General features: G+C 55.5%; 103 protein-coding genes, 24 pseudogenes and 1 riboswitch (1 of these 128 running past the window's edge). Of the genes and pseudogenes, 78 read left to right on the top strand and 49 right to left on the bottom strand.

Annotated elements, in window-relative coordinates; translation table 11 throughout:
* Positions 1-144 precede the first annotated feature (144 nt).
* Genes JCM15764_RS07110 through JCM15764_RS07130 form a run of 5 tightly spaced genes read left to right on the top strand, consistent with a single transcriptional unit; the run spans position 145 to position 5834 of the window.
* On the top strand, positions 145-1821 hold the full coding sequence (locus tag JCM15764_RS07110; RefSeq protein WP_054694024.1) for a hypothetical protein: 1677 nt from the start codon (positions 145-147) through the stop codon (positions 1819-1821).
* Positions 1809-3512 (top strand): CARDB domain-containing protein, encoded by a 1704-nt coding sequence (locus JCM15764_RS07115; protein WP_243688529.1) that lies wholly within the window; start codon positions 1809-1811, stop codon positions 3510-3512. Before JCM15764_RS07110 ends, JCM15764_RS07115 begins: the two co-directional genes overlap by 13 nt.
* On the top strand, positions 3484-4020 hold the full coding sequence (locus JCM15764_RS07120; RefSeq protein ID WP_243688571.1) for an OmpL47-type beta-barrel domain-containing protein: 537 nt from the start codon (positions 3484-3486) through the stop codon (positions 4018-4020). Before JCM15764_RS07115 ends, JCM15764_RS07120 begins: the two co-directional genes overlap by 29 nt.
* A gap of 55 nt (positions 4021-4075) precedes the next feature.
* Positions 4076-4579, top strand: coding sequence for an OmpL47-type beta-barrel domain-containing protein (locus tag JCM15764_RS07125; RefSeq protein ID WP_439645267.1), 504 nt, complete (start codon positions 4076-4078; stop codon positions 4577-4579).
* The gene (locus JCM15764_RS07130) at positions 4542-5834 is read left to right on the top strand and encodes a hypothetical protein (protein ID WP_054694036.1); all 1293 of its coding nucleotides are present in this window, start codon (positions 4542-4544) and stop codon (positions 5832-5834) included. Before JCM15764_RS07125 ends, JCM15764_RS07130 begins: the two co-directional genes overlap by 38 nt.
* A gap of 15 nt (positions 5835-5849) precedes the next feature.
* On the opposite strand, the gene JCM15764_RS07135 is transcribed toward JCM15764_RS07130, so the two are convergent.
* The 7 genes and pseudogenes from JCM15764_RS07135 to JCM15764_RS07160 form a co-directional block, all read right to left on the bottom strand.
* Positions 5850-6314, bottom strand: a complete 465-nt coding sequence (locus tag JCM15764_RS07135) for a hypothetical protein (RefSeq protein ID WP_054694039.1) — start codon at positions 6312-6314, stop codon at positions 5850-5852.
* A 92-nt stretch (positions 6315-6406) separates the two neighbouring features.
* Entirely contained in the window at positions 6407-7393 is a 987-nt protein-coding gene (locus tag JCM15764_RS07140; RefSeq protein WP_054694041.1) for a D-2-hydroxyacid dehydrogenase, read from the bottom strand.
* A gap of 314 nt (positions 7394-7707) precedes the next feature.
* A pseudogene (locus JCM15764_RS07145) lies at positions 7708-9518 on the bottom strand (carbon starvation CstA family protein).
* A gap of 151 nt (positions 9519-9669) precedes the next feature.
* On the bottom strand, positions 9670-10425 hold the full coding sequence (locus JCM15764_RS07150) for a LytR/AlgR family response regulator transcription factor (protein WP_054694044.1): 756 nt from the start codon (positions 10423-10425) through the stop codon (positions 9670-9672).
* A complete protein-coding gene (locus JCM15764_RS07155; RefSeq protein WP_369412277.1) occupies positions 10422-11621 on the bottom strand; it encodes a histidine kinase in 1200 nt (399 codons plus the stop codon). Before JCM15764_RS07155 ends, JCM15764_RS07150 begins: the two co-directional genes overlap by 4 nt.
* Positions 11622-11630: 9 nt before the next feature.
* Positions 11631-12193: pseudogene (locus JCM15764_RS22300) on the bottom strand (LytS/YhcK type 5TM receptor domain-containing protein); the annotation flags it as partial.
* 100 nt (positions 12194-12293) lie between these two features.
* Entirely contained in the window at positions 12294-12656 is a 363-nt protein-coding gene (locus JCM15764_RS07160) for a response regulator (protein WP_054694047.1), read from the bottom strand.
* A 219-nt stretch (positions 12657-12875) separates the two neighbouring features.
* Between JCM15764_RS07160 and JCM15764_RS07165 the strand changes: the two genes are divergently transcribed.
* The gene (locus JCM15764_RS07165) at positions 12876-13850 is read left to right on the top strand and encodes a DUF8692 domain-containing protein (protein WP_243688533.1); all 975 of its coding nucleotides are present in this window, start codon (positions 12876-12878) and stop codon (positions 13848-13850) included.
* Between the two features lie 20 nt (positions 13851-13870).
* Here the strand turns inward: JCM15764_RS07165 and JCM15764_RS07170 are convergent, their stop codons facing one another.
* Complete coding sequence (locus JCM15764_RS07170; protein ID WP_054694052.1) at positions 13871-14194, bottom strand: phage holin family protein; 324 nt, start codon at positions 14192-14194, stop codon at positions 13871-13873.
* 583 nt (positions 14195-14777) lie between these two features.
* Here JCM15764_RS07170 and JCM15764_RS22305 point away from each other — a divergent pair.
* The 5 genes from JCM15764_RS22305 to JCM15764_RS07195 all read left to right on the top strand — a co-directional run bounded on the left by JCM15764_RS22305 (position 14778) and on the right by JCM15764_RS07195 (position 19307).
* Entirely contained in the window at positions 14778-15416 is a 639-nt protein-coding gene (locus JCM15764_RS22305; RefSeq protein WP_243688534.1) for a hypothetical protein, read from the top strand.
* A gap of 83 nt (positions 15417-15499) precedes the next feature.
* On the top strand, positions 15500-16585 hold the full coding sequence (locus tag JCM15764_RS22310; RefSeq protein ID WP_243688535.1) for a thiamine pyrophosphate-dependent enzyme: 1086 nt from the start codon (positions 15500-15502) through the stop codon (positions 16583-16585).
* On the top strand, positions 16582-17112 hold the full coding sequence (locus JCM15764_RS07185) for an indolepyruvate oxidoreductase subunit beta (RefSeq protein ID WP_054694058.1): 531 nt from the start codon (positions 16582-16584) through the stop codon (positions 17110-17112). Before JCM15764_RS22310 ends, JCM15764_RS07185 begins: the two co-directional genes overlap by 4 nt.
* Positions 17113-17130: 18 nt before the next feature.
* On the top strand, positions 17131-18426 hold the full coding sequence (locus JCM15764_RS07190; protein ID WP_054694061.1) for a phenylacetate--CoA ligase: 1296 nt from the start codon (positions 17131-17133) through the stop codon (positions 18424-18426).
* A gap of 92 nt (positions 18427-18518) precedes the next feature.
* Complete coding sequence (locus JCM15764_RS07195; RefSeq protein WP_243688536.1) at positions 18519-19307, top strand: TRAP transporter substrate-binding protein; 789 nt, start codon at positions 18519-18521, stop codon at positions 19305-19307.
* On the opposite strand, the gene JCM15764_RS22315 is transcribed toward JCM15764_RS07195, so the two are convergent.
* Positions 19300-19476, bottom strand: coding sequence for a hypothetical protein (locus JCM15764_RS22315; protein WP_243688537.1), 177 nt, complete (start codon positions 19474-19476; stop codon positions 19300-19302). The genes JCM15764_RS07195 and JCM15764_RS22315 overlap by 8 nt on opposite strands.
* Before the next feature lie 53 nt (positions 19477-19529).
* On the opposite strand from JCM15764_RS22315, the gene JCM15764_RS07200 reads away from it, so the two are divergent.
* From JCM15764_RS07200 to JCM15764_RS07215, 5 genes are all read left to right on the top strand, one after another.
* Positions 19530-20012: a TRAP transporter small permease gene (locus JCM15764_RS07200; protein WP_054694354.1), complete on the top strand. Its 483-nt coding sequence runs from the start codon at positions 19530-19532 to the stop codon at positions 20010-20012.
* Positions 20009-21313: a TRAP transporter large permease gene (locus JCM15764_RS07205; protein ID WP_054694064.1), complete on the top strand. Its 1305-nt coding sequence runs from the start codon at positions 20009-20011 to the stop codon at positions 21311-21313. The genes JCM15764_RS07200 and JCM15764_RS07205 overlap by 4 nt, the downstream gene beginning before the upstream one ends.
* A 6-nt stretch (positions 21314-21319) precedes the next feature.
* Positions 21320-22015, top strand: coding sequence for a DNA/RNA nuclease SfsA (gene sfsA / locus JCM15764_RS07210; protein ID WP_054694066.1), 696 nt, complete (start codon positions 21320-21322; stop codon positions 22013-22015).
* A gap of 205 nt (positions 22016-22220) precedes the next feature.
* Complete coding sequence (locus JCM15764_RS29410) at positions 22221-22598, top strand: hypothetical protein (protein ID WP_243688538.1); 378 nt, start codon at positions 22221-22223, stop codon at positions 22596-22598.
* Positions 22599-22609: 11 nt separating this feature from the next.
* Positions 22610-23569, top strand: a complete 960-nt coding sequence (locus tag JCM15764_RS07215; RefSeq protein WP_243688539.1) for a hypothetical protein — start codon at positions 22610-22612, stop codon at positions 23567-23569.
* A 140-nt stretch (positions 23570-23709) separates the two neighbouring features.
* On the opposite strand, the pseudogene JCM15764_RS22325 reads toward JCM15764_RS07215, so the two are convergent.
* Positions 23710-24854, bottom strand: a pseudogene (locus JCM15764_RS22325) (serine hydrolase domain-containing protein).
* Positions 24767-25030 carry a hypothetical protein gene (locus tag JCM15764_RS07230; protein WP_054694076.1) on the bottom strand — a complete coding sequence of 88 codons (264 nt, stop codon included), beginning with the start codon at positions 25028-25030 and terminating at the stop codon, positions 24767-24769. The pseudogene JCM15764_RS22325 and the gene JCM15764_RS07230 overlap by 88 nt, the downstream one beginning before the upstream one ends.
* Positions 25031-26255: 1225 nt before the next feature.
* Here JCM15764_RS07230 and JCM15764_RS22330 point away from each other — a divergent pair.
* Positions 26256-26698: pseudogene (locus JCM15764_RS22330) on the top strand (M23 family metallopeptidase).
* A 161-nt stretch (positions 26699-26859) separates the two neighbouring features.
* Here JCM15764_RS22330 and JCM15764_RS07240 read toward each other — a convergent pair.
* The 8 genes and pseudogenes from JCM15764_RS07240 to hemH all read right to left on the bottom strand — a co-directional run bounded on the left by JCM15764_RS07240 (position 26860) and on the right by hemH (position 34379).
* Complete coding sequence (locus tag JCM15764_RS07240; protein ID WP_054694079.1) at positions 26860-28812, bottom strand: TraB/GumN family protein; 1953 nt, start codon at positions 28810-28812, stop codon at positions 26860-26862.
* Positions 28813-29032: 220 nt separating this feature from the next.
* Positions 29033-29617 carry a Crp/Fnr family transcriptional regulator gene (locus tag JCM15764_RS07245; protein ID WP_054694082.1) on the bottom strand — a complete coding sequence of 195 codons (585 nt, stop codon included), beginning with the start codon at positions 29615-29617 and terminating at the stop codon, positions 29033-29035.
* Between the two features lie 48 nt (positions 29618-29665).
* Positions 29666-30306: pseudogene (locus JCM15764_RS27980) on the bottom strand (HD-GYP domain-containing protein).
* Positions 30285-31754 (bottom strand): HAMP domain-containing protein, encoded by a 1470-nt coding sequence (locus JCM15764_RS07260; RefSeq protein WP_054694091.1) that lies wholly within the window; start codon positions 31752-31754, stop codon positions 30285-30287. Before JCM15764_RS07260 ends, JCM15764_RS27980 begins: the two are co-directional and overlap by 22 nt.
* Before the next feature lie 12 nt (positions 31755-31766).
* Positions 31767-32258, bottom strand: coding sequence for a prepilin-type N-terminal cleavage/methylation domain-containing protein (locus JCM15764_RS07265; RefSeq protein ID WP_054694095.1), 492 nt, complete (start codon positions 32256-32258; stop codon positions 31767-31769).
* A 142-nt stretch (positions 32259-32400) separates the two neighbouring features.
* Positions 32401-33215, bottom strand: a pseudogene (locus JCM15764_RS07270) (AAA family ATPase).
* Between the two features lie 18 nt (positions 33216-33233).
* Positions 33234-33419 (bottom strand): hypothetical protein, encoded by a 186-nt coding sequence (locus JCM15764_RS07275; protein WP_054694098.1) that lies wholly within the window; start codon positions 33417-33419, stop codon positions 33234-33236.
* Positions 33420-34379, bottom strand: a complete 960-nt coding sequence (gene hemH / locus JCM15764_RS07280; protein WP_054694101.1) for a ferrochelatase — start codon at positions 34377-34379, stop codon at positions 33420-33422.
* A gap of 203 nt (positions 34380-34582) precedes the next feature.
* On the opposite strand from hemH, the gene JCM15764_RS26275 reads away from it, so the two are divergent.
* Both JCM15764_RS26275 and JCM15764_RS26280 read left to right on the top strand, forming a co-directional pair.
* A complete protein-coding gene (locus JCM15764_RS26275; protein ID WP_279384322.1) occupies positions 34583-34861 on the top strand; it encodes a cyclase family protein in 279 nt (92 codons plus the stop codon).
* Positions 34862-34866: 5 nt separating this feature from the next.
* Positions 34867-35259: a cyclase family protein gene (locus tag JCM15764_RS26280; protein ID WP_279384323.1), complete on the top strand. Its 393-nt coding sequence runs from the start codon at positions 34867-34869 to the stop codon at positions 35257-35259.
* Between the two features lie 23 nt (positions 35260-35282).
* Here the strand turns inward: JCM15764_RS26280 and JCM15764_RS07290 are convergent.
* Positions 35283-36176: pseudogene (locus JCM15764_RS07290) on the bottom strand (RluA family pseudouridine synthase).
* Between the two features lie 60 nt (positions 36177-36236).
* Positions 36237-36692 carry an NUDIX hydrolase gene (locus JCM15764_RS07295; RefSeq protein ID WP_243688542.1) on the bottom strand — a complete coding sequence of 152 codons (456 nt, stop codon included), beginning with the start codon at positions 36690-36692 and terminating at the stop codon, positions 36237-36239.
* 132 nt (positions 36693-36824) lie between these two features.
* Between JCM15764_RS07295 and JCM15764_RS07300 the strand changes: the two genes are divergently transcribed.
* Both JCM15764_RS07300 and JCM15764_RS07305 read left to right on the top strand, forming a co-directional pair.
* Positions 36825-37043 carry a dodecin gene (locus JCM15764_RS07300; protein WP_054694103.1) on the top strand — a complete coding sequence of 73 codons (219 nt, stop codon included), beginning with the start codon at positions 36825-36827 and terminating at the stop codon, positions 37041-37043.
* A gap of 79 nt (positions 37044-37122) precedes the next feature.
* A complete protein-coding gene (locus tag JCM15764_RS07305) occupies positions 37123-37575 on the top strand; it encodes an FKBP-type peptidyl-prolyl cis-trans isomerase (RefSeq protein ID WP_054694106.1) in 453 nt (150 codons plus the stop codon).
* Between the two features lie 60 nt (positions 37576-37635).
* On the opposite strand, the gene JCM15764_RS07310 is transcribed toward JCM15764_RS07305, so the two are convergent.
* A complete protein-coding gene (locus tag JCM15764_RS07310) occupies positions 37636-38112 on the bottom strand; it encodes a ferritin family protein (RefSeq protein ID WP_054694108.1) in 477 nt (158 codons plus the stop codon).
* A 203-nt stretch (positions 38113-38315) separates the two neighbouring features.
* Between JCM15764_RS07310 and JCM15764_RS27985 the strand changes: the two are divergent.
* The 5 genes and pseudogenes from JCM15764_RS27985 (at position 38316) to JCM15764_RS07335 (ending at position 42828) form a co-directional block, all read left to right on the top strand.
* Positions 38316-39301 (top strand): annotated as a pseudogene (locus JCM15764_RS27985) (NAD(P)H-quinone oxidoreductase).
* 38 nt (positions 39302-39339) lie between these two features.
* On the top strand, positions 39340-39996 hold the full coding sequence (locus tag JCM15764_RS07320; protein ID WP_054694111.1) for a hypothetical protein: 657 nt from the start codon (positions 39340-39342) through the stop codon (positions 39994-39996).
* A pseudogene (locus JCM15764_RS07325) lies at positions 39993-40474 on the top strand (YchJ family protein). The gene JCM15764_RS07320 and the pseudogene JCM15764_RS07325 overlap by 4 nt, the downstream one beginning before the upstream one ends.
* Positions 40475-40610: 136 nt before the next feature.
* Positions 40611-41492, top strand: coding sequence for a complex I NDUFA9 subunit family protein (locus tag JCM15764_RS07330; protein WP_054694114.1), 882 nt, complete (start codon positions 40611-40613; stop codon positions 41490-41492).
* Between the two features lie 79 nt (positions 41493-41571).
* Positions 41572-41649, top strand: a riboswitch (cyclic di-GMP riboswitch).
* Positions 41650-41844: 195 nt separating this feature from the next.
* A complete protein-coding gene (locus JCM15764_RS07335; protein WP_054694117.1) occupies positions 41845-42828 on the top strand; it encodes a DUF5684 domain-containing protein in 984 nt (327 codons plus the stop codon).
* 65 nt (positions 42829-42893) lie between these two features.
* On the opposite strand, the gene cls is transcribed toward JCM15764_RS07335, so the two are convergent.
* Both cls and JCM15764_RS07345 read right to left on the bottom strand, forming a co-directional pair.
* A complete protein-coding gene (gene cls, locus JCM15764_RS07340; RefSeq protein WP_054694120.1) occupies positions 42894-44327 on the bottom strand; it encodes a cardiolipin synthase in 1434 nt (477 codons plus the stop codon).
* A gap of 165 nt (positions 44328-44492) precedes the next feature.
* A complete protein-coding gene (locus tag JCM15764_RS07345; protein WP_243688543.1) occupies positions 44493-44816 on the bottom strand; it encodes a thioredoxin fold domain-containing protein in 324 nt (107 codons plus the stop codon).
* Positions 44817-45230: 414 nt separating this feature from the next.
* On the opposite strand from JCM15764_RS07345, the gene rsmB reads away from it, so the two are divergent.
* The 3 genes from rsmB to JCM15764_RS07365 all read left to right on the top strand — a co-directional run bounded on the left by rsmB (position 45231) and on the right by JCM15764_RS07365 (position 48328).
* Positions 45231-46577, top strand: coding sequence for a 16S rRNA (cytosine(967)-C(5))-methyltransferase RsmB (rsmB, locus tag JCM15764_RS07355; protein ID WP_054694356.1), 1347 nt, complete (start codon positions 45231-45233; stop codon positions 46575-46577).
* Positions 46578-46674: 97 nt separating this feature from the next.
* On the top strand, positions 46675-47340 hold the full coding sequence (rpe, locus tag JCM15764_RS07360) for a ribulose-phosphate 3-epimerase (protein WP_054694126.1): 666 nt from the start codon (positions 46675-46677) through the stop codon (positions 47338-47340).
* Between the two features lie 70 nt (positions 47341-47410).
* The gene (locus JCM15764_RS07365; RefSeq protein WP_054694130.1) at positions 47411-48328 is read left to right on the top strand and encodes a diguanylate cyclase; all 918 of its coding nucleotides are present in this window, start codon (positions 47411-47413) and stop codon (positions 48326-48328) included.
* Here the strand turns inward: JCM15764_RS07365 and JCM15764_RS07370 are convergent.
* Both JCM15764_RS07370 and nadA read right to left on the bottom strand, forming a co-directional pair.
* Entirely contained in the window at positions 48323-48994 is a 672-nt protein-coding gene (locus JCM15764_RS07370) for an endonuclease III domain-containing protein (protein WP_439645268.1), read from the bottom strand. The genes JCM15764_RS07365 and JCM15764_RS07370 overlap by 6 nt on opposite strands.
* Before the next feature lie 11 nt (positions 48995-49005).
* Positions 49006-49918: pseudogene (nadA, locus tag JCM15764_RS07375) on the bottom strand (quinolinate synthase NadA).
* A 208-nt stretch (positions 49919-50126) separates the two neighbouring features.
* Between nadA and tatB the strand changes: the two are divergent.
* Entirely contained in the window at positions 50127-50378 is a 252-nt protein-coding gene (gene tatB, locus JCM15764_RS07380; RefSeq protein ID WP_054694137.1) for a Sec-independent protein translocase protein TatB, read from the top strand.
* Positions 50379-50432: 54 nt separating this feature from the next.
* Here tatB and ybgF read toward each other — a convergent pair whose 3' ends face one another.
* The 7 genes and pseudogenes from ybgF to JCM15764_RS07415 form a co-directional block, all read right to left on the bottom strand.
* Entirely contained in the window at positions 50433-51260 is an 828-nt protein-coding gene (ybgF, locus tag JCM15764_RS07385; RefSeq protein ID WP_054694359.1) for a tol-pal system protein YbgF, read from the bottom strand.
* A gap of 95 nt (positions 51261-51355) precedes the next feature.
* The gene (pal, locus tag JCM15764_RS07390; protein ID WP_054694140.1) at positions 51356-51940 is read right to left on the bottom strand and encodes a peptidoglycan-associated lipoprotein Pal; all 585 of its coding nucleotides are present in this window, start codon (positions 51938-51940) and stop codon (positions 51356-51358) included.
* 132 nt (positions 51941-52072) lie between these two features.
* A pseudogene (tolB, locus tag JCM15764_RS07395) lies at positions 52073-53325 on the bottom strand (Tol-Pal system beta propeller repeat protein TolB).
* A gap of 20 nt (positions 53326-53345) precedes the next feature.
* Complete coding sequence (locus JCM15764_RS07400; RefSeq protein WP_054694143.1) at positions 53346-54113, bottom strand: energy transducer TonB; 768 nt, start codon at positions 54111-54113, stop codon at positions 53346-53348.
* Positions 54110-54529: a protein TolR gene (gene tolR, locus JCM15764_RS07405; protein ID WP_012646190.1), complete on the bottom strand. Its 420-nt coding sequence runs from the start codon at positions 54527-54529 to the stop codon at positions 54110-54112. Before tolR ends, JCM15764_RS07400 begins: the two co-directional genes overlap by 4 nt.
* A 9-nt stretch (positions 54530-54538) precedes the next feature.
* Positions 54539-55213 (bottom strand): protein TolQ, encoded by a 675-nt coding sequence (tolQ, locus tag JCM15764_RS07410; protein WP_012646191.1) that lies wholly within the window; start codon positions 55211-55213, stop codon positions 54539-54541.
* A 122-nt stretch (positions 55214-55335) separates the two neighbouring features.
* Positions 55336-56116, bottom strand: a pseudogene (locus JCM15764_RS07415) (carbon-nitrogen family hydrolase).
* Positions 56117-56200: 84 nt separating this feature from the next.
* On the opposite strand from JCM15764_RS07415, the gene hemW reads away from it, so the two are divergent.
* The 32 genes and pseudogenes from hemW to JCM15764_RS07575 all read left to right on the top strand — a co-directional run bounded on the left by hemW (position 56201) and on the right by JCM15764_RS07575 (position 89834).
* A complete protein-coding gene (gene hemW, locus JCM15764_RS07420) occupies positions 56201-57382 on the top strand; it encodes a radical SAM family heme chaperone HemW (RefSeq protein ID WP_243688544.1) in 1182 nt (393 codons plus the stop codon).
* Between the two features lie 131 nt (positions 57383-57513).
* Positions 57514-58543, top strand: a pseudogene (gene hrcA / locus JCM15764_RS07425) (heat-inducible transcriptional repressor HrcA).
* A gap of 43 nt (positions 58544-58586) precedes the next feature.
* Positions 58587-59177, top strand: a complete 591-nt coding sequence (gene grpE / locus JCM15764_RS07430) for a nucleotide exchange factor GrpE (RefSeq protein ID WP_054694146.1) — start codon at positions 58587-58589, stop codon at positions 59175-59177.
* A 162-nt stretch (positions 59178-59339) separates the two neighbouring features.
* Positions 59340-61248: pseudogene (gene dnaK / locus JCM15764_RS07435) on the top strand (molecular chaperone DnaK).
* Between the two features lie 259 nt (positions 61249-61507).
* Positions 61508-62626: a molecular chaperone DnaJ gene (dnaJ, locus tag JCM15764_RS07440; RefSeq protein ID WP_054694150.1), complete on the top strand. Its 1119-nt coding sequence runs from the start codon at positions 61508-61510 to the stop codon at positions 62624-62626.
* Positions 62627-62678: 52 nt separating this feature from the next.
* Positions 62679-63056 carry a phospholipase D-like domain-containing protein gene (locus JCM15764_RS07445; RefSeq protein ID WP_243688545.1) on the top strand — a complete coding sequence of 126 codons (378 nt, stop codon included), beginning with the start codon at positions 62679-62681 and terminating at the stop codon, positions 63054-63056.
* Between the two features lie 17 nt (positions 63057-63073).
* The gene (locus tag JCM15764_RS22340) at positions 63074-63187 is read left to right on the top strand and encodes a phospholipase D-like domain-containing protein (RefSeq protein WP_500778425.1); all 114 of its coding nucleotides are present in this window, start codon (positions 63074-63076) and stop codon (positions 63185-63187) included.
* 147 nt (positions 63188-63334) lie between these two features.
* Positions 63335-64098 (top strand): annotated as a pseudogene (larB, locus tag JCM15764_RS07450) (nickel pincer cofactor biosynthesis protein LarB).
* A 14-nt stretch (positions 64099-64112) separates the two neighbouring features.
* Positions 64113-65283: pseudogene (gene larC / locus JCM15764_RS07455) on the top strand (nickel pincer cofactor biosynthesis protein LarC).
* Entirely contained in the window at positions 65280-65729 is a 450-nt protein-coding gene (locus tag JCM15764_RS07460) for a phosphatidylglycerophosphatase A family protein (protein ID WP_054694154.1), read from the top strand. Before larC ends, JCM15764_RS07460 begins: the two are co-directional and overlap by 4 nt.
* A pseudogene (locus JCM15764_RS07465) lies at positions 65726-66966 on the top strand (competence/damage-inducible protein A). The gene JCM15764_RS07460 and the pseudogene JCM15764_RS07465 overlap by 4 nt, the downstream one beginning before the upstream one ends.
* A 169-nt stretch (positions 66967-67135) precedes the next feature.
* Positions 67136-69100: a PAS domain-containing sensor histidine kinase gene (locus JCM15764_RS07470; protein ID WP_243688546.1), complete on the top strand. Its 1965-nt coding sequence runs from the start codon at positions 67136-67138 to the stop codon at positions 69098-69100.
* 167 nt (positions 69101-69267) lie between these two features.
* Entirely contained in the window at positions 69268-70269 is a 1002-nt protein-coding gene (gene recA / locus JCM15764_RS07475; protein WP_054694159.1) for a recombinase RecA, read from the top strand.
* Positions 70270-70272: 3 nt separating this feature from the next.
* Positions 70273-71420, top strand: a pseudogene (locus tag JCM15764_RS07480) (type IV pilus twitching motility protein PilT).
* Position 71421: 1 nt separating this feature from the next.
* Positions 71422-71904 (top strand): regulatory protein RecX, encoded by a 483-nt coding sequence (locus tag JCM15764_RS07485; RefSeq protein ID WP_054694162.1) that lies wholly within the window; start codon positions 71422-71424, stop codon positions 71902-71904.
* A 41-nt stretch (positions 71905-71945) separates the two neighbouring features.
* Positions 71946-74575, top strand: a pseudogene (gene alaS / locus JCM15764_RS07490) (alanine--tRNA ligase).
* Positions 74576-74589: 14 nt separating this feature from the next.
* Positions 74590-74934 (top strand): cupin domain-containing protein, encoded by a 345-nt coding sequence (locus tag JCM15764_RS07495; RefSeq protein WP_054694164.1) that lies wholly within the window; start codon positions 74590-74592, stop codon positions 74932-74934.
* 25 nt (positions 74935-74959) lie between these two features.
* Complete coding sequence (locus tag JCM15764_RS07500; RefSeq protein ID WP_243688548.1) at positions 74960-76186, top strand: hybrid sensor histidine kinase/response regulator; 1227 nt, start codon at positions 74960-74962, stop codon at positions 76184-76186.
* A 20-nt stretch (positions 76187-76206) separates the two neighbouring features.
* A pseudogene (argB, locus tag JCM15764_RS07505) lies at positions 76207-77084 on the top strand (acetylglutamate kinase).
* A gap of 23 nt (positions 77085-77107) precedes the next feature.
* Positions 77108-78298: an acetylornithine transaminase gene (locus tag JCM15764_RS07510; RefSeq protein WP_054694166.1), complete on the top strand. Its 1191-nt coding sequence runs from the start codon at positions 77108-77110 to the stop codon at positions 78296-78298.
* Between the two features lie 77 nt (positions 78299-78375).
* Positions 78376-79287, top strand: a complete 912-nt coding sequence (gene argF, locus JCM15764_RS07515; RefSeq protein ID WP_054694169.1) for an ornithine carbamoyltransferase — start codon at positions 78376-78378, stop codon at positions 79285-79287.
* A 53-nt stretch (positions 79288-79340) separates the two neighbouring features.
* A complete protein-coding gene (locus JCM15764_RS07520; RefSeq protein ID WP_054694171.1) occupies positions 79341-80561 on the top strand; it encodes an argininosuccinate synthase in 1221 nt (406 codons plus the stop codon).
* 66 nt (positions 80562-80627) lie between these two features.
* Positions 80628-81077 carry an NUDIX domain-containing protein gene (locus JCM15764_RS07525; protein WP_054694173.1) on the top strand — a complete coding sequence of 150 codons (450 nt, stop codon included), beginning with the start codon at positions 80628-80630 and terminating at the stop codon, positions 81075-81077.
* Positions 81078-81115: 38 nt separating this feature from the next.
* Positions 81116-82264 (top strand): hypothetical protein, encoded by a 1149-nt coding sequence (locus JCM15764_RS07530; RefSeq protein WP_054694176.1) that lies wholly within the window; start codon positions 81116-81118, stop codon positions 82262-82264.
* A gap of 40 nt (positions 82265-82304) precedes the next feature.
* The gene (gene argH / locus JCM15764_RS07535) at positions 82305-83681 is read left to right on the top strand and encodes an argininosuccinate lyase (RefSeq protein WP_054694179.1); all 1377 of its coding nucleotides are present in this window, start codon (positions 82305-82307) and stop codon (positions 83679-83681) included.
* 222 nt (positions 83682-83903) lie between these two features.
* Entirely contained in the window at positions 83904-84635 is a 732-nt protein-coding gene (gene lptM / locus JCM15764_RS07545) for an LPS translocon maturation chaperone LptM (RefSeq protein WP_243688549.1), read from the top strand.
* Positions 84636-84830: 195 nt separating this feature from the next.
* A complete protein-coding gene (gene lysA / locus JCM15764_RS07550) occupies positions 84831-86084 on the top strand; it encodes a diaminopimelate decarboxylase (protein WP_054694186.1) in 1254 nt (417 codons plus the stop codon).
* Positions 86085-86165: 81 nt separating this feature from the next.
* Positions 86166-87037, top strand: a pseudogene (dapA, locus tag JCM15764_RS07555) (4-hydroxy-tetrahydrodipicolinate synthase).
* A 105-nt stretch (positions 87038-87142) separates the two neighbouring features.
* Positions 87143-87946: a 4-hydroxy-tetrahydrodipicolinate reductase gene (gene dapB, locus JCM15764_RS07560; RefSeq protein ID WP_054694187.1), complete on the top strand. Its 804-nt coding sequence runs from the start codon at positions 87143-87145 to the stop codon at positions 87944-87946.
* Between the two features lie 11 nt (positions 87947-87957).
* Positions 87958-88191: a hypothetical protein gene (locus JCM15764_RS07565; RefSeq protein ID WP_054694190.1), complete on the top strand. Its 234-nt coding sequence runs from the start codon at positions 87958-87960 to the stop codon at positions 88189-88191.
* Positions 88188-88574 carry a type II toxin-antitoxin system VapC family toxin gene (locus JCM15764_RS07570; protein ID WP_054694193.1) on the top strand — a complete coding sequence of 129 codons (387 nt, stop codon included), beginning with the start codon at positions 88188-88190 and terminating at the stop codon, positions 88572-88574. Before JCM15764_RS07565 ends, JCM15764_RS07570 begins: the two co-directional genes overlap by 4 nt.
* A gap of 27 nt (positions 88575-88601) precedes the next feature.
* Entirely contained in the window at positions 88602-89834 is a 1233-nt protein-coding gene (locus JCM15764_RS07575) for an LL-diaminopimelate aminotransferase (protein ID WP_054694196.1), read from the top strand.
* Positions 89835-90185: 351 nt separating this feature from the next.
* On the opposite strand, the gene JCM15764_RS07580 is transcribed toward JCM15764_RS07575, so the two are convergent.
* Genes JCM15764_RS07580 through JCM15764_RS07590 form a run of 3 tightly spaced genes read right to left on the bottom strand, consistent with a single transcriptional unit; the run spans position 90186 to position 92232 of the window.
* Entirely contained in the window at positions 90186-91622 is a 1437-nt protein-coding gene (locus JCM15764_RS07580; protein WP_054694200.1) for a ThiF family adenylyltransferase, read from the bottom strand.
* Positions 91615-91989 (bottom strand): hypothetical protein, encoded by a 375-nt coding sequence (locus JCM15764_RS07585; RefSeq protein WP_054694205.1) that lies wholly within the window; start codon positions 91987-91989, stop codon positions 91615-91617. Before JCM15764_RS07585 ends, JCM15764_RS07580 begins: the two co-directional genes overlap by 8 nt.
* 9 nt (positions 91990-91998) lie before the next feature.
* Positions 91999-92232: a hypothetical protein gene (locus JCM15764_RS07590; protein WP_054694208.1), complete on the bottom strand. Its 234-nt coding sequence runs from the start codon at positions 92230-92232 to the stop codon at positions 91999-92001.
* Positions 92233-92418: 186 nt separating this feature from the next.
* On the opposite strand from JCM15764_RS07590, the gene JCM15764_RS07595 reads away from it, so the two are divergent.
* The gene (locus JCM15764_RS07595) at positions 92419-92808 is read left to right on the top strand and encodes a helix-turn-helix domain-containing protein (RefSeq protein ID WP_243688550.1); all 390 of its coding nucleotides are present in this window, start codon (positions 92419-92421) and stop codon (positions 92806-92808) included.
* A 979-nt stretch (positions 92809-93787) separates the two neighbouring features.
* Here the strand turns inward: JCM15764_RS07595 and JCM15764_RS27995 are convergent.
* Entirely contained in the window at positions 93788-94960 is a 1173-nt protein-coding gene (locus tag JCM15764_RS27995) for a Fic family protein (RefSeq protein ID WP_054694211.1), read from the bottom strand.
* A 318-nt stretch (positions 94961-95278) separates the two neighbouring features.
* On the opposite strand from JCM15764_RS27995, the gene JCM15764_RS07605 reads away from it, so the two are divergent.
* Positions 95279-96199, top strand: coding sequence for a pseudouridine synthase (locus JCM15764_RS07605; RefSeq protein ID WP_243688552.1), 921 nt, complete (start codon positions 95279-95281; stop codon positions 96197-96199).
* Positions 96200-96303: 104 nt separating this feature from the next.
* On the opposite strand, the gene JCM15764_RS22355 is transcribed toward JCM15764_RS07605, so the two are convergent.
* Positions 96304-96810 (bottom strand): hypothetical protein, encoded by a 507-nt coding sequence (locus JCM15764_RS22355; RefSeq protein ID WP_369412278.1) that lies wholly within the window; start codon positions 96808-96810, stop codon positions 96304-96306.
* A gap of 27 nt (positions 96811-96837) precedes the next feature.
* Positions 96838-97622, bottom strand: a pseudogene (locus JCM15764_RS22360) (type III PLP-dependent enzyme domain-containing protein); the annotation flags it as partial.
* 274 nt (positions 97623-97896) lie between these two features.
* On the opposite strand from JCM15764_RS22360, the gene tsaA reads away from it, so the two are divergent.
* The 10 genes and pseudogenes from tsaA to JCM15764_RS07655 all read left to right on the top strand — a co-directional run bounded on the left by tsaA (position 97897) and on the right by JCM15764_RS07655 (position 103415).
* Positions 97897-98475, top strand: coding sequence for a tRNA (N6-threonylcarbamoyladenosine(37)-N6)-methyltransferase TrmO (gene tsaA / locus JCM15764_RS07615; protein WP_243688555.1), 579 nt, complete (start codon positions 97897-97899; stop codon positions 98473-98475).
* 35 nt (positions 98476-98510) lie between these two features.
* Entirely contained in the window at positions 98511-98792 is a 282-nt protein-coding gene (locus JCM15764_RS07620) for a type II toxin-antitoxin system Phd/YefM family antitoxin (RefSeq protein WP_054694214.1), read from the top strand.
* Positions 98789-99208 (top strand): type II toxin-antitoxin system VapC family toxin, encoded by a 420-nt coding sequence (locus tag JCM15764_RS07625; RefSeq protein WP_054694217.1) that lies wholly within the window; start codon positions 98789-98791, stop codon positions 99206-99208. The genes JCM15764_RS07620 and JCM15764_RS07625 overlap by 4 nt, the downstream gene beginning before the upstream one ends.
* A gap of 44 nt (positions 99209-99252) precedes the next feature.
* Positions 99253-99531, top strand: coding sequence for an Imm27 family immunity protein (locus tag JCM15764_RS07630; RefSeq protein ID WP_054694220.1), 279 nt, complete (start codon positions 99253-99255; stop codon positions 99529-99531).
* Positions 99532-99535: 4 nt separating this feature from the next.
* Positions 99536-100162: a tetratricopeptide repeat protein gene (locus tag JCM15764_RS07635; protein ID WP_243688556.1), complete on the top strand. Its 627-nt coding sequence runs from the start codon at positions 99536-99538 to the stop codon at positions 100160-100162.
* 10 nt (positions 100163-100172) lie between these two features.
* Positions 100173-100620, top strand: a pseudogene (locus tag JCM15764_RS07640) (YaiI/YqxD family protein); the annotation flags it as partial.
* A 26-nt stretch (positions 100621-100646) separates the two neighbouring features.
* Complete coding sequence (locus tag JCM15764_RS29415) at positions 100647-101057, top strand: YaeQ family protein (RefSeq protein ID WP_439645266.1); 411 nt, start codon at positions 100647-100649, stop codon at positions 101055-101057.
* Between the two features lie 19 nt (positions 101058-101076).
* Positions 101077-101187: a hypothetical protein gene (locus JCM15764_RS29420; protein ID WP_439645269.1), complete on the top strand. Its 111-nt coding sequence runs from the start codon at positions 101077-101079 to the stop codon at positions 101185-101187.
* Between the two features lie 413 nt (positions 101188-101600).
* Entirely contained in the window at positions 101601-101945 is a 345-nt protein-coding gene (locus tag JCM15764_RS07650; protein WP_054694229.1) for a hypothetical protein, read from the top strand.
* A gap of 231 nt (positions 101946-102176) precedes the next feature.
* Positions 102177-103415, top strand: a complete 1239-nt coding sequence (locus tag JCM15764_RS07655; RefSeq protein ID WP_054694233.1) for a pectinesterase — start codon at positions 102177-102179, stop codon at positions 103413-103415.
* 130 nt (positions 103416-103545) lie between these two features.
* On the opposite strand, the gene JCM15764_RS29425 is transcribed toward JCM15764_RS07655, so the two are convergent.
* Complete coding sequence (locus JCM15764_RS29425; RefSeq protein ID WP_243688557.1) at positions 103546-104091, bottom strand: DUF6429 family protein; 546 nt, start codon at positions 104089-104091, stop codon at positions 103546-103548.
* Positions 104092-104246: 155 nt separating this feature from the next.
* On the opposite strand from JCM15764_RS29425, the gene JCM15764_RS07665 reads away from it, so the two are divergent.
* Positions 104247-104639 (top strand): YidB family protein, encoded by a 393-nt coding sequence (locus JCM15764_RS07665; RefSeq protein WP_243688558.1) that lies wholly within the window; start codon positions 104247-104249, stop codon positions 104637-104639.
* Between the two features lie 200 nt (positions 104640-104839).
* Here the strand turns inward: JCM15764_RS07665 and JCM15764_RS29430 are convergent, their stop codons facing one another.
* From JCM15764_RS29430 to JCM15764_RS22400, 6 genes and pseudogenes are all read right to left on the bottom strand, one after another.
* Positions 104840-105760: a multicopper oxidase domain-containing protein gene (locus JCM15764_RS29430; protein WP_243688559.1), complete on the bottom strand. Its 921-nt coding sequence runs from the start codon at positions 105758-105760 to the stop codon at positions 104840-104842.
* A complete protein-coding gene (locus JCM15764_RS22380) occupies positions 105757-106575 on the bottom strand; it encodes a cupredoxin domain-containing protein (RefSeq protein ID WP_243688560.1) in 819 nt (272 codons plus the stop codon). The genes JCM15764_RS29430 and JCM15764_RS22380 overlap by 4 nt, the downstream gene beginning before the upstream one ends.
* A gap of 4 nt (positions 106576-106579) precedes the next feature.
* Complete coding sequence (locus tag JCM15764_RS22385) at positions 106580-107158, bottom strand: cupredoxin domain-containing protein (RefSeq protein ID WP_243688561.1); 579 nt, start codon at positions 107156-107158, stop codon at positions 106580-106582.
* A gap of 686 nt (positions 107159-107844) precedes the next feature.
* Complete coding sequence (locus JCM15764_RS22390) at positions 107845-108603, bottom strand: PHP domain-containing protein (protein ID WP_279384329.1); 759 nt, start codon at positions 108601-108603, stop codon at positions 107845-107847.
* A 94-nt stretch (positions 108604-108697) separates the two neighbouring features.
* A pseudogene (locus tag JCM15764_RS28015) lies at positions 108698-108760 on the bottom strand (hypothetical protein); the annotation flags it as partial.
* Positions 108757-109584, bottom strand: coding sequence for a helix-hairpin-helix domain-containing protein (locus tag JCM15764_RS22400; RefSeq protein ID WP_243688562.1), 828 nt, complete (start codon positions 109582-109584; stop codon positions 108757-108759). The pseudogene JCM15764_RS28015 and the gene JCM15764_RS22400, both read right to left, overlap by 4 nt.
* Before the next feature lie 445 nt (positions 109585-110029).
* Here JCM15764_RS22400 and JCM15764_RS29435 point away from each other — a divergent pair, with 445 nt between their 5' ends.
* The 3 genes from JCM15764_RS29435 (at position 110030) to JCM15764_RS07690 (ending at position 112541) form a co-directional block, all read left to right on the top strand.
* Entirely contained in the window at positions 110030-110332 is a 303-nt protein-coding gene (locus JCM15764_RS29435; RefSeq protein WP_243688563.1) for a hypothetical protein, read from the top strand.
* Positions 110227-111666: a pyridoxal-dependent aspartate 1-decarboxylase PanP gene (gene panP / locus JCM15764_RS07680; protein ID WP_243688577.1), complete on the top strand. Its 1440-nt coding sequence runs from the start codon at positions 110227-110229 to the stop codon at positions 111664-111666. The genes JCM15764_RS29435 and panP overlap by 106 nt, the downstream gene beginning before the upstream one ends.
* Positions 111667-112019: 353 nt before the next feature.
* Positions 112020-112541 carry a GNAT family N-acetyltransferase gene (locus tag JCM15764_RS07690; RefSeq protein ID WP_054694235.1) on the top strand — a complete coding sequence of 174 codons (522 nt, stop codon included), beginning with the start codon at positions 112020-112022 and terminating at the stop codon, positions 112539-112541.
* A gap of 395 nt (positions 112542-112936) precedes the next feature.
* Here the strand turns inward: JCM15764_RS07690 and JCM15764_RS07695 are convergent, their stop codons facing one another.
* The 3 genes from JCM15764_RS07695 to JCM15764_RS07705 form a co-directional block, all read right to left on the bottom strand.
* Positions 112937-114205: an L-lactate MFS transporter gene (locus JCM15764_RS07695; RefSeq protein WP_243688564.1), complete on the bottom strand. Its 1269-nt coding sequence runs from the start codon at positions 114203-114205 to the stop codon at positions 112937-112939.
* A 222-nt stretch (positions 114206-114427) separates the two neighbouring features.
* Positions 114428-114946, bottom strand: a complete 519-nt coding sequence (locus JCM15764_RS07700; protein WP_054694238.1) for a superoxide dismutase family protein — start codon at positions 114944-114946, stop codon at positions 114428-114430.
* 143 nt (positions 114947-115089) lie between these two features.
* Positions 115090-115343, bottom strand: the 3' portion of a protein-coding gene (locus tag JCM15764_RS07705; RefSeq protein ID WP_243688565.1) for a DoxX family protein. It continues 82 nt past the right edge of the window; 254 of the gene's 336 nt are visible here — the last part of the coding sequence; its start codon lies off the right edge, out of view; its stop codon occupies positions 115090-115092.

The raw sequence follows: 115343 nt of genomic DNA on the forward strand, positions 1-115343 counted from the left end.
ATTATCTGGGGTTTGAGAGTAATTTTCAGATGAAATAAAAGTTGAAGTAGGAGATGTAATCCCACCGGCGCAGCTCAGGGACTTAGTGCGTCTGCATCTGGGCCTGCAATTTCACTTACCTGGGTCAATAACGATGAACCTGACATGGCTGGTTACAATGTCTACCGTAAGGCAGCCGATGGGTGGATGAAGTTGACGGCAACCCTGGTCTCAGGCACTCCCTTTGTTGACCAACCATTACCTAACGGTACTTACACTTACAAAATTGCAGCCGTCGATCTTGTGGGTAATGAAAGTACACCATCTACAGAAGCAGCTGCGACAGTAGCGGTGCAAATTGCCCCGCCGAAAAATCTCCGCGCCGCTCCTGCGTCAGCGGGGAAAGTGATTGAACTCGGCTGGGATTCTCCTGCCGATGGAACAACCAGATATTCTGTCTTCAGGAGCCTTACGCCAGGCGGCCCATATTCGAAACTTTCGAACGTGCCGGTAAACGGGCTGTCTTTCCAGGATACCGGAGTCGTGGTTGGGATAAACTACTATTATGTGGTTACGGCTCTGGATCCTCTAGGTAATGAGAGCGTTTTTTCCAATGAGGCCTCTGCATCGCTCTCCAACTCAGCCTTGCCAAATCGACCGACTCTCTCATACCCGACAGTGCCAGGCGTTCCCATAAACGTTATCGCACCGCTGACCGATATTGCCGGCATGGCTGAACATGGAGCCCGCGTCGACTTGTACAGAGATGGCCTTTTGGCAGGAAGTGCCATGGCGGCCGCCGCAGACACAGAAATTTTGATGGAACTGCCCCTGGGGGCCTTTTATCCCGTGTTTACGCCTGATAAGAAGTGGCTGGCATATTACAAGGAAACTACCTTGTGGTTGAAAAACCTGGCAACGAAGGAAGCTGCTCCTGTTGCTACGCCATCCGATGGAGGAACGCCAGGGTGGTACCCTCCTGCTATTTCACCTGATGGCAGCAAAATACTCTTCGAATATCGGCTTTCCAACAATCTGGTCAATCTCGCGTTATATGACCTGAAAACAGGTACGACGATACCATTCAACAATGATGCAAACGTGTGGGAGTACAGTGCTGTCTGGTTTCGTGACGGGAAACGGGTCGCGTTCGATTCGGACCGCGACGGATTGGGCTCCTTGTGGATCAAGAACATTGAGACGGGAGAGATCACTCTTTTTTCAGAGGGCAATTACCCTGATTACATCGGCATCTCTCCTGACAACAGAAAGATAGCCTTTTATGAATACCCTGCTGACGGCAGTTGTCCATTGTTTGTAAAGGATGTGGCCACTGGCGTCACTGAGCAGACGATAATGGATACCGATTGTTGGTCCTTAAGTTGGAGCCCGGACAGCAGCCGCCTGGCATACATGAATGGTATGAGTGACCTGATGATGTACGGTGTGGATACTCGGGCCATTCAGCAATTGACTGCATCCGGTACGAACAAGTTGTTTCCTGCATGGTCCCCTGATAGCAAGCAGATAGCCCTGGCAGAAAACCGGATCGATAAGCCGAACCCCATCTGGATGGTAGATCTGAATGGAAATCAAAGGCTGGTGCGGGAGTACCCAGCCCCCATCAAGTCTCTTTCGTGGCTTTCATCGGGGAGTCTTCTGTGCACGACGCAGGATGCTGCCTATTCGATTACACCGGCAGGGTCATTTAGTGTTGCAGGGGTGGCTCTTGAGCCGGGAAATAATTCCGTTACGGCAATAGCGTGGATGAATCAGGAACGGCGAGCTTGCCTTCCGAAGCGGTTTCTATTTTTCTGGATCCGGTTTATTTGCCTGATGTAGGGATTGCTGACGGCGACATTACCATTATCCCGGCAGTACCCAGACCGGACGAAGATGTGGTTGCCGCAGCTTTTGTTACCAATTTCAGTCAGATTCAGGTTGATGACGTGCCTGTTGCGGTATACCTCTGGGATGCTGCGGGAAGCCTTCGTCTCCTCAAGACTGAGATTGTGCCCCACCTGGCACCGCTGAGTTCGGTCGAAATAGACACGACCATAACCGGAGGCCTGGCAACAGGCACTAATTCACTGATCGTGGTGGTAGATCCAGAGAACAGCATCAAAGAGTATGTTGAATCCAACAATGTCGTCACGAAAGATTTTTTCGTCACTGACCGTGAGGGGGTAAGCCTGCTCGCTTCGCTGGATGCTGCCCAATATGGCACTAATCAAAATCTTTTAGCCCGCGTTGATATTCAAAACAGCGGCGGGCCAGCCACCGGCAGTCTTTCAATAACCATCGAAGATGGAGACGGGCATGTGGTTGGGCAGGTTGATCAAGCTACAGTCACTGTTCCCTATGGGGTGGTGACGGATTACAACAGTAACTGGAACACCGGTGCTACCTTTGCAGGGGCCTATCAACTGCACGCTGCATTCACCGGCACCGATGGTGCGGTTGTTGAAAGTCGGACGCCATTCCAAATCATTCCGGACATAAGGATTGACGCCGCTATCACTACGGATAAGCAGAAGTACGACCCACAGCAGAACGTTGGCATCTCCGTGGCCTTTAAAAACAGCGGTGTCAATTACATGGTGCCGCTGCTTTCGGCCCGAGTGCGCATTGTCGGCCAGGACAATTCCCTGAATTTTTCCGGAGAGCAGACTGCTGTCAACGTCATTCCGGGCGCAACGGGGAGTTTCCAATATGCGTGGAATACCAAACTCACAACTCCAGGCCTGTATAATGCCATAGTAGATATTTACTCCGGTGACCGCTTGGTAACAACTGCCTCCACCAGTTTCTCGATCCTTCCGCACATCTCTGTGAATGGTTCATTAACAGCCGACCTGCCTGTGGTGTCCATTGGTGGAAAGATAAATGCCGTTTACATGGTTGCCAACAGTGGCAACGTAGGTACAACCGGCACGGCAGTTGTCTCCTTGATCGATCCGGAGACCCTGACCGTTGTGGAATCCATGGAGCGGGCAGTTACTATCCCTATAGAGGCCACTATTTCTGGTGCAGTGGAGTTTCCATCTGCGGGACTCTCAAGCAAAAAGTATCTTATACGCCTTCAGTATCTTGATCTGCAAGGCGGCAGGACAATCGCTTCAATCCCCGTCACGATCAAGGACATCTTGCCCCCTGTGGCAACAATCCTGGCACCGGTAGAAGGTGCGACCTACACCAAGGATGTGGCTTTCACCGCGTTACTGTCCGATGATGCTTCAGGTATAGATAAGGCAGAATACGCCATTGACAACGGCCCATGGCAGCTTCTGCCTCCTGTCGACCCGGCGAAAGGGAAATACGGTGCCCTTTGGGCTCCTGTTCCTCGTGATCAGGGCCTCCACACGGTCAGGTTCCGCGGTACCGACCGGGCGGGGAAATGTCAGCACTCCGGTCAAGGCCTCTTTTACTGTCATTGTCGATACCACTCCGCCGTCACTACAGATCACCACCCCGAGCGACGGCTCCTATACTGGCAGCGAAACCCTGAAGGTTACTGGCACCGTTACCGATGAAACTGGTGTACAAACTCTTTCCATCAATAGTGAGACTGTTGCGGTGCAGGCAGATGGCAGTTTCAATCATGCCATTGCACTGAAAACCGGGCCAAACGTCATTACCATTACGGCCACGGACCTGGTCGGCAATGTTGCAACCGTGACCAGGAATGTTACCTATGACAACAGGCCGCCGGTGACGGCGATAACAGTCGGCTTGCCGCAGTACATTGGTGCGGACGGGACCCTCTACATCCAGGGAAGCACACCCGTTACTCTCTCCGCAACGGATGACGCTGCAGGGGTGCAAAAGACCGAGTATCGCATCGACGGCGGGGCATGGCTCGACTACACGCCCTTTGTCATCCCCATGGAAGGGAGCCATGTCATCGCCTACAGGAGCACTGACACAGTCGGTAACAGGGAGCCCGAAAAGGTCCTGCACGTTATCGTTGACGGTACTTCGCCTGTCGCGGCGGTCAATGTAGCAATCCGCAATACACGGCATCGGGTGATTTTTATGTGAGCGACAAAACCGCGATCACCATCACCGCCGCCGACAACGCCAGCGGCGTAAAAACATCGAATACAGTATCGACGGCGCACCCTTTGTTGTTTTCAGCGAGCCATTCACCTTGGCGGTTTATGCCGAAGGGCGCCATACCATAGCCTACCGTTCAACCGACAACCTCGGCAACATGGAAACGCTGAAACAGCTCTCCCTGATCTTGGACGAAAGCATGCCCACTACCACCATCGAAGGCTCTGATCCGCTGGTGCAGGGGGTCGTCAATACCGTGTCTCCGGTTACCGCGTTTACTTTGACTGCCGCGGACGCTCTCTCCGGCGTCAAGGAGATCTGGTACAGGTTCGACGAAGACCAGTGGCAGCTCTATAATGGTCCGTTCACTTTGGCTGGCCTCAAGGCAGGCTCCCATACCATAACTTACGGAGCTGTAGACAATGTGGAGAATGCGGAGCCTCAACAGACCATCACCGTCAGGTTGGTCTCTTTCGAGACCCAAAAAGGGATAGCCACCGACCCGGTTGTCCTCTTCTTCTCCGGAAAGGACCACGACAGATGATGAGGAGCACGGGGAACACCAGGAGGCCGACAGGCTCGTCGCGCTGCTTGATTCCATCAAGGTTTCCTATTACCGCGCCAGGGATGAGGAAGATTTTCAACTGGCCCGTCGCTCGGGCAGATATAACATTTATCTGTTGACTGACGAGGGAAAGAAAGAGGCCGGGGCGGAGGTACGCGAAGCCTTGTACTACGGGGACGGCTTGCTCTTTATCAAGACTCGCCCGGAGAGCGATGACAATCTGAGTGACATCTTCGGCGTCAAATTCACCGGAAAGTCAACGAGCCGCGACCTGATGGTCGACATCCAGGAAGGCCTGCTGGGGGCGCCACGTACCCTAGAGACTGCGGGTAAAACGGCAGTGACGACCATTACTTCAGGTACTGCGAAAGTCCTTGGGACGGTCGCCGATAAACACGGCCGATTGCCGGCCATCATCCATAACGAGTACGGCAGGGGAAAAGCATTGCTAATGACCTTCAACCTTGCCCATTCCCCCGATAGTTCAAAGGCAGCGGACCTTCTCGGCAAGGCTTTGCATCTGCTCAAGCCACAGGAACATTACCTGCGCCCCCTCTGCAGTGTCCCCGTTACTATCCAGACAGGTAACTCGACCGAGCCTTTCGGCATCGAGGTGGAGGAAACAATACCGGCATCCGCCACTGTCGATACCATCACTCCGCCCGTAAATCCTGTGGAGGGCATCATTACCTGGCGGCAATATCTGGGGGGCTCGGAAAGGTTCAACCTCGGCTACTACCTCAACCTCCCCGACACCAAGGGGGAGTACACGACCCGCACCGTGGTCAGGTACGCCAATTACGGCGCTTACCGCTTCTATGGCCGTAGCGAAAAGACCTTTACGCTGGAGCATGATTCCGCCGGTCTGCTGCAGTCGGTTATCAACGACCTGTTGGTACTCCCCGTGAAGGAGAAAAAGGACCGGAAGCGTGTGGATAAGGCCCTGTCCGAGCTTTATAAGGTTCTTCAAGGGGCTGTAGATCGGGATCAAGCAGAGGACAATCTGGAGAGAATTCTCGACGCTGCGGAAGAGGTGGCAGAACTGACTGAGGAACCAAAGGAGTTGCGAGTGAAGTTGGATGAACTCATGAAGATTTGGCAGCGGAAGTGGTATCTGCTGCAGGATGGGCATCCAAAGGAAATAGAAGGTGATGATAAAGACGAGGAGGAAGACGACCGCAGGGAGGCTGACGGCAGCCGTGACAAGTCTTGTGATGTAGTGAAGTTGGACTGAGCCGCCAGGGGGTGCCTAAAAGCACCCCAACTGGCACTGCTTGATTTTATATTTCTGGACATTGGCCGCTTCGGCGACGGCCATCGGTTTGACCTTGAGCTCCCGGGCGAGGGCAGCGGCGGCGGTACAGGTGAACTCTCCCTTTTCACCGAGGGCTGCGACCCGGCGGGCGATTTCTTCGGTGAATGGTTCCTTTACCGTGCCGGTATGGGCGGTCTTGCTCACCTTGAAACAGCCGAGCTGGCAGTCGGTGATGCGGAGGCCGAGCCTGTCGATCATGGCGCCGACGGCCAGGCGGGAAATGCCGGCATCGGCAGCGATCCTCCAGGCTGACGGACAGGGAACGTAGCCGTCCCTGGCAGCGCCCCTGACTGCTGTCTCCAGATCTTGGAGGGCTTCTTGTGAGAGATTATCGGGGTTTTCGGGCAGGTTTATCCTGCCCTTTTTCTTTTGACGGTCGGCATCGTTGAAGTCGCGCATGGGATTCCTCTTTCTGCATCGGTTGCTGTATAAAAACATTGTTTTATGCAATCGATGAAATAGCTCCAACCGCACGATTTGTCAAGGGAAGATCAAGGGTGCCTCAGGTGCGCACCGTTGACGATGTTCACCGGTGCGCCGGCCAGGAAAGAGCGGATGTTTTCGGCGACGATGGCGGTCAGCCTGCGCCTGGCGGCGAGGGAGGCCCAGGCCAGATGGGGGGTGAAGATGCAGTTCGGGGCGGCGAGGAGTGGGTTATCGGCCAGCATCGGTTCGTGGGCGACCACATCCAGCCCGGCACCGGCAATACGGCCTGTTTTGAGGGCCTCTGCCAGATCGGTTTCGTTGACTAGCCCACCTCGGGATACATTGATCAGGAAAGCGCCTGGTTTCATGACCGACAGGAGGGCGGTATTGACGAAGCTCGTGTTTTCCTCGGTTTGTGGGCAGTTGAGGGAGACCACGTCGGCAACGGCGAAGAGTTTCTCAAGGGGGAGAAAGCGGACCGGTAGCGGGCCGGGGTCCTTGGGGCGGGGATTGTAGGCGACGATGCGCATGCCGAAGGCGGCGCCGATTCTGGCCACAGCCTGGCCGATGGCGCCGAAACCGACAATGCCGAGTGTCAGGCCGTCCAACTCCAGGATCGACGTCTTCCAGAAGGAATGATCCGGGCAGCGGACCCATTCCCCTTCCTTGACCGCTGTGTCGTGCAGCCCGACCCGGTTGGTCAGCTCCAGGAGCAGGGCAAAGGCGGTCTGGGCAACGGACTCGGTGGAGTAGGCGGGGACATTGGCTACCGGGATGCCGCGCCGTCCCGCTTCTGCCACGTCCACGTTGTTATAGCCGGTGGCCAGGAGCGAAATGTAGCGCAGGTTGGGGAGTTGGGCCAGGGTGGCGGCATCCAGTTTCACCTTGCTGGTGAGGATGATTTCCGCATCCCTGGCCCGTTCCACTTTGAGTTCTGGAGGGGTCCGGTCGTAAATGGTACAACTGCCGAGCGCCTCGACGGCATCCCAAGGGTTGTCTCCGGGGTTGATGGTATAGCCGTCTAGGATGACGATGGCCGGTGGCTTGCTCATGGGGCGGTTCCTTCCTTACTGGTTATGGAATAATTCCGATTCATCCGGGCTTCCTTGGAAATAAAAGGCAGCCGCGACATCGGCCGTTCACTCTGTCGCCACAGCTGCGGACCTTGCGGTGCCGCCCGCGTAACGAAACACGATGCTTGAAGTAGCGGATCTCCTCCATTCGACATGAGGCGGGTGTCCGCTCACCGCTGCAGCTCGTCGCTCACTCCCGATGCCACGACTGCCTTCCCCGGAAATGTCTGAAGAACCAAGTTTCGAGAGTGTACCACAAATCTCATTCCTGGGCAGCAGGCAGGGCATACCGATCATCGGGGATCTCGACGTTTTCCACCACCGAATCGCCGTTGGCATCGACCACCCGTTCCTTGACCTGGAGGAGTTTGTACCAGCGCAGGAAGGCCGAGATGAAGACGATGGACATGAGGATCATGAGGATAACCGAGAGAACGGCCAGGAGCATCAGCCTTGGGGAGGAAGTTGCGGGTAATGTTCAGATAGCCGGCGCTCATGGTGATGGGGATCATTAAAATACCAGGCACCACGGCCACCCAGGCGTAACGCGCCCTGCCGAGCCTGATGAGCATGGTGGCGCCGACAATGAGTGCGCAGGTGGCCAGCAGCTGGTTGCTCATGCCGAAGAGCGGCCAGATGGTGGTGATGTCGCCCGTATAGACCAGGTAGCCCCAGGCCGAGGTGAAGATGAGGCTGGTGACGATGACCCCCGGCGTCCAGGTATTGTCGGTGAAACGGGGATAGACCTTGGCCAGCATCTCCTGGAGCAGGTAACGGCCGACCCGGGTACCGGCATCGACTGCGGAGAGGATGAACACCGCTTCGAACATGATGGCGAAGTGATACCAGTAGGCCATGAGGCCTTTCATGAAGGGGATGGAGGAGAAGATGTAGCCATGCCCACTGCCAGGGAGACGGCCCCGCCGGGACGGCCCTGCACCTGCTCGCCCACCTCACGTGCCAGTTCGGGGAGGTTTACGGTTGTCATACCCAGGGCCTCGAATGCTTTGGGGGCGGAATTGATGGCGAAATAGTCGGCCGGTACCAAGGTGCAGGCGGCAATCAGGGCCATGATCGCCACGAAACCTTCGGTGAGCATGGCGCCATAGCCGACGAAGAGGACGTCACGTTCCCGGGCGATCATCTTCGGCGTGGTGCCGGTGCCGATGATGGCGTGGAATCCTGAAAGGGCGCCGCAGGCAATGGTGATGAAGATAAAGGGAAACACCGCGCCGGGGATGACCGGTCCGCCGCCGCCTGCAAACTGGGTGATGGCGGGCATCTGCAGCTGGGGATGGACGGCGACGATGCCCAGGGCCAGCAAGACGATGGTCCCGATTTTCAGATAGGTGGAAAGGTAGTCGCGGGGGACGAGCAGGAACCAGACCGGCAGTACCGAGCAAAAAAGCCGTAGATGGGGATGATGAGGCGATCTCTTTCTTGGAAAAGGTGAACAAGGAGGCCAAGGTGGGGTTTGCCGCCACGTAGGGGCCGGCCAGTACTGACAGGAGTAGGAGCAGCACGCCGATGACGCTCGCCCCCTTGACGTCGCCGGGCTGATGTTGTGCATGTAGATGCCCATGACCATGGCGATGGGGATGGTGCAGAAGACGGTGAACGTGCCCCAGGGACTGGCGAACATGGCATTGACGACCGCTATGGAGAGCCCTGCCAGGGTGAGGATCAGGATGAAGAGAATGGCGATGGAGGCGACTTTACCGGCGACGTTGCCGATTTCGGCCCCGGCGATGGCCGATAGGCTCTTCCCCTTGTGGCGTATCGAGGCGAAGAGGACGATGGAGTCGTGAACCGCACCGGCGACAACGGCGCCGATAATGATCCAGAGGGCACCGGGGAGGAAGCCGAACTGGGCTGCCAGAACCGGCCCGAGCAGTGGTCCTGCCGCGGCGATGGCGGCGAAGTGGTGGCCGAAAAGGACATACTTGTCAGTCTTGACGTAGTCGTGGCCGTCGGCAAGGGTCACTGCCGGGGTCGGCCGGTCGTCGTTCAACGCCATGACCCGCCTGGCGATAAACAGCCCGTAAAAGCGGTAGCCGATGGCAAAGACACAGAGGGACGTGAAAATCAGGGTTAACGCATTCATGGATCCACCTCCTGGGGAGACTCCCGATATGGTCGGTTTGTACCCAGAATAACCCCGGCCGGACAGGAGAAAAAAAGGAAAACGGTGAATGGTTGAATGGGAGGGATGAATGGTCGATTTTCGGCCATGAATGGCAGTTAGGGTCAGGTAATCAGAGATCCAGGGATCTTTTCAGATCCTTGGCATGATAGCGGCTCACCATGATCTCGGTCCGGTTCCGGTCGTCCATGGTCAGCCTGAAACTGCCGTTGAACCAGGGGATTGCCTCCAGAACATGATTGGTGTTGACCAGGAAGCTGCGGTGAACCCGGACGAAGCCGTGACGGGCGAGTTTGCTCTCCAGTTCAGTGAGGGTGGACCGGCTCCGATAGCGGTCGGTTGCCGTATGGACGTGGACGGCGCCTTCCTCCGCCTGGGCAAAGACTATCCGTTCGGGTGAGGTGGGGATGATCCGCTCTCCCTGGTAGAGGGGAAGCTTTCCGGTACAGCCTTCGTGTCCATCGCCGGCTGCCGGGGTTACATCACCCGGCGCGGGTTTGCTCCCCATTAGCCGGGCCGCCTTGGAGACGGCCTTGGCCACCCGCTCCAGGGTGAAGGGCTTCAACAGGTAATCGACCGCCTCCACCTCGAATGCCTCGCAGGCATAATTTTCGAAGGCAGTGGCGAAAATCACCAGGGGGTGGGTGGGAAGCTCGGCAAGGAGCTGCGCCAGTTCGATGCCGCTGATGCCGGGCATGTGAATGTCAAGGAAAAGCAGTTCCGGGTTCGTTTCCCGGATTCCGGCCAGAGCGGTGCTGCCGCTACCCGCTTCACCGACCACGACAACCCCTTCCATTTGCTGCAGGAGGTAGCGGAGTTCCTCCCGGGCCGGTGTCTCATCATCGACAATGAAGGCTTTGATGGTCATTGGTCTGATCCTTTCCTTTCGGTGCTGCCGGCGGGCACGGTGAAGGATACGGTGGTACCCCGGGCAGGTGCGCTTTCGATGCGGAGGAGGTGTTCCTTGCCGAAAAACGCAACCAGGCGCCCATTCACATTCTGCAGGGCGATGCCTACCCCTTCGTCCGAATCGGCCTCTTTTTCCGTGAAGAGCCCGGCCATCTTTTCCGGCGTGATGCCGACGCCGTTATCCTGAACCTGGATAGCCACCACATCTCCGACGCGCCGGGCGGCCACCGTTACTTCACCCCCCTCCTCGCGGGTCAGGATGCCGTGGCGCAGGGCATTCTCCACCAGCGGCTGCAGGGTGAGCGGCGGAAGAAGGCAGTCCAGGGCACCTTCCTCGATGCGGTAGGCGATCCGCACCCGATCGCCGAAACGGGCCATTTCGATGGCCAGGTACGCCCGGCAATGTTCCAGTTCGGCGGCAAGGGTGACGAGTCCCCCTGCCGGGCTGATGTTGCGCCGCAGGAATTCGGCCAGCTTGATGAGAAGCTCCGAAGCGGTGGAGGGATCGGTCCTGATGAAGCTCTTGACGGTGTTGATGGCATTGAAGAGAAAGTGGGGGTGGATCTGGGCCTGGAGGGCGCGTATCTCCGCTTCCCTGACCAGCTTCTTCTGCTCGTCCAGTTGGGACAGTTCCAACTGGCTGGAAAAGAGATGGGCAAGCCCGTGGGCCAGTTCCATATCCAGTGGGGTAATGCCGTTTTCTTTGATCCGGTAAAGCTTGAGAGCGCCAACCACCCCTTCCTCCCGCCTGAGGGGAACGATGATGGCCGAGCCCAGCCGGCACCCCTCGGCGGTGCAGCCGATTTCGCCCCTCGTCAGTGGAGCGGCGATACGGCCGGAGGCGAGGGCCTCCCTGGTGGCATCGGTCATGAGTGCCATTCCCGGCCGGTGGTGATCTTCACCCACACCGGCGTGGGCCAGGATAGTGGCCTGATCGGTAAAAGCCACCGCGTCCAGGTCGGTCATCTCCAGGATGATGCGGGCCGCCTGGGTCGTGGAGGCGGCGGTGAGCCCGCCGCGCAGGAAGGGGAGCGTGCGGAGGGCGATATCGAGGGCGACTTGGGCCTGAAAGGCGGCAAAGCGTTCCTGCTCCCGGAAAAGGGATGCCACCAGTTCGACGAAGAGGGCAAGCCCCAGGGCGTTGACGAGAATCATCGGCAAGGCGATGGTCTGCACCAGGGCAAGTGCTGCAGGAAATGGCTTGGCCACGAGCAGGATGATGGCCATCTGCAGCGTCTCGACCACAATGCCGGTGGCGAAAGCGGCGGCGGGATCGTAACGGTTCCGCCTGATCCGGTGGTAGAGGAACCCCCCGGCAATACCTTCGGCAATGGTGGCTATGCCGCATGCGTCGCGGTAAAACCGTTCATTTCTATGAGATAGCGATGGGCGCCGGCGATGATCCCGGCCGACAAGCCCACCAGCGGCCCCCCCAGGATGCCGCCGAGGACGACGCCCACGACCCGGGAATTGGCGATGGCGTTTTGTACCGGCACCCCCAGGTAGGTGCCGGCAATGCCGAAGAGGCCGAAGACAAGCGACAGGGAAAGGCGTTCATAGCGGCTCGCGCGTCCAACCAGGAGCCTCTTGAACACATCGAAGCGCATGATGAGGATGAAGGCGATGGCGAAGATGCCGAGCTTTCCAGAAGATGAATGATGAGGTTGAGCATTGATTCCCCGCAAACGGCGTCGGCAGGAATATGGGCAATTCCAGTCATCGCCCATCTTGACACGTTTCGTCAAGGTTTATTATGCAGGACCTGGAACTGCCTGAGGGGAGTGTAATAGTTGGCGGGTTATGGGGAATCTCGGGCAGGGGTAGCCGTTACTGGAATTTTCGCACCGTCTCCAGCAGCTTGTTGGCATCGAAAGGTTTGAATATCCAGCCGCTGGCTCCGGCCGCCTTGCCTTCGTTGACCTTGGCTTCCTGGGATACGGTGGAAAGGACGAGGATGGGAACAAATTTCGATTCCTTGCGTTGCCGGAGCTGCTTTACCAGTTCGATCCCATCCATCTCCGGCATGTTCAGGTCGGTGATAACAATGTCCAGATTGATCCCTTCCGTTTTAGCCAGGGCGTCCTTTCCATTGATCCCTTCGATTACATTGTAGCCGATCCTTCTCAGGGTCAAGGCACACAATTGCCTGACCACGGCGGCATCATCGACAACGAGAGCAGTTTTTGGCATGGCAGGCTCCTTATGCAACACTTATCGGGGCGGTAAGCGGAATCTTTAGCTGGTTTCCGTCCGGAAACGGTTCTTTTTTCGCCCTGGTGGTGTCAATCTGCGGGATAGCTTGTGCGGCGTACTCATGTACGCCTCCGCGCAATCCATTGATTTCCTTGCCAGTACGAAAATCCCTCGTTTCCAAATCGGAAACTGTTAGTGTCTCAGCGGAGTTTCCGGATGGTCACTAACTGTAAAGGAGAAAGAAAAATGTCGGGATGTTTAACCATTGTAAAAAAATCCGACGAAAATCTGGGCTCTTTTGGTCATTACCGGCACTGTTGTATCGAAAAATCAACCATTACGCGCGGGCACAAAATTTGTATTAGCCTGGAGCAAATTGGAAAAAATGGGGGGCCTATGCTGCAATTTCGTTGTTCGCTCCAGGACGCCAGAAAGCTGCTTTTCTCACTTTTTGCTGTTGAGATTATCCTCGCCGTCATCTTCGTTGCCGATTATGTGATGGGTAAGCCATCTTACTCAATCCATGTTCTTTTTGACCTGGATGGAGAAGCATGCATACCGGCATGGTTTTCTTCAATGCAGCTTTTCCTGACAGGCGCCGTCTTCTTGCTTGCCGGACGGGCGCCAGCTGCATCCCGTCCGCCCTCTGCTTTCTTCCTGACGCTAATTGGCGCATGTTTCATATTTCTTTCCGCAGATGAAGCGGGAATGATACACGAAAGGCTACGAGGCTTGGTTAAACATGCTGCTGCGGCCATGCCCCAGGTCAATAGCCATGGCGCGTGGATTTCCATATATGCTGTTGTCGGCACAATATTGCTGCTGTCCAGCTACCGGCATCTGCTCTCCATGTTCAAGTTTTTCCGGCGGGAAACGGCCATAATCATGTCCGGCTTCGGCATCATGTGTCTGGGTGCGGTCGGATTGGAAATCGTCAGCTACGCATTTCTGCGCAATGGCGCCACTCCGCTGTTGTATGCACTTGAAGTTGCGCTGGAAGAGTTCTTTGAAATGGCAGGTGCAAGCGTCATTCTATACGGTGTAACGCGTTTTGCCATAAACCGGCTGCAAGTTCCGACCATGGACGCCATCCCGCCGGCTGCTACTTTTTCGGTGCCTACTAGTGCGATTGCAGACTGCTCTTCCACCGCGATGGGGCAAGCGGCGCATTCCGTGGATGCAACTGGTTGAAAAGGAGCTCTCTCAGAAAATCAGCCGAGCAGATAGTTGACCAGTACCAACACCAGGCTGAAGAGTAGCGCCTGCCAGAAGCCGCTCACGGAAAAGCCGGGAACAATGGCGCTGGTCAGCATGATGAGCACGGCATTGATGACCAGGGTGAACAATCCGAGAGTAAGGATGTTGATGGGGAGAGTAAGGAGAAATAAGAGCGGCTTGATGATCGCATTAATGAGACCCAGAACCCCGGCGGTGATGATGGCTGCCAGAAATCCTGAAAGCTTCACCCCGGGCAGCAGGTAAGCGGTTACGGCAATAGCCAGGGCGGAAACCAGCCACGTGACGAGAAATCCCATGCTTCCTCCAATGCATCTGGTGAGTTTTCAGACGAAAATCATAAAACAATTGTAGCGTGAGTAGTACGACCCGCCAAGAAAAAGCTGGAGATTTTCTTGTTTTCTGCGTATTTATATGGGCTGTGCAACGGGCATTGCCAAGGGTGCCGGTTCGAAACCTGACGCAGGGAACGGAAAGAATTGCAAGCTATAACCCCTCCATTCCGGCTGATAATTGCAGCCGTCATCATCTTCTCCTCCCGGTCGGAAGGCATTATCACCTGTGATAGCGGCGGAATCTCCTGCCCCACATCCTCTCCGGTCAGTTTCATCCCTGGTACATCCGTACCTTCAAGGCTGTTCCCTATTACGGCCCGCAATTTATCGGCTGGCAGGAGGGCTGTTCCGGCAATGCCAAAAGTTGCACAATTACGGTTGAAGACTCTATAGCTGTAAAAGCCCTTTTTGCGAGGGGGGAGCGACACCCTGATGGCTGCCGGTTGTAGTGAAGCACTTGCTGCCTCATTTTGTGTTGACAAATGACCCCGCCGGACAGAAAATCTGCATTTTCTGCCCGTGTTCGGGCATATGATGGAGGCATTTTTTGAGTAATGATAGCCGCAGATTGATGCAGGGCAATGAGGCGATTGCCCGTGCTCTTGTAGAGAATGGTTGCGCCGTGGCCACCTCCTATCCGGGAACCCCGGCTTCTGAGATCCTCTCCGGGGTGATGGCATGGCAGAAGGCCGAAGGCTCGGCCATGCATGTGGAATGGGCGATCAATGAAAAGGTGGCCCTTGAAATAGCCTATGCCGGCAGCCAGTCCGGCCTGAGAACAGCCGTTGCCATGAAGCAGGTGGGGCTCAATGTTGCCTCCGATCCCTTCATGAGCGCTGCCTACCTGGGGGTAGTCGGAGGCTTCATCGTCATCAGCGCAGACGATCCGGGTCCCCATTCGTCCCAGACGGAGCAGGACAGCCGCCTCTTGGCCATGCTGGCCAAGGTTCCGGTGCTGGACCCGGATTCGCCGGCTCAAGGCCAGGAGCTGGTGGCGCTGGGTTATGAGCTTTCCGAAGCGTTCCAGGTGCCGGTCATGCTCAGGCCGACGACCCGGGTTTGCCATGCCTGCCAGGACATTCAGCCTGCTCCGGTGCAGAAGCTGGAGCGCCGGGCCGATTTCAGGAAAGACCCATCCGATGGGCCGCCACACCAAACTTCCGCTACCGGCTCCACCTTGAACTGAACGACAAGCTCGCCCGCATTGCCGCCCATGGGCCGACTGCGCCCCGCCGCCTCAATCCCCATACACGATCAAAGAAGGCCATTGTGGCGTCTGGGGCTGCTGCCGGGCATGCCAAAGAGATCATGACCAACCTTGGGCTTCTGGATGAAATTGCTTTTTTCCAGGTGCTCCAGCCCTATCCGCTTCATACCCGGTTCACTGAAGAGGTTCTGCGGGACTACGATGAAATCATGGTGCTGGAAGAGACCACAGGTGTCATCGAGATGCAGCTCCGTGACCGTGCAAAGGTGCGGGGCAAGCTGTCCGGAGTCGTCCCCGAGGCGGGAGAGCTTCTTCCGGAGTTGATAGAAAAGATCATTGCAGATTTTGCCGGCGTTACCGTTCCCCCGGTGCCCAAGGCTCCGGCAGGTGGCGGCCGGCGGCCAACGCTGTGCCCCGGTTGCCCGCACCGGGCCAGCTTCTATGCCATTAAAAAGGCTGCTCCCAAAGGGATCTATCCGAGTGATATCGGCTGCTACACCCTGGGGGCCAATCTGGGTGGTGTGGATACGGTACTGTGCATGGGAGCGGCGGTGAGCCAGGCGGCAGGATTCCATCATGCCTACCGTATTTCGGGAGAAGAGCGGGATGTGGTTGCGACCATCGGCGATTCCACCTTTTTCCATGCCGGGATACCCCCGCTGATCGATGCGGTGAGTCAGAACGCGCGCTTCGTCCTGGTAATCCTGGACAACTCCACCACCGCCATGACCGGCAATCAGCCGACACCGGCCATGCCCCTTGCCGGAGGCGTTCCGGTGGAGATCAGCTCCGTGGTCGAGGGCTGCGGGGTGCGCTTCTGCAGGACCGGCGATCCCCTTGATCTCCCCGGCTTTACCAGACTGGTGAAAGAGGCGGTGGACTTTGCCAGAAAAGAGAGCGTGGCGGTGGTCATTGCCAAGAGTCCTTGCCTGGTGGACAAAAATCGGCCGAAACAGCAGCGCAGCCAGGTTCAAGTTGATGCAACCTGTACCGGCTGTCGGCTCTGCACCAGCCAGTTCGAGTGCCCGGCACTGGTCTTTGACGAGGCGACGAAAAAGGTCAAGGTCGATCTCCTTATCTGCAGCGGGTGTGCGGTCTGTCTTGACGTGTGTCCCTCCCGCTCGATCACCAGGGAGGAGAAGCCATGAACCAACAATTAATCATTTCCGGAGTCGGCGGCCAGGGCATCCTCTTTATTACCCGGCTTCTGGCAGAGACAGCCATCCATAAGGGGCTGCCGGTGCTCACCTCCGAAACGCACGGCATGGCTCAGCGGGGCGGCATCGTCATTTCTCACCTGAAGGTTGGCGACTTTTCCAGTCCCCTGGTCATGCCGGGGCAGGCTGATGGCCTGCTTGCCCTAAAAGCTGAAACGGTAGCACTGCACCGCCATTTTCTCAATAACGGCGGCTGGATTGTTGCCAATGCAACCTCACTTGCCGTGGTGGAAACGGAACATCCCCTTGCCACCATGGATGCGGATACTGTTGCCCTTGCCATGGGCAATCCACAGTCGGTAAACCTGATAGTCCTCGGCCGTGCTCTGGCTGAACCTGATCGGATATTCTGCACGCCAGCCGAAGTGGAGAGGACCATTCATCAAAAACTTGCAGGAAAGAAGAAACAGCTGGAAGGCGCAATGGCGGCCTTCCGCGCCGGGCTTCAAGGCAGTTAAGGAAGGAGTAACAGACAGATGTTGAAACGTTTTCCCGCCAGGTTCGGAACACCGGCTGAACTGGCCGACCACCAGCTTTCCGGGCTGCAATGGACGGTGCGCCATGCCTGGGACAATTCACCATTCTACCGCCAGAGCCTTGAATCGGCCGGAGTAAAACCGGAAGATATAAAGTCGCTGGACGACCTGCGCCGTCTTCCATTCACCACCGCCCAGGACCTTGCCGCCGGCTATCCCTTTGCCTTGCGTGCTGCACCTTTCGAGGATCTCGTCCGCATCCATGCTTCGTCGGGCACCACCGGCAAGAGGAAAGTCCTCTGTTATACCCAGAAGGACCTTGATGACTGGCAGGCGATGTTTGCCCGCTGCTACGAACTGGCCGGACTGACCAGGGAAGACCGGGTGCAGATTGCCGTCGGCTATGGCCTGTGGACCGCCGGCATCGGCTTTCAGCAGGCGTGCGAGAAATTCGGCGCAATGTGCATCCCGGTCGGCCCCGGCAATCTGGACATTCAGATCGGCTTTCTCCAGGACCTCCAGTCGACGGTTTTCTGCTGTACCGCTTCCATGGGGCTGCTCCTGGCCGAAGAGGTGCACCGGCTCGGCCTCAAGGATAGCCTGAACCTGAAAAAGATCATCATGGGGGCGGAGCGCAGTTCCAGCGCCATGCTGAAAACCATGCACGAGTTTCTCGGCGTCGAGGAAATATACGACATCACCGGCCTGACTGAACTTTATGGCCCCGGCACCGGGCTGTCCTGCAGCTTCGGTAACGGCATCCATTACTGGGCCGATTACTATATCCTGGAAGTGCTGAACCCGGAGACCATGGAACCGGTCGCCCCGGGCGAAGTGGGGGAGATGGTCTTTACAACCCTGGGCAAGGAAGGGGCTCCCCTGATCCGCTACCGGTCCCGTGACCTGACCCGGCTCCTGGAGGGTGACTGCCCCTGCGGGTGTACGCTTCCCCGTCACGACCGGATCCTCGGCCGCTCCGACGACGTGGTCATTTTCCGCGGCGTCAACATTTATCCGGGCCAGCTGGATGAGGTGCTGACCCGTGTTCCGGGCATCGGCAGTGAATACCAGATCATCCTCGATCATGGCAGGGACGGCCGTGATTACATGCTGGCACGGGTGGAACGGGCCCGCAACGGTGAGGCCGCCGGCGACAACCAGGTGATCAAGAGCATCGTTTCCGGCATCAAGCACACGCTGCTGGTCTCGTGCAGCGTGGAACTGGTGGATTACGGGACGCTCCCCCGTTCGGAGAAAAAGACCAAGCGCATCTTCGACAATCGCCGCTTCGAATAAACCTGTCCATTTCAATGCAGATGAAGGAGGGATCATGAGATTACGTCTTGCACTGGCCATATCATTGCTGTTCATTATCGCAGGCATTGCCGATGCCGCCGTCACCCTTAACTACGCCAACTTCCCCCCTGCCGCCACCTTTCCCCAGTGTCCAGATGGAGCGCTGGGCCAAAGAGGTGGAAAAACGCACCGGCGGCAAGGTCAAGATCAAGACCTTCCCCGGCGGCACGCTCCTGGGCGCAAAAAACATGCTGGAAGGGGTCACCTCCGGCACTGCCGACATCGGTAACTTCGCCATGAGCTATCAGCCGGGCCGTTTCCCCGTTTCCGAAGCCCTCGATCTCTACCACGGCTTCACTTCGGCCAAGGTGGCAAGCCAGGTGCTCTTCGACCTGGTGCAGAAATACCAGCCCAAGGAATTCGCCAAGGTGAAGGTCATCACCCTCTTCACCTGCCCGCCAACCAACTTTATGACCAGCAAGCCGGTCAAATCCCTCAAGGACCTGAAGGGGATGGAGCTGCGCGTAGCCGGTACCAGCTCCGAGGTATTGAAGAGACTGGGAGGGGTCCCGGTGGCCATGCCCCAGTCGGAGACACCCGAGGCGATCCAGAAAGGGGTAGTCAAGGGGATGATCTCCTCCCTGGAGATACTCCAGGACTTCAAATTTGCCGCCTACACCCCCTATGCCACCATTGCCAATCTGCCGGTGGTCTCCTTTGCCGTGGTCATGAACAAAGCCAAGTGGGACAGCCTCCCTGCCGATGTGAAAAAGGTCATTGACGATCTTTCCCGGGAGCAGGCGCTGTGGACCGGGGAATATGTGGACCGGCACGTGCAGGAGGCCCTGCCTGGTCGGCAAAGGAATACAAGCATCAGGTAATCCAGCTGCCTGTCCCGGAACAGAAGCAGATTGCCGCACTCCTGGCCCCCATGACCGAAGCATACATCAAGAAGGTAAGTGCCAAGGGCTGAACGGCAGGCAGATCATAGCAGACGTCCAGGCTCTGAAGGCCAAGTACGAGAAACAGGGCAGGAAGAAAAAGTAACATTTCCAACTCCCCCCTTTATGAAAGGGGGACTTTATTATGGCGCAAGGTTTTCAATGGATCAATTGATCAGCTACATATCCCGCTTTTTCATGATCGTCGGTGGCTCCGCACTGCTCCTGCTGGTGCTGCTGGCCACCGGCAACGTGGGCATGCGCCTGTTTCACATCCCCTACGCCGGGACCTACGAAATCGTCTCCTTTCTGGGCGCTTTGGTCACGGCAGGTGCCCTCGGCCACACCCAGCGGCGCCGGGACCATATCTTGGTCGATATCCTCACCGCAAAGTTTTCCCCGCTGGCCAGGCGGCTGCTGGATGCGGTCAGCGACGGACTGGCAGCGGTGCTGTTCGCCATTGCTTCTTGGCAGGTTTATCGATGGGCGGAAAACCTGAGGGGGACGGGCGAGCTGTCGGAGACCCTGCAGCTGAAATATTACCCCTTCGTCTACGGGGTGTCGGCCGGCTTCGCCCTGCTGGCCCTGGTCCTGTTCCTCCAGATGAGCCGAGCAATTTTACGAAAAGCGGAGGGAGAAGAATGACCGGCCCGATGATGGGAGTTACCGGCATCGCCGTCATGCTCCTCATGCTTTTTTTCCTGCGCATACCTGCGGCCTTTACCATGCTCCTGGTGGGTTTCTTCGGCTTTGCCGCGGCCACTTCCTTCGATGCCGCCTGCTCCATGCTGGGCAGCGAGCTATGGTCGACCTTTTCCAACTACGGTTTGACGGTGATCCCGCTCTTTATCCTGGTGGGTGAGATTGTCCACTATGCCGGCTACAACAACGGCCTCTATTTCGCCACCTACCGCTGGTTCGGCCATCACCGCGGCGGGTTGGCCATGACCACCATCATGGCCTCCGCCGCCTTTTCCGCCATTAGCGGCTCTAATACCGCGACGGCAGCAACCATGAGCGCCGTGGCCATTCCGGCCATGAACGAATACAAGTATCACCCGCTGCTCAATGCCGGTTCCGTTGCCGCCGGGGCGACCCTGGGCGTGCTCATCCCCCCCAGTATCGTCCTGGTTGTCTACGGGCTCTATACGGGCCAGTCCATTGGCAAGCTCTTCTTCGGCAACATCATTCCCAGCGCCATTCTCACCACCCTCATCCTGGCAACGGTGGTGGTGATCTGCCGGATTCATCCCGAGTGGGGTCCTGCCGGTCCTAAAAGCTCATGGAAAGAGCGGTTCGAGTCGCTGCCCGAGGCCATCGACATTCTGGTGCTGTTCGGCATCATCATGTATGCCCTGTTCACCGGCGTAGTGACCGCCACCGAAGCGGCTGCCGTCAGCTGTTTCCTTGCCCTGGTCATCTGCACCGTACGCCGCAAGCTTACCTGGAAAAAGCTGGGTGGCGCCTTCGTCGATACCCTGCGCATCTCCTGCATGGTCTTCATGATTGTCGCCGGGGCGCTTATTTTTGCCAAATTTCTCACTGTCACCCGGCTGCCGGCCGAAACGGCCGAATGGATCGGCATGCTGGCCCTGCCCAAGTGGATGGTGCTCTGCACCATTCTTCTCTGCTACATCATCGGCGGCTGCATCATGGATGCCCTGGCCTTTCTCCTGGTCTCGCTCCCCATTTTCTACCCGCTGGTCACCCAACTGGGTTACGACCCCATCTGGTTCGGCCAGGTGATTACCATCGTTACCACCATGGGCTCCATCATGCCCCCCATCGGTATCTGCTGCTATGTGGTATCGGGCATGTCCGGCATCCCGCTGGGCACGGTCTTCCGCAGCGGGCTCTATTACATGCCCTCCTATATCTTTTCCGTGTTCGTTCTCATGGTTTCCCCCTACTGGACGGTGCTGGTCCTCTCCGACTTGGTGAAATAGCTGTCGATGTACCTGATGCCCCTCTTGATACCTGCAGTTCTCATCCGCCGCTACCAGCGATTCCTCGCCGATTTCCAGCTGGAAAACGGCGAAATTGTCACTGCCCATTGCCCCAATTCCGGCAGCATGAAAGGGTGCGCTGTTCCAGGCAGTCCTGCCTTCATCTCCCGTTGTGACAAACCGGGCCGCAAGCTCTGCTACACCTGGGAGCTGGTAAAGGCCGATAACTGCTGGATCGGCATCAATACTTCCCTGCCCAACCGGCTGGTACACAAGGCCATCGAAAGTGGTGTCATAAAAGAGCTGCAGGGCTATCACTCCATTCGGCCCGAGGTGCGTTACGGCATCAACAGCCGCATCGATCTCCTGCTGAGCAGGGGTGACGAACTCTGCTATGTGGAAGTGAAGAATGTGACCCTGATGGAGGATGGCCGGGCACTTTTCCCCGATGCCGCGACGGTGCGGGGGCAGAAACACCTGCGGGAGCTGATGGAGATGGTCAGGCTGGGGCACCGGGCGGTGAACTTCTTCGTTGTCCAGCGCCCGGACTGCAGCTCCGTCTCCCCGGCCGATGCAATCGACCCGGAATACGGCCGGTTGTTGCGCCTGGCTGCAGCCAGCGGCGTCGAGCTCCTTGCCTACCAGGCCCATGTCAGCATCGAATCCATCTGCATCGAGCGCCGCTTAGCCCTCCTGCTGTAGTATTTCCTCGTTTTTACAAGTTTTATGCCCTCTCAAATCCATCTCCAAAGTCCTCCACTGTTGAAATACATTTAAAACCGGCTCAGATAAGGGCTTGAAACTGAGTAAGCTATTGCAACGAGATGCCAAAAACTTGACATTTATTAGTTTTAAATAATGATTGAAAGGAGAGTTGCGCAGTAAACATTCTTAAGGGAGGTAACCGATGAAAGAAAAGTGCATGAAAGTAGTTGCTACATTCGTTGCTTTTGGTGCGTTAGTTGCCTCACACCCTGCGGAAGCACAGAATCAGACGGAGCAGCTGCAGATAGTGCAGGACAATGGCCAAAGCAAAATCAAAGAGGGGGCAGAGATATTCCGTTTCGACACCTTTGGAGATGAGCAGTTCTGGGGGGGGAAACTCAAGCTGCATCGTGCCATAGCCGGGGCAACTTTGGGAGGAGTGGGCACTGGACTCACTCCCAAAGCGGCCCTGGACCTGGGACTGAAAGTGGATGTGAATGCCCTCCCTGACACATTGGTGCAAAGACTTCGAGCCGGCACGGTTGATCTACCGATCCGGCGACCACCCTGGCGCTTCTGAAGCTGAATGCAGTGGTTGGGGTAAAGGGCGTTTTCTCTGGCGACCGGCTGTCGTCGGTGGGTATTACCTGTGCCCTGTGCCATTCCACCGTCGATAACTCGCTGACATTCGGCATCGGTCGGCGCCTGGACGGCTGGGCCAATCATGATCTGGACGTGGGAAAGATCGTCGCCCTGGCTCCCGACCTCTCGCCCTTTGTCGAGCTGCTGAAATCGGCCCCCGGCAGTGAACAGATCACCCAGCAGGATGTACGCAAGGTCCTGAGGGCATGGGGGCCTGGAAAATTCGATGCAGAGCTGATCCTGGATGGTAAAGGGTTCAGGCCCGATGGGGCTACGGCAGCGACCCGGATCCCCAATGCCTTCGACATGGCAGGTTTCAACCTTCATACCTGGACCGGCGCCTGGGGGTCGGTCCCTTACTGGAATGCATTTGTTGCCGTTCTGGAAATGCACGGTGTGGGGAACTTCTTTGATCCACGCCTGGATGATACGGCGCAGTTCCCTGACATCGCCTCGCGATTCCCGGTGGCAGTGGCCAACAAACTCGGCCATGTGACGGTGGACCCTGACAAAGACCAGGTTACCAGTAAACTGCCGGCCCTGCATCTCTATCAACTGGCATTACCTTCGCCCCAACCGCAAGCGGGGGTTGATTTCAACGGGGATACTGCCAAGCGCGGGGATGAGCTGTTCAGCGGCAAGGCGAAGTGTACCAACTGCCACAAGGAGCCTCTATGGACAGAGCCTGGATGGAATGCGCACCGGGCTGAGGACATCGGCATAGACAGCTTCCAGGCCGATCGCTCGCCGGATAAGGTTTACAAGACCATGAATCTTGCCGGGCTTTTTATCAGGGAAAACGGAAAGTTCATGAAGGCGGAGAACAAGGGCCGGTTCTACCACGACGCAGATTCAAGACTTTGCTCGACGTGGTCAATCATTACAATACCTTCTTTAACCTTGCCCTGACTGCTGATGAAAAGCGGGATCTGGTCGAATACCTGAAATCGCTCTAGAGCCGATAGCTGGGGTTAATATATCAAGGTTGTGCTCCGGCGCAGCCTTGATTATCAGCTACATGGGAAAAGGGCAGGGTAGAGGCATGCACTTCAGACGCGGCGGATTTTGCCTGATTTATGGCGGTGTTTCTTACCCGGTTTTTTGGCTGGCTGGTGATGTGAGCGCGCCTGGGAGGCATAGGCAAGCAGCCTGACCTTGGTTTTTCGTGCCGGTGGCTTTACCGTGGCCAGGGCCGGACGCATGAGCTCGGCGGTTATTCGTGCCACTTCCAGAGGCCCTGTCAGGCGCAGCAGGTCGTCGGCTACGGTGAAGGATGCTGCGGCAATGGTGGAGATATCGCGCCTCAACTGGTTGAAGGCGCTTGTGTCCCGGTAGTTCAGGCGATTGGTCAAAACAATGACAAACAGGTCCTGCTTGGGATCGATCCAGATGGAAGAGCCACTGTAGCCGGTGTGCCCAAAGGAGACCTCGGAAAACAGGGACCTTCGCGCGAAAGGGGATTCGATGTCCCATCCCAACCCTCGTACGACCCTGCCGTTGGAGTAAAAGTAGGGGGCGGTCATTTGATTGACAACCCGCTCCGAAAGGATGCGCTTCCCCTCTATGATTCCCCCTCCAAGAACCAAGCGCGCGAAACGGGCCAGATCCTGTCCGGTGCTGAAAAGACCTGCATGGCCGGCAACACCCCCCAGGCGGCGGGCGTTCATGTCCTGGACGACCCCTCCGGCAAACCCAAGGTTGGGGCTATGGCGTCGCCTAGTTCCCGTGGTGGCAAAAACATGGTGGCGGTATTCCCCATGGGAGAGAACAGCTCTTCATGGCAGAAGGCATCCAGCGTCTTTCCCGAGACCCGGTGCACCAGTTCCCCGAGAAGAATGAAGTTGATGTCCGCATAGTTGAAGCTGGTGCCGGCGCGGGAACGAGCCTTTTCTGCCGCTGCCTTGTGAAGGGCGCTTTTCATGGCATCGCCGCTGCTCAGATCGAAATCGTTGAGTCCTGAGGTATGGGTCAGCAAATTGAGGATGGTGCAGTCTTCCCGGCCGGTACCGGCAAATTCGGGGAACCAGCGGGTCAACGGGTCAAGGAGGGAGATCTTTCCCTGCTCCAGCAGTTTCATCACTGCCGGAGTGGTGGCGATGACTTTGGTCAGGGAAGCGAGATCAAACATGGTGTGGTCGGTGAGCTTTTCCGAGCCGGCCCTGTTAATTTCACCACGGGCGGTACTGTAGAGAATGCCGCATGGTCGCCGATAACGACGATCCCGCCCGAGATCAGGTTCTTGTCCATGGCCCGTTCCAGGAGCAGGTCTATGGTGCCTGAACGGTTGGCGTCAAGCTGTTCACCCCAGGCAGTACAAAGGGTGATGCAGGAGAGGATGAGGGCGATAAGATAGATTCGGATGAGGCGCATGATGGACCCTCTTGCAGCAGTTCAACGGTAGATCGTCTTACTTTTAAGGCTTTGGAACGAGATGAACTGACTCCTCATCCCGCAATATATTGTAGAAAGCAATTTCCGGGCCGGAAGGTTTTCGCCACCGCTGGCTATCTGCTGGCGATTATACAGGAACACCAGTGGCCATCAGGTGACCGCCATCACATTTTTCCCTGCATGGCTGACAAATAAAGTCAATCTCCCCGCATCGTCAAAGAACAAGCCAGTGCGCCTTTCACTGGCAGCAGCGCCTGTGTCTGGTATAATACCGGTAATTACAGCATCTTGCAGGCGTCCATCTCAATTGCCAGCAGCAAAAGGGGTAATAATGAACAGGCTGACTCTTATCCTTCCTGTATTCTTTCTCGTTGTAATAGCTTTCGCGCTCTTCTATTTCCTGGGATCGCCGGCTCCGACCATCTCGCTGACCCCGGAAAACGGGCCGGTTGCCATCAGGCGGGACCTGAAGGTTAAGCTGGATGCAGGGCGTGGGGTGCTGAAGCGGCTGACCATTGCCGCCGTTCAGGGTGAAAAGACGGTCAATGTGCTGGTCAAGGATTACGCCGGAAAATCACATGAGGCCACGGAAAATGTCAACCTGCTCCAGTCAGGCCTGAAAGAGGGACCGTTCACTCTGCAGGTGAGGGCGACCAACTCCGCTCCGCGATTTGGCGCTGACAGAACCACAAGCAAACAATTCGCCTTCACCTTCGAAAACAAGCCTCCGGCAGTGGCTGTCCTGAGTATTGCCCATAATATTACCCGCGGCGGAGCGGGGCTGGTGGTTTATACCGTATCGAAAGAGGTGGAAAAGACCGGGGTTGTTATCGGCAATCAGTTTTACCCCGGCTACCGGCAGGGGGGAGAAAACTATGCCTGTCTCTTTCCGTTTCCCTATGACATGGACCCCAACCAATTCATTCCAAGAGTCACGGCGGTGGATAGAGCCGGCAACGAGCGGGTGGCGGGGATCAATTATCACCTTATCGGCAAGAATTTTCCGCCTGACCGCATCAACCTGACCCCGGCTTTTGTGGACAAGATCGCTGCCGAGTTCAAGGACAGGTATCCCCAGGCTGCATCACCCCTGGAACTGTTCCTCAAGGTAAACGGCGAGGTGCGCGCCCAGGACCGCAAGACGATTCAGGACCTGAGCCGTCAAACCTCGTCCGTTCCACTCTGGGAAGGCATCTTTCTACGCATGCCGAACGCTGCCCCCCTGGGAGGCTTTGCCCAGACCCGCATCTATGTCTATGAAGGGAAAGAGGTGGATACCCAGACCCATCTCGGTTTCGACCTGGCCTCACTGGCCCATGCGGAGGTCCCGGCGGCCAACCGGGGCAAGGTTGTGTTTGCCGGTGACCTGGGCATTTATGGACAGTGCATCATCATCGACCATGGCATGGGGCTGCAGACCATCTATGGGCACCTGAGCCGGATCGGGGTCAAGGAGGGAGACAACGTGGAAAAGGGCAGATGATTGGCAACACCGGGGCCACCGGCATGGCCGGCGGGGATCATCTGCACTTCGAGGTGGTGGTTTCCGGGCAGTCGGTCAATCCCATAGAGTGGTGGGACCCATCCTGGATCAAAAACAACGTCAGCAGCAAATTGGAGTTGGTGAAAACGCCGGCAGGGAAGTAGGCCAGATTTTCCTGAAATCGCCGGCTGTTGTGGCTTCTCCGTTCGTTTGGTTGCCCCAGCTGCGGACCCCCCTGCTCACGTTATTCGCTTCCCCCCTATTCCATAGGGGGGGGCTGAGGGGGGTGAAGCCACGGCAGCCTCTGTTGACCTTTGGCTTCCGGCTACCAAACAAAATCCCTGGCAATTTCCCGCTTGTCATGCCCGTAGAGAACATGAAAAACTCGAAGTCGTTTCAGTTTCACCGGCGACAAGGAACCAAGGGGAATGTAGACGATCTTTTTGCCGAGCCGGGCGGCAATCTGCCGGAAATAGCTGCGCGGCGGGCGGGCTGCCACATAGACCACGTGCTTTTCCGGTGAATAGTCCAGGGCTGCCAGCAGCAGAACCTCCGACTTGCATCGGGCAAAGGCATAATCGCCATCGCTCCAGACGTCGAGCATCCTTCGCGGCGGATAGGAAAGGAGAAAGCCGCCATATTCGCAACGGCAGATGCCGGGGCCGACGATGTTGTCATCGGGTGAAGTGGCATAGAAAGCCATGTCCGATTCCTGGGCATGTTCCCCCAGCCAAGTCATGTGATAGGGGAACCGCTGGTTGCCGTTGTCTTCATGGAAGATCACCACCACCACCCCGCCGACACCCCCCTTGACCCTCTGGTTTTCCCGCACATAGATCCTCCCCTCGTGCAGGTTGCGCAAGGTCTCGCGCATGTCGATGCCGTCCAGCATGGATGCCGAGAAGGGCTCGACCCGGCTCTGCTCTTCCGAGAGCTGCTTTGCCCCCTTCTGTTTGAGAAAATGGCCATAGTCCTCGATGATGAGATCTTCAGGCGGATAGGAGCAGATGGACTGGTTGTCGAATCCCTCCAGCCACTCGCCGGGGCGCTTCTCCTTCTTTCGCCTGAGAAAGGCCAGCGGTGACAGTCCCTTGCCCCGGCGCTGTTCCCGAGGTCTGAACCTGATGCGGCGGCTGCCCGACCAGAGGTCCTCGGGTGTCAGCCGGACGGTGGGGAGGTCGCTTTGTTCCTGCTGCCACATTGGGAAAGTGGCCAGGCGGTAAAAGGCGTAGGCAAAATTGTCGTCGATGCAGGAACGGGCGGCGGTGAGCATCTGGAACAGGTCGGGGAGAAGACTGCCGCCAGCCAGGGCATAGTTGCGGGCAAAGCGGAAAAAGGCCCGCTTCTGCCAGATGTGGACCGGCTCGCCGGTTTCCTGCCGGTAATGGCGGGCCGCTTCTTGGAAGAGGCGGAGCATGATCCGCTGGCGGTCAGGCATTTCTCCCTCACCTCCCACGTGGTGGACGCTTCGCAACACCGCCTGGCGCAACGCCTCCTCTTCCGGAATCTCCGTTTTTCCGCCGCCGATCAGCTCCAGGGCGTTGAAGCGTTTGCGCAAGGACAGGTTTGACTGTTCCGGCTCGGGAGGGAGTGGGCCGCGGCGAAGGTCATACATCGCGGAAAGGAAGGGATATTCGGCCAGGACCTCCCTGCAGGAGTCGGGATGGAGATTCCAGAGGCGGACATCGTCCCGGCGCACCCGTGACAATGGCGCTGCCTGGGGCCGCTCGTAAAATTCCTTCACCCGCTCCAGATGATACATGCCGCAGACGAAGAGAATTCGTCCATGTTCCTTTGCCAGCTGCTGCAGCTGAAAGGTCATTCCCTTTTCCCGCAGCAGGTCTTCTTTGCCCGGCGGAGTGCTGCCGGCCTTCCTGAATTCATCGTAGTATGCCTTCAACCCAAGGCGATGAACGGCGTAGGAATCAGGCAGCGCTCCCTGGTGGAGCGGGTAATCGTCCAGGTCGATGTCCACCAGATGCAGTGGGATATCCTGCTCAAGGGCGAGCCGTGCTGCCTCTACCAGGGGATCGGCTGGCTCGATGACAAGGTATACGGTTCCCCCCTTGGAATCGTAACTGAGAACGGAGATTTCCGGTAGCCGTCGAATAGTTCGCAGCAGGTGGGATTTCAGGGTCGGTGGAAGCTCGATGCAGATGCAGTCAGGCTTAAGTCGGGCCACCGCCTCACGCACCAGGTGGGCGAACTCCATCCGGTAGTGGAGAATGGGAAGGGCAGATACGGGGCCGAACTGTTCAAGGTGGAGTCTGTGGGCCATGATTTTTCGATCTTCGCATATTAGTTTCGAAATGCAAACTAGATAGTTTCCATCCGGAAAGGGTTCTTTTCTGCCCTGGCGGCGTCAATCTGCGGGCTTACTTGTGCGACGTACCGATGTACGTCTCCGCGCAAGCCTTTGATTTACTTGCCAGAACAAAAAATCCCCTCTTTCCGAATCGGAAACCACTAGTTTCTCATCCGGAGTTTCCGGATGGAAACTAGATATATTCGGCTAATGCGCCGCTGGTCTGGCGCAAGCGCTGGCTGAGAACGCGGGCGATTTTCTCTGCCAGCTTCCCGTAAAGCCTTGGGTGAACCTCGGCAAGGTCACGGAAGCCTGCCAGCTTAAGGACCAGAAGGGTTGCATCACTGCGGGCAATCATTGTAGCGGAGCGCGGCTCTCCGTCGATAAGTGACATCTCCCCGATGGTTTTCCCCCTGCTGATGCTGGTCAGCACCTTGGCGCAGCCGCTGGAATCCTCCTTTACCACATCGATAACGCCATCGCAGATGAGACAAAGAAAGACCTCCCGGTCTCCTTCCCTGCAAACAGCCGTTCCAGTGGGGATCTTGTATGGGGACATGTAAGAGGCAAGTGCCATAATCTCGGGCCAACCGAGATCAGACAGCCACTGGTTCCGTTCCAGTTCCTCCCCCCTTCGCTCCAGGGGCCAGAAAAGCTCTTCGCACCCAGATAGAATTGCATCAGATGGACCTTTATCCATGACAAATCCCCCATTATTTCCTGCCGAATCGATGCCGGTCCCGGTGAGTCTTCCTCCATCGATGATTGATGCCTTCATTTCACCTGATGACTCTCCCTGATGACCCTGCCTGAAAGGCCTTCTCCATCATGCCGGGACTGCATCACCGCATATTGTCAGGAAAGCCTCCACCACCGCAGGATCGAATTGGTGCCCGGCACGCTCTTCAATATAGGCAAGCACCCGATGGGACTCCCAGCCTGGCCGATAAGGCCGGTCGGAGAGAAGAGCATCGTAGACATCGGCAACGGCGAGGATGCGGGCACCCAGCGAAATAGCTTCCCCAGCCAGGCCAAGGGGATAGCCTTCCCCGTTGAACCATTCATGGTGCTGTTCCACCAAGGGAATGACTTCCCGGTAGGGGGGAATAGGCTCCAGGATCAGGGCTCCCTTGGCCGGATGTTCCCGTATCAAGCGAACTCTTCCTCCGTAAGCTTTCCCGGTTTGTCGAGAACTGAACCAGGGACGGAGATCTTGCCGATATCGTGGAGCAGTCCACCCTGATGCAGCAATTGCAGTTCCTGCGGGGACAGTCCCATCGCTTTCCCTATTCTCAGTGACAATTCCGTTACCCGCTCAGAATGCCCGGCAGTCCACGGGGAATTGGCATCTACGGCCCGAGCCAAGGCCGTAAGGGTCCCCCAGCTGAGTTGAGCCAGTTCGTCGATCAGATCGGCATTGACTATGGCAACGGCAATTTGATCCGCTATCTGCCTGGCGCGAAGCAAATCTTCCTGGGTCGATCCGGTTTTTCACGATACCCAAGAACCAAAATTCCACCGATGTTCTGATGGAGACGTATCGGCAGAAGTGCATGCGCCATGAGGCCACCTCCCCCTACAGTGGAAAGCAGCCCTGAGAATTCACCCGGCCCCACCAGCAGGCTCTCAGGAGTCTTCTCCAGTAGATCCAGTTCATCTGGGGGAAAGACCGTATAGGCAGGATTTTCGCCACCTGCGTTGCTATGGTAAGCTATTGCCGTGTCTTTCAGGCCCGGTTCCAGGAGAAACAGGGCAACCTGATCGCATCCTATTACACTCTGCATATTGTTGACAACGGCAGCGATGATCTTTTTCCGTTCCAGGGCGGTAAGGATGGTACGGACAATCTGTCCCGTTCCCGACAGGGTTTCGAATTGTCGCCGCAGATGTTCCGCCATGATATTGAAGGAGTCGGCAACCTCTTCAAATTCATCACCGCTGTTGACCTCGATTCTGCTGGCAAAATCTCCACGGCTGATATGGCGTGTCCCTTCCTTGAGCCTTGCCAATGGAACGAGGCTCCGCCGGATCTGCACGCTGCTCAGGTAACAGACCACCAGAAGAGTCAACACGAGGATGAGTATGAAGGTCCGTGCAAACTTGGTGAGCGCCATGAAGGCGTCTGTCCTGGACTGGGTGACGACGACAGTCCAGTCATCGGTGAGAAAGGCACCCCTGAGAAAAATTGACCGATAATTGGCCAAGTGGGTGTCGGCTCCATCGGGCAGTTCGTATTGACCGAAAGCAGGCTGCTGCCCGTTTTTAAACCGGGCGATGGCGGCCGATGGAAAAAGAGGGGAGCAATAGAGTCCTGTGCCGGCGGAATCAATGATCGCTGCTTCGGTCAGTGGCGGCAATGCATCACTTACCCGTTCCCAGAGATAATCCGGATTTATTTCGCCAACCAGGAACCGGGGAGCAGTCCCTCTGCCGATGGCAATGGCGATGAAAACAGGGGTAGGGCTGTCGGTGCGACCGGCGTAGATGAAAGCTTTGCCGGAAGAAAGCTGCTTGAGAATCGGCTCGTTCAAGGGGGGAAGCGGGCACGATTTGCCGAAAATCACCTTGGTCTCTGCATTCGGCTGCAAAATGGCGAGGCTCAGGAAGCGTTGGTGGAGTGGGTTGCCCCCCTGCTTTGAGACCACAAGATGTGAAAGACCTGCGTTCTTGCCCCTCGATGCAGCCAGTTCTTCCATCTCGGACTTGAGGAAGGTCAACCCCTCAACGATAGTCATGGCGACATTTTTACTGGCCTGGTGCAGACGTTCATGGGCCTGCTCCCGAAGTTTATCGGCTACCTGGCTGAGGGTAAAAATGCCGAGCGTTGCGGTGGGCAGCATGGCACAAAGGACGAACAGGCCGAGTATACGGCGGGCCACTATGCTGTGCAGATAATAAAAGAGCTGACGATTCATGGCATCTACCGCTCAATATAAGGAAGCCAGCCCGATATAGGCGCCGTTGTTGGCGCGGATGATGTCATCCTGGCTGGGCTTGGCCGTGAGTGGAGGGAGAGACTGACCATCCGCTCCCATGCTGTAAAGGTCGTAGTCGGAATTGATCGGAACCAGGTTGCGATCCTTGCGGAGCGAGCCTTTCCCCTTGATTTCGCCGTTGGCGATGTTCAGGTACTGGTACGGGTTTCCCCACGGGTCGAGGAGGCTCCCTCTTCCCAGTTCGTTCAGGTCCATGGGCAGGCGGTAGTTATCGTCAAGGAACATTTTGATATCCTTCTCCAGTCCTCTGATTTCGACAATCGCTATGGCCACCTTCGCCTTCTGGATGTAAGTGGAATAGGCTTGCGTGGCGATGGCGGCAAGAATGGCGACGGCAGACATGATGACGAGTAGTTCGAGTAGCGTGAAGCCTCTTTCGAGAAATGAAGGCATTCGTAGACGTATGGACAGCACCTGCAACATTCTGATAACTCCATACCAGGGACATTTCGCTTGTATGGACTTATCGGGTTCAGGCAGGTTGTGCTTGAATTGTATTTCATTGGCGGGTAAGTGGGCGGGTGCTGAGGTGAATCGTTCAAGGGAAAGGGCGGAGTCTCAATGCCTACAAGTATCTTAGCGCCTCCTCTCCCAGAATCCGCTCCACCGCCAGGGGCAGCAGAGCCTTCGGCTCCTTCTCGGTGGCGGCCATCATCTTCAGGGCATAGCGGGCGATGTTGATGCCGTCCCGTACCGAGTAAAGCTCGTCGGCTGCGTGGGCACGCTGGAGAAAATCGACCACATACCTGAGGATGGAAGCGGCGGCAAAGGGGAGGTTTTCCTTGAGGATCATCATCTCCTCGTCCGCCTCGGGGAAGTCGATGTAGATCTGGGGCTGGAGGCGGGAATGGATGTATTCCGGCACTTCGAAGGTGGAGGCATCTTCGTTCATGGTGACTACAATGCGGAAATCACGGTGGGCGGGGATGCGCAGGCCGGTGATGATGGACTCCACGTAGCGGCGGTCGTCCAGGAGGGGCGCCAGGGAGGCCCAGGCCTTTTCGCTCATGCGATTGCCCTCGTCGAGGATGAGGATGCCGCCGGCAACCATGGCCGAGACCAGGGAAGAAGCGGCATATTGAATCTTGCCGTCGGGACCGATCACCGGGGTGACGATCAGGTCTTCCGGCCGGGTATCCATGGTTGCCTGGAAGAGGTAGACCGGTCGGTTGAGACTGTGGCTGCGGCGTAGGCGAGGGTGGTCTTGCCTACCCCGGGCTTGCCGATCAGGCGGGGATTGAAGGGGATATCTCGCTCGTCGATGACCATCCACGCAGCCAGGAGCTGCTTCAGAAGTTCCCCCTGGCCGACCCATTTCAGGGATAGCTCCACCGGATTGGCGAGGCTCAGATTGATACCGTCAATGGTTACATGTTCCATTTTATCTCCAGCTATTTTTCAGGTGTTTTTCTCGTGAAGGTACATCATGGATAGCATCGCTCTGCTTTCCAGGCATTGGGTGCACAGCTTTCCCGCATCGTCCCAGACCTCGCCCGCCAGCCATTCACCGGCCTCGGCAAAAACAGACCGGCCGGCTTCCTCTTCATCAAATATGTTTTTGCAGATCAGGCACTGTTTCACCATTCACCCTTCACTCTTTACACTTTTTACAAGCTCCGCCAGGCACTGGATAAACGGTGGTGACGAGTTGAGGGACGGGGAGCGGCGGAATTTATCGATCCCCAGCTGCTTCGCCTCTTTTGCATACTGGATATCCACCTCGTAGAGGGTCTCGATGTGGTCTGAAACGAAGGAGAGTGGCACCATGAGCATCTCCTTCCGCCCTTCCTCAGCCAGCCGCTTCATCATTTCCTCGGTGGACGGTTCCAGCCACTTGACCGGTCCGGCCCGGGACTGGAAGGCCAGGTGGTAATCGACGTTGCCCAGCCGTTCCATGACCAGGCGCACCGTGGCCTGGATATGGGAAAGGTAGGGATCACCGTCGTCGATAAAGGACTGGGGCAGGGAATGGGCTGAGAAAACCAGCGTTACCCGTGAGCGATCGCTGAACTGGGAGAGACCTTCCTCGATTTTTTCGGCAAGGGCCTCGATGTAAAGGGGATGGTCGTAAAAGCGGTCGATATAACTGACCTGGAAACTGACCCCTGCCTGTCCCAGAACCCGTTTCAGCTCGTTGATGCTGGAGCCGGTGGTGGCCCTTGAATAGTGGGGGTAAAGGGAGAGGGCGATGACGCGGGAGATCCCTTCTCTTTTGATGGCGGCCAGGGCATCGATGGTGGTCGGTTTCCAGTAGCGCATGGCGACAAAGGCGCGGTAACCATCCCCCAGTTCCGTTTCCAGTGCCTTGGCCTGGGCCTCGGTCAGCTCCCGTATGGGCGATTTGCCCCCTATCTGCTCGTAATATGCCTCCACCTTCGGCGCACGTCTGCGGCAGATGAAGCGGGCAATGAACGGCTGGAGAAGGGCGGGGCCGATCTTGATGATCTCCCGGTCGGAAAAGAGGTTGAACAGAAACGGTTCGACAGCGGCGATGGAGTCTGGTCCCCCCATTTGCAGGAGAACTACGGCGGTTTTTTCGGACATGGCTACCTCATTTCAGCAGCTGCAGGCTGTATGCATGAAAGGGTATTAAGCAATATGACCGGGGATTTGTCAAGAAATGCATGGGGAGAGGCGCCGGGGGGCTGACCTTTGCTCTCGCAAAAGGATCCGTGCCGTGTATACTGTTGATGTGTAACGGAAGCAATAGCGTGCCTATTCCGGATTAAGACTGCGGAGGTGCAGCGATGAGAATTTACGACATTTCTCAGACAATTTCTGACAAACTGCCGGCCTATCCCGGCGATCCGCCGGTGCGCATTGAGCCTGTAATGCGCCTTGATCTGGGTGAACCTGCCAATGTCTCAGCCGTCTCCATGTGCAGCCACACCGGTACCCACATTGATGTTCCTCGCCATTGTTTTGAAGATGGTTTATCGGTCGACCTGTTGCCACTGTCGCTTCTCATGGGAAAGGTGGTTGTGGTGGAAATAACAGGGGTTACGGCGATCAGCGGGAACAGCTGAAGCGGTTGCCGGTCAAGGGTGAAGAACGTGTTTTGCTGAAGACGGATAATTCTTCGGCAGGTGCCGCTGGCATATATTCGGAGGAAGCTGCCTATCTGACGGAGGACGGGGCAGAATTTCTGCTGGAGTCGGGAGTGAAGCTGGTGGGCATCGATTCGCTTTCCATAGAGCGTGAGGATGGGCAGGCAAAGGTCCACCGCCTGCTCCTGCGCAATGATGCCCTAATTTTGGAAGGGCTCAAGCTGGAGGAGGTTCCACCGGGTCATTACGAGCTGATCTGCCTGCCTCTGAAGATAGCGGACGGGGACGGCGCTCCGGCAAGGGCGGTGTTGATCAGCCGCCAGGGCGCTGCAGAGGGCGGGTTCGACCCACATACCAGCAAGTGGCCCATTGCCTGAACGGTTGTCGAGCACAGGGCGATTTATGACTGGAACTGGTCGATCTCAATTCCGAAATCACGGCATACCTGGCGAAAAGCCTCATCGGGCGGGGCCGTGGCGCTGATTTCCTTTCCCTCCCTGGAGGTGAAGGCCATGGTCCGGCAGTGAAGCATCATGCGGGGGGCATGGTCGCCGCCGTAGGTGGCATCGCCGATGATCGGCAGGCCGCTGTGGGCGAGATGGACCTGATTTGATGGGTCCGTCCGGTAAAGGGATGGGCCTCGATCAGGGTTGCCCCTTTGCCGGCGGCGATGACTCGGAAGGCGGTACGCGCCTCCCGGCCAGGGAGGGCCACCCCGTATCGGAACTTGTTCAACTTGGCGATGGGGGCGTCCACCGTCCACTGGTCCTGCTCAGGAACATCTGCGACCAGCGCCCAGTAGACCTTTTCCACCGTTCCCTCCTTGAGCAGGAAAGAAATATGGGTGGCGGCCTTCTTGTGCTTCGGGAAAAACATCACCCCGAGGTGCCGCGATCGAGACGGTGGATGACCCGGGCCGCTCCTTGGAGCCGAGGGATTTGAGGTAGCAGTCCACCGCATATTCCACCGTCCCCTTCAGCTGGTATGGGGTGCGCTGGCTGTTGAGGCCGGCCGCCTTGTTGATGGCCAGGTAGCCTCCATCCTCGTAGAGCAGGTCTTCTTTGCCATAGGCTATTTCCACGCACCGCTCAGGCTCCATCACGCCAAGGGAAATCAGGTCCCCTTCCCGCAACTGCCTTGAGGCAACCCGCACCAAGGCATCCGAGATGGTGCAGCCTCCCCAGTCGATAATACGCCTGATCTGGGTTTTGGAAAGGTCGGGAAAGAGCTGCCTGGCCCCATCATCCAGACGCATGCCTGCCAATTCAGCTGAAACCGAGGCCTTAAGAATCATTTGTCCCTTCCTTTTGCCCGATACAGAGCGGCAATGGTCTTGCCATCGGCGATTCTGCATTCAGTGCCATCTCCAGGGCTTCATCCATGGGCAGGCGAACGGCTTCGATATCCTCATAGTCCTCCGGCTGTGCCTTTCCTTGTGACAGACCGGTGGCAAGGAAGAGATGGATAACCTCATCGAGAAAGCCGGGGGAGGAATGGATAAAGCGAGGGGCCTCAGATTGGTGGCGATCAGACCCGTTTCCTCCATCAGCTCGCGATGACTGCAATTGGTGGGTTCTTCACCGGGGCAGAGGCGGCCGGCGGGTATTTCCAGAGTAAAGCCGCCGGTGGCCGGGCGCAGTTGCCTGATCAAGGTTACCGTGCCGTCATCATGGAGCGGCAGAATAGCGACGCCGCCCGGATGGCGGACAACCTGGTAGCGGTGCCAGCCTTTGCCACCGATCTTTACCTCCATCTGCTCGATATTGACCACAATGCCATTGAAGACAATGGTTCTATTCTCAGTTTCCATATCAGCTCCTGCAGGGATATTGCATGTGAGGATTCATAACACTATTCGTCCCTGAAGTGAAGCCCCATTCCTTTACAGATCATGGGCAAATGCTACTATTAAATGAAATTAACTATAAACCAGGGAGGAGCCATGTACGGTAATGACCGGATCTATAAGAAAGTGGAGATAATCGGCGTTTCAAAAAACGGTATCGAGGCGGCCATCCAAGCTGCGGTGCAAAAGGCGGGGGAAACCCTGGAAAATCTTTCCTGGTTTGAGGTGGAGGAGGTTCACGGCCACGTGGGGGCTGACGGCAAGGTCAGCGAGTACCAGGTTGTCCTGAAAGCGGCTTTTCAATTGAAGCAGTGACCGGTGTGAAACTAGTGGAAAAGCGGTGTACGATCTGGTATTGTCGCAAGCTAAAAACCTATCATGAAAGGCGGATACTATGGCACAGGCAAAGAAAGGGGACCGGGTAAAGGTTCATTATACGGGAAAGCTCGAAGATGGTTCGGTTTTCGATTCTTCAGAATGTGGCGATAGCGACTGCGATTGTTCTTCCGGCCCTCTGGAATTCACAGTGGGTGCGGGAGAAGTCATTCCCGGCTTTGACCAGGCTGTGGAGGGCATGTCCATCGATGAGACCCGTTCTGTACACATACCGGTGGAAGAGGCATATGGCGAGCGGGTAGAGGAAATGGTCGCCCAGGTGCCTCGCAGCGAACTCCCGGCCGGCATGTTGCCGGAGGTCGGCCAGCATCTTGAGGTGACCCAGGAAGATGGTAATGCTTTTCAGGTGGTGATAACCGAGGTGACCGACGACCAGGTTACCATAGATGCCAACCACCCCCTGGCGGGAAGAGATCTTAACTTCGATATCCGGCTGGTGGAGATCGGCTGAGGGCAAAAGAGAAGGGACAACCCGGATGGCTGTCCCTTTTTCGTGGAGCTGAGGCAGCTTCTAGTTTTCCGTCATGAAGTGCTCTTCGTAGAGATCTTCCAGCGACTGCAAATGGCGGGTCTCATCGGCAAGCAACCGCTCGAACAATGCCGCCATGGGAGCTCCTGAACACCCTTCCGACATGCGCTTGTAAAAATCGATGGAACCGTTTTCCAGGTGGATGGCATAGGCCAGTGCCTCCCTGGAGTCGGAATTGGGGCTCAGTTCCTTCTTTGCCAGTACATAAGTCAGGTTCATGGTCTTCACCGGCTGGCTCAACTGATTGCCTGATCCCATGCTTCCTTCCACCAAGGCCTTTTCCAGCTGATGCTTGTGCTCAAGTTCATCCAGCGCCGCATCCTTGAGAATCTCGCGGGCTCCCTTATTGGCCACCTTGCGAATGGCCTCAAGATAGTGGCGGAAACCTTCTTCTTCCATTGTTACAGCCATCTCTATGGCGGCTTCAAAGGTATAACATACCTGGTTTTGCTCGGCCATGGTCGTGCCTCCCTCTCATTGAACGATAAGTGGACCTTTTTTAACATAACGCTGTCTTAAGTACAAGAGGCAATGTCAGTATTAAACGCTGCATGAGTTTGTTAAGGGTTGACACCTTTTTGTATACGATGATATTAAAAAGCATTTTTACCATCAGGCAAGGTATTGCAGAAGATTTTATAAAATAAATTTCGGGGGGATTTATGAAAGCAGTATTACTGGAAGGTTTCGGTGGCGCGAGGTACTCAGGTGGGTGAGGTGGATAAACCCACACCAAAGGAAAACGAAGTGCTGGTCAAGGTCATGGCCACTTCCATCAATCGTCCCGACCTGGTGCAACGTGAAGGCAAATACCCACCTCCGCCGGGTGATTCGGAAATTCTCGGCCTGGAAGTTTCCGGCATTATCGAGGCACTGGGGCCGAACGTTGCCGGCTGGAAAGTGGGCGACCGGGTCATGTCGTTGGTTGGTGGCGGCGGTTATGCCGAGTATGCAGTGGCCTATGCCAAGCACCTGATGCCGATCCCTGAATCCATGACCTTTGAAGAGGCAGCCTGCGTCTGTGAATCCTACATTACGGCTTTCCTCAATATTTTCATGCTGGGCGAATTCAAAGATGGTCAGACCGCCATTCTCCATGCGCGGTGGCGGCGTCAACACGGCGGGTATCCAGCTTTGCCGGGCACTGGCCCCAACTTCCAGGCTCATCGTCACCGCTTCTCCGGAGAAAATGGAGCGGGTCAAGGAGGTTGGCGCCGACCTGCTGATCAATTTCCGCGAGACTCCGGATTTCAGCGAGATCGTCAAGGAGTACACCGGCAAGAAAGGGGTCGATCTGGTCCTGGATCATATTGGCGCCAAGTATCTGGCCCCCAACATGAACTCCCTGGCCTACAAGGGAAAGTTGGTCATTATCGGCGTCACCAGCGGCATCAAGGCTGAGCTCAACCTGGCGCTGATGATGGTTAAAAGACAGCAGATCATCGGTTCGGTGCTCCGTTCCCGGCCGGTGAGCGAAAAAGGGGAGATCGTCGCTGAATTTACCAGAAGGGCGCTGCCGAAATTCGCCGATCGGACCATTGTTCCGATTATCGAGAAGGTCTTTACCATTGACCAGGTGGCGGATGCCCACCGGATGATGGAAGAGGACAAGCATTTCGGCAAGATTGTGCTGAAAATCGGAGCCTGACCTGCCAGCAGTTCAGACCTGTATTGAGGATATCTACCATGGGAGCAATTAAAACCTTCTGCATTACTATGGCAGCGACGCTTTCCTTTGTCCTGTCTGTGCCGCTTCATGCCGCCGAAGTCAAGGTTCTCGACGACCTGGACAAAACTATCCATACCGATGCTATAAAAGATCGCTGTTCTCGCTATCAGCAGGCTTCACTGGCACTGCAGAAATCACTTGACGAGCTGAACAGCAGTGAAGAAATATCAAGCATCTTCCGGATTAACAAAGTTTTGGCACAGGTGGCACAGAGTGAAAAAATGATGGCTAGGACAAGCGGGGAACTGGCAGAACTGAATGGTTATCTGACGGTAAATAAAGAAAAGCTGGTTGCGGGTGGCCTGGAGATGTTCCTTCCGCTGGCTAAGTTGAATGATGTTGGCTACAAGGGGTATGAAGAGGCTCTAAAAGCATATCTTGAAGCCTTTAACGATATGCTGGAATACTCAAAGTCGAATATGCCTGCCCTCAGAGTTGGAAGAAAGGCTGAAATGGATGCCTACGACAACTTGTACAGTAGGTATGTGGCGGCGACCGATCGCCAGGGAGAGGCTTACACCCGATGGAACCAGTTTCTGCTTGATTTCTTCCAGGAGTATCCGTTGCTCCGGCCCTATCTGGAACAAAAACCAAAGAAAGAGGAGATGTCATGAACAGTTGTCCCTGCGGATCGGGCAGCACCTATGAAAACTGCTGCCAACCGCTGATCAATGGAGCCAGGCAGGCGGAGACGGCAGAACAGTTGATGCGGTCCCGCTATTCGGCTTACGTGAAGGTGGAAACGGATTACATCCTGGAGACGACCCATCCTGAGCACCGGCAGAATTTTGATCCCGAAGGAACCAGGCAGTGGCTGAAGAATCTGTCTGGGATGGCCTGGAAATCGTTTCCACCGAAAAAGGGGGGGCTGCTGACACTGCTGGGGCGGTGGAATTCATTGCCCGCTTTCGTGAGAGGGGTGCGAGAAAGACCCATCACGAGCTGGCAGAGTTCAAAAAGGATGCTGGACGGTGGTTTTTTACCGACGGCTCGGTCGTACCGGCCAGACCCCTGGTCAGCAGCAAGGTGGGACGCAATGATCCCTGCCCCTGCGGCAGCGGCCAGAAATACAAGAAGTGTTGCGGCAAATAAATGGCACATCTTCCCATGGCTCCATTACTAACCCCGTCCTTTGTAACGGGGTTTTTTATTGTTATGTCATCAACTGGCAATGCTTGATGAGTGAGATACAATATCTTTCGTCAGCGGCACTTGTCAGGAGGTAGCAATGAATATATTTGTCAGCGGCGGTACGGGATTTGTCGGCGGACATTTGAGGAAAGCATTGTTGGAAAGAGGGCATCATCTCAAGCTCCTGGCTCACCGGCCCAGTGACAGCTATGAACCGGGGGTAGAGCAGGTGGATGGGGATGTGACCCGGCCGGAGACTTTTGTCCGGCACTTTGCCGGGTGCGATGCCGTCATCAACCTGGTAGGGATCATTCGCGAGTTTCCTTCGCGGGGGGTAACTTTTCAACGACTGCACGTGGAAGCCACCAGAAATCAGGTGGAGGCGGCGAAGCAGGCAGGAGTCAAACGGTACCTGCAGATGTCGGCGCTGGGAACCAGGGAGGGTGCTACTTCCATGTATCACCGGACCAAATACCAGGCCGAACAATTTGTGCGGGACTCCAGACTTGATTACACTATCTTTCGGCCGTCGATCGTCTTTGGCCCGAAGGATGATTTCATCAACAAGCTGGCCGGGATGATCAGGAATCTTCCGGCGGTGCCGGTCATCGGTGACGGCAAATACCGACTGCAACCAATTGCCGGAGACGATGTGGCGCGCTGTTTTGCCATGGCGCTGGAGATGCCGGAGACTATCGGCAAGACCTATGAGTTGTGCGGCAGCACCCGTCTCAGCTATAACGATCTGCTTGATTGCATCGGACGAGCCCTCGGCAAATCCCACGTAAGCAAGATTCCCAACCCGCTGGTGCTGATGAAACTGGTAGTTCCCCTTTTCCAGAATATTCCAGCCTTTCCCATCACCATGGACCAGTTGCTCATGCTCATTGAAGAAAACATTTGCGACGGGGCCTGGCGTGACACGTTCGGATTCGAACCCCAGGACTTCGACACCGGCATCCGCGGCTATCTGCATTGAAAACAGCTTTGATATTCCGTGAAGAAGTTTTGATTGACAATAGATGATGTTGATTGTATTTCATTAATTTCCTAATTGATTGACGAAAAGGCAAAGCACGGGTAATCGTGCGACGCAAAGCTACCTGTCCAGAAGCCTGGAAAGAGGGGCCGCCGAAGTCGATGAGAAACAGCCCACCCTATCGGAAATGGGCTGTTTTTTTATCTGGCGTGACTTGTTCGCGCTGATCGTCACTGGAAAGCGGGAAGTACGAGCTGCTGCCCTCGAAGTGGTACATCTCAGGAAAAGGCGACAGTTTTCACCATTTTCGGCCGGGACGTAAAACTTGGCCATAGCGGTACGGGAGGGTATCATGGGCGCATTATCGAGAAATCTGGTTCTGGTTTTATTGGCATGGCTGATGCTCGCTGGAGTATGTCTCGGCAAGCAGGTCTATCTCAAGGATGGAAGTATTATCGACTGCGAGTCATTCTGGCGGAGGGGAAATCAGGTTATCGTCAAGGTAAACCGGGACGTTGTACTGGATTTCGAGCGAAACGAGGTAGATCTGAAGCGTACTTTCCCGGAGACCAGGAAAAAGCCTAAACCGATCAAAAGAAAAAAAATCGCCCACGCTGCTGTGCCACCCAGCGCTGTGAATCAGGCAGCAGAATCTGCTGCACCTCCTGCCGCTCCTGTCGCAGCAGCTGCACAGACCCCTGTAGCCGCTCCTGCGCCAGCCATGAAACAGGCCCAGCCTGTGGCTGTCACAGTACCTGCCCCCAATCCGGTCCCGGCTACGGCTACTGTCCCTGCCCCCGCATCGCCGGTGCAGCCGGAAACGACTCAACCAGCCCCGGCAGATCCTGCTTCACCCACTGATAAGGCGGAGCAAGAACGAAAGATGAAGGAAGCCGCTGAAATGATGGCTGAGGCAATCAAGAAGCAGGACCCTGAATTGTTGAAAAAGGCGGTCGAGGCGCAGAAAAACGCTGTGCCGCCGGAGCAAAGGGCGCAATCAAGGGGGCTGAGCATCAAGATACTGTTATTTCTGCTTGTGTTTACCCTGCTGATCGTTATTTCCATGTGGGTGGTTTATGTAAAAACAGGCCAACCGGGCTGGCACAGTATCATCCCCATTTACAACATGTATGTCCTGATGGAAATATCCGGCAAGCCCTGGTGGTGGATGTTTCTTCTCTTTATTCCCGTGGTAGGCTTCATCATCTACCTGCTGGCCATGCTCTCGTTGGCGCAACGATTTGGCAGAGGTGTCGTGTATGGCCTTGGGCTGTTCTTTCTGCCCATGTTCTTCTTCCCGATGCTCGCCTTTGGCGGTGCGCAGTATGAAGGGTAGAGAGACTGCCATAGGCAAGTCACTGCGGCCTGGAGGAAGAAGTTGCCGAACTGGATATTTATTAATTACAGGTAAGGCGATGCCAGCTTTGCTACTGCGTCACGAATCTTTGCCGGCAGGCTTCTGCCGTCAACCTCTGCCAGGGTGGTTTCCTGGGAGGCGGCCACTGTCCTGTCGAACCTATCCGAAAGTTGTCTTGCCAACTCTCTGTCATAGACCTCCAGGTTGAGCTCGAAATTCAATCTCAGGCTGCGCGGGTCCAGGTTGGCTGAACCGACGAGGCTCCAGATATCGTCCACCAGCAGCAGCTTGGTATGGACGAATGGTGGAGGCTGGTAGTAGACCCTGATGTCGTGCTGCAGGAGTTCCCACAGGTAGGCCCGGGTAGCCCAATGGACGAAGGGAAGGTTGTTTCGCGCCGGCAGCACCAGTGACACCTGCACGCCACGCAGAGAAGTGGTGATGAGGGCGGAGATCAGCGGCCGGTCCGGTATGAAATAGGGGGTCATGATCCGCACCTTGTCCCGGGCGCAGGACAGGGCTCCCATGATGATCCAGTTCAGCTTTCTGAATTCCTTGTCCGGTCCGTCGCTTACGGCCCTGACAATGGCATCGCCTGCCGCCGGAATGGCGGGAAAGAACCTTTCATCGTTGATCAGGTTTCCGGTGACGAAGAACCAGTCTTCGAGAAAAGTCCGCTGCAGATCGTTTACCACCTGCCCCTCCACCATAAAATGCATGTCCTTGACGATTGCAGGGCCGCCGACCCTTTCCGTAACGTGCCGGTCGCCGATATTCATGCCGCCGGTGAAGCCTTTTTTGCCGTCCACCACCAGAATCTTTCGGTGATTGCGCAGGTTGACATAGCCCCCTTGACGCAATGGGAGGAATCTGCCCACTTCCACCTTTGAACCTTTCAATAGCTTACGTGCCGTGGGGCGCGAGTACTTCTCCCCAAGGCTGTCGATGATGACCCGCACCTCGACCCCCCGCTCCGCTGCATCGGTCAGTGCCGTAACGAATCTCCGGCCGGTGGCGTCGCCATCGAAGATATAGGTACTCAGGTTGATGGTGCTAGTGGCGCTGTTGATTGCTTCCAGCATGGCTGGGTAGGCGCCTTCGGCATTTTCCAGTGGGGTGAGCCGATTTTCCGGCAAAAGATCGGCTATTACGACGCGGTCGGTCAGGGAGCGAAGTTCCTGCAGATGTTCGGTGCCTGGGGGAAGGGAACAGGCTTTCTGTTGTTTTCTGCCCAGGGAGAAATTCCCCCATCCCGCCAGTCTCTGCCCGCTTTCCAGCCACTGGCGCGCTCTCCGCGAGATGCGATTGATGCCCATGCTCCAGTAAAGGAGCGGCCCGAAGAGGGGTAGGGTGAGGCAGACGACGATCCAACCCAGGGCAGATCGCGGGTCACGTTTCAAAAGCAGGGCGTGACCCGCGGAAACCAGCCCCAGCGCAGCGAGCGAGCTGTAAAGAAGACCAACCAGAACGTGATCCAATACCCCTCCTTCAAATCAAGAACATATCATGGAAGCCCTGCTAAAGCAGGTTGTATGGCGAAGCTCTCTTCACCCATTCGCTGGCCGGATATTCGGCGGCAAGACGCTGGTAGGTCTCTTTCAGGTTTCCGGCATTGTGGCTTGTCTTGTAACGGCTGATACCTGTCAGGTACAGGCTTCCGGAGCTGCGCCACTGTTCCTGTGGCTTGAAAGGACCTCATTGAAGCGGAGAATGGCATCGTTGTAATCCCCGTTGTCGAAGTCGGCCTTGCCGAGGCCGAGAAGCAGGGACGGGACCAGTTCTTCCGGTGGGAGGAAACCTATGGTGCGCTGATGCTCCTTACCGTAAAGATCGAGAACGACGATGGTCGGCGTCCAGCCCACCCGGAAATCCTTGGCCACCTGCCCGTCGGCAGGTACTTGCAAGGGAATCATCCGTGATGTGACAAAATCGATGACATTGCTATTGGGATACGAAACCGCACCCATCTGTTTGCAGCCTATTCAGCCAGGGCTGAAGAAATCCAGCAGCACGCATTTCTTTTCAGCCTGCCCGCGGGCGAGGGCCTTGTTGATGTCGCTTTCCCATTGGATCATGGCGGGACCTCCCGGTATTTGGTGAACTATCCTTAAAAGGTTAACGTCAGTCAAGGTGATGTCAAGAAATGTCTCTGCAGCCTTGCAGTTTTGCAGGGAATGCATATAATGCAGTTCGCTTTTCAACTAACAGTGCTTCGAAAAACTTCTGCCGGGCCGATCTGCTTTGTTGCCGTTCGCTCGGGAACTCAACATGCATCAGGTACGTTTCGTCTCCTCGCTCATTTGAGCCTTGCATATGGGCACTTGTAGGCGCTGTGGGTTCTCATCACGTTTTTCAAATCCTGTAATACATACGGAGTCATGGTGTCCAGCTCAAATCCACGTAGTGCCGCTTTTGAAATTCTGCTGCGCATCGACAAGGAACGATCCTACGCCGATATCCTGATCGACCGGGAGCTGTCAGCAGGAGCTCTGCAGGGCCCCGACCGGGGGCTGCTTACCGAGCTGGTATATGGGGTGCTTCGACGCCAGGCTACCCTCGACCATATCATCAGGCGTTTTTCGAGCCAAAGGCTGGAGCGGCTGGAACGGTCAGTGCTGCTGCTTCTGCGCATAGGCCTTTATCAGATGTTTTACCTGGACCGGGTGCCCGTTTCCGCAGCTGTTAATGAGACGGTAAAACTGGCAAAGGTGCTGGTGCCGCGGGCATCGGGCTTTATCAATGCGGTACTGCGCAATGCGGATCGGGAACGGGATCATATCTCCTATCCCGACAGGGAAATAGATCCGGCTGCCTATCTGGCCACCGTCTATTCACACCCTGTCTGGCTGGCAGCGGCCTGGATCGGGCAACTGGGATTGGATGAGGCCGAGATGCTGGCCAGGGCCATGGCCGAGCCCCCTGCCATTACCGTCAGAACCAACACCTTGAAAACGACCCGGCAACAGCTTATGGAGATCCTTTCGGCAGAAGGGGTGCAGTGCGAGGCCGGCCGATTTTCCCCCATGGCTATCCGCATCAACCTGTCCGGGTCGGTGTCGCGGCTCAAGTCTTTCCGGGATGGCCTGTTTTTCGTTCAGGATGAATCGTCGCAACTGGCTGCCATGTTTCTCGGCCCGCAAGCCGGGGAAAGGGTGCTGGATGCCTGTGCCGCTCCAGGGGGGAAGTCGACCCAGCTGGCACAGCTGATGGGTGACCGTGGCGAGATCCTTGCCTGTGATGTGATTGGCCGCAAGCTCAAGCTCGTTGATGAAAATGCCGCCAGGCTCGGCATTTCATCCATAAGGACAGTTCTTCTCGATACGGCAAGACCTCTGAAAACCCTCGAACGGAGTCCACTTGACAGAATCCTTCTGGATGCTCCCTGTTCGGGACTTGGTGTCATCAGGCGCAACCCTGAAGGGAAGTGGTGGAAGTCTGCTGCCGATGTTATAGATCTTGCCAAGGGTCAAAGAACGCTGCTCGAAAACCTGGCCGGGCACCTCAAATCAGGGGGCAGTCTTCTCTATGCCACCTGTTCCACGGCAGTCGAGGAAAATGAGGCGGTGATAGAGGCGTTCCTTTCGCGCCATGATGAGTTCGTCATCGAGAATCTGCGCCTGCTCTTTCCCGACTTGGCCGAGCTGTTCACCCCGGCAGGATTTTTCCGGGCGTGGCCACACCGGCACGGCATGGACGGTTTTTTTGCTGCCAGATTAAAGAAAAAATGAGAAATGCCAATGAGTATATGGGGACTGTTAAGACGGCGGCTTTCTCTGACTTGTCGGCATTGGGGCAAGAGCCCCCTTTTACTTCCCGGAGGTTGTCATGAAAAAAATAGCACCATCCATACTTTCCGCCGACTTTTCCCGTCTCGGAGACGAGGTGCGGGCAGTGGAAGCGGCGGGAGCCGACTATATCCACATTGACGTCATGGACGGCAGTTTCGTCCCCAATATTACCATTGGCCCCCTGGTGGTGGAGGCCGTCCGCCGGGTGACCCGGCTGCCCCTGGACGTGCATCTGATGATCGATGCCCCTGATCGCTACATTGGCGAGTTTGCCAAGGCCGGAGCCGATATTATCGTTGTCCATGCCGAGGCCACCAATCACCTGCACCGGACGGTGCAGCTCATCAAGTCCTTTGGCAAAAAGGCCGGTGTGTCGCTGAATCCAGCCACAAGTCTGCACTGTCTGGACCATATTCTGGATGAGTTGGATCTGGTGCTGCTGATGACGGTCAATCCCGGCTTTGGGGGCCAGTCTTTCATCGATGCCTGTCTGCCGAAGATACAGGCACTGCGCGGCCTGCTTGATAAAAAGGGACTGGAGACCGAGCTGGAGGTGGATGGGGGGGTCAAGGAATCCAATATCGCCCAGATTGCCCACGCCGGCGCCGATGTCTTCGTGGCGGGAAGTGCCGTCTTCGGCAGCAGTGACTATGCTGCCACCATTGCCGAGATGAAGCTCCGGGCAAAGGAGCCGGTCCTTTGATTGCTGTTAACCATGTTGCTGCTTTCCCGAAACCAGGACCATTAACAATTGTTGAACCGGACTCAAAAATATGGCAACAAGCATCCTCATAATCGATGATTCCAACCAAGTCCGGGCCCAGATCGTAAAGACCCTGCAGAAAGTCTCTCTTTTCGACAATTACCTGGAGGCGGCAGATGGTATTGAAGCCTTCAAGCTCGTTCTCAACAGTCCGGTAGATCTGATCCTCTGTGACCTGGAAATGCCGCGCATGGATGGCTTTAAATTCATTTCCATGCTGCAGACGCGCGATGAACTGAAGGATATTCCGGTAATAATGCTCACTGGCCGTGAAGACCGGGATCTGAAGATAAAAGGGCTTGAGGAAGGGGCGTGCGATTACGTTACCAAGCCCTTCGATGCAGGGGAACTGGTAGCGAGGGTCAAGGTTCAATTGAAGATCAAGTGCCTGCAGGACGAGCTGAAGCGTTCCAACGAGCTTCTCAAGCAGCTCTCCAACACCGACCCGCTCACCCACCTGTACAATCGCCGCTACCTTATGGAGGCACTTGATCGGGAATACCAGCGGGCCGCGCGGAAGGAGAGCTCCCTGTCCCTGATAATCATAGACATCGATCACTTCAAGAAGGTAAACGACAATTACGGGCACCAGCAAGGGGACGTTGTATTGGCTGCGGTCGCAGCTCTGCTGAAAAAAATGGTCCGCAGCTATGATGTGGCTGCCCGTTACGGGGGGGAGGAATTCGTAGTCCTGCTTTCGGAGACGGCACTGCCCCAGGCGATGCTTTTCGCTGAACGCTGTCGCTGTGCGGTACAGGAAATCGTCTTTACCGGAAAAATGAATGGTTTGACGATTACCGTCAGCCTTGGTGTGGCCACATTTCCGTCAGCCAAGGTGGATTGCGTGGATTCGCTGTTCAGGCAGGCGGATGAAGCACTCTACAAAGCCAAACAGGGGGGTAGAAACAAGGCAGAGGCGATGTCATGAGCCATTGCAGGAAAGATGCAGCCTGCAGCCGCTGCACAACGGCTTTTTTCGACAATGCACCTTGCAGTGCTGGACGATCAGGGCATGGAAGTCATTGAACAGTGCGGCATCGGCTGGAAGATTATCCATGAACAGAGCGCGCACCGCCTCATAGTCATCCTTTGCCGAGACTAATCCCAGGTGGGTAAAAAGCCGCTTGGTGTAAGCATCAACGACGAAGGAAGGTTTATTGCCGGCATAGAGCAGGATCGAATCGCAGGTTTCCCTCCCGATACCCCTCACCTTCAGCAGCTCTTCCCTCAGTTCAAGCCAATCTCCGGCAAACATCGCCTCAAGCCTGCCAAGGTATCTCTCAAAAAGCCAGCCGACGAAATCCTTCAGCCTGGCGCTCTTCACATTGAAAAAACCAGCGGGCTTGATCACCTGGGCGAGCTCTTCCACCGGCACATCACGCAGGGTTGTTGCCGACAAAAGATCCGCTTTTTTGAGGTTGGCGATTGCCTTTTCCACATTGCCCCAGTTGGTGTTCTGGGTCAATATGGCGCCGACGCAGACCTCGAAGGGGGTCTCCGCCGGCCACCAATGCAGCTTTCCATAGTGGTCAAAAAGCGAGTTGAAAACCCGGAGGAGTTCCTGACGCCTTGCCGATCGGTTTTCCGCTTGCAACGGCTTGTGCATCAGTCCCTTGGAATGGCCAGCATTCGGTCCAGTGCCAGTTTTGCCGGCTCCCGTACCTCTTCGGAAACCTTGACGACGGGGGTCATTGTTTTCAATGCGGTGAGAATGTCTTCCAGCGAAGTAAGCTTCATGTTGGGGCAGACAAGGCGGGTGAGGCGAGAATGAATTCTTTGCCCGGATTTTCCTTTTGCAGTTTATAGAGAATACCGGCTTCCGTGCCGATGATAAAGCGTTTGGCCGAACTTTTTTTGCAGAAATCGTACATGCCGGTGGTTGAACAAACATGATCAGCCAGCGCCTCCACCTCGGGGTTGCACTCGGATGGCAGATGAACAGGGCGTCGGGATTCTCCTTTTTCAGACGGATTACGTTATCTGGCTTCAATCGCTCGTGGGTGGGGCAGTAACCGTCCCAGAAATGGAAGACCTTGTCGGTGAAACGGGCCACATAACGCCCCAGATTCCTGTCCGGAACAAAGATGATTTCCGGCGCAGCCAGTGATTGTACGACTTTCACCGCATTGGCGGAAGTGCAGCAGATATCGCTGTTGGCCTTGACCGCTGCCGACGAATTGACATAGGTTACGACCGGCACTCCGGGATGGCGTCTCTTCATCTCCTGAAGAGCAGGCACAGTCACCATGTCCGCCATGGGGCAGCCTGCGTCGAGTCGCGGCAGAAGGACCGTCTTGTCCGGTGCCAGGATAGATGCGGATTCAGCCATAAAATGAACACCGCAGAAGACAATCACCGAGGCTGAGGTCTTTGCAGCCTCAACTGAGAGCCCGAGGGAATCTCCGGTAATGTCTGCGATCTCCTGAACCTCGTCACGCATGTAATTGTGGGCCAGCAAAATGCCGTTTCGTTCCTTGAGCAGGGCTCTGATTTCATTCTTCATATCATCCTGGTACATGGTAGATGCCAACGTCTCCTTTTGCATGCAGGTACACTGTTTTCAAAGTGCCAACCGATAGTAGTCAATGTTCCTGGCTATGTCAAATCCTTAAATTACGTCCCTTGACACACTATGGTAAAACCTCTATTATTTTGTCAGGATTGAGGCCGGGAAGCGGTTTCCTGAGAGTTGTTAACACTTTAACGGATCATGGGTGGGGTTCGATATGTTTGGAATCGGGATGCCGGAACTGATTGTCATTTTTGTCATTGCGCTGGTAGTCATAGGCCCGCAAAAACTTCCCGACCTGGCCAGGTCGCTTGGGCGAGGGCTCGCTGAATTCAAGAGGGCCACTGAGGATTTCAAGCAGAGTGTCCAGGAGGAGTCCAGCACTGCGGAGGAGAAGGATAAGCTTCCCCAGTCGGAAGAGAATGGAGAGGCTAAAGAAGAAAAGGAATCGGCAGCAAAGAAGGTGTAGTCCTGCCGATACAGGAGAGCGAAAAGGCAGACGGGGCCAAAGCCCCGTCTTTTTTTACTTAAGATCCTTTAATTTTTCTTTGGCAACGCGCGCTTCATCCGTGTGCGGATAATCTTCCGACAGCTTTTTGTAGACGTATCGGGCGCTTTTAGCATCTCCCAGTTCCTTGAAGGCCATGGCCTGCTTCAGCATTGCTGCTGGAATCTTCTCATTGCCGGAATAATTCTTGATGATCTCCTGGAATTCGAGGATAGCCTGGTCGTATTTCTTTTCGCTGTAATAGGTTTCTCCCAGCCAGTAATGCACGTTTGCCGCCAGGTCGTGTTTGGGGAACAGTTCCAAAAATCTGCTCAGGTACTCCCTGGACTTCTGGGGGTCGCCCTTGCGCAAGGTCTCCAATCCTTTCTGGTAAAGTGCCTCAGGTGTTTGTTCAGCTTCCGCTGCTTTTGCCTCTGTCATTTTCTTCTGGAACTCATCAAAGCCCTTGTCGAGTCTGGCAAGGCGATCTTCCATGGCAGCCAGGCGACGGTCGGTATCTTCCTTGAGCAGGGCCAGATCGTCTGCCGGCTTCTGGGCCAGGACCCGCACATCGTCGACCTTGCCGGTCAGGACCTGCATGTCAACTTTGGTGCTGTCCAGGGTCGCCTGTAGATCAGCGGCTCCCTTGCGCTGGCTTTCCATCTCCTTGTGAAAGTCCTTGATGGTCTTGTCAATCCCTTCCTTGGTCTCGCTGCGCATCCCGCCGATGTCCTTTTCCATCTTGAACAGGCGGCTCTTCATTTCATCCATGTCACGTTGCATGGAATCCACTGTTTCTCTCGTTGCACAGCCGGCGAGAGCGATAATAAAGATGAGAGGCAAACCTCTCCTGACGAACTGCATGATTTTCAATCCTCCCCTGTACAGCAAAACTAGTTGGAACGGCATATAAAAAAGGAGCCTGCACGAGGCTCCCTTTTTACTTTATGTTGGACGTTCTATTTGAGAATAACGAATTCGGCTCTTCTGTTTTGCGCCCACGCAGCTTCGTCATGACCCGGGTCAGCAGGCTTTTCCTTGCCGAAACTGATAACGCTCAGCTGGCTGGCGGGGATGCCGAGGGTAACAAGATAATTCACTGCTGACTTGGCGCGCTTTTCTCCAAGGGCCAGGTTGTATTCATCAGAACCGCGCTCGTCGCAGTGACCCTCGATCTGGACTTTGACCTGTTTGTTTTTCTCCAGCCACTGGGCATTCTTGGACAGGGTGTCTCGGGCCGCCGGCGAGAGGACGAAAGAATCGAAATCAAAGAGGACTTTTTCCAGTTCGGTGGCGGCGATAACTGTCGGAGCTTGTTCCTTGACGGTTGATTCAGCCGTTGTCGTCGGTGCCTCCTGGATAGGTTGTTCCTTAACGGTTTCACTGGGGGCGGGCTTGGCAGGTGGGGTTACGGCAGGCTTTTCCGTCGTAACCGGTGGTACAGTCGCCTCTTCAGCTTTTACCATATCCTTCTTGGCACAGCCACCGCATAAAAGAGCACCGCAAAACAAAACCGTCACCAAGCCTACCATACCCTTACGCATTTCTTCTCTCCTTTTAATTACAGTTTTAAGAACAGAGGATCGACTCCTCGCAAAGTCAAAAACTAGATGGATTATACATAAGTCTAAGGCAATTTCAACAAATGACTTAAGAAATATAAATGAAACCGGAACTCACCAGTGTGGCGACCAGGTGGGATGAGAATCGGCGCTGCTGCCGCGGGATACCCTCACCTGTCCAGTGCCGTCGCTTCTCATGACGTATATCCCTTCTTTTCCTGCCCTGCTTGAGCTGAAGGTTATGAACCGGCCATCCGGCGACCATCTTGGATGCTCATTGCTTCCATCGGAGGTGAGCTTGATGTCATTGCTTCCGTCCACGTTTATGACATGGATCTGGAACCCTCCCTCCTGTCGGCAGTAGGCTATGGTGTTTCCCTTTGGAGACCAGCGCGGGCTGACGTTGTATGTGCCGCTGGTCGTGAGACGGGTAACGTGGGAACCGTCCGCATTCATGACGAAAATCTGCGGTTTCCCCAGGCGGTCCGATACGAAGGCGATGCGGGACCGTCAGGAGACCATGCCGGAGAGACATCGATGGCCTCATTTTTGGTGAGCCTGACCACCTGCTTGCCATCTTTGGAAATAGTATAGATCTCGGAGTTGCCGTCCTTGCTCATGGCCAAAGCTATCCTGCTGCCGTCCGGAGACCATGCGCCGGTCACGTTGATGCCTGGATGGGAGGAAATCCGTGCCTCGGCGCCGGTGAGCAGTTCCCGCCGATAGAGATCAGGGTTGCGCCTCTTGTAGGAGGTATAGATGAGTTCCTTGCCGCTTGGCGAAAAATCGGGATTGAGGTTGATGGAGCCGTTTTTGGTAAGGCGCTGCACATTATACCCGTCATAGTCCATCAGGTAGATTTCCTTGTTGCCTGATGCCGTGGAGACGAAGGCCGTCTTGCCGGTGAATGGACCAGTTTCCCCGGTTGTGGCCGAAAGTATCTCGTTGCTGAACATGTGGACGATCTTGCGTTGATCGTTGCGCTTGCCCGTAAAGCGTTTTACCACCAATTCCTTGCCACGGCTGACGTCGAAGAACCTGAACTCCATGGTGATGGTTGCACCGTTGTCGATGTAGCCGCTCTTTACCAGCAGATTTGCACCTGCAGCCTGCCATGGGGCCAGGTCGAACTCTCCCGCGCGGATGCCGGTCCGTGTTTCACCAGGGGGAGAGGGCATCACGGTAAATTGACCGGCCAGTGTCAGGTCGAAGGCGAAAATGTCGGTTATCGTTTTGCCCAGTTCGGCATTATGAGTGCCGGACAAGGGAACGGGGGGGGCGATGGCAAGTTGTGGTTGCCGATTGCCGGGGGCGGTAACCTCCAGATAGTCCTGGGCCGAATTCAAGCCAGGCAGGCAGAGCAGCATTATGAGAATGAAAAATTTTTTCAATTTTTACCTACCCCTTGAGGTTTGAAAACGAAGCCGTGTTCATAGCTGCCGCCACCGGGCGGCGGCCTGAAATCCCTTTCGGCCCTGCTTATGGCCCGCTCGACGGCATTATTGAACATTATATCATTCGAGCTGCGCTCGAAACGTTTGCTGATAATTTTTCCGTTGCGGCCGATGGTCAGCTTTACTTCCACGACCTTATTCCTGTCAGGTTTGAAGGTATCCTCCTGCCGGAAGGCATCTTCAAGGCGTGAGCGGATGTAGTTGGAATAGTCGCTTCCTGCTTCAGTGCCGGTAGCTGCCGGCATGCCAGTCGGCCCTTTGCCGATGCCGGCGGCCCTTTTCCTTGCGGCTTCCAGAGCGGCTGCCTGATGTCGAGCTTCGGTTTCCCGCTCAAGTTTTGCCAGACGCTCTTCGAATTCCTGCGCTGTTTCAACTCCTGCTGTGGTTTTCGGCTGCTGTTTGCCTGCTTCTTTTGGAGCAGGTTTTGTGGAGGGCAGCTTCATCTGTTGTGATTCCGTTGTCGGTGGGGAAGGTTCAGTGACGGGAACGGAGGCAGGAGAGCCGCCGGCCGGAGTTCCTGCCTGGGGACTTGCCACCGGCAGACTGACCACATCCACATAATAAACGGGGGTGTTATCGGTATACAGACCCGGCAGGAAGTTGAATCGGGTGATTATAAGAAAAATTACCAGGTGGAAGAGGAAGGAACAGACCAGCATTCCCCCTGGTCCCGGCTCTTTTCTTTTAAGTGTGCGTTTCATTTGCCTTGGGCAGGCTCCGTGACCATGCCGAGACGTTCAATACCGGCACCTTTGATTTCAGCCATGGTTTTTACCACTTCACCATAGGGAACATCCTTGTCCGCCTTGAGAAAAACCTCTTTCTTGGCTCTTGACGCAAACATGCCTGCCAGCCTTGTCTTGAGCTCGCCCTGCGGCACTTCCGCCTTGTTGATGAATATACTGCCCGACCTTTCCAGGGTGACGATGACTGTCTCTTCCTGGGGGGCCAGTGCCTTGGTGTCCGCCTTGGGGAGGTTGACCTGCACCCCTTGCTGCATCATGGGTGCGGTGACCATGAAGATCACCAGAAGAACGAGCATGACGTCAACCAATGGTGTGACGTTGATCTGTGACATGGTGGAGCGGCCGTTGTTGTCCCTGCTTCCCAGTTCCATCCTGCTCTCCTATTTGCCGGTGAAGGTGCGCTGGACAATGTTGAGGAATTCCGTGGAAAAGCTGTCCATCTCGCCGATCAGAACGCGGATTTTTTGTTGAAAATGGTTATATCCCATAACGGCTGGTATGGCGGCAACCAGGCCAATTGCAGTCGCGATCAAGGCCTCGGCAATGCCGGGAGCGACAACGGCAAGTGATGCGGAGCCGGTTTCGCCGATCCCCTTGAAAGCGGTCATAATGCCCCAGACCGTGCCGAAAAGTCCGATAAAAGGAGCAGTGGAGCCGGTAGTCGCCAGGAATGTCAGGTATTTCTCCAGTCTGGTTATTTCCGACGTCGTGGCGCGGCGCAAGGCACGGGTTATGTTGTCGATTCCTGCCAGATCGGTACTTATGACATTAGGGTCCTGTTTTTCCTCTCCCTTTTCCATGAGCTTCTTCAGCTCACCATAGCCTTCATTGAAAAGCACGGTGAGGGGTGAATTGGCAAAGCGGTCCAACTGGGCATTGATGGCGTCGAAGCGTTTAGCCTTCCAGAAAAATTCCAGGAAACGTTCTGATTCGTTATTCGCCCTGTGCACCTGAAGGAGTTTGTAGAAGATGATAGCCCAGGAAACGACTGAAAAGTAAAGAAGAACAAAGAGTACCAGTTTTACGACCAGTCCGGTTGTGGCGAAAAATTCCAAGGCTTGTTACCTCCTGATAGCGGATGCAAAATTTGTTAGTCTGCGGCGATAAAGTCCAATACATAAGCCTTCCGCATGCCGAAGTCAACACGATTTTTCTGCTTGAATCAACATGGGGTGGGTTAATAAAATTCCGGCTTTCGATCGGGGAAGCAGGTGATCTGCTGCCGCCAGCTCTCCATTTCGGCAAAATCCAGGACAGCCGTGGGTTCGCAGCTTTCATAGCCACCTTCGGCGAGGATCTCTCCCTTGGGGCCGATGATCATGCTGGCGCCGAAGAAGTCCAGCTTTCCCATCACCCCGCAGGCGTTGGCTGCAACAATAAAGAGCTGGTTTTCGATTGCCCTCCCCAGAAGGAGCAGCCGCCAGTGTTCCTGCCGCGGCTTCGGCCATTCGCCGGGGACGACGATGATCTCTGCCCCTTCCACCGCCCAGACGCCGGGTCAGCTCGGGAAAGCGCAGGTCGTAGCAGATGATGACGCCGATCTTTCCCAGACTGGTATCGGCTAACAGCCATGATTCGCCGCCGGTAAAGGCCCGGTCCTCGTTCATCAGGGAAAAGAGGTGGATCTTCCGGTATTTCCCCACCAGTTTGCCCTGATCAAGGACATAGGCGGTATTGCAGACCTTGTCCCCTTCCGGTTCGGGCAGGCTCCCCACCAGCACCATGCCCAGTTCCGCCGAAAGGCGGCCCATCTCCTCCACCACCTCGGGAGTCCGCCTGGCCAGCTCGTTCAATTCCCTATAGGCAAAGCCGCAGCTCCACATCTCCGGCAGCACCGCCAGCTGCACCCCTTCCCCATGCAGCCGGTGCAGGGCTTCCCGCACATGCTCCACGTTGGCATCTATATCCCCAACCTTGATAGTGAACTGCACCGCGGCAGCCTTGATCTGCTTGCTCACAGGCGACCTCCTCCATAAATAAAATTTCATTATGATGTGGGGAAGTTTAATGCAAATAAACATCTATTTCAAGAGGAGTTAAATTTGGACATTTGCCGTTCCTATGGATTATCATTTCTTATGCACGTTTCTCTCTACATCCATTTCCCTTTTTGTCTGAAAAAATGTCTCTACTGCGATTTCGATTCCGTTGCCGGTTCCCTGGTCTCCCCTGATGAGTATGTGGCGGCGGTGGTGCGGGAGATGGAGCTTCGTGCCGGACAGCTAGCCGCTCCGGTTTCTGCGCCGACTCTTTATTTTGGCGGCGGCACTCCATCGTTGATGGCGCCGCAGCTGGTGGGGCGGGTAATCGACACCGCGGCGCGCCTCTATGGATTGGACACCGATGCGGAGATTACCATTGAGGCGAACCCCGGCACGGTGACGGCGGAAAAGCTTGCCGGTTATCGTGCTGCGGGGGTAAACCGTTTGTCCCTGGGGGTGCAGGCGCTGGATGATGCCCTTTTGCAGCAACTTGGCCGTGTCCATAGTGTAGAAGAATCGCTAGCCGCCTATAAGGCCGCGAGAAAAGCCGGCTTCGACAACATCGGTTTCGATCTCATCCACTCGCTTCCCGGCCAGAGCCTGACCATTTGGGAAAAAGCTCTTGGCGAGGCAATCCGGCTTGGCCCGGAGCACATTTCCGCCTATAGCCTCAGCGTCGAGGAGGGGACTCCGTTTGCAGCCATGTTCGAGGCTGGGGTGCTTAACCTGCCCCATGAGGATGAAGCGACAGCCATGTTCGAGGCTACCAGACATTTGCTTGCCTTGCATGGTTACGAGCATTACGAGATCTCCAACTTTGCCCGGCCTCTTTTCAAGTCCCGTCATAATCAGGTTTACTGGCGGCGTGGCAACTATCTCGGTTTCGGCGCCGGTGCCCATTCATTCCTGCGAGAACCCGGTTGGGGCTTGAGGTGGGTCAATCCCCGCAATCATACCGCCTACCTTGCGGCAATGCAGCAAGACCAGCTGCAGGAGGAAGAGCTGCAGCAACTTGCGCGTCGGGATGCTCTTGCCGAGGCGTTTTTCCTTGGGCTGCGCCTGCTGGAAGGGGTTGATATGCAGGATGCCATCGAGGAATTCGGCCCTGTTGTTGAGGAAGAATACGGAGGCCTTATCGGGGAGCTTGAAGGCAAGGGGCTGCTGATGACGTCGGGTCGTCACATTGCTATCCCTCAAGACAAAATCATCTTTGCCAACAGGATTTTCTCCAGCTTCATCTAGCAGGCTTGCAAGCTGTCAAACCCCCATCAAAAGGGGGGAAAATCCCTTGACAAAGACTAATCCGGTTGTTATTTTGACAGCATTAGCACTCAAATTCTTTGAGTGCTAATGTGCTTTAAAGAGGTACACTTATGGACGAGCAGCTTTCTCCCCGAGGCAGGCAGATTCTCGAAGCGATCATCGAGGATTACATCGTCACGGCGGAGCCGGTCGGCAGCAGGACCATCACTCGCAGGCACCCCATGTCCCTTTCCCCGGCTACGGTGAGAAATGTCATGTCTGACTTGGAGGAGATGGGTTTTCTCGCTTCGCCTCATACTTCAGCCGGGCGTATCCCCACTGACAAAGCTTACCGTTTCTACGTGAATTCGCTCCTGTCGGTGAGGAACATTGGCCGTGACGAGCAGGAGGAGATTCTCAGGCGCTGTTCCGTGACAGGCAAGGATATGGCGGAGGTGCTCAAGGAAACGAGCCGGATGCTTTCCTCCACCTCCCATTATATGGTATTGTCGTTGCCCCGCGCTTTGATGCCAACGTTTTCCGTCAGATCGAGTTCGTCAAGCTGGGGAGCAGGCGCTTACTGGCGATCCTCGTTTCTCAGAACGGCACGGTGCAGAACCGCATCATCGAAGCGGACGAGGATATACCGGCTGATGACCTGGTTAAGATGTCCAACTATCTGAATGACCTGCTTGAAGGGCTTACCATCGCTCAGGTGCGGTCAAAGCTTTTGCAGGAGATGCAGAGCGACAAGGCGAAATATGATCGCTTCATGGCCAGGGCATTGGCCCTCTCCACCAAGACGATCGACGAGGATGTTGCAGAGATTTTCATCGAGGGGCAGGTAAACATCTTTGATCAGCCTGAATTTGCCGATGTGGCGAAGATGAAAGAGATATTCCGCACCTTCGAGAAAAAAAGCACCATCCTGCAGCTGTTCGATCGGGCCATTGCCGCTGAAGGTGTGCAGATATACATTGGAGCCGAATCCCACCTGAGCGACATGCCGGGAATGAGTCTCATCACCTCCACCTATGTCACCGGCCAGAATACCCTGGGGGTGCTGGGAGTGGTCGGACCCACGAGAATGGGCTATGCCAAGGTTATTCCCATCGTGATTATACGGCAAAGCTGGTGAGCAGGTTGTTGGAGATGGAATAAACAACAATTACACTTAAGCACATGGTCAAGGAGATTAACAACAGTGGATAAGAAGAAACACAGCGCGAGTTCCATCAGCGAAGCTCTCAAGGAAAAGGCTTCGACTGCTGAAGAATCCGAAAAACAAGAAGGCGCGGAATCAGCTGACCTGACTGAAGCTGAGCCCGATAAGCTGGCAGAGATGGAAAATGCATTAAAAGCTAAAGAAGCTGAGGCAGCGGCAAACTGGGATAAATATCTCCGTGAGCGGGCTGACCTGGAGAATTACCGGAAAAGGGTGCAGAAGGAGAAGGAAGAGCTGCTCAAGTACGGCAATGAGTCGTTGATTCTTGAGATTCTCCCTGCCATTGATAACATGGAGCGTGCCCTTGAGCATGCCAGCGAAGAAAGCATGGCAGCCATCATAGAAGGGATCAAATTGACCTTGAGCATGCTCCAGTCGACCCTGAAGAAATTCGGTGTCACCCCGGTGCAGTCCGGACCTGGTACCGCTTTCGATCCCGCCTTTCATCAGGCCATGAGCCAGGTGGAGTCCACCGAACAGGAACCCAATACCATCGTAGCTGAGTTCCAGAAGGGCTACCTGCTCAATGAGCGGTTGTTGCGGCCGGCCCTGGTCTCGGTGGCGAAGTAAAAAGAGCAGGTTCGAGGTGCAATGTTCGAGATTCGACGTTAAAAGCCCGAACCCCGAACCCCGAACTCCGAACTTCGAACTTCGAACTTTTTTTACCTGTCCCCTTGCTTTTGCCGGTGATGACTAGCTTTTAGATACAGATATTCAAAAGGAGGAGTTTAAATGAGCAAAGTTATAGGAATAGACCTGGGAACCACCAACTCCTGCGTCGCAATCATGGAGGGTGGCGAACCCATTGTTATAGCCAATGCCGAAGGGAGCCGCACAACCCCTTCAATGGTGGCAATCACCGACAGCGGTGAGCGTCTGGTCGGCCAGCAGGCCAAGCGCCAGGCGGTAACCAACCCGGAGAACACCCTCTTTGCCATCAAGCGTCTTATCGGCCGCAAGTTCGAATCGGAGGCTGTGAAAAAAGACATTGCCATCTCTCCCTTCAAGATCGTCAAGGCCGATAATGCCGATGCCTGGGTGGAGGTACGGGGGCAGAAATATTCACCTCCCGAAATTTCGGCCATGGTACTGCAGAAAATGAAGAAAACCGCCGAGGATTACCTGGGTGAGACCGTGACCGATGCGGTCATTACCGTACCGGCGTATTTCGATGACTCCCAGCGCCAGGCCACCAAGGATGCCGGCAAGATAGCCGGCCTGAACGTGTTGCGTATCATTAACGAGCCGACTGCGGCCGCTCTTGCCTATGGCCTGGACAAGAAGAAGGACGAGAAAATCGCCGTTTTCGACCTGGGTGGCGGTACTTTCGATATTTCCATTCTTGAACTGGGAGAAGGGGTTTTCGAGGTTAAGTCCACCAATGGGGATACCTTCCTTGGGGGTGAGGATTTCGACCAGAACGTCATCGACTGGATTGCCGACGAATTCAAAAAGGATCAGGGTATCGACCTCAGGAATGACAAAATGGCACTGCAGCGTCTGAAAGAGGCTGCAGAGAAGGCCAAGTGCGAGCTTTCCTCATCCATGGAGACCGATATCAACCTGCCGTTCATCACCGCCGATGCCAGTGGCCCAAAGCATCTCAACCTGAAGCTTACCCGGGCAAAACTGGAAGCGATCTGCGCCAACCTCATCGACAAGCTGGAAGGCCCGTGCCGTACCGCCCTCAAGGATGCGGGGCTTTCTCCCAGCGACATCGACGAGGTGATTCTGGTCGGCGGCATGACCCGTATGCCAATCGTTCAGAAAAGAGTCCAGGACATCTTCGGCAAGGTGCCCAACCGGGGCGTCAATCCTGACGAAGTTGTGGCCATCGGTGCTGCTATCCAGGGTGGAGTGCTCAAGGGTGACGTGAAGGACGTGCTGCTTCTGGACGTAACGCCGCTTTCCCTTGGTATCGAGACCTTGGGCGGGGTTATGACCAGGCTGATCGAGAAGAACTCCACTATTCCCTGCCGCAAGAGCCAGATCTTCTCCACTGCCGCCGATAACCAGCCGGCAGTGAGCATCCATGTTCTCCAGGGCGAAAGGGAAATGGCCGGCGACAACAAGACCCTTGGCAACTTCGAATTGACCGGCATTCCCGCTGCACCCCGCGGTGTACCCCAGATCGAGGTCACTTTCGACATCGACGCCAACGGCATCGTTCACGTTTCGGCCAAGGATCTGGCACCGGCAAGGAGCAGTCGATCCGCATCACCGCATCTTCCGGTCTTTCCAAGGAAGAGATCGACAAGATGGTCCGCGAAGCAGAATCACATGCCTCAGAGGACAAGAAGAAGCGAGAGCTCATCGAAGCCCGCAACCAGGCCGACAGCCTTGCCTATTCAACTGAAAAATCCCTCAGCGAATTCGGCGACAAGATCGATGCTGCCGAGAAACAGAAAATCGAGGAGGGACTGGCAGCCCTGAAAAAGGCCATGGAAGGCAACGACGCTGATGCCATCAAGAAGGCGAGCGACGAATTGATGCAGGCTTCCCATAAACTTGCCGAGCAGTCTACGCCAAGGCCCAGCCCGCCGGCGAGGAACAGGCAGGTGCTGCAGCCCACGAAGGTGAAGCAAAAGGGGAAAAGGTCGTCGATGCCGACTTCGAGGAAGTGAAGGAAGACAAGAAATAGACCGGCTGCTACCTGCCCGGTTTAAAAATAGGGGCGACGCTTGCGTTCGCCCCTATACGTATTTATGAAAGGACTCTTTTCCGCTCTGGCGCTGTCAATCGGCGGTCTCGCCTGTGCGACATACTCATCCTCTCTTCTATCTTCCTCTGGGAGAGAGATAGAGAGAGGGTCCGTACGTCTCCGGGCAATTCCTCCATTTCCTTGCCGGAACAAAAAATCTCCTTTCGAGGCTACTTAAAAAGGGAAAAGGAAGGATAACTTGGCAAACGGTGATAAACGCGACTATTACGAGGTGCTGGAGGTACACCGAAACGCCTCTGAAACCGAGATCAAGAAGGCATACCGGCGTCTGGCAATTCAGCATCACCCCGACAAGAATCCCGGGGACAAGGCGGCGGAAGACAGATTCAAGGAACTGACGGAAGCTTACGAAGTGCTCTCCGACTCGCAGAAAAGGGCTACCTACGACCAATTTGGCCATGCCGGCATGGCTGGGGGTGGATTTTCCTCCGGCGGCTTCGGTTTCGGAGCCGGTTCCCCCTTCGGTGACATCTTTGGTGATATCTTTGGCGATGTCTTCGGCGGCAGGCCGCGCAGCCGCGGCAAGCGTGGAGATGACCTGCTCTACAACATGGAGATAACCTTTGAAGAGGCTGCCTTCGGCGTCGAGAGGAAGGTAGAGGTCCCCTATGCAAAGCGATGCGAAAGTTGCGGCGGCAGCGGCGCCAAAGCCGGTACTGAGCCTAAAACCTGCCCCACCTGCCGTGGTGCCGGCCAAGTCCGTTTTCAGCAGGGCTTCTTCAGCGTCAGTAAAACCTGTAGCCATTGTAACGGGGAAGGAAAAGTGGTGGAAAATCCTTGCCCCGATTGCCGCGGAGCCGGCACGGTCAGGGACAAGAAGACTTTGTCGGTGAAGGTTCCGGCCGGGGTCGAAACGGGCAATCGGCTCAAGCTTTCCGGCGAGGGGGGCCAAGGTTCCAAGGGGGGCGCAAATGGCGATCTGTATGTGGCCCTTGCCGTCAAAGAGCACTCCATCTTCAAACGGGAAAACAATGACGTTATCTGCGAGATCCCCATCAGCTATACCCAGGCTGCCCTGGGTTGCGAGTTGGAAATTCCCACCCTGGACGGCAAGGCCAGTCTGAAAATACCGGAGGGTACCCAGTCGGGGAAGCTGTTCCGCATTCGTGGCAAGGGAATTCAGGTGCTGCAGGGATACGGCAGGGGAGATCACCTGGTCATAATCAAGGTGGAAACGCCGACCAATCTGACCAAGCAGCAAAAGGAACTGTTGGAAGAGTTTGCCAGGATCAGCGGCGAGGATGTGAACCCCATGCGGAAAAACTTCTTTTCCAAGGTTATGGACCTGCTCCATTGAACGGCGTAAGGGGATCAGGCATCAGATCAGGGATGCTGTGGCGATTTTCGCCATGGCCATTCTTTGCTTCGCTGTCTCGCCAGTGTATGCCGGTGGCAGTTATACGGCCAGTACCACTCTGCTGCGCAACCAGGAGTACGGCGATGCCCTGGTGAAAGGCATCAGGAGCGCCCGCCGTAATGTTATCTTCTCCTTTTACCTGTTCAAGGTCACTGAATCGCGCAACAATCGGCCGGGAACCATCGTTGCCGAGCTGATCAAGGCTGCCCGGCGCGGCGTCGATGTAACAGTTATCCTGGAAACGAGCAATGATCTAAAAGACAAGCTCAATGATGAAAATCGAAAGACAGCGGCTCTTCTTACCAAAGGAGGAGTCAAGGTCTTCTTCGATCTGCCCGGCGTAACCAGCATCTTAAAACTGCCGTCATAGACAGCCGTTATGTTTTTATCGGCAGCCACAACCTTACACAGAGCGCCCTGCAGCACAATAACGAACTTTCGGTCATGATCGATTCTCCGGAGATGGCCGCGGAGATCAAAGCATACCTGAACCGCCTCTGACCCTGCTGCGGCTTCAAATCTCCAGTCATACCCCTTCCACCGCCAGCTGTGCCGATAAAAATACTTGCTTTACCCTATTAAGTGGTATACTTCCACCGTCAATTTTCCACTTCATGTCAAACAGCTAACCAATAGCCAAGGCCAACTATGGATCGAGCCGAATTGAAACTCCTGCTGCAAAAGGTGAAAGAAAATCGAATCAATGTTGATGAGGCGCTGGAGTGCCTCAGGCACCTGCCATACGAGGAACTGGATTGTGCGACGGTGGATCATCACCGTGCCCTGCGCCAGGGTTTTCCCGAGGTCATCTTCGGCGAAAGCAAATCGGTGGGGCAGATGGAACAGATCATCATCGCCCTTATGGCCAAAGGAAACAATGTCCTGGCAACGCGGATCGATGGGGAAAAGGGAGCGGTGCTGATGCACAAATTTCCGGCTGCCCGTTATCACAGGGAATCGCGCTGCCTGACCATCGAGCAGAAGCCGGTGGAGGCCAAGGGAGGGGCAAGATCGTCGTCATTTCTGCAGGCACCTCCGACATGCCTGTTGCCGGAGAAGCAGTGATAACCGCACGGATTATGGGCAACGAAGTGGAAACGCTCTTCGATGTGGGGGTGGCTGGGCTGCACCGGTTGCTGGCCAGAAAGGAACTGCTCTTTTCCGCCTCGGTAATCATCGTCGTCGCAGGTATGGAAGGGGCCCTCCCTTCGGTTGTCGGTGGTCTGGTGGACAAGCCGGTCATTGCCGTTCCCACGTCTGTCGGCTACGGGGCGTCCTTCGGCGGGGTCGCAGCCCTGCTTGGCATGCTCAACTCCTGTGCTGCCGGGGTAACGGTGGTCAATATCGACAACGGCTTCGGCGCTGCCTATGCCGCCAGTCTCATAAACAGGGAATCATCTTCTACAATATAGCTACGGAGAACGGCTTGAAGGTTTTGTTTTTCGATTGTTTTGCCGGGATTGCCGGTGATATGACGGTGGCAGCGATGATTGAGCTGGGCCTGCCCCTTGAACATCTACGCCGGGAGCTTGCCCGGCTGTGCCTGCCTGCCTCCACCTACGAATTGGCTGTGGAACCTGTCAGGCGAAAGGGGATCGCCGCCAGTCATTTTGAAGTGCGGGTTGAGCAGGATCAGCCCCATCGCCATTATGCAGACATAGCTGCCATGATCGATGAAAGCTCCCTTGCTGCGGCGGTAAAGGACAAGGCGCAGCGTATCTTTCGCCGAATTGCTGAAGCAGAGGCGAAGGTGCATGGCATGGAGATCGGCCATGTGCACTTTCACGAGGTTGGTGCCGTCGATTCCATTATCGATATTGTCGGCGCCGCCATCGGTCTCGATTACCTGGAGATTGAGGCGGTATACGTCTCGCCACTCCCCTTGGGGAGCGGCTATATCGAAACGGCCCACGGCAGGCTTCCGGTACCTGCACCGGCAACGGCAGAGCTTCTCAAAGGCCTCCCTGTCCATGGCAATATCGGCCTGGTGAACGGGTCACTCCCACCGGCGCGGCCATTGTTGCTGCCCTGGGCACCGCCTTCGGCAGCCCCCCCCCCATGGAGATCAGGTCCATCGGCTATGGGGCCGGCAGCAAGGATTTTGCAGACATGCCGAACCTGTTGCGCCTGGTCCTGGGGGAGACTGCAGAAACTCTGCAGCGGGACGAAATCGTTGTGCTTGAAACCAATATCGACGACATGAACCCGGAACTCCTCGGCTTCCTCATGGAACGTCTTTTTGAAAAGGGGGCACTGGATGTAACCTTTTCCCCCTTGCAGATGAAGAAAAACCGTCCGGGAACCCAGGTAACGGTCATTACCCCCTGCGACAAACGCGATGAACTGGCACGGCTGATCCTGTCCGAATCCACAGCTATTGGTGTCCGGTATTACCCTGCCAGCGGCTGATCCTTTCACGAAGCGTCGAGGAACGGCTGACCAGCCTGGGGGCGGTGAAAGTCAAGGTGGTCACGGATGATGCCCTGCTCAGGCGTGTGGTGCCTGAGTTCGAGGAATGCCGGCGTCTTGCCGCGGAAAAGGGCCTGCCGCTCATGCATGTCTACCGCATCGTCGAACGTGAGGTGGCGGAAACATGAGGCGCTTTGTCATCCTTTCCGCAACCTGGTTCGGTGCCGGCTTCAGCCCTGTGGCCTCGGGCACGGTCGGCACCCTGGCTGCCATCCCCCTTTATCTGGTCCTGGCCAGGCTGTCGCTTCCCCTTTATCTGCTCACCTTGCTGGGCTTTTTCTTCTATGCCTGCTGGGCTTCCGACCGGGCGGAGTTTATTTTCGGTGAAAAGGATTCGGGAAAGATCGTCATCGATGAGGTTATCGGCTTTCTCATTACCATGACCGGCGTTCCCTGTAGCTGGCAAGGGATTGTTGCAGGCTTTTTCCTGTTCCGCTTTTTCGATATCACCAAGATTCCACCGGCCCGCTTCTTCGATCGCCGGGTGAAAAACGGTTACGGCGTGGTGCTGGATGACGTGGTGGCCGGCATTTATGCTGCCATTGTCCTGCATCTGCTGCTGAGGTTCATGTGAGAGCTGCCATTCTTTCCATCGGTGACGAACTGCTTCTGGGCGAAGTGGTGGATACTAATGCCGCCACCATTGCGGCGCGGCTCTATAATCTGGGGGTCAACCTGCCGCTGCAGATGACGGTGGGGGACAGCATGCAGGATATTGTCGATGCCTGCCAGCTGCTGGCAGGGAAGAGCGATACCGTTATCGTCACCGGCGGCCTTGGTCCTACGGTGGATGATGTCACAGCCATGGCTGCGGCAAAGCTTGCCGGTTCACCACTGGAACCGAACCTGGAGGCGATGGCTCATCTGAAAAATTTTGCCGAAAAAGTGGCAGAAAAGCTGCATCCGGCAAATGACAAGCAGGCGCTGATGCCGGTGAGCGCCAAGGTGATACCTAACCCGGTGGGTACCGCCTGCGGCTTCTCGCTGGTCCATGAAGGCTGCAGATTTTTTTTCCTCCCCGGTGTTCCCGGCGAGATGGTCTCCATGCTCGATGAAACGGTGCTGCCGGCACTTGCTTCCTCCGGTCGGCTCAGGACATTGCGGACAAAAACATTCAAAGTATCGGGTGTGTCCGAGGCCGAACTGGATGTGATGTTGCAAGGGATGACGGAAGGTTTTGCCGCCGCCTCCATTGCCTTCTGCGTCAATTTTCCGGAAATTGAGGTAAAGATCAGGGTGGTGGCGGACGAAGAGCTAACTGCCGACGAAATTATCGCCATCGTAGGTGACAAGACCAGGAACATTCTGGCAGCCGCGTTTTTGCCGAGGATGGTGAAACCATCGACACGGTGGTGGCCGGTCTTTTCAAAAAAACAGGAGCTACCCTGTCCCTGGCCGAATCCTGCACTGGCGGCCTCATTGCCAAACGCATTACCGATCTTTCCGGAAGTTCGACATATTTTCTCGAAGGTCTTGTTACTTACAGCAACCGGGCCAAAATCGATCTGTTGGGCGTTCCCGCGCAACTTCTGGAAGAAAAAGGTGCAGTCAGTGCCGAGGTGGCAATGGCAATGGCTCGTGGAGCAAGGGAAAAATCCGGCAGTGATCTTGCTCTTGCCGTTACCGGTATCGCGGGTCCCGAGGGGGGCTCAGCGGAAAAGCCCGTCGGCACGGTGTTCATGGCACTTGCCGGCCAGGAGCAATGCCGGGTCAGGCTTTTTAATTTTCATGGTGACCGGGAGCAGGTTCGCCTGGTCACCTCGTTTGCCGCCCTTAACTGGCTGCGAAGGGAGCTGCTCGCCCGGCCATAACAAGCAACAATATGCAGCACGATGACAGGTGGATCATGACGTCTGCCAGAAAAAAAACCGCTGTTAAAATCCTCATCCTCTCCATCGGACTGATGCTCTCAGGCTCATTGCCGAGGCACTCCTTCCCGCCGCCGTTTTTTCACCCCTTCTTCACCTGGCTGTTGTTGTTTTGCTGGCGGTTTCGCTCGTCATCCTCAAGGTAGCTGGGGGGACAACGAGAACCCACAGGGAAAGCGAATACTCCCATGAACTGCAGGAAATGCAGCGGGAGGTGGACAAGACCATCCGCCGCTACAAGAGTCTTCTTGAAGGGGCCGGCAATGCCATCTTTGTCTTCAATGCAGACAGCGGCATTCTGGAAGAGGTTAACCGAAAAGGGTGTGAACTCCTCGGCTTCAGCAAGGAGGAAATGGCCGCCATGCGCGGCAAGGATCTGGTGCTTGAGGATGAGCAGGGAAAATTCACCTTGATGGTCTACCGGGTGAAGCGCCGTGGCCGGGCCCATTCCGACGGCATTACCTTCAAAAAGAGCGACGGCTCTTCCTTCCTTGGCGAGATAGATGCCCGGCTGATCGATCTCGGAGATGAAAATTTGGTTCATGTTATCGTACGCGATGTTACCTACAGGCACCGGGCAAAGCTGGAGATCCAGCAACGGAACAGAGAATTATCAATTCTCAATAATATTCTGGCCGGTACCCAGACTTCCGATCTGCAGACGGTACTTGAAACAACCATCAAGGAGACTCTGGAAATATTCTCTGCCGAGGGGGGCACCATCCACCTTCTGGAAGACGACGGGAAGAGCCAGGTGCTGGCTGCTTCCATCAACATCTCTCCGGAACTTAATGGGAAATTGGCCCATAATAGATTGCAATGCCCATCGGACTGCCGCATGTCGTCAGTTCAGCGTTGCCATGTGCTGAACTCTCTGGAGGAATTTCCATGCCACATTGCCCTGGCCGCAGCGGAGGAAGGTTGGCAGTGCATCACGGCGGCGCCCCTGGTGGCGAAAACGGACCTGATCGGCATCATGCATATCCTGACCCGTGCGGAGCAGCATTATGCCACAGAGGAATTGCGATTTCTGAGCACCATGGGAAGCCAGATCGGCATAGTTATAGAGCAGTCCCGGCTTTTCAGCGAACTGAACTGGAAGAACGAGGAACTGCTCCGCTCCCATCGCCTGCTGGAAAAAAGCAGCAACAAACTGGCCGTTTCCCAGAATCGGTTGAGGAAGAATCTGACCCTTGTGGAGCGGGCCAACGCGGAGCTGGAAAGATTTGACAGGATGAAAAGCCACTTTATCGGCATGATTTCCCATGAATTCAAAACTCCTCTTACCAGCGTCCTCGGTGGCGCCGAGTATCTCCTCAACCTGGACAACCGGGATCTGTCGGTGGAACAAAGGCGCATGCTGGAGATGATATACAATGGGGGCCATCGACTGAACGAGATAGTCAGCGATCTTTTGACTGTAATAAAACTGGAAACCAGCGCTTCACCGGTAAAAAAAGTATCGTTGCAGCTGTCGGAGATTATCGAAACCTTGCAGGAACAATTCAAGCCGCTTCTCAATGAAAGGAAGCAGACCTTGAGTTTCCGTAACCAGGAAGCCCTACCTTATTTCAATGGTGATCGTGAGTATCTGGAGGAGGTTTTCAATGAACTGCTGGAGAATGCCATGAAATTTACCCCCGATGGCGGTGAAATCATCATCAAGGGACGAGTTGTCGACCGACAGGCTTTGGCAGAAAAGGCGGAACTGCTGATTCGCTTCAATCCCGGTTTTTACGAGCACCAGAGCGGCTCATGCTATCTTGAGGTGCAGGTGCAGGATTCGGGCATCGGTATCAGGGTTGACGAGCAGCTGAAAATTTTCGACAAGTTCTATGAGGTGGGGGACATCAGGCACCATTCCAGCGGCAAACACAAATTCCAAGGCAAGGGGACCGGTTTGGGACTGGCCATCGTCAAAGGGATGGTGGAAGCCCATGGCGGAATGGTGTGGGTCGAATCGTCGGCGGGATCAGGCAGCTCGTTCTTTTTGCTCCTGCCACTCGAGGAGATTCCAGGGCAGCCTACACTCCCCTTTGTTCAGCAGGAAGCTCTCCCCTTTTTAACAGGTCTTTGAAAACGCAGAGATTTATGAATTGGTTTGCTGCAGAAAAACTGTAAGCAGAAGCGGCTTCTGCAGGACAAAGATAAACTTGAAAAGGCACTGATAAGTGTGCTATTTGTGGGTACGCTCCAGCTAATAGTGTTATGTGGAGAGGGTATAAAATTACGGGAGGCTCCTGAATGCAGGAAAGAGAGAAGGCTATTGACCTGGCGTTGAGCCAGATAGAAAAGCAGTTCGGCAAGGGTTCCATAATGCGTCTCGGCAATGAAGAGGCCTTGCCCGATGTGGCAGCCATACCTACCGGCTCCCTTTCCCTCGACATTGCCCTTGGTGTCGGCGGCGTGCCCAGAGGGCGCATTATCGAAATCTACGGCCCGGAGTCGTCGGGAAAGACTACACTGGCACTGCACATCGTTGCAGAAGCACAGAAAACGGAAGGCATTGCTGCCTTTATCGATGCCGAGCACGCACTGGATATCGGCTATGCCCGTAAGCTGGGGGTGAAAACCGATGACCTGCTGGTTTCTCAGCCGGACACCGGTGAACAGGCCCTTGAAATAGCGGAGACACTGGTGCGAAGCGGCGCCATTGATGTCCTCGTTATCGATTCGGTAGCGGCGCTGGTGCCGAAGGCTGAAATAGAAGGGGAGATGGGGGATTCGCACATGGGGCTGCAGGCCCGCCTCATGTCCCAGGCCCTGCGGAAGCTGACCGCTATCATCAGTAAATCCAACTGTTGCGTCATCTTCATCAATCAGATCAGAATGAAGATCGGCGTCATGTTCGGCAATCCGGAAACAACCACTGGCGGCAACGCCCTCAAATTTTACGCCTCGGTGCGTATGGACATCAGGAAGATTGCCAGCCTCAAGCAGGGAAATGATGTCATCGGCTCCCGCACCAAGGTGAAAGTTGTGAAGAACAAGGTGGCTCCTCCCTTCAAGGAGGTTGAATTCGATATTCTCTACGGCGAGGGCATTTCCCGGGAGGGGGACATCCTTGATCTGGCCGTGGAAAAGGGAATTGTCGACAAGAGCGGCGCCTGGTTCTCTTACGGCAAGGAGAGGATCGGCCAGGGACGGGAAAACTCCCGCATCTACCTGAAGCAGAATCCGGAGATATGTGCGGAAATAAAGGAAAAGCTCGCCCAGCAGGCAGTACCCTCCGGAGGGGGTGCATAAAAAATGGATCTTAACGAGATACTCACCATAGCTGTCAAGGCGCGCGGTTCGGATATCCACATCAAGACCGGCATGCCTCCCATCGTCCGCATTGACGGAAGGCTGAGGGCCATTCCCAATGCGGAACGCCTTACGGCCGAGAATGTCATGAACATGGCCATGGGGATCATGAACGAACGGCAGCAGAAGCATTTCGACGAGAATTTCGAGGTCGATCTTGCCTATGGCGTACCCGGCCTCGGCCGCTTTCGTGTCAGTGTCTATGCCCAGCGGGGTAGCATCGCCATGGTGTTCCGTGCCATCCCCTTCGGCATTCCATCACTGGAGGCGCTCAATCTGCCGCCGGTCCTGAAAAAAATTGCCATGGAAGAGCGCGGGCTGGTCCTGGTTACCGGGACCACCGGCAGCGGCAAGTCGACGACCCTGGCGGCAATGGTGGATTTCATCAATGAAAGCCGCAACTGCAATATCATCACCATTGAAGACCCGGTGGAATACCTGCACAAGGATAAAAAGAGCATCATCAGCCAGCGTGAAGTGGGATTCGACACCTCCTCCTTCGGCAAGGCCCTGACCAGTTCCCTGCGTCAGGACCCGGATGTTATTCTTGTGGGTGAAATGCGCGATTTCGAAACTATCGAGACCGCCCTCACGGCTGCCGAAACGGGCCACCTGGTCATGTCGACCCTGCATACTCTGGATGCAGCCGAGACCATCAACCGCATCATTTCCGTCTTCCCCCCCTATCATCAACGTCAGGTAAGGATGCAGCTTTCCGGTATCATCAAGGGTGTCATTTCCCAGCGACTGGTACCGAGAGCCGACGGCAAAGGGAGGGTGCCCGCCGTCGAAGTCATGATCGGTACAGCCCGCATCCGTGATTGCATCGACGACAAGGAAAAGACCAAGCAGATACCGGAGGCCATTGCCCAGGGTTTCACCACCTACGGCATGCAGACCTTCGACCAGTCATTGATGCAGCTATTTACCCGAAAGCTGATTACCTACGAAGAGGCCCTGCGCCAGTCATCCAATCCGGATGACTTTGCCCTCAAGGTTTCCGGCATCTCTTCCACCTCCGATGCAACTGGGATCAGTTCGCCATGGAGGGAGGCGAAGAAGGGGAGAAGCTGGAAGTAGACAAGTTCTGAAATGGGTGATAAGGCCGGTGCCATGCCCGTGGCCCTGAGAATCCTGGCCCGCCGGGATCACAGCGAGGCGGAACTGCGGCGCAAGCTTCAGGAAAGAGGCTTTGGCTGCGGCGATACTGAGGCTGCCGTTGCCAGGATGAAAGGGCTCGGTTACCTGGATGACAGCCGCTTTGCCCGGCAATGGGCGGAGTCGGCAGTTCGGAATGGGCGCGGTTTCGGACCGCGGATCCGGCTGGAGTTGCTGCGCCGGGGAGTTGCCGAAATGATCATTTCGGAGGTGCTTGTATCTCTGACAGGTGATTACCAGGAGCGGCAGGTTCTGGAATCGGTCGTGGCCAGGAAATTCGGCAGCTTCGACTACCGCAAGGCCGATGACAGGGAGAAACGTCGTATTGTCAGCTATCTCCAGCGCCGCGGCTTTTCCCTTTCCCTGATTTTGGATGTTTTACATGAGCAGCAAGGTTGCCAAGGCAACCTTTTTTAATTCCTTTCAAGCTGCTTTTACAATATTTTGCAGAGGTTTTCATGACAGGCAAAGAAATCAGAGAAAAGTTCTTCAGATTTTTTGAGGAGAGAGGTCATACGGTTGTGGAAAGCTCCAACCTCATCCCCAGAAATGACCCGACCCTCCTCTTTACCAATGCGGGGATGAACCAGTTCAAGGACCTGTTCCTCGGCCTGGAGAAACGTGGCTACGTCCGGGCCTGCAGTTCCCAAAAATGTGTCCGAGCCGGCGGTAAGCACAATGACCTGGAAAATGTCGGTCGCACCGCCCGCCATCATACCTTTTTCGAGATGCTGGGAAATTTTTCCTTCGGCGATTATTTCAAGAAGGAGGCCATTGCCTTTGCCTGGGAATTTCTGACTAAGGAACTGAAGCTGGACAAGAATCGTCTTTATGTGACTGTTTACACGGACGATGACGAGGCGGCCGAGATCTGGAACAAACAGGAAGGGGTACCCGTGGAGCGGATCTACCGCTTCGGCGAGAAGGACAACTTCTGGTCCATGGGTGATACCGGACCGTGCGGTCCCTGCACTGAGATCTTCTGGGACAACGGTCCCGGCACCGGCTGCGGCAGACCTACCTGTGAAGTCGGCTGCGATTGCGACCGCTATATGGAGATCTGGAACAACGTCTTCATGCAGTTCAACCGGGATGCCAAGGGTAACCTGACGCCGCTGCCCAAGCCGTCGGTGGATACCGGCATGGGTTTGGAGCGGATCTGTACCGTCATGCAGGGGGTTACTTCCAATTACGACACTGATCTTCTCCAGGGAATAATCAGGCATGTGGAAAAGCTTTCCGGCAAGCGCTACGGTCAGGATGAGAGAGACAGTGTTTCCATGCGGGTCATTGCCGACCATTCACGGGCCATCACCTTCCTCATCTGCGACGGGGTACTTCCCAGCAACGAGGGGCGCGGCTACGTGCTCCGCCGCATCATGCGCCGGGCCGCCCGCCACGCCAAGATGCTCGGCTTTGCCGAGCCGGTGCTGTACCGGATCGTCGACGCAGTCAATGCCATGATGGGGGACGCCTATCCAGAGCTTCTGGAGCGGGAGGAGTACGTCAAGAAGGTGATCCATGCGGAAGAAGAACGGTTCATGGAAACCCTGGACCGTGGACTGTCCATTCTCAATGAAGAGGTCGCCCTGCTGATGAGAAGTGCGGGTACGGTCGTGCCGGGCGACGTTGTCTTCAGGCTCTACGACACCTTCGGCTTTCCGGTGGATTTGACAGCAGATATCGTCGCCAATGAAGGGCTGACCATCGACGAGGACGGCTTCGTCCTGTGCATGGAGAAACAGCGCCTCCAGGCCAGGGAAAACTGGAAGGGGTCCGGAGAGGAAGGTCTGGCCGAGATTTACAAGAACCTGCACGGCAAAGGGATCAGGAGCTCATTTGTCGGCTATGACGAGCAGACGGCCTATTCTCCCATAACTGTTCTGGTGCGGGAAGGCAGGGAGGTTGCTGAAGCGGTTGCCGGAGAGGAAGTGGAAGTCATCGTCGCCACCACCCCCTTCTACGGCGCTTCCGGTGGCCAGGCCGGGGATACCGGTACTATCTCTACCGGCAATGCCCATCTGAAAGTCGTCGGTACCAGCAAGCCCTTTGCCGATCTCACCGTGCACCGCGCCTGGTGGAGAAAGGGACGATCAAGGTGGGGGATGCGGCCGATCTAAAGGTACTGATCCGGGAGCGCAACGCCACGGCCCGCAACCACACGGCTACCCATCTCTTGCAGTCGGCCCTGCGCCAGGTCGTAGGCGACCATGTGAAGCAGGCCGGTTCGCTGGTCACTGCCGACCGGCTCCGCTTCGACTTCACCCACTTTTCTGCCATGACGGCCGATGAATTGCGTCGGGTGGAGAACATCGTCAATGGATACATCATGGACAACTCCGACGTGAGTTCGGTGGAAATGGCCGCGGCAGAGGCCATGCAGAGCGGCGCCACCGCCCTGTTCGGCGAAAAATACGGGGACCGGGTCCGGGTTGTCAGGGTTGGTGAGGTGAGCAGCGAGTTGTGCGGTGGTACCCATGTCCGGGCAGCCGGCGACATCGGACTTTTCAAGATTGTCAGTGAAGCGGGGATTGCCGCAGGGGTGCGCCGTATCGAGGCCGTCACCGGCAGCGGCGCCATTGAGTATGTTCAGCAGCTGGAAGATGAGCAGAAACACCTTGCGACTCTGGTCAAGGCGGAGGGGGGCGGCGTCATCGACAGAGTTGAGCGCCTGCTGGCAAGACAGAAAGAACTGCAGCGGGAAGTGGAGGAACTCCAGTCCCGCCTGAACGCCTCCAAATCGGCCGACCTGCTTGCCGGGGTACGGGAAAGCAATGGAATAAAAATTCTTGCCACCAGAGTTGAGACCGAGGACCCGAAAGGGCTGCGTGATCTGTCTGACAGCCTGAAAGACCGCCTCCAGTCGGGGGTGATCGTTCTCGGCTGTGCTGCAGCCGGCAAGGCCAACCTGCTGGTGGCCGTGACCAAAGATCTCACCGACCGCTGCAAGGCGGGGGACATCATCAAGTCACTGGCTCCCATCATCGGCGGCAGCGGTGGCGGCAAGCCCGAGCTTGCCCAGGCCGGCGGCACGAAGCCTGAAAATCTCGATGAGGCATTGGAAGCAGCCTATAAAATAATCGGTTAACCGGGAGTGACCCCATGAACTGGAAAAATGTCGATTCTAATGCTCTGGCTGAAAATCTCCATCCCAAGCACGACAAATACTTTCTCAAAGATCTCGTTGTCAAGGCTGACAGCGGTCATCTCAGTGTCCATCGCGGCAGGATCGAGCCTGGTGGAGAGATCTTTGTCCACACCCACGAGGTAGAGTCGGAGACTTTCTATATCCTCTCCGGCCGGCTTGAGTGCACCATGGGTGATGAGAAAATAGCTTATGCCGCCGGCAACTGCGGCTTCGCACCACCGGGCATTCCCCACGGCCTGCGCAATACGGGAGATGTCCCAGCGGAGCTTATCGCCATCTTTACCCCACCTCTGAAGTAGTCTGCAGCCGATTTTGTGAGGCGCCATGCTTGATGTCGTTCAGACTCAGAACATAGAGCTCCGCCAGAAGCAGGAGGGGAAATGCATCCTCATCGTCGATGATGAGGCCATCATCCGCGATCTCTGCAGCAGAGCCCTCAAAGGCTACCGGGTGCTGGAGGCTGCCGATGGCGAAGAGGCCCTCAAGGTCTTCGATAATGGCGGGGTCGATGTCATTCTCACCGATGTGATGATGCCCAACATGGATGGGATCGAGCTCCTGAAGAAGCTGAAGGAGCTGGAACCGACGCTGGTGGTTATTGTCATGACCGGCTATGCGGACAAGGACATCATCCTTAATGCACTGAAGGCCGATGCCGACGATTTCATCACCAAACCGCTCAACCTGCTGCAACTGAAGACGGCGATCGAAAAGGCGTTGGTGAAAAAGGCGCTCAAGGAGGAGATTGCCAATCTCAAGAATGTCGACCGCCTCAAATCGAATTTCCTCTCCCTGGTTTCCCACAAATTTCGCACTCCCATTACATCGATTTCCCTGTTTCTGCAGAACCTTGCCTCAGGAGTATATGACCCGGAAGACCCGGCGTACCGTGAGAACCTGAGCATGATCTACAAGGAGTCGTGCTATCTTGGCGGACTGGTCACCGATCTTCTCAATTTCAGCCAGATGATGGACAAAGGTGACAAGCTAAAACTTGAGCCATGCAACCTGAACAGCATAATTCTCGACATCCTTCCTGCTTCACGGGAAGTGGCCGGCAAATCGGGGGTAGAGATCGCCTTCAACCTGGATCCTATCCCTAGCCTGTTCCTTGACCGGGAAAAAGTCAGCTTTGCCATCAAGCAGGTGATCGATAACGCCTTCAAGTTCTCAAAAGAGAAAGGCCGCGTTTCGATCCGGATCGAGAAGCAGGAAGATCTCTCCAGGATAATCGTTGAAGACGAAGGCATCGGCATAAGTAAAGAAGATCTGCCTAAGATCTTCGAGAAATTCTACCAGGTGGACAGGGAAAATACAGGTCAGATCCGTGGTTTTGGTCTGGGTCTTTTCTATGCCCGTGAATTCATCCGGCTGCACCACGGAAAGCTCGTCATCGAAAGCGAGCCTGGAAAAGGAACTAAAGTCACCATCACCCTACCGGCTGCAGAAGCTGCCCCATCTCGATTTCCTCCGCACCAGAAAATCCCCTTTGATGTTGATTATTTCGCCTTATCTGCTATATTTACTTTTTTTCTGAAGGGTGCCGCATGAACAGTTTACCAGAATCGCAGATGCAGAAACTGATTGAAAAAGCAAATACCTTGATGAAGCGCTTCCGTACATCAGGCGTTTTTCCGGCAAGACCGTCGTCATCAAATACGGTGGCCATGCCATGGCTGACGAGGCACTGAAAAAGTCATTTGCTCTCGATGTCATCCTGCTCAAATATATCGGCATAAACACGGTTATCGTCCATGGGGGTGGCCCCCAGATCAACGAGACTCTCAAGCGCTACGGCATCGTCTCCCAGTTCGTCAAAGGGATGCGGGTTACCGACGAAGCGACCATGGGGGTGGTGGAGATGGTGCTGACCGGCCAGGTGAACAAAGAGGTCGTCGGTTACCTCAACCAGCATGGCGGCAGGGCAGTCGGGCTTTCCGGCAAGGATGGCGGACTGCTCTTGTGTAAAAAGCTGCTTCAGGAAGTGAAAAACGAACAAGGGGTGTTGGAAACAGTCGACATTGGCTTTGTCGGCGATGTGGTTGATGTGGATTCCAACATTCTGGTGACCCTGGAGGCGGGAGGATTTATTCCGGTCATCGCCCCGATCGGTGTCGGCACCGGTGGCGAGAGCTACAACATCAATGCCGATGTGGTTGCCGGCAAGGTTGCTGCAGCCCTGAAGGCAGAGAAGCTGATTCTTCTGACCGATGTTTCCGGGGTTAAGGATCAGGGCGGCAATCTTCTCTCCAGTATTGCCCTTGGCGATGTTCCGGGGCTGATCGAAGACGGCACCATTACCGGCGGCATGATTCCCAAGGTCACCTGCTGCACCGATGCCCTGACCGGTGGGGTGCACAAAGCCCACATCGTCGATGGCCGCATCGAGCATGCCATTCTTCTTGAAATCTTTACCAATGTCGGTATCGGCACTGAGATACAGGCTTAACTCCTTTAAGAACGGGGTACAGTATGAACTCACAACAATGGATCGCCAAGGGCGACAAATACATCATGAAGACCTATGGCCGCTATCCCCTGGTGCCGGTCAGGGGTGAAGGGTGCTACCTGTGGGATGCGGACGGCAAACGCTATCTGGATTTCCTCGCCGGGGTGGCCGTCAACAATCTTGGGCATTGTCATCCGAAAGTGGTGGCGGCGCTGCAGAAACAGGCGGCCGAGCTGATCCATTGCTCCAACTATTACCACATCCCGACCCAAATCGAGCTGGCCGAGCTGCTCTGCAACAACTCCTTTGCCGACCGGGCTTTTTTCTGCAACAGCGGCGCCGAGGCCAACGAGGCCGCCATCAAGCTGGCGCGCAAGTACAGCCGTGAAAAGTTTGGGCCTGAGCGCTACCAGATCATTACCGCCATTTCGTCCTTCCACGGCCGGACCATGGCCACCGTCTCCGCCACCGGTCAGGAGAAGGTACAGAAATTCTTCGATCCCCTGCTGCATGGCTTCGTCCATGTCCCTTTCAATGATGCCGATGCCCTGCGCCAGGCGGTTACTCCTGCTACCTGTGCCATCATGCTGGAACCGATCCAGGGTGAAGGCGGGGTGGTGGTTCCCGATGCAGAATATTTCCGCCAGGTAAGGCAGATCTGCGACGACAACAACCTGCTCCTCATCTTCGACGAGGTTCAGGTGGGAATCGGCAGGACCGGCAAGCTCTTTGCCCATGAGCATTTCGGCGTCATTCCCGATATCATGACCCTTGCCAAGGCTCTGGCCGGAGGCGCTCCCATCGGCACCATGCTGGCCAAGGAAGAGTTGGCTGAATCCTTCGGGCCGGGTACCCACGGCTCCACCTTCGGCGGCAATCCGCTGGTGACGGCTGCCGGGGTTGCAGCCATAAGGACGATCCTGGAAGAAGGCATCCTCAACCACGCCGAAGAAATCGGTGAATACCTGGTGGGCGAACTGGAAGGACTGAAAAGAAAGTTCCCCGTTATCACGGAGGTACGCGGCATCGGCCTGATGATCGGCGCCGAGCTTTCCGTTCCCGGCGGAGAAATCGTCAAGAAGGCACTGGAACGGGGCGTTCTGCTCAACGTGACCCACGACAGTGTGCTCCGGTTTGTACCACCGCTGATTGTCGGCAAGAAGGAAGTGGATGAGATGATCAGCATACTGTCCGGGATTCTTGCGGAGATGTGAATCTTTGTAGGGGCGGTCCCGTGTGGCCGCCCGATAATAGGGCAACCACGCGGGGTTGCCCCTACGAAAGGATAAAAATGAAAAAGGATTTTCTGGCCTTGAGCCAGTTCAGCAAAAGCGAGCTGGACGCCATCTTTACCCTGACCAGGGAGCTGAAGCAAAAACAGAAAAGGGGAGAGGATCATCACCTGCTCAAGGGGAAAACCCTGGCGATGATCTTCGAGAAATCCTCCACCCGAACCCGCGTCTCCTTCGAGGTGGGTATGTACCAGCTGGGGGGGCATCCGCTCTTCATCTCTACCAAGGATTCCCAGATGGGACGGGGCGAGCCGATCAAGGACACGGCGCGGGTGATGGCACGCTATTGCGACGGTGTCATGATTCGCACCTATGGCCAGGAGATCGTGGAAGAATTTGCCCGCTACTCATCGGTGCCGATCATTAACGGTCTCACTGATCTGCACCATCCCTGCCAGATCATGGCCGACCTTTTTACCGTCATCGAGCACCGCGGCAGTTATGAAGGGCTGAAGATAGCCTGGGTAGGGGACGGCAATAACATGGCCAACACCTGGATCGAGGCAGCCGCCATTTTCGGTTTCGACCTGACCCTTGCCTGTCCCAAGGGGTATGAACCGGATGCGGCGGCCATGCAATGGGCGCTTGCCAATGCCACCTCCAGTATAGTCCTCACCGACGATCCCCAGGAGGCGGTAAAGGATGCCGATGTGGTCAACACCGACGTCTGGGCGAGCATGGGACAGGAAGCGGAGCAGAACAAGCGGGAAAAGGACTTTGCCGGTTATCAGCTGAACGAAGCGCTACTCGATCTGGCCAAGGGGAACTGCATGGTACTCCATTGCCTGCCGGCTCACCGGGGCGAGGAGATTACCGATGACGTCATCGAGGGGCCACATTCGGCGGTGTGGGATGAGGCGGAAAACAGACTACATGTACAGAAGGCGATAATGGCGACATTGATGAAATAGGGTAAAACTTGAAAACTTTTATTTGTTGAATTCGTTGAAAAGGAGATATGTAAATGGCTAAGCAAGAAGTGAAAAAGATCGTCCTTGCCTACTCCGGCGGGCTGGATACCTCCATCATCCTCAAGTGGTTGAAGAACGAGTACGGTTGTGAAGTGATTACCTTTTCCGCCGATCTGGGCCAGGGGGACGAGTTGGCGCCGATCCGGGAAAAGGCTTTGGCCACCGGTGCCGACAAGGTCTATATCGATGACCTGAAGGAGGAATTCGTCCGCGACTTCGTCTATCCCATGTTCCGGGCCAATGCCATTTACGAGGGGCATTACCTGCTCGGCACTTCCATTGCCCGGCCGCTCATTGCCAAGCGGCAGATGGAGATTGCCAAGATCGAGGGTGCCGATGCCGTTTCCCACGGCGCTACCGGCAAGGGCAACGATCAGGTCCGCTTCGAGCTGGGCTACTACCATTTCAATCCGGCTATTACCGTCATCGCCCCCTGGAGGGATTGGAAGCTGAACAGCCGCCAGGCGCTGGTCAACTACGCCAAGAAGAACGGCATACCCATTCCGGTCACCAAAAAGCGCCCCTGGTCCTCCGACCGAAACCTGCTGCACATCTCCTTCGAAGGCGCCATCCTTGAGGATACCTGGGCAGAAGCACCGGAAAACATGTACGTGCTTACCAAGGCGCCGGAAAAGGCCCCCAATAAGCCACAGTACGTGGAAGTTGAGTTCAAGAACGGCAACGCCGTGGCCGTTGATGGTGAAAAGATGTCGCCTGCCCAGCTCCTTGCCCACCTCAACTTCATCGGCGGCGAGCACGGCATCGGCCGGGTCGACCTTCTGGAGAACCGCTCGGTGGGCATGAAATCCCGCGGTGTCTATGAGACCCCCGGCGGCACCATTCTGCGCGAGGCGCACATGGCTGTTGAGCAGATTACCATGGACCGCGAGGTTATGCATCTGCGCGATTCCCTCGTTCCCCGCTATGCTGAGATGGTCTACAACGGCTACTGGTTTTCGCCGGAGCGGGAAATGCTCCAGGCACTGATCGACGAGTCGCAGAAAACGGTCAACGGTGTGGCACGGGTGAAGCTGTACAAGGGTCATTGCCGAACCGTCGGCCGCAAGTCCGAGACCGATTCCCTTTTCAATCTGGACTTCGCCACCTTCGAAAAGGATCAGGTATACAACCAGAAGGATGCGGAAGGTTTCATCAAGCTGAATTCCCTCCGTCTGCGTATCCGCTCGCTTCAGGCTGCGGCAAAAAAGAAATAATGGCTGAAACACCAAAGATGGATTAATCTGTAGGGGCACGGTAACACTGTGCCCCTACGGTCTTATATGCCACAGATAAAATACAAAAAAGAACATATCGTCACCTCGGTGGTTGCGGTTATCGTCGATGACGACGAACGGGTGCTGCTGACCAAGCGGAACATCGCTCCCTTCAAGGACCAGTGGGTAATGCCGGGCGGTCAGATCGACCTGGGCGAACCAATCCTCAAAGCCCTGCACCGGGAAGTGATGGAGGAAGTCGGGCTTGAGGTGGAGGTGGTGGGACTGGTGGACGTCTTCGAGCACCTGACGCCCGGTCCTTACAACAGCCATTTTGTCATTCTATATTACCGCTGTCGCCCACTTTACTGCGACATCACCCACAATCCGGAGGAAGTTGCCGAGGCCAGCTGGGTGCCACGAGGGGAGCTTGCGGTTTACAACATGCCCGACGGCACCAGGTTCATTCTCGGCAAGATCTTCCCCGAACTCTGTAGTTGTGATATTAGGTCATGAAGTTGTGGGTTTTGGTCCTGAAACAAACCTAACTGACTATGGTTCAAATCATCGACAAAAAGATCAATCTGGAGTTCCCCCAGGGGCATCATCTCCATTGCCTGATCGCCCAGATTCCCAATCACCTGCGGCGTGTGGAGCACGGCTTCGCCATGACCGACCCGGAAGAGAAATGGACCCAGGTCAAGGCGATCCTCGACCTGATCAGCATCGGTGAAGGCAACCTGAAAAAGCTCCACTTCCTGGTGCTGCCTGAGACCAGTATCCCCTTTTCCCGTTTCGACGAGATGCTGGCCATTCTGGAGCATAGTTTCCGGCCCAACACCGTCACCATGTTCGGTGTGGAGCACGTACGTCTCAAGATTTACCGGGACCTTCTGGAGCGCTTCCGGGAGGACAACGGCGAGGCGATCGAGCTGGTGGACCGGGACATAGACTCGGGCGACATTCTGGAGATGCCGGTCAACTGGTGCTGCATCGCAGTCAAGGAGGCAACGGGCAAGCTGCGGGTTTTTCTCGAAGCAAAGTCGCACCCTTTTCACGGCGAGGAATTTCTCGACAAATATCACGACCTCTACCGCGGCCGCCATTTTTACCTCTTCAGGAGCCGCCCGTCATGCTTCAACTTCATGGCCCTGATCTGCCTGGACTACATATATCGGGATCTGTACGCTTCCAACATCAAGCAGATCATCGACCATGCCGACCGCCTCTTCTTCAGTACCAAGCAGGGGTTGGATGCTCTGTTCGTCATCCAGTGCAACCCTAAGCCGGAGCATCGGGCCTATTTCGAGGTCATCAGCGGTTTCTATGGTGAATATCTGGAGGATACGCCGGGGGTAAGGGAGACGGTTTCCGTCTTTGCCAATACTTCCGATGAGACCAGTCTGGAAGGACTGCCATCCCAGGCACCCTACGGCAACTCTTTCGTTGTTATGAACAAGCACTACAAGCTGGGGAAGATCCAGCACCCGGAATTCACCACCGACAATTTCAACGGTGCCCCGGTGTGCCGGCTGCGCTTCGGCACCGGCACGCGCCTCTATTACATCAACCTGCCCCTGTACCATGAGTTGGACCCTCGCACCAGCAGGATCCCCCTCAAGGTGCACGTGGTCCTGCGCTGGTCCGAAGGGAAGTGGGTCAAGATACAGGGCGACGAAATGGTGGCAGCTGTAACCGGCTGACCGACATTATATTGCATGCATTAGCATCAGGAGAGACCAGATGAGCAAAGACAAGCTGTGGGGTGGCCGTTTCACCCAGCCCACCAACAAATTCGTCGAGGAATTCACCGCTTCCATCGACTTCGACAAGCGCCTCTACCATCAGGATATTCGCGGCTCCATCGCCCACGCTCGGATGTTGGGCAAACAGCGGATCATCCCAATGGAGGATGTGGAGAAAATAGTCCATGGACTGCAGGAGATCCTTGACCAGATCGAGGCCGGCAAATTCGATTTTTCCATTTCCCTGGAAGACATCCACATGAATATCGAGTCGCGCCTTTCGGCGAAGATCGGCGAGGCGGGCAAACGTCTGCACACCGGCCGCTCGCGCAACGACCAGGTGGCCCTGGACATCCGCCTCTACCTGCGGGATGAGCTGGTGGAGATCAGCGCTTACCTTGATCTGCTGGTGGATTCACTGCTCAACCAGGCGGAAAAGAATATCGATGTCATCATGCCGGGCTATACCCACCTCCAGACTGCCCAGCCGATTCTCTTCGCCCATCACATGCTTGCTTATGTGGAAATGTTCAAGCGGGACAAGGCCCGCATGGAAGACTGCCTGAAGCGGACCAACGTCCTGCCGCTGGGGGCCGGTGCCCTGGCAGGGACCACCTTCCCCATCGACCGGGAGCACGTGGCCGAATTGCTGGACTTCCCCGAGGTAACCCGCAACTCCCTCGACTCGGTTTCCGACCGTGACTTTGCCCTGGAATTCCTGGCCCATGCTTCCATTCTGATGATGCACCTCTCTCGATTCTCCGAGGAGCTGATCCTCTGGTCCACAAGTGAATTCAAATTCATTGACCTCTCCGACGGCTTCTGCACCGGCTCTTCCATCATGCCCCAGAAGAAAAATCCCGATGTACCGGAACTGGTGCGGGGCAAGACCGGCCGGGTATATGGTAACCTGATGGCCCTCCTCACCGTGATGAAATCACTGCCCCTGGCCTACAACAAGGACATGCAGGAGGACAAGGAGCCGCTTTTCGACACCATCGACACCGTCAAGGGAAGCCTCAAGATCTTCGCCGACATGATCCGGGAGATGCAGGTCAACACCGACACCATGCGCAACGCAGCGGCAAAAGGCTTTTCCACGGCCACCGACGTGGCCGACTACCTGGTGCGCAAGGGAATGCCGTTCCGCGACGCCCATGAGGTGGTGGGAAAATCGGTTGCATACTGCATCGCCAACAAAAAGGACCTGCCGGAGCTGTCCATCGAGGAATGGAAGGGTTTTTCCCCGATGATCGATACCGACATCTATGAGGCCATCACCCTGGAGGCCAGCGTCAATGCTCGCCGTGCAACCGGCGGCACTTCTCTGGAAGGGGTAAAAAGAGAGATTGCCAGGGTTCGCGCTGGCAAATAGACGGCTGTGGCTTTTTGCCAATTTCGGCGTTGCCCGGCGTCATCTTCTTGTGCGGCGTAGCGCCGTCCCCCTCTCCCTAACCCTCCCCCACGAGGGGGGAGGGAATACAGTTTACCCTCTCCCTTTATGGGAGAGGGTGGCCGAAGGCCGGGTGAGGGCCTCCGCGGGATTCCTCGTGCGCTTTGACCTTGCCTCAAAATTCACAGCAGTTATGAAAGAGCAATGAATAAAGCAACGTTACTTCTTATAATCATGTTGCCCCTTCTTGCCGCCTGCGGCAAGAAAGGGCCGCTGGTGCCGCCGGAGGCGCTGGTGCCGGCTGCGGTGAATGATCTGTTCGTTGCCCAGAAGGGGGAGTATTTCCAGCTTTCCTGGTCGGAACCGACACGGGAGGTGGGAGGCGGGCGCCTGACGAATCTTGCCGGCTTTGAGCTCTTTCGGAGGGAGATGTTACCCCCGGCTGAGGATTGCGAACAGTGCCCCACTGCCTATCGCCTGCTGAAAAAGATCGATCAGGATTACCTGCGTGATGTGGACCGCCGCGGCAACCTGTTATTGGTCAACGACAACGGGGTAGAGACCGGCAAGACCTACCAGTACAAGGTCATCTCGCGGAAAAAGGACGGCACCCCCAGCCCGGAATCCAACCGGGCACGGCGGCAGAAGGTCAATCCCCCCTTGCCGCCGGAGGTCAAGGCAACTTCCCAGGCAACCAGTATCGTCATTGAGTTGAATCCTGCGCAGGTGGCGCCGGCCGCTGTCCTGTCGGGATACAATATTTACCGCTGGCGGACCGGGCAGTCCATTCCCCCGTTTCCCCTCAACGACAAGCCCGTTACCGGCAGTGCCTTTGAAGACCAGCGGGTGGAGCGGGGTGTTACCTATTCCTATGCTGTGCGTACCTGGTCAAGGCAGCGGGAGAAGATGTGGAGAGCGCACCTTCCAACCAGGTGAGCGGAGCTTTGACAGAGCCTGACTGATCGTCTTAATCTGCCAATATAACGTCGTTTATTTTGACTTTTACCCTCCTGTATGTTAGAAATATTCACTTTTATCGTTTTTTCCCCCTCTCCCTGCTTGAGAAAATCGATTCATCGCCACTGACACCGTATACTGGTAATTTTATCTAATAGTTTGAGGAAAAGTTTAATGCACCACTTTCAGTACAAGGGGCACGATCTCTATGCCGAAGATGTGGCGATCAAGGACATCGTCGCCAAGGTCGGCAGCCCCTTCTACGTCTATTCCCAGGCCACCCTCGAGCGCCATTTCCGCGCCATGGACGAGGCTTTTGCTTCCGTTTCCCATACCATCTGCTATTCGATGAAGGCCAATTCCAATCTGGCGGTGGTGAAGAACTTCGTCAACCTGGGTGGCGGCGTCGATATCGTTTCCGGCGGCGAGCTGTACCGTGCCCTGAAGGCGGGGGCGAGTCCTTCGAAAGTCGTCTACTCCGGCGTTGGCAAGAAGGATGACGAGATCGAGTATGCCCTCAATACCGGCATCCTCATGTTCAACGTGGAGTCGGAGCAGGAACTGACCCGCATTTCCGAGATCGCCAGCCGCATTGGCAAGAAGGCCGGGATCGCCATCCGCGTCAATCCTGACGTTGATCCCCAGACCCATCCCTATATTACCACAGGTCTAAAGAATGCCAAGTTCGGCATCACCATCGACCGCGCCATTGAAGAGTACAGTCGGGCCAAGGGCCTGCCTGGCATCGAGATCCTCGGCATCGACTGCCATATTGGCAGCCAGCTGACCAAAGTCAGCCCCTTCGTCGACGCAATCAAGAAGCTGAAGAATGTCATCGGCAAGCTGAAGGAGATGGGCATCAGCCTCAAGTACTTCGACCTTGGCGGCGGTTTGGGCATCCAGTACAACGACGAAGCACCGCCACTGCCAGCCGATTACGGCAGCGAGATCATCAAAGAGACCAAGGACCTGGGCATGCACCTTCTTTTCGAGCCGGGGCGCAGCCTGGTGGGCAACGCCGGCATCTTGGTGGCCAAGACCCTTTACATCAAGCACCGCGACGAAAAGAACTTCATAGTGATCGACGCCGGCATGAACGATCTGGCCCGCCCGGCCCTCTATGGGTCCTTTCACGGCATTAAGCCGGTGGTTAACAACCAGGACGGCGTCATTACCGCCGATATCGTCGGCCCCATCTGCGAGTCGGGGGACTTCCTGGCCAAGGACCGTGAGGTGCCCGTGTTCAAACAGGGAGACCTGATGGCCTTCATGTCCGCCGGCGCCTACGGTTTCGCCATGTCCAGCACCTACAACAGCCGTCCCCGCGTTGCCGAGGTCATGGTCAAAGGAAACAAGTTCGAGGTTGTCCGCGAGCGGGAGACGGTGGAAGACCTGATGAAGGGTGAAAAAGTCCCTTCGTTCCTGTAGACTAAATAATATATGGGCAAGACCCTGTCTTTGCCCGGATAAGGCAGACACACCCCGGTCTGACCCAAACGGAGGTTGCATATGTTCAAAGGAAGCATTGTCGCCATTGTTACACCATTCAACAATGGTGTGGTGGATGAAGAAAAACTGCGGGAACTGGTGGAATTCCAGATTGCCGGTGGCACCGATGCCATCGTGCCGTGCGGCACCACCGGGGAGTCCTCCACCCTGGACTACGAGGAGCATGACCGGGTCATTGAGATTGTTGTCCAGCAGGTGAACAAGCGGGTTCCGGTCATTGCCGGCACCGGCTCCAACTCCACCCGCGAGGCCATCGAAATGACCGAGCATGCCAAGCAGCTCGGCGCCGACGGCGCGCTGCTCGTTACTCCATACTACAACAAGCCGACCCAGGAAGGGCTCTATCGCCACTACATGGCTGTTGCCGATGGGGTGGCCCTGCCCCAGATCCTCTACAACGTGCCGGGACGCACCGGCGTCAATCTGCTGCCGGAAACGGTGGCACGGCTGGCCGAGCACAAGAACATCGTTGCCATCAAGGAAGCGACCGGCTCCCTGCAGCAGGCATCGGAAGTGCTGGACCTGTGCGGCGACAAGATTGACGTCCTCTGCGGTGACGATTTCATAACTTTCCCCATGATGCTTGCGGCGCCAAGGGGGTCATTTCGGTGGTCGCCAACATCATGCCCAAAGAGGTCGCCGCCCTGGTGGACGCCTTCTTTGCCGGCAAGATGGAAGAAGCCCGTCAGTGGCACCTGAAGCTGTTGAAGATCTCCAATGCCATGTTCATCGAGAGCAACCCGGTGCCGGTCAAGACCGCTGTTGGCCTGATGGGCAAGGCTAGCGACGAGGTAAGGCTGCCGCTGGCGCCGATGTCGGAAGCCAACAAAGCTAAACTGACGGCAGTAATGAAAGAATACAAGCTTATCTAAATCGATTCACCACTAAGGCACGAAGAGCACTAAGTAAACCAAAGGTTCTTCCTTTCGGTTTCTTCGTGTCCTTAGTGTCTTCCTGGTAAGACAAGGGGTTTTTCAATGGTGAAAGTTGCCGTTTGCGGTGCCGCTGGCCGCATGGGTCAAAGGATTATAGTTGCAATAACCGAAGCCGAAGGGATCGAGCTCTCCGGTGCCCTGGAGCGGCCGGGCCATCCCCTGGTCGGTCAGGACGCGGGGCTTCTTGCCGGCTGCGGCGAACTGAAGGTTAAGATCAGCGACGACATCAATGCCGTCGTCGAAGGGTGCGATGTCCTGATCGACTTCACCACCCCGAAGGTGTCCCTGAAGAACCTGGAGGTCTGTGCCCTGAAGAAGAAGTCTATCGTCATCGGCTCCACCGGCTTCACCCCCGAAGAACGGGCACTGGCTGCCGAGCTGGCCAAGGAGATCCCGGCGGTGCTCGCCCCAAACATGAGCGTCGGCGTCAACGTCTGCTTCAAGGTCTTGAAGGACGTGGCCAAGACCCTGGGTGACGACTTCGACGTGGAGATCGTCGAGCTGCACCACAACAAGAAGAAAGACTCCCCCTCCGGCACTGCGGTGCGCATGGGGGAGGTGGTGGCCGAGGCCCTCGGGCGCGACTACAACAAGGTGGCCAACTATCACCGGGAAGGAATCTGCGGCGAGCGGACCAAGGAAGAGATCGGCATGCAGACGGTCCGCGGCGGCGACATCATCGGTGAGCACACCGTCTACTTCATCGGCATGGGTGAGCGGATCGAGATTTCCCACCGGGCCATGACGCGGGATATGTTCTCCCGTGGTAGTGTCCGGGCGGCCAAGTGGATAGTTTCCCAGAAGCCGGGGATTTACGACATGCAGGATGTGTTGGGGCTGAAGTAAGGAGCATTAAAATGGCTACCACCTATCGGGACAGGCTGATCGCTGATATTGACGAGGTTCCTAAATCAAAACTGCCACAATTGTATGCCATCGTGCATACAATAAAGGAACAGTTGCTGACAACAGCTCCGACAGGACCAGGTGTTGGCAAGCGTTGTCTTGGCAGTGCCAAAGGGCATGTCTGGATGGCTGATGATTTCAACGCGCCGTTGCCGGATGAGATAGTTGACGAGTTTTACAAATGAAATGCCTGCTGGATACCCATGCGTTCATCTGGCTTATTACCGATGATGATCGCTTGTCAGCGAAGGCAAGAAAAACCATTCTTGATAGTCGAACTTTTTTATATCTTAGCAGCGCCAGCATTTGGGAGATGGTTGTCAAGGCCGCTATCGGCAAGTTGAAGCTTCCTGTTCATCCTGAAGCTTTCGTGCAGAAGCAGCTGGCGGCAGCCCAGATACAGGAACTCCCCGTCTCCTTCAAGCACGCCTTCCATCTGCAGCATCTGCCCAATCACCACAAGGATCCATTCGACCGAATGCTGGTGGCGCAGGCTCTAGCCGAAAAACTGACCATTCTCACAATCGATCCATTGATTGCCCAATATCCTGCAAAAACACTTTGGTAATAATTAAAATAAGGAGATTTCTACGTAATGGCAAAAATCAACGACAACTACCTGAAACTGAAAGCAGGCTACCTCTTTCCCGAAATTGGCCGCCGGGTGCGGGCCTTTGCCGAGGCTAATCCCTCTGCCAAGGTCATCCGTCTCGGTATCGGCGACGTCACCCGTCCCCTGGCCCCGGCCGTGATCAAGGCCTTCCACCAGGCGGTGGACGATCTGGCTACCACCGACCAGTTTGCCGGCTACGGCCCCGAGCAGGGCTACGACTGGCTGATCAATGCCATCATCGAGAAATCCTACAAGCCCCTGGGCGTTTCCCTGAAGACCGAGGAGATGTTCATCTCCGACGGTTCCAAGTGCGACTGCGCCAATATTCTGGACATCTTTGCCATGGACAACGTGGTTGCCATCGGCGACCCGGTCTACCCGGTTTACAACGACACCAACGTCATGATCGGCCGCACCGGCGAAGCCGATGACAAGGGCTACTACAAGGGGATCGTCTACCTCCCCTGTAACGAAGCCAACAACTTCATTCCCGAGCTGCCCAAGGAGAAGGTGGACATCATCTATCTCTGCTTCCCCAACAACCCCACCGGCACCGTCGCCAGCAAAGCAGAGCTGAAGAAGTGGGTCGATTACGCCAACGCCAACGACGCCGTCATCTTTTTCGACGCCGCCTACGAGGCCTTCATCACCGATCCATCCATTCCCCACTCCATCTACGAGATCGAAGGGGCCAAAAAGTGCGCCATCGAGTTCCGCTCCTTCAGTAAGACCGCCGGCTTTACCGGCGTCCGTTGCGGTCTGGTGGTCGTGCCCGAAGAAGTCATGGGCACCACCGCCGACGGCGAGCGTTACAGCTTCAATCGCCTCTGGCTGCGCCGCACCACCACCAAGTTCAATGGTGCTTCCTATCCGGTACAGCGGGCTGCTGCTGCAGTTTACAGCGATGAAGGCTGGAAGCAGACCAAGGAGATCATCGACTACTACATGGAGAACGCCCGCATCATCCGTGAAGGTCTGAAGGAAACCGGTGTCACCGTTTTCGGCGGCGTCGATGCCCCCTACATCTGGCTCAAGACCCCCGGCGGCATGACCAGCTGGGACTTCTTCGATAAGCTGCTCAACGAATGCAACGTGGTCGGCACCCCCGGCTCCGGCTTCGGGCCTAGTGGGGAAGGATACTTCCGGCTTTCTGCATTTGGTCATCGGGAGAATGTGATTGAGGCGGTGGAGAGGATAAAGAAGAATTTGAAGTAGTTTGTGACGAAAGGCGGCCTATGAGGCCGCCTTTCATGAAAGGGTTTGTATTTCATTTTAGGCTTTGGCTTCGGGGGAGGCGGTGGTAGCAGGTCCGACAAGGTTTCCTGGCGTAACGTCACAACATAATGTAACAATTGACGGTAGATTGCACGTGTCCGTCGGCACGAAAAACATTAACGAGGTGACAAAGATGAAACAAAATACGTTCAAGAAACTTGTAGCAAAAACAGTACGAAAAGCAGCGCGTTGTACGAGTACCGTGGCGTTACTAGGAAGCCTTGCATCTGCCCCGCTGACCAAAGCCTAAAATCCACAATGTACCAGCTCTTTTACTAATTCCAAATGCTCTCACAAGATTTTCTCACGCTGACGCTGTCTTTCGCGAGCTTTTTCAGCACCGATATCGCGACCGCAGAGTGAAAAATTTCGGTCTCCATGCCCTTCTAGTTCCTGACAATCACACCCGTCTTTGCACTTCCTTTCGACATCGACTTCAATATTGCCTGGTATGTAGCGGTACCGCTGGATACCAAAATCACTGATTCCCCCAACCCCAGTTGCCAACGCAATCAACTGAAGGACCTCAAGGGAAGCAAGATTGGTGCTGAAGGGGAAGACATTCTCGTTATTTTTGTGTCGATGATCAGGTGGCAAACCTTTCATGTAGCTCGGGTCATCAAGTTTGCCTGATTCTTCCAAATTTACATCCGTGAGATTATAAGTCCCGAGGCACGCAAGACAGGGTCTGCCAGGCGCGACTGTCTGAAGTTGCCAATCGACGCCAGTGAACCGCTTATTCTTGTCGAAGCGAACTTCAATTCCTCCATCAACAACCGGTATTAAATGACTATATGCAAAATGGTTGAGAATATGTCGGGCGCGGGGGCGGTCAACGCAACTAAAAATAACGTCGCAATCCAGCGCTGCACGGTAACCTTCTTCTTCTGCTAAGCTGTGCGGTGTTGAAGCAATATCTGTTCTCTCTGCAGTTGCTGAATGCTCAAACTGCCGCTTAGCAACTTCTATCTTTAGTTTGCCAAGGTCTGCTTCTGTTGCCCCTAAAAGTCTGTCGAGATTGTGCGGCTGTATCTCGTCGTAATCAATCAAAGAAATAAACTGCATTCCCATGCGGGCCAGGGTTTCTGCGACAATACTGCCAACGCTGCCTAGCCCAATGATGCCAATTTTGAGACGAGCAAGGTTTTGGTGATTATCTTTGCCCCAAACGGTGATAGAACGCTTAAATTGCTCTCGATAAACAGGTTTCGGCATTAAATCATCATTAAAATCTGCCTTAAGCCCTATCCCGACAATGCGAACAGATTGGCACCATTCGCGACGATACTCGCGGCCACCAACGTGTTGCCACATTCTCGCACTCCAAGTGCCATCAGAACCTATGGTCATCCCTACAAGCGGCAAATCGGTTAGTGCTGCCACTGCCCCAGCGATCTTCCGCTCGGCCAAAATGTCGTCTTCACTCATACCCTGCCAACCGGCTCCGGGGTGACTGTGGAGAAAAGCAATTCCACAGCCTTCCCGTAAAGCAATTGCGCAAACTTTCTCAAAATAATCTGGGTTAAAGCTAGCGTTCCCATGGACCTGCCTATCTCCGGCTTCCGGAAATATAATTGTATGAATCAGAGCAGTTAAACGTGAATTCCCCTGTGATGGAGTCCACAGAGCAAAAGTCAGATCCTCTTGCCGATCCTTTCGAATTAGAAAATTTGAGAGGCTGGTGTTCAGCCTCTCAGGCATGGCTACAGATAATGAAATCTTAAGCATTGGCGAATATCCCCTTTATTTGGTTCATGAGAAGACGTGTCGACCGTTCACTGCCGTTCCATCCGAAGTTGTGGCTCCAGTAGCGCCACTCTGGCCCCAGTGAGCTATTGGTTATGTTCCGTACGCCTGGTAACGTATCGGAGTAGTCAAATAATTGTGGTTCCGTTCTCACGTGTAATGATGCGCCTACAGTACGAGGGAAATCTGGAGTGGCCGGGATGGCTAATTCAATAGTTCGACCAGCAAACTGTCCAAGGGGAACCTCATACTCCTCGATAACTGCAAAAACCGCTTCACCCACGTTAATCATTTCAACAGCGTAGCCGAGTTCCACCAATTCAATGCGAAGTCTTTCAGGTCCAAACATATCAGCACCTCACGAAACAGTAGTTGGGGTATTGTGGTAAACAACAAATTTCATGCCGTTAACGAGGGTTAGGACCATGGCAAGGTCCATAAGTTTCTCGAGTTCATTCCCATGCCGCCTAACTAATGTAGTCTCGTTAGGGTTTGACATGGCGAAATCTTCGAGGAGTTCGCGAACAGTGACTTCCGTTTTCTCAGTTTTGAATTGTTCCTGATCGATGAAAAACACAATTTCTTTCTTCATGGCACCTTCTCCTTTTGCACGGGTTAAATTCTTAAACGTGTGCTTAGGTTATTTTATTTTGCTTGATACGTCAAGCATTATTTTTGCCTTGCGTAGTTAGTCAAGCATTAAATAAGTTTTGCTTGCTGAAGTGAGCATGTTTGTCATAATATCTCTATATAAAAAGCACTTCCCCGGGAGGTACCCATGCCAAAGACAAATGAAAAGCCTAATCGTCCTGAGGCAAAAGAGCTGGGAAACTATCTAGCCAACATCCGCACCGCAAAGCGTATGACGCTCAGAGAAGTTGAAGATGCAACCAATAAGGATGTATCTAACGCCTACCTCAGCCAGCTCGAAAACGGTCGGATCAACAAACCTTCGCCGAGCATTCTCCACTCCCTTGCTTCGGTATATAATGTCCCCTATGAAATGCTCATGGAAAAGGCCGGTTATATTTCATCAGCCGCTGATCGTATTGAAAGTCAGAAGCACGGTCGAGTTGCAACGTTTGCTGGCGAAAATCTCACTCCAGAAGAAGAGGATGAATTACTAGAGTATCTTGCTTTCCTCCGCACACGTAGGGGCCATAAATGATCAAGGCAGATGATAGCACCATCGACCCACCACAACTTTTAGCAATTCGCAAGCATGCACAAAGAGCATTGGAAGCTGCTGCAGCTATCGGTAAATACCCTACACCAATAGCTGACGTGATGCACAGTGCACAGGTAATCGTGGTTGAAGAAGATGTTTTGGATGAAGGGTTTTTGGCGCGCGTTCGCCGTGCGTCAGGGAAGCTAAAGCAGGCTCTTAGCAAGGTTTTAGGTGTGCTCGACATTAAAGCGAGGCTTATCTATCTCGACCGCACATTACATTCAGTCAAGTTAACCTTTCTAAAGCTGCACGAAACTGCTCATGCTGTCCTGCCTTGGCAAAGAGATATTTATGGAGTGGTTGAGGACTGCAAACAAACTATCGCACCTGAAGTCAGTGAGAATTTCGACAAGGAAGCAAACATATTTGCTTCCGAAGTTCTTTTTCAATTGGATGACTTCACAAGACAAGCAGCTGATCAATCGTTCGGCATCAAAGTTCCAATTTCATTAAGCAAGAAATATGGTTCATCAATTTACGCTGCCGTACGAAGATATGTTTCCACAAATCACAGGGCTTGCATTGTTATTGTCATTGATCCTCCGGAGTTAGTGGCAGGTGATGGCTTTCAGGCAAATTTGCGTAGGGTGGTTACCTCTGCTGGATTCGATCTAACCATGGGAACCCTTAATTGGCCAAAGTACTTTACCCCGGGAGACGAAATAGGAGCAATGATTCCGATAAATGGCCGAAAAATGTCTTATCCTAGAAATTGCTCTCTTAGGGATGCTAATGGTGGCCTGCATGAATGTATCGCCGAGGCATTTACTAATACCTATCAAGTGTTTGTGCTTATTTATCCAGTTTCAAAGCTTTCAAAAAAAAAATGTCCTGTTATAAATAGCTCTGGGGAGATGCATAAGGGTCGGGAGATGCATAAGCGGATGCATAAGGGTCGGCGGATGCATAAGGGTCGCGTCTACACATTACACAAATTGCTTGTGAGATCCTTCTGTAGTTCAGTCCCTTCGCTGACAATCTTGACGTATTCTCGGTACATGAATTTGCGATTTCTCCTGCCTTTGCTGATCTGCTGCAGAAGGCCCAAACGCTCACAGGTGCCAATCATTTCGTTGGCTTTGGTATAGCTTACCCCGGCTATCTTGGCAACGTCGTTTGCCATTACAACAGGTTGCTTCATGAGGCCCCGCAGCAGTTTCAGCCCGTGGGCGCCTTCCCCTGCCTCTACCAGCCGGTCCACATCATCCCGCTCCAGCGCCTGAATTCTCCTGGTCGTTTCAAGCACCATTTTGGATACTTCGATTATCCCCTCAAGAAAGAAGCGGGTCCAGGCTTCGAAATTTCCGTCCACTCTCACCTGGGTCAAGCGGTCATAATATTCCTGCTGATGCGCTTTTAAATAGGCGCTTAGGTAGAGCATCGGCTCATCGAGAATCCCTTTCCAGACCAGATAGAGTGTTACCAGCAAACGTCCCACCCGGCCATTGCCGTCGTTAAATGGGTGGATGGTTTCAAATTGATAGTGCAGCAGTCCGCAACGAACAAGCGGAGGGAGGGAGTCTTCCTTGTGAAGATAAAGCTCGAAGAGGTTCAGTGCCTCCTGCATTGTCTCGGGAGGTGGCGGGATAAAACGGGCATTGGCAGGGTTGGAGCCGCCAATCCAGTTCTGCATGGTTCGGAACTCTCCGGGAGTCAGGTGAACCGCTCCACCTCGAACCTGTTGCATGAGAACCTCGTGGATCTCGCGGAGTAGTCGCAGCGACATGGGGAAATCGTCTGCCCTGAGCCGTTTCAACCCGTGGCGCATGGCTTTGACATAATTTATTACCTCGCCTACGTCGGCAGTCGGCTCGTGATCTTCGTCGGCACCCAACACATCAACGAGAGATGACTGGGTGCCTTCGATTTGTGAACTGAGCAGTGCTTCCTTCTGGATAAACATCCCCACCAGCAGATCAGGGTTGGGAAGCACCGTTACTACCACATTCAGTGCGCCAAGCGCGCGGTCGGCAGCCGAGAGCAGCAATTGCAACTCACCTTCAAGACGGATTGGAGGATCAGGCGGCAGCGGCGCCGGGAAAAAAGAAGTGTATCCTGCGAGGGTTTTTTTGAAAACGCCGCTTCGAGACATAGTGCCTCCTGTGCTATGTGTAAATTCTGAGTTATAGCCGGATTGGAAAGAGGTATATCACGTTTTGTTAAATATAAGGATAATTATTTACGCCATATCTCGCAAATTCGAGATATGGCGCCTTGGTAAACCGCCATATCTCCCAGCACTGTAAATTAAGCGAACACCATACTTAATTCAAAGGCGGCCAATCGGCCGCCTTTGCTGTATAGTAGTCGGTACTGGAATGAAGTATTTGTTCTGCGCTGACGGTGATAATCCACCGGCCGATCAAGACGACCTGTGCGGGGTACAAGATGCAGAGCGAGGAAAGGTTACATGGGAATAGCTAAACATCCTTCAGTAGTTACCATGCCGAGAACCGCAAAGCCATACCCGTCCCTCCTTGTTTTCCTGTGTGACCGATTCCCCGCTATTTCCCGGGAGATTTGGGCGCAAAGAATTGCCGAGGGAAAGGTCCTGGATGAAAATGGCCAACGGCTGACGCTGGAGACTGCATATGCCCCCTTAAAGCGTATTTTTTATTTCCGCGAGGTCCTTAGCGAGCCGTGCATCCCTTTTGCTGAAAAGATCCTCTTTCTCGATGATGAGATTTTGGTCGCCTGCAAACCACATTTTCTTCCTGTGACTCCGGGTGGACGCTATGTTGACGAATGCCTGTTGAACCGTTTGCGCAAGAGTACCGGAATTGAAGATCTGGTGCCGCTGCACCGGTTAGATCGTGGCACAGCCGGCCTGGTTCTCTTCTCGGTCAATAAAAAGAGCAGAGGGCTCTACGCAGGACTCTTCCTGAACAGGCTGATTGAAAAAACCTATCAGGCAGTGGCGGCATGTCATCCACTTCAGGAAACAGCCTCATGGAATGTGGAGACAAGAATAGAGCGGGGAGAACCGGGGTTCCGGATGAAAATGGCACCTGGCAGGGTCAATGCCATTTCCGCCATTCATCTGGTTGAGGTCAGGGGAGAACTGGCTCGCTTCACCCTGCTGCCGCAAACCGGCAAAACCCATCAGCTGCGGATTCATATGAGCGGTATCGGCTTCCCGATACTGAACGACAGCTATTATCCCGAGCTGCTGGACGAAAGCGCTGACAATTTTGCCGTGCCACTCCAGCTTCTGGCTCAAAGACTGTGCTTCAAGGATCCTCTGAGCGGCAAGAACAGAGAGTTCAGTCTGAGCGAGAGCTGTTATGGTGACGATTCCAGAGAATTCCGGTGGGACATCATAGTTAATTAAAAAGGCGGCAAATTGGCCGCCTTCGTTGTTCTGAAGAAGGGGCGCAAAAAAGAGGCCAAGGGAGTAAACCCTTGGCCTCTAACTGTCTCTGACTGATGGATCGATTACAGCTTCACATCCAGCTCATTCTGCACCAGCTGCTCACGAACCTGCTTCTTCCTGATCAGCACCAGCTCACCGCTGCGGGTTTTCATGACCGCTCCCGGCTTGCGGTGGGAGTTGTAGTTTTCCGGCGACATACTCTCGGAGTAGGCTCCCGTGCCGCCGATGACCACATAATCCCCGATTTCCGGTTCGATAATCAGCACCGGCACGATGTTGCCGTCTTTGTCCAGACGCACAGAGTCGCCGCTTTCGCAGCAGCGCCCGACAATACCGAACGGTTTCAGTCCGGCCGTCGGCGTCTGGTCGTACTCGCTGGAGAGCAGCGTACCGTCCTGGCGGACGATGGCGATGGGGTGCTCTGAGCCGTACAACAGCGGGCGTGTCAGCAGTTCCATGCCGCCATCGACGATCAGGAAGTTCATGCCGTTGGTCAGCTTCTTGTCGATTATCTTCGTAACAATGTGGCCTGAGTTGGCTACGACAAAGGTTCCCGGCTCGATCTCCATCGTCAGTTCTCGGCCGGTGGCTGCCTTGAATTCCTCTACCCGCTGCTTGGCATAGGCGCCCAGGGAGGTGATATCGGCCTGTTTTTCTCCCGGCATCCTGGCGACCTTGAGTCCGCCGCCGAAGCTGACGGTGGTGGCATCGGGGAAATAGCTCCGCACAAAGCCCAGTTCACGGTCGATGTTTTCCCGCCATTTTTCCGGGTCGCCACCGGAGCCGATATGCACATGCACCTGGGTGAAGCGTAGTCCCTTCTCATCAGCCAAGGCTTTCACCTTGGGACATCGTTCAGGTGGACGCCGAAGCAGGAATATTCGCTGCCGGTGTCGCGGGTGGCGCTTTCACCGCCGCCGGCAGCTCCCGGATGGACCCGGATCGACAGGTCGATGGTGTTGACTTTGGCAAAGTCGGCAATCAGTTGAAACTGGGTCAGGGAGCAGACGTTGTACTTGAGGCCGGCTTTGAGCATCGCCTCCAGTTCGGCGCGTTCCTCATCGGCCGGCACCTCCTGGGTGGTGAGCATCATTCGGCTATAGGGAATGCCGGCGGCATGGGCGCGGGCCGCTTCATCCACCGACGAGCAGTCCAGATCCAGCCCCTTGTTGGTGACGACCCGCAGGACGGTGCGATCCGAGTTTGCCTTCATGGCGTAGCGCACATGCAGGCCGTAGGCATTGGGCATGTTCAGCAGCTGTTCACAGCTGTTTTCGATGTATGCCTGATCGTGCAGATATACCGGCGTTCCCCACTGCTTGGCAATTTGGGGGATGAGCATTGCATCGAGTTTGGTCGGACCAAAGTGTTTCATCGTCATTCTTACACCCTCATAATTTGATATGACACTGCATTCCACAGTCTTCGAACAAAGATGGACATTCCTTTTAACATTTTAGACCGGTATGGTGCAAGATATCTGTGGAATTTTGTGCGTAACGGTGGAGTTATGGGGATAGCACATTTATTCCAAAAGTGGGCCAGTGCCCCCTTTGCCATTTTAATGCTTGAAATTTTCCGGTTTAATGAGCGAGAATGTGCAGCATGCATATCAGTTTCTTCCTTAATGAAACAGCCACCGTTTCAATGTTTTTATGATGACCCACGATTCCCCTTTCATCTATCGCCCCATCGGCGTCCTGCAGTCCCCCTATTCGCGTCGCATTGACGCACCCCATCAGAGCACGGTGGTGGCAGGCACCAAAACCGGGGATTTCGCCTTGGCCACCCTGGAACTGCAGCAGTGGCTGGACGAGAAGGTCATTCAGGATCTGAGCGGCTTTGACCGGCTCTGGCTCATCTTCGCCTTTCATCTGAGTGAAGGCTGGAAAACCAGTGTCAAACCCCCTCGCGGTGGACCGAAACGGGGCGTGCTGGCCACCCGCTCCCCCCATCGCCCCAATTCCATCGGTCTGTCGGCTGTGGAACTGGTAACGATCGAAGGAAGGACACTCCATCTGCGCGGTGTGGACCTCCTGAATGGCACACCCGTTCTGGATATCAAACCCTATGTCCCTATGCGGATGCCTTTCCAGATGCCAGAGCCGGTTGGATCGATGACCTGGATGCCAAGCTCGGGCGTCACTCGGCGCCGGGGCCGCGAAAGCCCAAGTGATGGTGTGATTTGCTGGAAAATAAGGTGGATATCGCTCCGATGCTGTGGTACCTTTTAACTAGCTAGACTGTCTAGCTAGTTAAAGGAGCTCCTATGAAATCTAAAAAGACGGATCGCTTACCCCATGACCGGGAATGGCAGCTTCAGGAAGCCAAGAACCGCTTGAGCCAGGTAATCGAACTTGCTCAGCATGATGGTCCGCAGACGATTACTCTGCGCGGCAAACCTTCTGCTGTCGTCGTATCGTTTGATGAGTATCGCAAGCTGACCGTGCCGCGTACCGGCTTGGCCAAGTTTTTCAGTGAATCTCCCCTGCGTGATGTGGAGCTCGATCTCAGCCGCAGTGCCGATGTATCCCGCGAGGTGGAGCTGTGAAATTCCTGCTTGATACTTGTCTGATTTCCGAGCTGGTGAAAAAAGAGCCGAACCCTGCAGTGGTCAATTGGTTGGACGAGCAGGAAGAGCAATCCCTTTTTCTCAGCGTTCTGAATTTGGGAGAGTTGCAGAAAGGGATCAGCAAACTCCCCGATGGCCCCAAAAAAGATGAGCTTCAGGCCTGGGTCGCCCTTGACCTGGTGGAAAGGTTCACCGGACGCATCCTGGACATTGATCTGGAAACCGCTCTCTGCTGGGGGGGACTCCAGGGAATGGCGGAGCAGAAGGGAGAGAGGTTGCCGGTAATGGATTCTCTCATTGCCGCCACCGCTACGGCGCATGGCTTGGTGGTGGTTACCCGCAATGTGAGGGATATGGAGCGATGTGGCGGCAGGGTTTGCAATCCGTGGGGGTGAGGTAGGCAATTTTCTACCGCATCCTTGAATTTAAGGAGGAAAAGATGTTTGAAGACTTGAAGCCTGGAGAGACTGAACTGGTCGGTATGTGGCTTGACCTTGGCCTGAAGGTGACTGGGGATGCCATTGCCGACCGGGTTGAATGGCTGGCCGCCAATCGGCTGCAGAAGCTGGCGGAGAAGCCGGATGAAGGTGCGGAACTCTACCGCGACCCCAGGGACAACCGCCTGTGGGAGAAGGTGCTCCCTTTTGCCGGCGGACCGCCGACCTTGCGAGTCATCACCCAGGCCAATGCGGCGATTCGTTTCGGGTATACCGGATGAGCCCATGCGGCAAAGAGAGGCTGTGGATATGGAGAAGAGACACCTTGTGGTTTGTATGATTTCCATCGTCTTTGTCCTCATAGCCGGATGTGCAACGGACCCGGCGCAGCGGCAGGCCGCTTTGCTTCAAGCAGAGCACAAGGCCCAATACACCAAAGCTCTGCGCAGTATTGAGGGGCATGACGGAGAGTATCCGGCCCGGGTCCTGCGCGGCATGGAGCTGCTGAAATCCATGGCAGAGCAAGGTTATGCCCCGGCCCAGTTCAAGCTGGCCTACTATTCCTATACCGGCCCCGCCTCCTACGACTGCTTGAAGCAGGATACAAAGGAGGCCTATTACTGGTTCGGAAAGGCGGCAGAGCAGAACCACCGAGAAGCCCAGTATGAATTTGCCATGCTATTCAACCCGAAAAGCGGTTTGAAGCAGTACGCCGATGCTGAAAAGTACGTGTACTGGATGCAGAAAGCTGCCGATGCCGGATACGCCAAGGCCCAATACGCCCTGGGGAGGATGAACGAAAAGGGAGAGCATGTGCCGCAGGATGTGGCCTTGGCCAAGGAACTTTTCGAGAAGGCAGCTGCACAGGGGGATGGGCAGGCGCGGAGGGCGTTGAAGAGGTTTGGGAAGTAGCTGAAGGACACTGAAGATTTGGATCGATGCAGATGCCTGCCCGCGGGCGGTGAAGGATATTCTGTTTCGGGCATCGGCCCGACTGCGGGTGCCGCTGTGCCTGGTGACCAACAAGAGCCTCGCCAAGCATGCGGGCCCGCTGGTAGAGACGGTGGTGGTGGGGACGGGCTTCGACGTGGCAGGCGACTACATCGCCGACCCACGCCGCACCGACAGATCTGGTGGTCACCGCTGATGTGCCGCTGGCTGCCCGAATCGTCGCTAATGGGGGGTGGCTCTGGACCCCACGGGGCGAGCTCTACACCGAAGAGAATATTGGTGATCGGCTGGCCATGCGCGACCTGCTGTCTGAACTGCGGGACGGGGGGATGCTCCAGGGCGGCCCCGCCCCGTTCGGCCTGGCCGACCGCAATCGCTTTGCGTCGAGCCTGGATCGCGCGCTTACTCCTATTATGCGAGGTCAACGACCTAGCTGCAAGGTGTTATGGCGTTACCTTCGAAAATCTACAAAGCAACCATTGAGCTGTCTGACATTGATCGGGGCCGTTACGAAACTCTGCAGGCCACCGTGGCCCAGCACCCGTCGGAGACGGCGGAGCGGCTGTTGGCGCGGCTTCTGGCCTACGCCATCTTTTGCGAGGACGACCTGACCTTCACCAAGGGGCTTTGCGCTACCGACGAGCCGGACCTCTGGCTCAAGGGGGGGCGGCGGCCGCGTACAGCTCTGGGTCGAGGTGGGCCTGCCCGATGCCGAGCGGATAGTAAAGGCGAGTCGCCACGCAGAAAATGCCGCCCTGCTGGCCTGAGGCCGGGCGCTTCCAAGCTGGCAACAGTAGCATCTCCCCAAACTCACCAACATCGCCAACATCGCCAACCTCACCGTCATTACCATTGATCAATCGGTTTTCGCCAGCCTGGTGGAGCGGCTGGAGCGCTTCATCTCCTGGTCTATCACCATCACCGAAGGAATTTTGTACCTCACCATCGGCCAAGAAATGCTGGAGACGACAATTACAAAGCTATAATCCGGCGAGAAGCCTCACTGGAAGGAGTTATCTTCACCTCTACAATGGGGAATGGGGGTGACTGCCGGAAAAGGATTATATGCAGCCGATCACCAGTGAAGGCAGATGTCGGAGAAGTAAATAAGTAATCTTTAAGTTCCATATTCATCCTACAGTTGCAGCTCCTGCGCCATTCAACTGTTCCCTTTTCACAATCTTCCTTCGTATCGTCCCCATCCTGCACGTCACGCGTGCATCACTCCCACAAAATACACGCTACACATTGTAGTAATTTAATAAATATTTGATATTGTACCTCGACGGCTTGTCAGGTTGGCGGTGACCAGAGCCGTTAAAGCCGGGGAAGGGAGGACTTGTCACCTCTGCGAAACCGGTTCTTGCAGTCAACTCAACCCACATTACAGGCGGGAAAAATGAAAAAGCTCATTTCATCGTTCGTCGTACTTACCCTGTTGGTTGCTGCCAATGCCCATGCCGGTGTCTGGAATCCATCGGTGCACATCTCGGAAATAGAAGTGAACACCGATGCTGCCGGTGCTGGGTCGCGGGCTTTCCTCTCCTTCCAGGAAGGGGCGACCAGCAAACCTGCTTGTGGCGCTGGTTCGCCCTATGTTCAATTGCAGGGGACTACGGAAAATATCCGCAACCTCCTCAGCATCTCAACGACGGCATTTATCAACAGCCGGCCCGTTGGCGTCTTTTTTGACGGCACCTGCACCGGGCCTTATGCCAATGTCGTCGGTCTCGCCCTTCGCTGAAGGAACTCAAGTCCTCAGTGGAAACTTTTTGAAAATTACTGGGTGCAGTACTGTAGCTTTCGCGTAATGCTGGATTTAGAGGTTTCTTAAGCCTCAAAATACCGCGTTCCTGCCTGCCTTGCTTGCTCGGGGGGAACGGAGTGTATGTGCTTTTGTCGTGCTGTCGTGTTCAGCCATAAACGGGATTTTACCGGTGGTTGAACCTATTTCATTCTTAGCAAGGGAGGGAGTATGAAGCGAGTGATTCACAAGTGGTTAGGTTCGGTGGCGACCATTGCGGCAGTCACAATATGTCTTTCAACTCAGAGTTTTGCCTTGGTCAGTTCGGGGCAGATCGCGCCAGCCGATGGCATCTCCGGGCAGGACATCATGGTGGGGAACGGTGTCAAGACTGGTCACATTCAAGACGGGTCCGTAACAGATGCCAAGATCGTGAGCATTTCCGCAGAAAAGATAGCGGGGATCATCGGTGTGGATAAAATAGCTTCCTACGCCGGGGTCAAGATTGTTCACAAAGGTGCGGTGGACGGCGTCAACACCTTCACTACAATTGCCGCAGCGGTTCAAGCCATTGGGGCAAACACCGCTGAACGGTATGCCATTGTCGTTATGCCCGGGGTTTATACTGAAGACTTTTCCTTCTTCGACGCAGCCGGCACGTTCAACATGGACATCATCGGCGCCAGCAGAAGCGGAAGTTACCTCAAGGCCACCGGAAACCACTGGCGTGCGTATGACCCGTCCTGGAGATCCTATCTCCATCTGGCGAACGGCCTCTTTCTCAAGAATCTTTCCTTCGAAGGGATCGTCGACATCGGATATACCAGCGGCGCAGGCATAGTCGATTGTGACCTTCTCCCGGCTCGCGCACCACAAGGTGCGGGATACGCCATCATGGGCCATGCACCGAAAAGTGTCACCGTAGAAAACGTTTATATCGAGACGGATCAACTGGGAATGTGGCTTTATGCCATGGGTGACGGCAATCCTGAGGACGGCTATATCTTCAACAATATCAGGATTCATGGCGTCGGCACCGGCGCAGAAGGCATATGGGCCTTCCCCAGCAATACATCCCGTCCCATCCGCTTCTCCAACATTACCATGACCAGCACGATCTACAAAGGATTCACCTTCTACAGCTATAGCGGCGGCGAGACCGAGTTGTACAATATTACTTTCAGCGGCAGCGGCTCCCCCTTCCAGTATGGCGGCTCGGGCTGGCATAGGGTAAATGCGAGGAACTGCAACTTTAACTCCGCTGCAGATCTGGTTTATGGGGGCGGCAATAGCGCCATGGCCATAACCATCGACAACTCCACCATCAAGAGCACTGTCTCCGGCTCGGCAAGCCCAGTGAAAATAGGCGGTTCCAAGATCATTGCGCCAATCACCAGTTCAAACGGTTCAGTGAAAATCATCAATTCCTATGACGGGAATTATGACGCCATTCCGAACGGCAACTACTAATAGAGCGACAGGGATCGCCAGTTCAAAAGGCGGCCAATTGGCCGCCTTTGCTGTTTCCGGGAGTTCCGGCAGGGAGTTCCGGGGACATCATACTTAATTTTGCAGGCCAAATTCCGGGGTACATCCACACTTACTTGTCCCCGCTCCCTCTACCTTTCCCGAACAGTTCCTTAAAAAGCTCCTTTGACCGGGCAAGCCCCTCTTGCGTCAAGACTACCGACTTAGCTTTGCCACTCGGGTCAAGAATATATCCCTTGTCAAAGAGCCTATCCATGACCTCGAAATCTAAGCCCTTCCAGGCACGTGCCATGTCATGGAGCGTCAACTGCAGAAGGGCGAGGACAACATCGTCGACCTTATCCCTGTCCCATTCCTCAGAAGGCTCCGACGAACCATACCCTTCCCCTGCCTCGTGGACCTTGCTCACCAGCGGATAGCGCTCCGGATGCAGAATACTATCGACTTCCAGATCGACATCCAGGTCCGGCCAGTACAGGTGCTGCGGTGTGGGGAGCTCGACGTGGACTACTTTTCCTACCGGTGCATCCTGAAACCAGGGAAACTTATCGAAGGGAAGAAAGAGCTCCTCATCATTGAGCAGAAGCCAGAGGCCGTGCGTCGATATGTTGGTGACTTCAACCATTGAAGTGCCTGGTCCATTCGTTCCGTATCTCATGCTTATGTTCCTCTATCAGCTTTCGGATGAGGCTCAACTTGGTTCCCCCGTGGGGGAGGGCTAACAGCAGACGGCATGCATTCGGTCATTGACAAATCACCCTGCATTGATTGAATTGTCCTATAAGCGGCAGAGTTTAGACCAAGGAGGTTCTCATGGGCATAGTTGACACCATTACCAGTAAGCTCGGCGGCCAGAGTCAAGCCTCTGATGGAAAAGCGGGCTCGATTTTGAGCGGCGTAATGGAAATGTTCTCGGCACGGGAATCGGGGGGGCTCCAGGAGTTGATCAGTTCTTTTCAGCAGCGAGGCCTTGGTGACGTTGTCTCGTCGTGGGTTGGCCGCGGTGAAAACAAGCCAATCTCGCCGGACCAAGTCCGAGAGGGCTTGGGCAACGATCGGGTCAGAGATTTGGCTGCCAAAGCCGGCGTATCGGAGGATGAGACTGCCAGGCATCTTTCCAGTCACCTTCCTGACTTCGTCGACAAGATGACTCCTGATGGCCAGGTGCCGCAGGGGGATGGATGGAAAAAGGGATGGAGTTTTTGAAAGGAAAATTCTCTGGGTAGTCAAAGGAGATCTGGGACAGCATAACTAATTTAAAGGCGGCCAATGTGCCGCCTTTGCAGTTTTAGGTGCAAGAAAGGAATGGGGTAGCTTTGATATTCCGACGAAATTCTTGCCTGCATCTTGCTTAGACGAAGTTCTGTCATTTGTGGCGGGCACCCCGTTTGAGTGCCCGCCACTGTTTACAGCCGTTTCAGTTTATTCAGTGCAGTGTTGAAGAACTTTGCATCGCTCATATCGACTTTACCATCCTGATTAAGATCGTAAGCTATATTCTTGAGAGTAGCTTTACGGATCTCTGCCAGTAGTAGCGAGTAATCGGCGGTGTCTACCTTGCTATCCTGGTTGAAATCAGGAAAGTTCGAATCTAATCGGACCACATACGGCCTCATCATCTCATTGTCTTCATGCTCGAGAATATGGCAGTGCCAGACGAACAACCCGGGAATATCGAACTTGGCTTTGATGCGGGTGATCTGGCCTGGCAAGGCGAGAACCGTGTCCTTATATCCTGCCTCAGTCGGAGTAGCTGGTGCTGCCTCATCTATCGGGGTGAAATCGTCCGGATCGAACTCCTGGCGATTCAGGACATTGAATCGCACCATGTGCAGGTGGATGGGATGGGCATCGGCGGTGGTGTTAAACAGTTCCCAAACTTCGGTACTGTTAAGCAGTGGTGTCTCGGTAACAGGGTCCATCCACCGCAGCGGCATGCTTACCAGGTCGCCACTGGAATCCTTGGCCATCACCCCGAAGAGGGCTCTTTTCGGGGCCATGGGTGAACCTCCCGCAGCAGCGCAGTCTTTGGCGAAATCAGCATCCTTCGGCCGGTTGAAGAGGGTGACGATGCTGCCGTCGGGTAGCGTCTGGACGCAAAGCTGGTTGGATTCCTCCTCATTGAGACTTAGGCGACGGGTATAAGTGGCTGCTCCCAGCGGTCGCTCGGCGGGCAGCACAAGGTTCTGCGGCGTCGTCGTCTTGGAATCACTGGTTTGGGTCAGGCTGGTGTTGACGATAAACTGCATGACCTGCCCGGTGGTACCGGGGTCTGCTGGCGTTTCCAAAGAGCCGTTGAAGGGGAAATCGGGACCGGTATTGATCATGCGTACACCGTGCCGTTGGCCAGGCCGCTGAAATCGACGATGACATCGGCTCGTTCCGCCGGGCCCATGAGTAAGGCGCGCTTGGGATCAGCGGCGGGGATATTTGCTGGAATGGTACCGTTTCCCGGCAGGGGTGTAGCACTGCCGGTCAGGATCTTCACCACCTTTGGCAGGAAACCTTCCTCGGCCCCGATCTGATAGAAGGGGATTTCCTGGCCGAGCCTTTCGTTGGCTTTTCCTGCATTGGTGACCGGAAAGAGGGACAGGTTGAAGGTCCGCCCGTTGGCGGCGGCCAACAGTCGGAAACGATAACGGGCCGGAGCAACGGCTAGTTGAGGCCAGGTACTGCCGTTGACGACGATGGTATTGAAGAAGGCTTCAGGATTCCAGATGGGCGGGATATCGGAAGCAGGGATGAACGGGATGTCGAGCACGCCTGCTCCGGGAAGCTGAGGTGTGGTGCCCGGTACGTTCAATCCCTCGAAGAAAGCGCGGTTGTCCGGGTAGAAGAGAGATCCGTCCTGGTTGAAGGATCGATCCTGTACGACGATCGGGATCTCCCGGATTTTGGCACGGACCGAAGCTGAGAAGTTAGGGTCGCCTCCTCCTGCCTTTGGGGCCGGTCCGGGGAGTACGGCAGGATTCCCTCGGCTGTCCCTGACATTGGCATCGCCGTTAGGGCCGCCACGGATAAGCCAGAAGCCAGCAGGACCGGCATAGACGTTGTTTCTTGTCATGCCGAGGGTGTGATCATGATACCACAGGGTTGTCGCCGGCTGGATGTTCTGATATCCGAAAAATGCCGATCCCGGCACGGTGTTACTGTTGTCGAACTGGTCGAAGTTCGATCCTCGCTTGGCGTAGCAGCCGGGATATTATCGGCCGCCGGCAGCCACCATGACTCGGGAAAACCGTCGCTTGACGAATTGACGTGGGAACCGTGGACATGGACCGTAATGGGGACCGGCCCGTATAGGGTTTGGGGTTTAAGGTGTTGCAGTCGGTGCGGTTGGTCCCGTCGGCACAGCCTCTTGCCGGTGGGTTGGCCCAATGAAGTGTCTGGTCGATGGCAAAGAGGTGCGGCAGAAAATTTTTCGTCAGCGGGTCGACGAGATCATTGATCCACCTGACGGTGGTCAGCCTCGCCGAGATATTTTCCACGGTGAACGCAGGATAATTGAAGGAAATATCGGTCGATAGTGGCGTGGGCGCGACAAAGTTTGCCGGTAGAACATCCTCTGCCCGGCCATAACTCCAGACAGTAGTCGGATCAAACGAGTCGGAGCGGCCGTTGATACTGTTCCATATGCCGCCGGGCAGGACCTGCTGCTTGAACTGCCGCACCGCAATGTTGTAATCTGCAGCGGGTTTTCCTGGTTGGGTGGTGCTTTTCGGCATTTCTGGTGGAATAATGAGCGGGATGACATATTTGGGATGGTGGTTGGATCGAGGGTCCCTCCCGGGACCGGTTGCCCATGGGCTTTGTTTGGCTCCCCCTGCATGAGCAGGAAGAGCGCCGCGCCAATTGTGACAGCTGCCTTCGGTATACTGTGTATTTCAGCCATAGAATCGTGTTACCTCCTTTTCGCAATTTTCCTGTTGTACAGGAATTCGGTTGGAGATCGCCATTCCAGGGAATCACACGGCAACAATGGTAACTTGTAGAGTTAAAAGGAAACTTTCCCCCCTTTTCTATGATCTTTATGGATGCCTGTGTGCCGGGATACATGGTGAAGTACAAAAACCGAAAATCGTCTTGGTTCAGCATTAATAATACCAAATTAAAATCCTGATGCTACTCTTGATCTCGAGAAAGGAGGGATCCGCGAGGCGTACACATACGCTGGGCGAAATAGGTCCATCCCTGGCCTGGGAGGATGCTCCAGTGGAGTGAAGAGCCTTTCGTAGTCCTCCATCCGCCACAGTTCGAGGATTCCTTTCAAGTTCTGTTGCACCTTCGCTGCCATGGTACTCCTCTTGATGGAAAAAGGGACTCGGTTGCCAATAGTGCTGTGTATGCGTGGATTCCATCCATCGGGAGAAGTGCTACAAGATGCGACTGTGCAGGAGGCCCGTTCAGTCTTTCAATGCCCACCAAACTTCCCCGAGTTCCTTCCTTTTCTCCGCAAAAGCTCCGGCAGTTCCAGGGCGTTCAGCACATCTACCTTTTCCAGCCAGCCCCTACGGGCAGTGGCTACTCCGTAGGGAAGGAAATCGAAGTTGGTGATGACGTGGGCATCGGTGTTGATGGCCACCGGTATCCCCAGCTCCTTGGTTCGCCGCGCCTGGCGGTCGTTGATGTCCAGGCGGAGAGGATAGGCGTTGATTTCCATGGCAGTACCGGTTTCCGCAGCCACACGGAGCACATCGTCCATGTCGATCTCGTACGCCTCCCGCTCCCCCAGTACCCTGCCGGTGGGGTGGGCGATCATGGTCACCCACGGATTGCGCATGGCGGCCACCATCCTGGCGGTGATCTGCTCCCGGGGTTGCTTGAACGCCGAGTGGATGGAGGCGATGACGAAATCGAGCTCCTTAAGCACCTCATCGGGAAAATCAAGGGAGCCGTCGGGCAGGATGTCCATCTCCGTGCCGTGCAGCACCCGGAAATCGCCACTATTACGGTTGAAGGCGGTGATCTCCTCCCGCTGCTCCATGAGCCTCTCAATGGTCAGGCCACGGGTGACCCCCAGGGACCGGGAGTGATCGGTGAGGGCGATATAGGCAAGCCCCCGCTTCCTGGCTGCGGCGGCCACCTTGTCCAGGGAATGCATGCCATCGCTCCACCGGGAGTGGACGTGCAGGTCCCCCCTGATGTCTTCGGCGGTGACCAGCCGGGGCAAGGCACCGGTCAGGGCCCGCCTCCACCTCGCCGCCGTCTTCTCGCAGTTCCGGTGGAATGAACGGCAGTCCCAGCACCCGATAGACGTCCTCCTCTTCTGCCCCGCCGATCCGTGAATCGTCTTCGGTGCGGAAGATGCCGTACTCATTGATCTTCAGCCCTGGCGCACCGCCATGTCCCTGAGCCGCACGTTGTGGTTTTTAGAGCCGGTGAGATAGGCGAGGGCAGCACCAAAGGAGTCCCGCTCCACCACCCGGAGGTCGACCTGGATCCCGTCCGTGACAAGCACCGACGACTTGGTCGGCCCTTTAAGCAGCAGGCGGGTCACCTGGGGGAGCGTGGTAAAGGCAATCATCAGTGCCGTCGGATCGGGGGAGGTGGCGACCATATCGATGTCCTTGACCGTCTCTTTCCAGCGCCTGATACTGCCGGCAAGCTCGATTCGCTCCACCAGTCCCTGCTTGCGCAGACTGTCCACCAGGGACTCGGCCAGAGGCAGCACCCGCCCGAGGGGAAACCGTTCCCGGCCCCTCTTTACCATCTCTATCCCCTTGAGGATATTTTCCTCGGTCTTGCTCTGGATCTTGGGGATTGCCCCAGCCAACCGGTGCTCGGCAGCGGCCCGTTCCAGATCGTCGATCCCTTTGATTTCCAGCTTGTCATAGAGGAGTTTCGCCTTTGCCGGTCCCAGACCGGGAATGACCAGCAGTTCCAGCATCCCCAGCGGTACCTCTTCCTTGAGCTTTTCATGGGCCTCGATCTTGCCGGTGGCGAGATACTCCTCGATCTTGGCGGCGAAATCTTTGCCGATCCCGGGGATTTCCAGCAGTTCCTTATGGGAGAGGTTGTCCACCGCCTGGGACAGTCCTTCCAGGTTCAAAGCGGCACGACGGTAGGCCCTGATCTTGAAAATATCGTAGCCACGGAACTCATGGATGTCAGCGATTTCGGAAAAGATGCGGGCGATCTCATGGTTTTTCATGGGTGCCTCCTTCCTTAAATTTTATCAGGTGAAGGTCAAGGAGGTAACTTCAACGTCCTGTAATTCGCCGCCTATTGAACATTGCTGATGGGGAAGTAGCAAGGATGTTTAACGGAATCCTGGACACATATGATCTGACGCTGTTCAGTGCAATTCCAACCGGCGGCTCAAGTGCTCCGGTTACGGAGCCTGGGGCCTGCTTCCTTATCGGCAGCGGATTGTTAGTTCGAAATTTGAATTAAAAAAGAGACCTTTTGCGAGGCCAGGGGCAACCATTGGGGGCGACGTCCTTGCTTTTTGGGCCAGTGTAGCTGTATACTCCTGTTTTAAAATATCAAGGAGCCGAAGTATGGGCGGCAAGAAACGGCTGCGAAGGACCTTTCTGTTGCTGCCATACTGCCAGTACCAGCCCCGCAGTGGAAGACGCTCCAAAAGGTGAACCATAATGCCGAAAAATCGTGAAGCAGCTCGCGCCAATCTGGAAAATCTCTACCGGATCTTTACCGTCCCGGAAGCGCCCGATTCGACCCTGGGCGCTATCGATCAGGCGATTGCCGCAGATGTCACCGGCTTTTTGCAGACCCATATCGTTGCCATCGAACGCGACCTCGAAGCTATCGAGCCGATTTCGCCTCTGCCATCATCCCGGAAGAACCGACCTACGTCTCCGAATATACCGAATTCGTCAAGGAGAACCTGGTCGCCCAGTCGGTCCATACCGCTGCCCCCGGCTTTGTCGGCCACATGACTTCGGCGATCCCCTACTTCATGCTCCCCCTGGCGCGCCTCATGACCGCCCTCAACCAGAACCTGGTCAAGGTGGAGACCTCCAAGGCCTTTACCCCCATGGAGCGGCAGGTCCTGGCCATGCTCCATCACCTGGTCTATCGCCGGGATGCCGACTTCTATCCCGCCTGGATTCACAACAGCCAGCATGCCCTGGGGGCCTTCTGTTCCGGTGGCACCATTGCCAACGTCACGGCACTCTGGGTGGCGCGCAACCGCCTCTTCGCACCACACGGTGATTTTGGCGGCATTGCACAGGAAGGGCTGGGCCGGGCGCTGCAGCATCGAGGGGCTGAGGGTATTGCGGTCCTAGTCTCCGAGCGCGGCCACTATTCCTTCGGCAAGGCCGCCGATCTCCTGGGCCTGGGCCGGGACAACCTGATCAAGGTGCAGACCGATGCCCATAACCGTGTCGACCTGAAGCTGTTGCGGGAAGAGGTCCGGCGCCTGCAGGACAGGAACATACTCCCGCTGGCATTGGTTGGCATTGCCGGCACCACCGAAACCGGCAATATCGACCCGCTGGAGGCCTTGGCCGATCTCGCAGGGGAGCTAGGGTGCCATTTCCATGTGGACGCTGCCTGGGGTGGGCCGACCCTCTTTTCCGACCGGTTCCGCTCCCTGCTCAGTGGCATCGAGCGGGCCGACTCGGTCACCATCGATGCGCACAAGCAGCTCTATGTTCCCATGGGGGCGGGGATGGTCGTCTTCAAGGATCCGACGGCCCTTTCGGCGATCGAACATCATGCAAACTATATCCTGCGTCATGGCTCCAAGGATCTGGGGAGCCATACCCTCGAAGGATCACGGCCGGGTATGGCGATGTTGGTTCATGCCGGTTTATCCATCATCGGCCGCAAGGGGTACGAACTCCTCATGGATATGGGGATCGAGCGGGCGCGGACCTTTGCCGCCATGATCCGCCAGTATCCCCATTTCGAACTGACCAGCGACCCGGAGCTGAATATCCTTACCTACCGCTACTGTCCGCTCAATGTACAAAAGGCCCTGGCCGCAGCGCCTGCTGAGCAGCGTGCCGGTATCAATGCACTCCTCGACCAGGTCTGCCTGCTGCTGCAAAAACATCAACGGGAAGCGGGGAAAACCTTTGTCTCCCGGACACGGCTGCGAGTGGCTCGCCATGATGAAGAACTAACTGTCCTGCGCGTCGTGTTGGCCAATCCACTGACGACCGACGAGATCCTGACGGCGGTTCTGGCCGAGCAGTGCGAGATCGTGCAGCAGCCGGAGATTCAGCCTTGTTGCAGCAGGTCGAGGAAATCTGTACAGGTTTGACGGCGAAATAGAGGGGGGCTATTATCTTCGGGGGTGAGAGCTTCCACATCTAATAAAACCCCGCTTCCCGTTTCAAGCGTGTATATTGGGCGCCGTCGTTAAAAGAATGCCGACACAGCAAAGTCGAGAGAAGGTGAAACTATGAGTATCTTTAATCTGTTTAATTGTAAGCCAGTGTGTCGAACCCGCATGGTCAGTCAGGATTTCTTCGAGTGCAAGGTGAAAAGACCCAAGCCGAAATTTTGCGAGTATTCCCTCAGCATGGGAGAAAGCTTCATCTGCAACCACCTTGACCGCGCCGGGTTTTCAAGTAAAAAGTAGTGCCGTAGCCACGTCCTGGAGTCCCATTCATCATGAAAATACAGAAGTTGACGATCGAGAACCGCTCCAAGGTCTATGCGCTATTGCAGCACGCCTTTCCCGGCACTGATTATGAAGTGGCGCTGGTACGGAAACTCCACGAGAACAGCAGACCCGTGCATGAATGGGTCTGTATTCATACCAGCAAGGTCATCGCCTACATTGCTTTTTCCAACGCTTATGATGGCACCGACATCTGTGGCTTGCACCTGGCCCCCATGGCGGTGGCCCCCGAATTTCAAAATCAGGGGGTGGGTTCGGAACTGCTGAAATTTGCCTTGCGACAGGAGGCGATTAAAAGCCGGACCCTGTTTGTCCTGGGGGAACCAGCTTATTACCAACGGTTTGGCTTTGAACCCTGCGGCGCCCCCATCTGTCCGTTTGATAAGAACAACTCACATTTCCTGAGTATGCGAAACAACATTGCCGTCAGTTTCTCTGTGGGTTATGAGCCTGAGTTTAACGCTGCTGCCACATCATCCGGCAAGCAGGGAAAGAAGCGCCGGTTACGATAAGCATCGAAACGAGCGATTCACTTTTATTCAAAAGGCGACCATTATTGGGTCGCCTTTGTTGTTTCTTGTCCCGGAAACTGTTTTTTCGCCGCCGTACAGCCAACGTCCTCCCCATATCCACATTTTGGTGCACATGGGCGGTTATGCCGGGCTGATCAGCCAGCATTACCCGCAGCGCAACAAAAAAAGCTCCTTCGATCTGGTTCTAGGAGTCTGTCGGACTTAGAATGAATCGGCTGCGAAAATGGCAAATCGGTCCGGATCTCCGTAAATTTTCGACAAATAGGTCCACTATTCGCTCTCAAATTTCCAAATATCCGTCCTCGAATTTCCATTCTCTCGCTTCGATCCCTAAGTCCGACAGACTCCTAGCGCCGGAATGGAAAATCCAGTGGTTACTGGTGGCGTGACTTGAGCAGAAACGAGAAAATGAGCCTGTCAGGAGAAACCCGCACGCAGGGCAAAACTGTAGAAAGATGACCGTCCGGGGTAGAGCCCGGCCGGATAACGATCCTTGATGAGGCGACCAGCTGTGGGCCGGCGATACCGGCGGCGGACCAGGCAGTGAGGATTGTGCCATAGACGGCAGGCATGACCCTGCTGCCGAACAGGTCGAGCACGAAGGAGGGCATGGTTCCGAAACCGCCGCCATAGCAGAGGAGAATGTAACAGACCAGCAGCGCGAATAGCCAGGGATTGTCTGTGTACGTCAAGAGGATAAACGCCAGCAGTTGGGTGCCGAGAATGACCCTGAAGGTCTCCCGGCGGCCGATCCGGTCCGAGATCCCTCCCCATAAAAACCTGCCGATACCGTTGAAAATGGAACTGACTGCGATCAGGGTGGCGCCGTACCTGGCAAGAGCCTCCTTTCCCAGCGCCGGGTCTGCCTTGCTCCAGATATCCTGAAAGAGCGGCGACTGGAAACCGATAATGGCGATGCCGGCGGTGATGTTGCAGAAGAAGATCACCCAGAGCAGCGCAAATTCCCGTGAAATCAGGCAGGCACGGGTTCCCCTGCCATGCTTGTCCGGGCCGCTCCCGGCGCCCGCCAATGGCAGGATACAACCGGACGGCATCCATCCGGTGGGCGGATTCCTGACAAAGGCTGCAGCAGGAATGACCAGCAGGAGGAACACCACCCCCATCACGGCAAAGACCCTTACCATATCTCCGCCCAGTTGCGCCAGGAGTAGAGGCGCTAAAACCTTCGACATCAGGAGGGCGCCAAAGCCGAACCCCATGACTACCATGCCGGTGGCAAACCCTTTCCGGTCTGGGAACCACCTGGCCACCGTTGCGACCGGAGTGACGTAGCTTAGTCCCAGGCCGGTTCCCCCGATTACGCCGTAACCGGCATAAAGGAGCGGGAGTGAATGCATTCTGAGCGCCAGTGCTGCCAGCAGGTAACCGCAGCCGAACAGCATCCCGCCCAGCAGGGCAAGGATCGTCGGTCCTGTCTTTGGCAATAACATCCCTCCAGCTGCGGCAGCCAGACCGAGAAAGCAGATGGCGAGGCTGAAAGCCCATGCCACTTGGCTGTTCGACCAAAAGTAGGCGTCGCAGAGGGGTTTCTGGAAGAAGCTCCAGGCGTACACGGTTCCCAGGTTGACCATCAGCAGCGTGCAGATTACCGCAATCAGCCAGCGGTTGAACGTCTTTACCACCCGTGCACCCCCTTTATTCCCGGACAACCCCCCATGCAGCAGCTCCGGGTAGGAATTTGAGTATATAGTTAGAAGCAATTTTGTCCAGTTAACTAATGATGGGCAACAATGGATTCTGGGGACGGAATTTGCTTAAAGCAGAAGGCGGCCTGTTGGCCGCCTTTGATGTTTCATGCGCATATAAGTGCGGATAAATGCCTTACTCCCTTCAGCCGTGCCGCATCAGCTGGCGCCGACCACTCCACAGGCTATCCTGTCACCGGAGTTGCCGGTTGGGTCGGTCTTCTCGTCGTCAGGCTTGGCGTGGATGATCAGGGCCGTACCACCATCTTTCAGCAACGAGGTCTTCCCTTTGCCCAGTGTTGCACCTTCGGCGGTTGCCGTTAATTCTGCGGTGCCGTTCCCTTTCACCTCCAGGTTGGGCAGGTCGCCGGCATGCTTTCCTTCCGGGTGACCGGCACCGTGGTGCCTGCCGGTGGGGTTGAAGTGAGCGCCTGCGGTGGCAAAACCGGGAGGCTCGCACTTGCCGTTTTCATGGATATGCATGCCATGTTTACCCGGCGGGAGTCCCGACACCTTGACCGTCACTTCTACGCCCCCCTTTCGTTCGGCGAAGGTTGCGGTACCGATCGATTTCCCGGTTGTGTCGACAATGGAAGAGGAAACAGTTTTTCCCGTTTCGCCAGCTCCGGCAACAGTGGCAGAGGCAATCAGCAGAAGACATGTGGTTGATCTGATCATCGCTTTCTCCTTGTAGGTTAGTTTCTGGTGCTAAAAGTGTAGATTGCTTAACCTGCTGTCAATCCGGCTCAAATGAGTGCTCCGCCGACTCCGTCAACGCTGCCTGGCGGCATCGACGCTCCAGATTCCACCTCCCTGGGCAGCTATGAAGAGGAAGACAAAACAATACAGTGCCGCCAGTTCGCCTTCATTCTGAAGCGGCAGCAACGCCTTCGTTCCATGGCCGATCCAGTAGCGAAGGCCATCTGGCCGCTGGCAATAAAGGCTGCCCAGTGGGTGAACAGACCTATCATAACCAGTATCCCGCAAAACAGCTCGATGGGACCGGCCACATAGGTAATGAAGGAGGGGACTCCTGCCGGCATAGGGCTCGGAATAGCGAACAGCTTCTGGGCGC

Source organism: Geotalea toluenoxydans JCM 15764, from assembly GCF_001311985.1.
Classification (GTDB): domain Bacteria; phylum Desulfobacterota; class Desulfuromonadia; order Geobacterales; family Geobacteraceae; genus Geotalea; species Geotalea toluenoxydans.

Excerpts from the sequence above, each read along its gene's own strand:
- JCM15764_RS07110 (WP_054694024.1), top strand. The coding sequence starts at position 145 with ATGGCTGGTTACAATGTCTACCGTAAGGCAGCCGATGGGTGGATGAAG.
- JCM15764_RS07135 (WP_054694039.1), bottom strand. The coding sequence starts at position 6,314 with ATGCGCGACTTCAACGATGCCGACCGTCAAAAGAAAAAGGGCAGGATA.
- JCM15764_RS07140 (WP_054694041.1), bottom strand. The coding sequence starts at position 7,393 with ATGAGCAAGCCACCGGCCATCGTCATCCTAGACGGCTATACCATCAAC.
- JCM15764_RS07150 (WP_054694044.1), bottom strand. The coding sequence starts at position 10,425 with ATGACCATCAAAGCCTTCATTGTCGATGATGAGACACCGGCCCGGGAG.
- JCM15764_RS07155 (WP_369412277.1), bottom strand. The coding sequence starts at position 11,621 with ATGATTCTCGTCAACGCCCTGGGGCTTGCCCTCTTCGTCGAACTGGTG.
- JCM15764_RS07160 (WP_054694047.1), bottom strand. The coding sequence starts at position 12,656 with ATGCCAAAAACTGCTCTCGTTGTCGATGATGCCGCCGTGGTCAGGCAA.
- JCM15764_RS07165 (WP_243688533.1), top strand. The coding sequence starts at position 12,876 with ATGGTCACTAACTGTAAAGGAGAAAGAAAAATGTCGGGATGTTTAACC.
- JCM15764_RS07170 (WP_054694052.1), bottom strand. The coding sequence starts at position 14,194 with ATGGGATTTCTCGTCACGTGGCTGGTTTCCGCCCTGGCTATTGCCGTA.
- JCM15764_RS07185 (WP_054694058.1), top strand. The coding sequence starts at position 16,582 with ATGAACCAACAATTAATCATTTCCGGAGTCGGCGGCCAGGGCATCCTC.
- JCM15764_RS07190 (WP_054694061.1), top strand. The coding sequence starts at position 17,131 with ATGTTGAAACGTTTTCCCGCCAGGTTCGGAACACCGGCTGAACTGGCC.
- JCM15764_RS07195 (WP_243688536.1), top strand. The coding sequence starts at position 18,519 with ATGCCGCCGTCACCCTTAACTACGCCAACTTCCCCCCTGCCGCCACCT.
- JCM15764_RS22315 (WP_243688537.1), bottom strand. The coding sequence starts at position 19,476 with ATGTTACTTTTTCTTCCTGCCCTGTTTCTCGTACTTGGCCTTCAGAGC.
- JCM15764_RS07200 (WP_054694354.1), top strand. The coding sequence starts at position 19,530 with ATGGATCAATTGATCAGCTACATATCCCGCTTTTTCATGATCGTCGGT.
- JCM15764_RS07205 (WP_054694064.1), top strand. The coding sequence starts at position 20,009 with ATGACCGGCCCGATGATGGGAGTTACCGGCATCGCCGTCATGCTCCTC.
- sfsA (WP_054694066.1), top strand. The coding sequence starts at position 21,320 with ATGTACCTGATGCCCCTCTTGATACCTGCAGTTCTCATCCGCCGCTAC.
- JCM15764_RS29410 (WP_243688538.1), top strand. The coding sequence starts at position 22,221 with ATGAAAGAAAAGTGCATGAAAGTAGTTGCTACATTCGTTGCTTTTGGT.
- JCM15764_RS07230 (WP_054694076.1), bottom strand. The coding sequence starts at position 25,030 with ATGCGCCTCATCCGAATCTATCTTATCGCCCTCATCCTCTCCTGCATC.
- JCM15764_RS07240 (WP_054694079.1), bottom strand. The coding sequence starts at position 28,812 with ATGGCCCACAGACTCCACCTTGAACAGTTCGGCCCCGTATCTGCCCTT.
- JCM15764_RS07245 (WP_054694082.1), bottom strand. The coding sequence starts at position 29,617 with ATGAAGGCATCAATCATCGATGGAGGAAGACTCACCGGGACCGGCATC.
- JCM15764_RS07260 (WP_054694091.1), bottom strand. The coding sequence starts at position 31,754 with ATGAATCGTCAGCTCTTTTATTATCTGCACAGCATAGTGGCCCGCCGT.
- JCM15764_RS07265 (WP_054694095.1), bottom strand. The coding sequence starts at position 32,258 with ATGTTGCAGGTGCTGTCCATACGTCTACGAATGCCTTCATTTCTCGAA.
- JCM15764_RS07275 (WP_054694098.1), bottom strand. The coding sequence starts at position 33,419 with ATGGTGAAACAGTGCCTGATCTGCAAAAACATATTTGATGAAGAGGAA.
- hemH (WP_054694101.1), bottom strand. The coding sequence starts at position 34,379 with ATGTCCGAAAAAACCGCCGTAGTTCTCCTGCAAATGGGGGGACCAGAC.
- JCM15764_RS26275 (WP_279384322.1), top strand. The coding sequence starts at position 34,583 with ATGAGAATTTACGACATTTCTCAGACAATTTCTGACAAACTGCCGGCC.
- JCM15764_RS07295 (WP_243688542.1), bottom strand. The coding sequence starts at position 36,692 with ATGGAAACTGAGAATAGAACCATTGTCTTCAATGGCATTGTGGTCAAT.
- JCM15764_RS07300 (WP_054694103.1), top strand. The coding sequence starts at position 36,825 with ATGTACGGTAATGACCGGATCTATAAGAAAGTGGAGATAATCGGCGTT.
- JCM15764_RS07305 (WP_054694106.1), top strand. The coding sequence starts at position 37,123 with ATGGCACAGGCAAAGAAAGGGGACCGGGTAAAGGTTCATTATACGGGA.
- JCM15764_RS07310 (WP_054694108.1), bottom strand. The coding sequence starts at position 38,112 with ATGGCCGAGCAAAACCAGGTATGTTATACCTTTGAAGCCGCCATAGAG.
- JCM15764_RS07320 (WP_054694111.1), top strand. The coding sequence starts at position 39,340 with ATGGGAGCAATTAAAACCTTCTGCATTACTATGGCAGCGACGCTTTCC.
- JCM15764_RS07330 (WP_054694114.1), top strand. The coding sequence starts at position 40,611 with ATGAATATATTTGTCAGCGGCGGTACGGGATTTGTCGGCGGACATTTG.
- JCM15764_RS07335 (WP_054694117.1), top strand. The coding sequence starts at position 41,845 with ATGGGCGCATTATCGAGAAATCTGGTTCTGGTTTTATTGGCATGGCTG.
- JCM15764_RS07345 (WP_243688543.1), bottom strand. The coding sequence starts at position 44,816 with ATGGGTGCGGTTTCGTATCCCAATAGCAATGTCATCGATTTTGTCACA.
- rpe (WP_054694126.1), top strand. The coding sequence starts at position 46,675 with ATGAAAAAAATAGCACCATCCATACTTTCCGCCGACTTTTCCCGTCTC.
- JCM15764_RS07365 (WP_054694130.1), top strand. The coding sequence starts at position 47,411 with ATGGCAACAAGCATCCTCATAATCGATGATTCCAACCAAGTCCGGGCC.
- tatB (WP_054694137.1), top strand. The coding sequence starts at position 50,127 with ATGTTTGGAATCGGGATGCCGGAACTGATTGTCATTTTTGTCATTGCG.
- ybgF (WP_054694359.1), bottom strand. The coding sequence starts at position 51,260 with ATGCAGTTCGTCAGGAGAGGTTTGCCTCTCATCTTTATTATCGCTCTC.
- pal (WP_054694140.1), bottom strand. The coding sequence starts at position 51,940 with ATGCGTAAGGGTATGGTAGGCTTGGTGACGGTTTTGTTTTGCGGTGCT.
- JCM15764_RS07400 (WP_054694143.1), bottom strand. The coding sequence starts at position 54,113 with ATGAAACGCACACTTAAAAGAAAAGAGCCGGGACCAGGGGGAATGCTG.
- tolR (WP_012646190.1), bottom strand. The coding sequence starts at position 54,529 with ATGGAACTGGGAAGCAGGGACAACAACGGCCGCTCCACCATGTCACAG.
- JCM15764_RS07445 (WP_243688545.1), top strand. The coding sequence starts at position 62,679 with ATGGCCATTCTTTGCTTCGCTGTCTCGCCAGTGTATGCCGGTGGCAGT.
- JCM15764_RS07460 (WP_054694154.1), top strand. The coding sequence starts at position 65,280 with ATGAGGCGCTTTGTCATCCTTTCCGCAACCTGGTTCGGTGCCGGCTTC.
- recA (WP_054694159.1), top strand. The coding sequence starts at position 69,268 with ATGCAGGAAAGAGAGAAGGCTATTGACCTGGCGTTGAGCCAGATAGAA.
- JCM15764_RS07485 (WP_054694162.1), top strand. The coding sequence starts at position 71,422 with ATGGGTGATAAGGCCGGTGCCATGCCCGTGGCCCTGAGAATCCTGGCC.
- JCM15764_RS07495 (WP_054694164.1), top strand. The coding sequence starts at position 74,590 with ATGAACTGGAAAAATGTCGATTCTAATGCTCTGGCTGAAAATCTCCAT.
- JCM15764_RS07500 (WP_243688548.1), top strand. The coding sequence starts at position 74,960 with ATGCTTGATGTCGTTCAGACTCAGAACATAGAGCTCCGCCAGAAGCAG.
- JCM15764_RS07510 (WP_054694166.1), top strand. The coding sequence starts at position 77,108 with ATGAACTCACAACAATGGATCGCCAAGGGCGACAAATACATCATGAAG.
- argF (WP_054694169.1), top strand. The coding sequence starts at position 78,376 with ATGAAAAAGGATTTTCTGGCCTTGAGCCAGTTCAGCAAAAGCGAGCTG.
- JCM15764_RS07520 (WP_054694171.1), top strand. The coding sequence starts at position 79,341 with ATGGCTAAGCAAGAAGTGAAAAAGATCGTCCTTGCCTACTCCGGCGGG.
- JCM15764_RS07525 (WP_054694173.1), top strand. The coding sequence starts at position 80,628 with ATGCCACAGATAAAATACAAAAAAGAACATATCGTCACCTCGGTGGTT.
- JCM15764_RS07530 (WP_054694176.1), top strand. The coding sequence starts at position 81,116 with ATGGTTCAAATCATCGACAAAAAGATCAATCTGGAGTTCCCCCAGGGG.
- argH (WP_054694179.1), top strand. The coding sequence starts at position 82,305 with ATGAGCAAAGACAAGCTGTGGGGTGGCCGTTTCACCCAGCCCACCAAC.
- lptM (WP_243688549.1), top strand. The coding sequence starts at position 83,904 with ATGAATAAAGCAACGTTACTTCTTATAATCATGTTGCCCCTTCTTGCC.
- lysA (WP_054694186.1), top strand. The coding sequence starts at position 84,831 with ATGCACCACTTTCAGTACAAGGGGCACGATCTCTATGCCGAAGATGTG.
- dapB (WP_054694187.1), top strand. The coding sequence starts at position 87,143 with ATGGTGAAAGTTGCCGTTTGCGGTGCCGCTGGCCGCATGGGTCAAAGG.
- JCM15764_RS07565 (WP_054694190.1), top strand. The coding sequence starts at position 87,958 with ATGGCTACCACCTATCGGGACAGGCTGATCGCTGATATTGACGAGGTT.
- JCM15764_RS07570 (WP_054694193.1), top strand. The coding sequence starts at position 88,188 with ATGAAATGCCTGCTGGATACCCATGCGTTCATCTGGCTTATTACCGAT.
- JCM15764_RS07575 (WP_054694196.1), top strand. The coding sequence starts at position 88,602 with ATGGCAAAAATCAACGACAACTACCTGAAACTGAAAGCAGGCTACCTC.
- JCM15764_RS07580 (WP_054694200.1), bottom strand. The coding sequence starts at position 91,622 with ATGCTTAAGATTTCATTATCTGTAGCCATGCCTGAGAGGCTGAACACC.
- JCM15764_RS07585 (WP_054694205.1), bottom strand. The coding sequence starts at position 91,989 with ATGTTTGGACCTGAAAGACTTCGCATTGAATTGGTGGAACTCGGCTAC.
- JCM15764_RS07590 (WP_054694208.1), bottom strand. The coding sequence starts at position 92,232 with ATGAAGAAAGAAATTGTGTTTTTCATCGATCAGGAACAATTCAAAACT.
- JCM15764_RS07595 (WP_243688550.1), top strand. The coding sequence starts at position 92,419 with ATGCCAAAGACAAATGAAAAGCCTAATCGTCCTGAGGCAAAAGAGCTG.
- JCM15764_RS27995 (WP_054694211.1), bottom strand. The coding sequence starts at position 94,960 with ATGTCTCGAAGCGGCGTTTTCAAAAAAACCCTCGCAGGATACACTTCT.
- JCM15764_RS07605 (WP_243688552.1), top strand. The coding sequence starts at position 95,279 with ATGGGAATAGCTAAACATCCTTCAGTAGTTACCATGCCGAGAACCGCA.
- JCM15764_RS22355 (WP_369412278.1), bottom strand. The coding sequence starts at position 96,810 with ATGGAGATCGAGCCGGGAACCTTTGTCGTAGCCAACTCAGGCCACATT.
- tsaA (WP_243688555.1), top strand. The coding sequence starts at position 97,897 with ATGATGACCCACGATTCCCCTTTCATCTATCGCCCCATCGGCGTCCTG.
- JCM15764_RS07620 (WP_054694214.1), top strand. The coding sequence starts at position 98,511 with ATGAAATCTAAAAAGACGGATCGCTTACCCCATGACCGGGAATGGCAG.
- JCM15764_RS07630 (WP_054694220.1), top strand. The coding sequence starts at position 99,253 with ATGTTTGAAGACTTGAAGCCTGGAGAGACTGAACTGGTCGGTATGTGG.
- JCM15764_RS07635 (WP_243688556.1), top strand. The coding sequence starts at position 99,536 with ATGCGGCAAAGAGAGGCTGTGGATATGGAGAAGAGACACCTTGTGGTT.
- JCM15764_RS29415 (WP_439645266.1), top strand. The coding sequence starts at position 100,647 with ATGGCGTTACCTTCGAAAATCTACAAAGCAACCATTGAGCTGTCTGAC.
- JCM15764_RS07650 (WP_054694229.1), top strand. The coding sequence starts at position 101,601 with ATGAAAAAGCTCATTTCATCGTTCGTCGTACTTACCCTGTTGGTTGCT.
- JCM15764_RS07655 (WP_054694233.1), top strand. The coding sequence starts at position 102,177 with ATGAAGCGAGTGATTCACAAGTGGTTAGGTTCGGTGGCGACCATTGCG.
- JCM15764_RS29425 (WP_243688557.1), bottom strand. The coding sequence starts at position 104,091 with ATGAGATACGGAACGAATGGACCAGGCACTTCAATGGTTGAAGTCACC.
- JCM15764_RS07665 (WP_243688558.1), top strand. The coding sequence starts at position 104,247 with ATGGGCATAGTTGACACCATTACCAGTAAGCTCGGCGGCCAGAGTCAA.
- JCM15764_RS29430 (WP_243688559.1), bottom strand. The coding sequence starts at position 105,760 with ATGATCAATACCGGTCCCGATTTCCCCTTCAACGGCTCTTTGGAAACG.
- JCM15764_RS22385 (WP_243688561.1), bottom strand. The coding sequence starts at position 107,158 with ATGCCGAAAAGCACCACCCAACCAGGAAAACCCGCTGCAGATTACAAC.
- JCM15764_RS22400 (WP_243688562.1), bottom strand. The coding sequence starts at position 109,584 with ATGAAAAACCATGAGATCGCCCGCATCTTTTCCGAAATCGCTGACATC.
- JCM15764_RS29435 (WP_243688563.1), top strand. The coding sequence starts at position 110,030 with ATGCCGAAAAATCGTGAAGCAGCTCGCGCCAATCTGGAAAATCTCTAC.
- JCM15764_RS07690 (WP_054694235.1), top strand. The coding sequence starts at position 112,020 with ATGAAAATACAGAAGTTGACGATCGAGAACCGCTCCAAGGTCTATGCG.
- JCM15764_RS07700 (WP_054694238.1), bottom strand. The coding sequence starts at position 114,946 with ATGATCAGATCAACCACATGTCTTCTGCTGATTGCCTCTGCCACTGTT.